Origin of the sequence: Gardnerella sp. DNF01199S (genome assembly GCF_049244155.1) — a bacterium.
Lineage (GTDB): Bacteria > Actinomycetota > Actinomycetes > Actinomycetales > Bifidobacteriaceae > Bifidobacterium > Bifidobacterium piotii.
This window is the reverse complement of record NZ_CP058380.1, coordinates 1,095,758-1,211,100: the sequence shown is the minus strand read 5'-3', so window position 1 is coordinate 1,211,100 and position 115,343 is coordinate 1,095,758. Positions and strand designations below refer to the sequence as shown.

88 protein-coding genes, 1 tRNA gene, 1 other RNA gene, 3 pseudogenes and 1 CRISPR repeat array (2 of these 94 running past the window's edge) are annotated in these 115,343 nt (G+C 39.9%); of the genes and pseudogenes, 65 read left to right on the top strand and 28 right to left on the bottom strand.

The annotated features are described in order from the left end of the window. The 3 genes from HXT45_RS04830 to HXT45_RS04820 all read left to right on the top strand — a co-directional run. Window positions 1-201, top strand: the end of a protein-coding gene (locus HXT45_RS04830; RefSeq protein ID WP_421781460.1) for an NAD kinase. 879 nt of this gene lie to the left of the window's left edge; only the last 201 of its 1,080 coding nucleotides appear in the window; its start codon lies beyond the left edge, outside the window; the stop codon is at window positions 199-201. 9 nt (window positions 202-210) lie between these two features. Beyond that, on the top strand, window positions 211-2,007 hold the full coding sequence (gene recN / locus HXT45_RS04825; RefSeq protein ID WP_421781458.1) for a DNA repair protein RecN: 1,797 nt from the start codon (window positions 211-213) through the stop codon (window positions 2,005-2,007). Window positions 2,008-2,104: 97 nt separating this feature from the next. Beyond that, entirely contained in the window at window positions 2,105-2,737 is a 633-nt protein-coding gene (locus tag HXT45_RS04820) for an HAD family hydrolase (RefSeq protein WP_415680621.1), read from the top strand. An 89-nt stretch (window positions 2,738-2,826) separates the two neighbouring features. Here the strand turns inward: HXT45_RS04820 and rnpB are convergent. Then, window positions 2,827-3,198, bottom strand: an RNA gene (gene rnpB / locus HXT45_RS04815) — RNase P RNA component class A. A 157-nt stretch (window positions 3,199-3,355) separates the two neighbouring features. On the opposite strand from rnpB, the gene hpf reads away from it, so the two are divergent. Together hpf and secA are read left to right on the top strand one after the other, a co-directional pair. Beyond that, complete coding sequence (gene hpf / locus HXT45_RS04810; protein WP_016635580.1) at window positions 3,356-4,030, top strand: ribosome hibernation-promoting factor, HPF/YfiA family; 675 nt, start codon at window positions 3,356-3,358, stop codon at window positions 4,028-4,030. 216 nt (window positions 4,031-4,246) lie between these two features. Then, window positions 4,247-7,018 (top strand): preprotein translocase subunit SecA, encoded by a 2,772-nt coding sequence (secA, locus tag HXT45_RS04805; protein WP_101889376.1) that lies wholly within the window; start codon window positions 4,247-4,249, stop codon window positions 7,016-7,018. A 266-nt stretch (window positions 7,019-7,284) separates the two neighbouring features. On the opposite strand, the gene HXT45_RS04800 is transcribed toward secA, so the two are convergent. Then, window positions 7,285-7,824 carry a hypothetical protein gene (locus HXT45_RS04800; RefSeq protein ID WP_115761616.1) on the bottom strand — a complete coding sequence of 180 codons (540 nt, stop codon included), beginning with the start codon at window positions 7,822-7,824 and terminating at the stop codon, window positions 7,285-7,287. 72 nt (window positions 7,825-7,896) lie between these two features. Here HXT45_RS04800 and HXT45_RS04795 point away from each other — a divergent pair, with 72 nt between their 5' ends. After that, window positions 7,897-8,601 carry a lysophospholipid acyltransferase family protein gene (locus HXT45_RS04795; RefSeq protein WP_004574600.1) on the top strand — a complete coding sequence of 235 codons (705 nt, stop codon included), beginning with the start codon at window positions 7,897-7,899 and terminating at the stop codon, window positions 8,599-8,601. A gap of 9 nt (window positions 8,602-8,610) precedes the next feature. Here HXT45_RS04795 and HXT45_RS04790 read toward each other — a convergent pair whose 3' ends face one another. Next, window positions 8,611-10,908, bottom strand: coding sequence for a protein kinase domain-containing protein (locus HXT45_RS04790; protein ID WP_004574599.1), 2,298 nt, complete (start codon window positions 10,906-10,908; stop codon window positions 8,611-8,613). Window positions 10,909-10,991: 83 nt separating this feature from the next. Beyond that, entirely contained in the window at window positions 10,992-12,095 is a 1,104-nt protein-coding gene (locus HXT45_RS04785; RefSeq protein WP_421781455.1) for a polyprenyl synthetase family protein, read from the bottom strand. A gap of 254 nt (window positions 12,096-12,349) precedes the next feature. Between HXT45_RS04785 and HXT45_RS04780 the strand changes: the two genes are divergently transcribed. The 16 genes and pseudogenes from HXT45_RS04780 (at window position 12,350) to HXT45_RS04705 (ending at window position 28,804) form a co-directional block, all read left to right on the top strand. Continuing rightward, window positions 12,350-13,300: a hypothetical protein gene (locus HXT45_RS04780; RefSeq protein WP_421781453.1), complete on the top strand. Its 951-nt coding sequence runs from the start codon at window positions 12,350-12,352 to the stop codon at window positions 13,298-13,300. Window positions 13,301-13,435: 135 nt separating this feature from the next. Further along, window positions 13,436-14,740 carry an RNA polymerase sigma factor gene (locus HXT45_RS04775; RefSeq protein WP_016635588.1) on the top strand — a complete coding sequence of 435 codons (1,305 nt, stop codon included), beginning with the start codon at window positions 13,436-13,438 and terminating at the stop codon, window positions 14,738-14,740. Window positions 14,741-14,833: 93 nt separating this feature from the next. Then, the gene (locus HXT45_RS04770) at window positions 14,834-17,227 is read left to right on the top strand and encodes a DNA gyrase/topoisomerase IV subunit B (RefSeq protein WP_421781451.1); all 2,394 of its coding nucleotides are present in this window, start codon (window positions 14,834-14,836) and stop codon (window positions 17,225-17,227) included. Window positions 17,228-17,447: 220 nt separating this feature from the next. Beyond that, complete coding sequence (locus tag HXT45_RS04765) at window positions 17,448-19,643, top strand: InlB B-repeat-containing protein (RefSeq protein ID WP_421781449.1); 2,196 nt, start codon at window positions 17,448-17,450, stop codon at window positions 19,641-19,643. A 196-nt stretch (window positions 19,644-19,839) separates the two neighbouring features. Continuing rightward, window positions 19,840-20,082 carry a DUF3791 domain-containing protein gene (locus HXT45_RS04760; protein WP_115761622.1) on the top strand — a complete coding sequence of 81 codons (243 nt, stop codon included), beginning with the start codon at window positions 19,840-19,842 and terminating at the stop codon, window positions 20,080-20,082. Further along, entirely contained in the window at window positions 20,079-20,573 is a 495-nt protein-coding gene (locus HXT45_RS04755) for a DUF3990 domain-containing protein (RefSeq protein WP_115761623.1), read from the top strand. The genes HXT45_RS04760 and HXT45_RS04755 overlap by 4 nt, the downstream gene beginning before the upstream one ends. Before the next feature lie 9 nt (window positions 20,574-20,582). Next, on the top strand, window positions 20,583-20,807 hold the full coding sequence (locus HXT45_RS04750; RefSeq protein WP_004132107.1) for a DUF3791 domain-containing protein: 225 nt from the start codon (window positions 20,583-20,585) through the stop codon (window positions 20,805-20,807). Between the two features lie 83 nt (window positions 20,808-20,890). Beyond that, window positions 20,891-22,075 (top strand): MFS transporter, encoded by a 1,185-nt coding sequence (locus HXT45_RS04745; protein WP_115761624.1) that lies wholly within the window; start codon window positions 20,891-20,893, stop codon window positions 22,073-22,075. Between the two features lie 264 nt (window positions 22,076-22,339). Then, window positions 22,340-22,585 carry a DUF3791 domain-containing protein gene (locus tag HXT45_RS04740; RefSeq protein WP_421782313.1) on the top strand — a complete coding sequence of 82 codons (246 nt, stop codon included), beginning with the start codon at window positions 22,340-22,342 and terminating at the stop codon, window positions 22,583-22,585. A gap of 14 nt (window positions 22,586-22,599) precedes the next feature. Then, window positions 22,600-22,827: pseudogene (locus HXT45_RS04735) on the top strand (DUF3791 domain-containing protein). 129 nt (window positions 22,828-22,956) lie between these two features. Next, window positions 22,957-23,208 (top strand): annotated as a pseudogene (locus HXT45_RS04730) (LPXTG cell wall anchor domain-containing protein); the annotation flags it as partial. A 243-nt stretch (window positions 23,209-23,451) separates the two neighbouring features. Beyond that, complete coding sequence (locus tag HXT45_RS04725) at window positions 23,452-23,631, top strand: primosome assembly protein PriA (protein WP_421781446.1); 180 nt, start codon at window positions 23,452-23,454, stop codon at window positions 23,629-23,631. Between the two features lie 40 nt (window positions 23,632-23,671). Further along, the gene (locus tag HXT45_RS04720; RefSeq protein ID WP_421782311.1) at window positions 23,672-25,996 is read left to right on the top strand and encodes an InlB B-repeat-containing protein; all 2,325 of its coding nucleotides are present in this window, start codon (window positions 23,672-23,674) and stop codon (window positions 25,994-25,996) included. Between the two features lie 145 nt (window positions 25,997-26,141). After that, window positions 26,142-26,399 carry a hypothetical protein gene (locus HXT45_RS04715; protein WP_018622968.1) on the top strand — a complete coding sequence of 86 codons (258 nt, stop codon included), beginning with the start codon at window positions 26,142-26,144 and terminating at the stop codon, window positions 26,397-26,399. Between the two features lie 26 nt (window positions 26,400-26,425). Beyond that, the gene (locus HXT45_RS04710; RefSeq protein WP_421781444.1) at window positions 26,426-26,722 is read left to right on the top strand and encodes a type II toxin-antitoxin system YafQ family toxin; all 297 of its coding nucleotides are present in this window, start codon (window positions 26,426-26,428) and stop codon (window positions 26,720-26,722) included. A 153-nt stretch (window positions 26,723-26,875) separates the two neighbouring features. Next, on the top strand, window positions 26,876-28,804 hold the full coding sequence (locus HXT45_RS04705; protein WP_004132122.1) for an InlB B-repeat-containing protein: 1,929 nt from the start codon (window positions 26,876-26,878) through the stop codon (window positions 28,802-28,804). Between the two features lie 66 nt (window positions 28,805-28,870). Here the strand turns inward: HXT45_RS04705 and HXT45_RS04700 are convergent, their stop codons facing one another. Then, window positions 28,871-31,537, bottom strand: a complete 2,667-nt coding sequence (locus tag HXT45_RS04700; RefSeq protein ID WP_004132123.1) for a DNA gyrase/topoisomerase IV subunit A — start codon at window positions 31,535-31,537, stop codon at window positions 28,871-28,873. Between the two features lie 217 nt (window positions 31,538-31,754). Here HXT45_RS04700 and HXT45_RS04695 point away from each other — a divergent pair, with 217 nt between their 5' ends. Then, window positions 31,755-32,972, top strand: coding sequence for an alkaline phosphatase family protein (locus tag HXT45_RS04695; protein WP_018642368.1), 1,218 nt, complete (start codon window positions 31,755-31,757; stop codon window positions 32,970-32,972). 11 nt (window positions 32,973-32,983) lie between these two features. Here HXT45_RS04695 and sepH read toward each other — a convergent pair whose 3' ends face one another. Further along, complete coding sequence (sepH, locus tag HXT45_RS04690) at window positions 32,984-34,330, bottom strand: septation protein SepH (protein ID WP_004132125.1); 1,347 nt, start codon at window positions 34,328-34,330, stop codon at window positions 32,984-32,986. 233 nt (window positions 34,331-34,563) lie between these two features. Between sepH and HXT45_RS04685 the strand changes: the two genes are divergently transcribed. Genes HXT45_RS04685 through HXT45_RS04675 form a run of 3 tightly spaced genes read left to right on the top strand, consistent with a single transcriptional unit; the run spans window position 34,564 to window position 37,696 of the window. Beyond that, complete coding sequence (locus HXT45_RS04685; RefSeq protein ID WP_004132126.1) at window positions 34,564-34,857, top strand: DUF4193 domain-containing protein; 294 nt, start codon at window positions 34,564-34,566, stop codon at window positions 34,855-34,857. Beyond that, the gene (gene dut / locus HXT45_RS04680; RefSeq protein ID WP_004132127.1) at window positions 34,857-35,345 is read left to right on the top strand and encodes a dUTP diphosphatase; all 489 of its coding nucleotides are present in this window, start codon (window positions 34,857-34,859) and stop codon (window positions 35,343-35,345) included. The genes HXT45_RS04685 and dut overlap by 1 nt, the downstream gene beginning before the upstream one ends. 11 nt (window positions 35,346-35,356) lie before the next feature. After that, window positions 35,357-37,696 (top strand): RelA/SpoT family protein, encoded by a 2,340-nt coding sequence (locus HXT45_RS04675; RefSeq protein WP_421781440.1) that lies wholly within the window; start codon window positions 35,357-35,359, stop codon window positions 37,694-37,696. Between the two features lie 123 nt (window positions 37,697-37,819). On the opposite strand, the gene HXT45_RS04670 is transcribed toward HXT45_RS04675, so the two are convergent. From HXT45_RS04670 to HXT45_RS04655, 4 genes are all read right to left on the bottom strand, one after another. After that, a complete protein-coding gene (locus HXT45_RS04670; RefSeq protein ID WP_016635598.1) occupies window positions 37,820-38,359 on the bottom strand; it encodes a peptidylprolyl isomerase in 540 nt (179 codons plus the stop codon). Window positions 38,360-38,411: 52 nt separating this feature from the next. After that, window positions 38,412-39,092 (bottom strand): methionine ABC transporter permease, encoded by a 681-nt coding sequence (locus tag HXT45_RS04665; protein ID WP_020757914.1) that lies wholly within the window; start codon window positions 39,090-39,092, stop codon window positions 38,412-38,414. 1 nt (window position 39,093) lies between these two features. Continuing rightward, entirely contained in the window at window positions 39,094-39,903 is an 810-nt protein-coding gene (locus HXT45_RS04660; RefSeq protein ID WP_020757915.1) for a methionine ABC transporter ATP-binding protein, read from the bottom strand. Window positions 39,904-40,027: 124 nt separating this feature from the next. Further along, window positions 40,028-40,876, bottom strand: a complete 849-nt coding sequence (locus HXT45_RS04655; protein WP_346284396.1) for a MetQ/NlpA family ABC transporter substrate-binding protein — start codon at window positions 40,874-40,876, stop codon at window positions 40,028-40,030. A 313-nt stretch (window positions 40,877-41,189) separates the two neighbouring features. Here HXT45_RS04655 and HXT45_RS04650 point away from each other — a divergent pair, with 313 nt between their 5' ends. The 11 genes from HXT45_RS04650 (at window position 41,190) to HXT45_RS04600 (ending at window position 55,643) form a co-directional block, all read left to right on the top strand. Further along, window positions 41,190-42,902 (top strand): NAD+ synthase, encoded by a 1,713-nt coding sequence (locus HXT45_RS04650; RefSeq protein WP_421782309.1) that lies wholly within the window; start codon window positions 41,190-41,192, stop codon window positions 42,900-42,902. Between the two features lie 249 nt (window positions 42,903-43,151). After that, window positions 43,152-45,527: a formate acetyltransferase gene (locus HXT45_RS04645; protein ID WP_421781436.1), complete on the top strand. Its 2,376-nt coding sequence runs from the start codon at window positions 43,152-43,154 to the stop codon at window positions 45,525-45,527. Window positions 45,528-45,637: 110 nt separating this feature from the next. Next, window positions 45,638-46,519, top strand: coding sequence for a pyruvate formate-lyase-activating protein (gene pflA / locus HXT45_RS04640; RefSeq protein WP_020973667.1), 882 nt, complete (start codon window positions 45,638-45,640; stop codon window positions 46,517-46,519). Between the two features lie 134 nt (window positions 46,520-46,653). Next, window positions 46,654-47,025, top strand: coding sequence for a hypothetical protein (locus HXT45_RS04635; protein ID WP_172540191.1), 372 nt, complete (start codon window positions 46,654-46,656; stop codon window positions 47,023-47,025). 180 nt (window positions 47,026-47,205) lie between these two features. After that, a complete protein-coding gene (locus tag HXT45_RS04630) occupies window positions 47,206-48,579 on the top strand; it encodes an HRDC domain-containing protein (RefSeq protein ID WP_421781434.1) in 1,374 nt (457 codons plus the stop codon). 51 nt (window positions 48,580-48,630) lie between these two features. Then, window positions 48,631-49,989 (top strand): trigger factor, encoded by a 1,359-nt coding sequence (tig, locus tag HXT45_RS04625; RefSeq protein ID WP_421781432.1) that lies wholly within the window; start codon window positions 48,631-48,633, stop codon window positions 49,987-49,989. A 195-nt stretch (window positions 49,990-50,184) separates the two neighbouring features. Next, on the top strand, window positions 50,185-51,663 hold the full coding sequence (locus HXT45_RS04620) for a chloride channel protein (protein WP_421781430.1): 1,479 nt from the start codon (window positions 50,185-50,187) through the stop codon (window positions 51,661-51,663). A 35-nt stretch (window positions 51,664-51,698) separates the two neighbouring features. Next, window positions 51,699-52,310 (top strand): ATP-dependent Clp protease proteolytic subunit, encoded by a 612-nt coding sequence (locus tag HXT45_RS04615; protein WP_032813113.1) that lies wholly within the window; start codon window positions 51,699-51,701, stop codon window positions 52,308-52,310. A gap of 5 nt (window positions 52,311-52,315) precedes the next feature. Then, on the top strand, window positions 52,316-52,984 hold the full coding sequence (locus HXT45_RS04610; protein WP_016831437.1) for an ATP-dependent Clp protease proteolytic subunit: 669 nt from the start codon (window positions 52,316-52,318) through the stop codon (window positions 52,982-52,984). Window positions 52,985-53,130: 146 nt separating this feature from the next. Continuing rightward, a tRNA-Arg gene (locus HXT45_RS04605) sits at window positions 53,131-53,204 on the top strand. A 108-nt stretch (window positions 53,205-53,312) separates the two neighbouring features. Next, complete coding sequence (locus HXT45_RS04600) at window positions 53,313-55,643, top strand: SHIRT domain-containing protein (RefSeq protein ID WP_421781428.1); 2,331 nt, start codon at window positions 53,313-53,315, stop codon at window positions 55,641-55,643. A gap of 117 nt (window positions 55,644-55,760) precedes the next feature. Here the strand turns inward: HXT45_RS04600 and HXT45_RS04595 are convergent. Continuing rightward, a pseudogene (locus tag HXT45_RS04595) lies at window positions 55,761-56,090 on the bottom strand (transposase-like zinc-binding domain-containing protein); the annotation flags it as partial. Window positions 56,091-56,553: 463 nt separating this feature from the next. Here HXT45_RS04595 and cas3 point away from each other — a divergent pair. The 10 genes from cas3 to HXT45_RS04545 all read left to right on the top strand — a co-directional run bounded on the left by cas3 (window position 56,554) and on the right by HXT45_RS04545 (window position 68,652). Continuing rightward, on the top strand, window positions 56,554-59,409 hold the full coding sequence (gene cas3 / locus HXT45_RS04590) for a CRISPR-associated helicase Cas3' (protein WP_115761638.1): 2,856 nt from the start codon (window positions 56,554-56,556) through the stop codon (window positions 59,407-59,409). After that, window positions 59,396-61,066, top strand: a complete 1,671-nt coding sequence (casA, locus tag HXT45_RS04585) for a type I-E CRISPR-associated protein Cse1/CasA (protein ID WP_421781426.1) — start codon at window positions 59,396-59,398, stop codon at window positions 61,064-61,066. The genes cas3 and casA overlap by 14 nt, the downstream gene beginning before the upstream one ends. Before the next feature lie 21 nt (window positions 61,067-61,087). Then, window positions 61,088-61,702 (top strand): type I-E CRISPR-associated protein Cse2/CasB, encoded by a 615-nt coding sequence (casB, locus tag HXT45_RS04580; protein ID WP_004132148.1) that lies wholly within the window; start codon window positions 61,088-61,090, stop codon window positions 61,700-61,702. 94 nt (window positions 61,703-61,796) lie between these two features. Then, entirely contained in the window at window positions 61,797-62,885 is a 1,089-nt protein-coding gene (cas7e, locus tag HXT45_RS04575) for a type I-E CRISPR-associated protein Cas7/Cse4/CasC (protein ID WP_115761639.1), read from the top strand. Window positions 62,886-62,943: 58 nt separating this feature from the next. Beyond that, window positions 62,944-63,819 (top strand): type I-E CRISPR-associated protein Cas5/CasD, encoded by an 876-nt coding sequence (gene cas5e / locus HXT45_RS04570; protein ID WP_018637825.1) that lies wholly within the window; start codon window positions 62,944-62,946, stop codon window positions 63,817-63,819. After that, window positions 63,820-64,467, top strand: a complete 648-nt coding sequence (gene cas6e, locus HXT45_RS04565) for a type I-E CRISPR-associated protein Cas6/Cse3/CasE (RefSeq protein WP_004574564.1) — start codon at window positions 63,820-63,822, stop codon at window positions 64,465-64,467. Window positions 64,468-64,502: 35 nt separating this feature from the next. Then, window positions 64,503-65,444, top strand: a complete 942-nt coding sequence (gene cas1e / locus HXT45_RS04560) for a type I-E CRISPR-associated endonuclease Cas1e (protein WP_415697639.1) — start codon at window positions 64,503-64,505, stop codon at window positions 65,442-65,444. Between the two features lies 1 nt (window position 65,445). After that, the gene (cas2e, locus tag HXT45_RS04555; RefSeq protein WP_004132157.1) at window positions 65,446-66,525 is read left to right on the top strand and encodes a type I-E CRISPR-associated endoribonuclease Cas2e; all 1,080 of its coding nucleotides are present in this window, start codon (window positions 65,446-65,448) and stop codon (window positions 66,523-66,525) included. Between the two features lie 107 nt (window positions 66,526-66,632). Next, a CRISPR array of direct repeats spans window positions 66,633-67,757; the repeat unit is 28 nt; unit sequence GTCTTTCCCGCATACGCGGGGGTGATCC. 189 nt (window positions 67,758-67,946) lie between these two features. Further along, a complete protein-coding gene (locus HXT45_RS04550) occupies window positions 67,947-68,234 on the top strand; it encodes a hypothetical protein (RefSeq protein ID WP_421781422.1) in 288 nt (95 codons plus the stop codon). A 193-nt stretch (window positions 68,235-68,427) separates the two neighbouring features. Then, window positions 68,428-68,652: a hypothetical protein gene (locus tag HXT45_RS04545; protein WP_421781420.1), complete on the top strand. Its 225-nt coding sequence runs from the start codon at window positions 68,428-68,430 to the stop codon at window positions 68,650-68,652. 473 nt (window positions 68,653-69,125) lie between these two features. Here HXT45_RS04545 and HXT45_RS04540 read toward each other — a convergent pair whose 3' ends face one another. The 4 genes from HXT45_RS04540 to HXT45_RS04525 form a co-directional block, all read right to left on the bottom strand. Beyond that, window positions 69,126-69,296, bottom strand: a complete 171-nt coding sequence (locus HXT45_RS04540) for a hypothetical protein (RefSeq protein WP_172540188.1) — start codon at window positions 69,294-69,296, stop codon at window positions 69,126-69,128. Window positions 69,297-69,420: 124 nt separating this feature from the next. Beyond that, a complete protein-coding gene (locus tag HXT45_RS04535; protein WP_248901264.1) occupies window positions 69,421-70,353 on the bottom strand; it encodes a LysR family transcriptional regulator in 933 nt (310 codons plus the stop codon). Between the two features lie 178 nt (window positions 70,354-70,531). Continuing rightward, window positions 70,532-71,206 (bottom strand): HAD family hydrolase, encoded by a 675-nt coding sequence (locus tag HXT45_RS04530; RefSeq protein ID WP_421781417.1) that lies wholly within the window; start codon window positions 71,204-71,206, stop codon window positions 70,532-70,534. Between the two features lie 13 nt (window positions 71,207-71,219). After that, window positions 71,220-72,218: an ADP-dependent NAD(P)H-hydrate dehydratase gene (locus HXT45_RS04525; RefSeq protein WP_421781415.1), complete on the bottom strand. Its 999-nt coding sequence runs from the start codon at window positions 72,216-72,218 to the stop codon at window positions 71,220-71,222. 386 nt (window positions 72,219-72,604) lie between these two features. Between HXT45_RS04525 and HXT45_RS04520 the strand changes: the two genes are divergently transcribed. The 5 genes from HXT45_RS04520 to thrS all read left to right on the top strand — a co-directional run bounded on the left by HXT45_RS04520 (window position 72,605) and on the right by thrS (window position 78,684). Next, the gene (locus HXT45_RS04520) at window positions 72,605-73,789 is read left to right on the top strand and encodes a metal ABC transporter solute-binding protein, Zn/Mn family (RefSeq protein ID WP_018617515.1); all 1,185 of its coding nucleotides are present in this window, start codon (window positions 72,605-72,607) and stop codon (window positions 73,787-73,789) included. Window positions 73,790-73,883: 94 nt separating this feature from the next. Next, window positions 73,884-74,687, top strand: a complete 804-nt coding sequence (locus HXT45_RS04515; protein WP_421782307.1) for a metal ABC transporter ATP-binding protein — start codon at window positions 73,884-73,886, stop codon at window positions 74,685-74,687. Continuing rightward, window positions 74,677-75,609: a metal ABC transporter permease gene (locus tag HXT45_RS04510; protein ID WP_421781412.1), complete on the top strand. Its 933-nt coding sequence runs from the start codon at window positions 74,677-74,679 to the stop codon at window positions 75,607-75,609. The genes HXT45_RS04515 and HXT45_RS04510 overlap by 11 nt, the downstream gene beginning before the upstream one ends. Window positions 75,610-75,611: 2 nt before the next feature. Further along, window positions 75,612-76,511, top strand: a complete 900-nt coding sequence (locus HXT45_RS04505) for a metal ABC transporter permease (protein WP_101889359.1) — start codon at window positions 75,612-75,614, stop codon at window positions 76,509-76,511. Window positions 76,512-76,653: 142 nt separating this feature from the next. Next, entirely contained in the window at window positions 76,654-78,684 is a 2,031-nt protein-coding gene (thrS, locus tag HXT45_RS04500) for a threonine--tRNA ligase (protein ID WP_128832096.1), read from the top strand. Between the two features lie 118 nt (window positions 78,685-78,802). On the opposite strand, the gene HXT45_RS04495 is transcribed toward thrS, so the two are convergent. The 5 genes from HXT45_RS04495 to HXT45_RS04475 all read right to left on the bottom strand — a co-directional run bounded on the left by HXT45_RS04495 (window position 78,803) and on the right by HXT45_RS04475 (window position 84,361). After that, entirely contained in the window at window positions 78,803-79,717 is a 915-nt protein-coding gene (locus HXT45_RS04495) for a dihydrodipicolinate synthase family protein (protein WP_020758180.1), read from the bottom strand. Window positions 79,718-79,854: 137 nt separating this feature from the next. Beyond that, entirely contained in the window at window positions 79,855-80,628 is a 774-nt protein-coding gene (locus tag HXT45_RS04490) for an amidohydrolase family protein (protein WP_016800650.1), read from the bottom strand. Window positions 80,629-80,694: 66 nt separating this feature from the next. Then, the gene (locus tag HXT45_RS04485) at window positions 80,695-81,981 is read right to left on the bottom strand and encodes an MFS transporter (protein ID WP_020758179.1); all 1,287 of its coding nucleotides are present in this window, start codon (window positions 81,979-81,981) and stop codon (window positions 80,695-80,697) included. Between the two features lie 143 nt (window positions 81,982-82,124). Next, window positions 82,125-82,916 carry an SDR family oxidoreductase gene (locus HXT45_RS04480; RefSeq protein WP_016635378.1) on the bottom strand — a complete coding sequence of 264 codons (792 nt, stop codon included), beginning with the start codon at window positions 82,914-82,916 and terminating at the stop codon, window positions 82,125-82,127. 161 nt (window positions 82,917-83,077) lie between these two features. Next, a complete protein-coding gene (locus HXT45_RS04475; RefSeq protein ID WP_421781408.1) occupies window positions 83,078-84,361 on the bottom strand; it encodes an enolase C-terminal domain-like protein in 1,284 nt (427 codons plus the stop codon). Between the two features lie 500 nt (window positions 84,362-84,861). On the opposite strand from HXT45_RS04475, the gene HXT45_RS04470 reads away from it, so the two are divergent. Next, window positions 84,862-85,905 (top strand): LacI family DNA-binding transcriptional regulator, encoded by a 1,044-nt coding sequence (locus tag HXT45_RS04470; protein ID WP_346284424.1) that lies wholly within the window; start codon window positions 84,862-84,864, stop codon window positions 85,903-85,905. Between the two features lie 161 nt (window positions 85,906-86,066). Here the strand turns inward: HXT45_RS04470 and fucO are convergent, their stop codons facing one another. Continuing rightward, window positions 86,067-87,218, bottom strand: a complete 1,152-nt coding sequence (fucO, locus tag HXT45_RS04465; RefSeq protein WP_020757132.1) for a lactaldehyde reductase — start codon at window positions 87,216-87,218, stop codon at window positions 86,067-86,069. A 556-nt stretch (window positions 87,219-87,774) separates the two neighbouring features. Between fucO and HXT45_RS04460 the strand changes: the two genes are divergently transcribed. Together HXT45_RS04460 and HXT45_RS04455 are read left to right on the top strand one after the other, a co-directional pair. Continuing rightward, a complete protein-coding gene (locus HXT45_RS04460) occupies window positions 87,775-88,602 on the top strand; it encodes an ABC transporter ATP-binding protein (RefSeq protein ID WP_421781405.1) in 828 nt (275 codons plus the stop codon). Between the two features lie 17 nt (window positions 88,603-88,619). Next, the gene (locus HXT45_RS04455) at window positions 88,620-91,313 is read left to right on the top strand and encodes an ABC transporter permease (RefSeq protein WP_421781403.1); all 2,694 of its coding nucleotides are present in this window, start codon (window positions 88,620-88,622) and stop codon (window positions 91,311-91,313) included. Window positions 91,314-91,455: 142 nt separating this feature from the next. On the opposite strand, the gene HXT45_RS04450 is transcribed toward HXT45_RS04455, so the two are convergent. After that, the gene (locus HXT45_RS04450; RefSeq protein WP_060785931.1) at window positions 91,456-92,175 is read right to left on the bottom strand and encodes a response regulator; all 720 of its coding nucleotides are present in this window, start codon (window positions 92,173-92,175) and stop codon (window positions 91,456-91,458) included. A gap of 18 nt (window positions 92,176-92,193) precedes the next feature. After that, on the bottom strand, window positions 92,194-94,740 hold the full coding sequence (locus tag HXT45_RS04445; protein WP_421781401.1) for a histidine kinase: 2,547 nt from the start codon (window positions 94,738-94,740) through the stop codon (window positions 92,194-92,196). A 129-nt stretch (window positions 94,741-94,869) separates the two neighbouring features. On the opposite strand from HXT45_RS04445, the gene HXT45_RS04440 reads away from it, so the two are divergent. The 4 genes from HXT45_RS04440 (at window position 94,870) to HXT45_RS04425 (ending at window position 99,300) form a co-directional block, all read left to right on the top strand. Then, window positions 94,870-96,249 carry an alpha/beta fold hydrolase gene (locus HXT45_RS04440; protein ID WP_421781399.1) on the top strand — a complete coding sequence of 460 codons (1,380 nt, stop codon included), beginning with the start codon at window positions 94,870-94,872 and terminating at the stop codon, window positions 96,247-96,249. A gap of 169 nt (window positions 96,250-96,418) precedes the next feature. Beyond that, window positions 96,419-97,222, top strand: a complete 804-nt coding sequence (gene proC / locus HXT45_RS04435; RefSeq protein ID WP_421781397.1) for a pyrroline-5-carboxylate reductase — start codon at window positions 96,419-96,421, stop codon at window positions 97,220-97,222. A 56-nt stretch (window positions 97,223-97,278) separates the two neighbouring features. Beyond that, window positions 97,279-98,367 (top strand): redox-regulated ATPase YchF, encoded by a 1,089-nt coding sequence (gene ychF, locus HXT45_RS04430; RefSeq protein WP_004132823.1) that lies wholly within the window; start codon window positions 97,279-97,281, stop codon window positions 98,365-98,367. Window positions 98,368-98,481: 114 nt separating this feature from the next. Continuing rightward, a complete protein-coding gene (locus HXT45_RS04425; protein WP_421781395.1) occupies window positions 98,482-99,300 on the top strand; it encodes a L,D-transpeptidase in 819 nt (272 codons plus the stop codon). A 141-nt stretch (window positions 99,301-99,441) separates the two neighbouring features. Here HXT45_RS04425 and HXT45_RS04420 read toward each other — a convergent pair whose 3' ends face one another. Next, entirely contained in the window at window positions 99,442-100,503 is a 1,062-nt protein-coding gene (locus HXT45_RS04420; protein ID WP_421781393.1) for a YeiH family protein, read from the bottom strand. Between the two features lie 239 nt (window positions 100,504-100,742). Between HXT45_RS04420 and HXT45_RS04415 the strand changes: the two genes are divergently transcribed. The 3 genes from HXT45_RS04415 (at window position 100,743) to HXT45_RS04405 (ending at window position 106,453) form a co-directional block, all read left to right on the top strand. Then, complete coding sequence (locus HXT45_RS04415; RefSeq protein WP_421781391.1) at window positions 100,743-101,111, top strand: DUF488 domain-containing protein; 369 nt, start codon at window positions 100,743-100,745, stop codon at window positions 101,109-101,111. A gap of 343 nt (window positions 101,112-101,454) precedes the next feature. Continuing rightward, the gene (locus HXT45_RS04410) at window positions 101,455-102,744 is read left to right on the top strand and encodes a uracil-xanthine permease family protein (RefSeq protein ID WP_116285783.1); all 1,290 of its coding nucleotides are present in this window, start codon (window positions 101,455-101,457) and stop codon (window positions 102,742-102,744) included. Between the two features lie 139 nt (window positions 102,745-102,883). After that, the gene (locus HXT45_RS04405) at window positions 102,884-106,453 is read left to right on the top strand and encodes a UPF0182 family protein (protein ID WP_421781389.1); all 3,570 of its coding nucleotides are present in this window, start codon (window positions 102,884-102,886) and stop codon (window positions 106,451-106,453) included. A gap of 110 nt (window positions 106,454-106,563) precedes the next feature. Here the strand turns inward: HXT45_RS04405 and HXT45_RS04400 are convergent, their stop codons facing one another. After that, window positions 106,564-107,355, bottom strand: a complete 792-nt coding sequence (locus HXT45_RS04400; RefSeq protein ID WP_421781387.1) for an ABC transporter permease — start codon at window positions 107,353-107,355, stop codon at window positions 106,564-106,566. A gap of 384 nt (window positions 107,356-107,739) precedes the next feature. Between HXT45_RS04400 and HXT45_RS04395 the strand changes: the two genes are divergently transcribed. The 3 genes from HXT45_RS04395 (at window position 107,740) to mfd (ending at window position 113,132) form a co-directional block, all read left to right on the top strand. Further along, window positions 107,740-108,780: an ABC transporter substrate-binding protein gene (locus HXT45_RS04395; RefSeq protein ID WP_421782305.1), complete on the top strand. Its 1,041-nt coding sequence runs from the start codon at window positions 107,740-107,742 to the stop codon at window positions 108,778-108,780. Between the two features lie 127 nt (window positions 108,781-108,907). Next, window positions 108,908-109,507: an aminoacyl-tRNA hydrolase gene (pth, locus tag HXT45_RS04390; RefSeq protein WP_016784905.1), complete on the top strand. Its 600-nt coding sequence runs from the start codon at window positions 108,908-108,910 to the stop codon at window positions 109,505-109,507. Then, a complete protein-coding gene (gene mfd / locus HXT45_RS04385; protein WP_421781384.1) occupies window positions 109,497-113,132 on the top strand; it encodes a transcription-repair coupling factor in 3,636 nt (1,211 codons plus the stop codon). Before pth ends, mfd begins: the two co-directional genes overlap by 11 nt. A 79-nt stretch (window positions 113,133-113,211) precedes the next feature. Here the strand turns inward: mfd and HXT45_RS04380 are convergent, their stop codons facing one another. The 3 genes in view from HXT45_RS04380 to HXT45_RS04370 are tightly spaced (at most 48 nt apart) and all read right to left on the bottom strand, a layout consistent with a single transcriptional unit that may run on beyond the window. Beyond that, complete coding sequence (locus HXT45_RS04380) at window positions 113,212-114,027, bottom strand: ABC transporter ATP-binding protein (protein WP_421781382.1); 816 nt, start codon at window positions 114,025-114,027, stop codon at window positions 113,212-113,214. A gap of 48 nt (window positions 114,028-114,075) precedes the next feature. Next, window positions 114,076-115,107, bottom strand: a complete 1,032-nt coding sequence (locus HXT45_RS04375; RefSeq protein ID WP_421781380.1) for an ABC transporter substrate-binding protein — start codon at window positions 115,105-115,107, stop codon at window positions 114,076-114,078. Window positions 115,108-115,137: 30 nt separating this feature from the next. After that, window positions 115,138-115,343: the 3' portion of an ABC transporter permease gene (locus HXT45_RS04370; RefSeq protein WP_421782303.1), read on the bottom strand. The gene runs 583 nt beyond the window's last position; the window shows 206 of its 789 coding nt (coding positions 584-789); the start codon falls outside the window, past its right edge; the stop codon is at window positions 115,138-115,140.

The following is a 115,343-nucleotide window of genomic DNA, read 5'->3' as shown; positions in this document are numbered from 1 at the left end:
GTTGGATGGCGTGAAAATCGCCGAAAAGTGGACGCTAAGCCTAAGATTTATGAAGCAAATCTTCATAATGAAACCGATAGAAACTATGAAGATAGCGCATGCGTAGATGGTGCAAGTGTAGATAGCGCTGATGGTAGCGCTGATGGTAATGCTGATGGTAATGCTGAATATTCGATCGTCCCTAATAATCTAAACCTATAGGGGGTATTTGTGCTTGAAGAACTTGAGATTCGTAATTTAGGCCCAATTTCTAACGCTGTTATTACGCCTTCTAAAGGAATGACTGCAATAACTGGCGAAACTGGTGCTGGAAAGTCTATGCTTTTAAGTGCTATAAAGCTTATATCTGGAGGAAAAGCAGATTCTGCAAAAGTATCATCTTTTGCAAATGAGTCGTGGGCGCAAGGCGTGTTTTCTGTGTCAAAATCCAGCGATGTTGCGCAAATATTGCAAGAATCTGGGATTAATGCCGAAGAATGTGAAGATGACGATTCTAAAGAAGAAGTTTACGTATCTAGATCTGTTCCAAAAACTGGTAGATCAAGAGCTGTAATCTCTGGTTATTCTGTTCCAAAATCTTTGCTAGAAAGTGTTTGCTCGCACACAATAACAATTCATGGTCAAAGCGATCAGCTTCGCATAGCAACCGCCGCAAAACAGCGCGAATTCTTGGATTCAATCTCTTGCAATTCTAAAGAACTACAAGACTATGAATGCGCGTTTAATAAGTGGCAAAATGCTGTTGAAGCATATAATCGCCTTATAAATCAGCAATCGTCTTCTAGGCAGCGCGCAGACTATTTGCGCGAATCGTTAGAAAAAATTCGCCAAATCGATCCAAAGCCAAATGAGGATGAAAATCTTAAAGCTAAAAGAGATCGCATAGAAAACGCTGCTCAAATCGTTGGAGCTATTAGCGAAGCAGTCTCTTCGTTAGACGCAAGTCAAATTGATTATGGCGCAATAGATTCAGTTGACGCATTACATTTGGTTGACAATGCGTCTAAGGCGATTCGCTCAATTCGAGTTGACGGAGATTATAACGCGATTGCAAATCAACTTGACGATATTTCTTCCCAAATTTCCGACATTGTTATGCAACTTGCGCAGCAGTTAGATGTTGATGAAAGTCAGGAAGATTTAGACGCTATTAACAATCGTATTCACGATTTAAGCGATTTAACACGCAGATGGGGCCCGCAAATTGACGATGTTTTAGAGTGGGCCAAAAAAGCGCAATTTGAGCTTGAAGATTTGGATGATTCGCCAGAAGCTGTTGCGCGCGCTAAAGATTTGTGCGAGAAGACTTATAAAGACGCTGAAAAACTTGCCGAAGCTCTTTATAGCACGCGCAAAGTTGTTGCAAAAAAGTTTAGCGACGAAGTTAGCAAAGAGCTTGAATCCTTATCTATGCCAGATGCGCAACTTTTGATTAATGTTTCTAAGAGTGCTAAAAACAAGGATGGAAAATTTGATTTGAACGTGCACGGCTTAGATAGTGTTGAGTTTCTTTTTAAGCCTTTCCCTGCGTCTAACTATTTGCCAATGGGCAGTAGTGCTTCGGGCGGCGAACTCAGTAGGCTTATGCTTGCAATGGAGCTTGTTGCTGCAAAGTTTAACCACAGCAATAATCAATCAATGACGTTTATTTTCGACGAAGTTGATGCAGGTGTTGGAGGCGTTGCAGCCGTAGAGTTAGGCAAGCGCTTGGCTTTGCTTGCTAAAAGTGCGCAAGTGATTGTTGTAACGCATTTGGCTCAAGTAGCAGCTTTTGCAAACGTTCAATTTGTTGTTAGAAAAAAGATTGAAAGCGTGGCGGATTCTGGAGCGGATTCTAGAGCTGATTCTAGTGCGGATTCTGGCGAGAATTCTAGTTTTGCAGATACAACTGTTACCAAATTAGATGAGATTAGTCGCCAAAGCGAAATCGCAAGAATGCTTTCGGGAAGTCAATCGCAAGCATCTTTGGATCATGCAAAAGAATTGCTTGAAAATAGTAAAGTCTAATGAAAAATCTTAAGCTAATTCAAAGTAATTTTTCTAAAACAGATTTTTCTAAAACAGAATAATAGGGTTAATATCAAAGATAATCGGGATTAATAATATGAGCGAAAATGCATTAGTTGATAATTCAAATTACGCATCAATTTTTGATTTTGACGGCACTTTGCTTGATTCTTTGGACGTTTGGGACAAGATAGACGAAGAGAGTTTTGCTAAGCGCGGTATTAAAGTGCCTGCTGATTTTGCTGATTCCACGGCAACAATGACACCTCGCCAAGTTGCGGATTATGTTATTAAGCGTTTTGGTTTTACGGATTCTCCCGAAGATTTAATGAAAGAGTGGCAAGACATGGCTTTTGACGCATACGCAAAGCATTTGCCGCTTAGAAAAGGTGCTAAAAATTACGTTGATTATTTGCATAAAACGGGTGCGAAAACTGTTCTTATAACTACTCTTTCTAAGTCTTTATGCGTTGCTGCGTTAAAGCGTACGGATTTGTATGATTACTTTGATTTGATGATTTTTGGAGAAGATTTAGAAAGTAATGCAAAAAATAGCTATAAAACTTATGTTGACTTAGCAAAGCGAATTGGCGTAAAACCAAGCGATTGCACTGTTTTTGAGGATTCTGATGCAGCACTAAAATCAGCTCGTTTAGCTGGAATGAAAACTTGTGGGGTAGTGGATTTAATAAATGGTGACTTTGACTTTGCGCCAAAGAGTCTTAAATAAGAGTCTTAAATAAGAGTCTTAAATAAAAGTCTTAAATAAAAGTCTTAAATAAAAGCCAAAGTAAAAGTCTTAAATAAAATCCAAAAGTTGAGGTGAGGTTTCACATACCCCGGGTTTTGTCGCGTGCAAAATGCACACGGATGACCATCCATCTCGATTTGACGTTACCGCCAAACTCTAGCAGTCTACCCGAAGACTTAGGCGAGCAGCCCTTAAACACCTTCTGCTTGACCTTGCTCCCAATGAGGCTTGCCATGCGGCTAACTGTTACCAGAAGCCCGGTGGTCTCTTACACCGCCGTTTCACCCTTACCTAAACAAAAGTTTAGGCGGTCTATTCTCTGTTGCGCTATCTCTCAGGTTGCCCTGGGCGGACGTTATCCGCCATTGTGCTCTACGGAGCCCGGAAGTTCCTCAGCTACTCCGAATGAACATTGCAGCCGCGGTCATCGTGAAACCTCAACCTTCCCAATTATAGCAGACGTCTTAATTTTGCGCATATTTTGCGACTCGCTAGAAAATGGCGGCTTTTAGCGGATATAATAGATGTATCAGCGGCGCTGGTGCCGTTGACGTGTACACAAACCGATTTTGTATCGGATTACTTAAGGAGGTTCGCATGGAGATCGTCATCACTGGACGTCATACGCAAATTAAGCAAAGATTCCGTGACGTTGTAGAAAGCAAGATGAATCGTGTGACCGCCATTGCTCCAGATGCTCAGCGCATTCAGATTGTGCTTAACACTGAGGGCAATCCAAGGCAGGCAGATACTGCAAAAAGAGTTGAAATTACTGTAGTTGCAGGAAGTACGGTTATTCGCGCAGAGGCGTCTAGCACAGATCAATACAGTGCATTAGATATGGCGTTAGATAAGTTGACGCTTCGCTTGCGCAGAACTCGAGATCGCCGCAAGGATCATCGTCGTGGCTACGAGCAGATGGTTCCAGTTGACTTGGGTGTTGTAGAGCCAGAAGTCGAAACAACTGTTGAAGAAGTTGTTCAAGAAGATGGAACAAATAGTGCAGATGCTGCGGTTGCTTCCGACTTAGGTCCTGGCGAATCAGTGGAAGTGAGTGTTGGAGATACTCCTATTGTGATTCGTCGTAAGCTCCACATTGCCGAGCCAATGAGCATTGATGAAGCATTGTACGAGATGGAACTTATTGGTCACGATTTCTTCCTGTTTGTAAATAAAGAAACCATGCGTCCATCGGTTGTATATCGTAGGCATGGATGGAGTTATGGTGTGTTTGAGATTGATACTCCAGAAAATGTTGCTAAAAAGAAGTAACAAAACAGTAAAGAAATAATAAAAGAATAAAAGCAAATAAAGGTAAATAGAATAACTCATATGAGTGCAATGCCCGTCTAGTAATAAGCTAGGCGGGCATTTTATGCGTTGTTTTGGACTCGCGAGCTGCAAAAATCGTAGCCGTCGCGTAATATAGGCACAGTTTACGTCTATATTGGCTAGCCGAATAATAGACACGACCTAAGGGAGCTAAACGTGGTAGATATCGTTGATAAAGCCTTGCGCATGGGTGAAGGCCGTCAATTGAAGCGCCTTGAGAACGTTGCGAAGGCTGTGAATGCGCTTGAAGATCAGATTTCTGCGCTTTCGGACGAGGAACTTAAAGGACAAACGGCAAAATTCAAGCAAAAGTTAGACAATGGTGCGAAGCTTGATGACTTAATGCCAGAAGCCTTTGCTACAGTGCGAGAAGTTTCAAAGCGTACTCTTGGTCAGCGTCACTTTGACGTTCAGCTTATGGGCGGTGCAGCATTGCATTGGGGCAATATTGCAGAAATGAAGACTGGCGAAGGTAAAACACTCGTTGCAACACTGCCTAGCTATTTGAACGCTTTGGAAGGCAAGGGCGTTCATGTTGTTACTGTTAACGACTATCTTGCTAGCTACCAGAGTGAGCTTATGGGTCGTATTTACAGGTTCCTTGGCATGAGCGTTGGATGCATTATTACAGATCAGCAGCCTCCAGAGCGCAGGAAGCAATACAACGCAGATATTACGTATGGTACAAACAACGAGTTTGGCTTCGACTATTTGCGAGACAACATGGCTTGGGAAAAGGGCGATCTTGTTCAGCGTGGTCATCATTATGCAATCGTTGATGAGGTTGATTCCATTCTTATTGATGAAGCTCGTACGCCACTTATTATCTCGGGACCTGCCGAAGGAGATGTTACGCGTTGGTATCGCGAGTTTGCAAAGCTTGTTCTAAAGCTTGATCGCGATGTTGATTACAAGATTGACGAAAAGCGCAAGACTGCTGGTATTTTGGATCCAGGCATTGCAAAGATTGAAGATTATTTAGGTATTGATAATCTTTACGAGCCAAGCAATACTGCTTTGATTGGCTATTTGAACAATGCTTTGAAAGCTAAGGAATTATTCCTTCTTGATCGCGATTACGTTGTTACTAATGGCGAAGTTTTGATTGTTGACGAGCACACTGGCCGTGTTCTTCCAGGTCGTCGTTATAGCGAAGGCTTGCATCAGGCGATTGAAGCTAAAGAGAATGTTGAAGTAAAAGCAGAAAATCAGACTTTTGCAACTATTACTTTGCAAAACTACTTCCGCATGTACGATAAGCTCGCTGGCATGACTGGTACTGCAGAAACGGAAGCTGCCGAGTTTATGGGAACATACAAGCTTGGTGTTCTTCCAATTCCTTCTAACCGTCCAGTTATTCGTATGGATAAGGACGATTTGATCTTCCGCACTAAGAAGGAAAAGCTTGCTGCGATTGTTCGAGACGTAGCTCAGCGTCATGCAAAGGGTCAGCCTGTTTTGCTTGGTACAGCATCTGTTGAATCTTCCGAAATCGTTTCCTCGCTTTTGGACGTTGCTCGTATTCCTCACCAAGTGTTGAATGCTAAGCAAAATGCTAAGGAAGCAGCTGTTGTTGCTGTTGCAGGTCGTAAGGGTGCTGTGACTGTTGCTACAAACATGGCAGGTCGTGGTACAGATATTATGCTTGGCGGAAACGTTGAGTTCTTGGCAGATGCAAAGCTTAAAGCAGAAGGCTATTCTCCAGACGATACTCCAGAAGAGTATGAGAAGCGTTGGCCAGGCGTTTTGGCAGAAGTTAAGGAACAAGTTAAAGACGAGCACGAAGAAGTTAAAAAGCTTGGTGGCTTGTATGTTCTAGGCACTGAGCGTCACGAATCTCGTCGTATTGATAATCAGCTTAGAGGCCGTTCTGGTCGTCAGGGTGATCCTGGCGAATCGCGCTTCTACTTAAGCTTGGAAGACGACTTAATGCGCTTGTTCAACACTCAGCTTGTTGCTCGCGTTATGGCTAAGGGTTTGCCAGAAGGCGAACCAATCGAATCTAAGTATGTTTCTAACGGCGTTCGTACAGCTCAAAAGACTGTTGAAGCTCGTAACTTTGAAATGCGTAAGAATGTTTTGAAGTATGACGACGTTATGAACAAGCAGCGTACGGTTATCTATTCGGAACGTCAAGCTGTTCTTAAGGGCGAAGATATTCACGAAGATATCTTAAAGTTCATTAAAGATACTGCAGATAGCTACGTTCGCGGAGCAATGAACGGTTCCGACAAGCCTAAGGATTGGGATTGGGAAGGCCTTAAAGATGCTGTGAACGCAGTTATGCCAATTATTGTTGATTGGGATCAGCTTCGCTTACAAATTGAGCCTCTTAAGGGTCAAAAAGCTGTTGATACTTTAAGAGACACGATTGTAGATAGTGTAACAACTATTTATGCAGTGTTTGAAGAGCGAATGGGCTCCGATAGTTTGCGTCAGTTTGAGCGCAGAGTTGTTTTGGCTGTTCTTGATAGAAAGTGGCGTGAACATCTTTACGAGATGGACTACTTAAAGGATGGCATTGGCTTGCGCGGTATGGGTCAGAGAGATCCTTTGGTTGAGTACCAACGCGAAGGCTTCCAAATGTACAACTCAATGATTGAAGCAATTAAGGAAGAGTCTATTCAGCTTCTGTTCCGCATGAATCTTGAGCAGATTGTTGCAGAAACAGAAAATCAAGATGATTCTTATATTGACGAAAGCATTGAGCAAGAAGAGCAAGAAGAAGACGAGCATTCTGGAATCGTCGGTCCTGCTCCTATGAGCCATGCAGAAGGCGAAGTTCCATTAAGCAAGCGTCCAAAGGCGGAGGAGTGGAAGACTCCTTGGGCCGATGGTCGTACGTTCCCTGGAACAAATAAGAACGACGAATGCCCATGCGGATCTGGCAGAAAGTACAAGCTTTGCCACGGTCAAAATGAGGATTAAAGTCAAAGTCTTATAAAGTAACGTTTTATAAGAATGAGGCTGGTGTTAATGCATCAGCCTCATTCTTTTGCGCGAATGCACTTTAATTCACTGATATTGTAGTGCGATTGTATTTGATTTTGGTGTTTTTTGATACAAACGCACTACACATAAATACAAATATGTAGTGCGATTGTACTGAATTTCCGTGTTTTTTGATACAAACGCACTACAAGGTTCGCATATTCATCAATTGCTATATAGAGTCTAAATTCTTAGTCGTAGCTCTAAACTCGCGCGCCTTTTCCAAACTCGTTATAGTCTTCGCTAGAAGTATTGTCCTTTTTTCTGCTCATAAGTAGGCCTGCGCCACCAATCAAAAATAGGAAAGCGCTAACAGAGCCAGTGTAAATCGCAAAATATGGCACTAGAACGCTCAAAATCATGCCTAGAACGCCCAAAACAAACACGCTCCATAAAACTATAAGGGTAATGGAAACGTTCTTAAAATGGGGGTTTGGAGCAACAAAGTCATCTCCGTATTCGTCCATTGTTTTATCAACATCGAGCCAGCTTGATGTTGTGTTATCTCTTGGACCAGGTTTAGTGTTAAATGCTATGTTTCTTAATGGTTCTGCAGCTTGATTAATGCGTTTTCTAAAGATTTTTGCGCTTTTGGACTTTTCTAAATCATTAAAATCTTTTTTGTGCTCGCTAACGAATTGAGACCAGTCGTCGTTAAAGTTTTGACTAAACGAATCGTCACCATTGCTGTTTTCGTTATTATACAAACGGTTATGGGAGTTGGTATTCTTAGAAGAAGTCATGAATTATACTGTAGCAAGTCTGCTTGATAGTTTGAATGCTATTTTGTGAATCTTGCTAGAATGGGGATTAGCATGTTGTATTGGTTCTTTGTAAAGGGGTTTGGATTCATTGCTCGCTTAAGGATTCACCCTACTGCTCAAGGAGTCAATAATATTCCTAAAACAGGTGGAGCGATTATTGCAGCAAATCATCTTGCTGTTATTGACGACGCGCTTTTACCTCTTACATGCCCTCGAATGATTCATTTTATGGGAAAAGCTGAGTATTTTGAAGGCAAAGGATTAAAGGGGCGATTCAAAAAGTGGTGGTTTACGTCTGTTGGCGTGTTTCCAGTGGATCGTTCTGGCGGATCAAAATCGCTTGGCGCGTTGAATCACGCTAAAGAAATCCTAGAAAAAGGTCAGCTTTTTGGTATTCACATTGAAGGAACAAGAAGCCCAGATGGAAAGCTATATAAGGGTCATTCAGGCGCTGCAAGATTAGCTCTAGAAACAGGATGTCCGATTGTTCCAGTTGCGATTGTTGGCACTCGCGAACTTCAAAAACATGGCCAGATTATGCCTGCAAAGGGCAATACTAAGGCGATTTACGGAAAGCCAATCGAAGTTAGCAAGATGAGTCCAGAAGAAATTACGCACGATATTCTTCGAGATCTTACTAATAAAGTAACAAAAGCAATCCAACAAATGAGCGGTCAAGAGTACGTTGACGAATATGCGCAAACTGTTAAAAAGCGCATGCTAGAAGAGTCGCAAGCAAAAACAGATAATCGTTAAGTTAAATAGTTAAATAATCGTTAACGTTACTGTTGTTGGATTTCCGCTTTCGTCTAGAACTCTAACTTGAGACCCTGGAGCCGCGGATTGGAATCTAACAGTGTGCATAAGATCGCCCAAAGGCGCAGAAATATTAACTTTTAATCCAAGCGATTCAAGTATTCTTCTAGCTTCATTAGCGTTCTTATTGCGCACATCTGGCATTGTTATAGTCTTCGGTCCCTTAGAAACAACAACATCGAGTTTATCTCCCCAATGCATTTGCGTTCCCTTTTGCACAGACGCGCTAATAATCTTGCCTTTTCCTACTTTGTCATTAAACTCTTCGCTGTAGTTTGGAACTAATTTTGCTTCGTTAAATGCCTTATCTGCTTCTTCTTTTGTAAGATTAACAACGTCTGGCATAGAAACAGGCATTGGCCCTTTAGAAAGAATCACAGTAATATTTTTATTGTGATTCATTTGCATTCCAGGAGTTGGCGAAATCTCAACAACGCATCCTTTAGGAATTTCCAAAGAATAAATATCTTCGCTTGATTTATGCGTAATAGAAGTAAATCCTGCCTTTTTTAATGCTTTTATAGGATCTTTTCCAGCATTGGAAGTTGGATCTATAATGTCTTCTGGAATAGTTGACTTGCGTACGCCTTTTGAAACAACAATTTTAACGCGGCCATTATTTCGCTTAGAGATTTTGCTGCCACTAAAATCTGGATTAGTGAAAATAATGTTTCCTTCGGGTATGTTGTCGCTAAAGTCTTTAGAAACCGAATAAGGAATATTAGATATTTTAAGAGTGCGCTCGTAGTCTGCCCACGGAACGTTTGTTATTTTACATGCACTTTGTGATGCGCATTCTTGCGTGTTTGGTTTTGGTAAAGACCAATAGCTTCCAGGGCCTAAATAGTACCAGTACGCGCCAAATGCTACTGCGGCTGCTGCGATTGCTGCGCAACTTGCAGATATAATAATAATGTTTTTGCGCGTTTTTTTGCCATTGTCGTTTGCATTATTAGACTTATTTCTTTTAGCTTTTAATCGTTCACTAATAAATTGCGGTGCGCGCATTGTAACAGTGAGCATATTATTATCGTTAAAGTCTTCTAGAGGATTGCTACTTGTTGAAGACGAATAGTTTGAAGAACCTTCATTAAAATCGGAGTTTTTTGTAGATAATGCTTGAGTTGCGTCAATATCAGCTGTTTTATCTATGTCTGTAGTTTTATCCATATCTACAGTTTTATTTAGCTCTTTTGTGTTAGATATAGTATCATTCGACGAATCAGAATTACCCAAAGTATTGCTATTAAAAGTATTGCTATTAATGCTAGGCGGAAGCGGTATTTGGGATTTTAGATTAGAGTTTTTATCTTCAAGTTTGTTTGTTATTATCGAGCCTTCAAAAGATTGATTTTCTGCGTCTAAATCTACTTCAAACTTATATTGCCACTCTTCTTCGCTTAAGCCAGAGCACACTCTTCTTAAAATATTAAGCGCTTTAGAAGCATCACTTGGTCTTTTTTCCATTTCTCGAGCAGTAATCGAACTAAGAAAATCAGCAACCGAAGAATTGATATCTTTGCAAACAGTTTTTATAGAAGGGGTGTCTTCGTGAACATGCTTAAAAACAAGAGTTACTGAATTATCCGCGTTAAAAGGAACTCTGCCAGCTAACATCTCCCAAGCCATCATTCCTGCGGAATATAAATCTCCTTGAGGAGTTGCAAGATTCTTCTCAATCATTTCTGGAGCAAGGTATGCAGCCGTTCCAAGAAGAAGACCCGTAGAAGAAAGAGTTGCTTGAGAAATTGCACGCGCAAGTCCAAAATCGGTGATTTGCACGTTTCCGCGGTCGTTAATCAAAATATTTTCTGGCTTAATATCTCTGTGTACAACGCCAGCAAGGTGTGCGGATGCAAGACCATCTAAAGTCTGAGCCAGCACGCGCAAAGTATCTTTTACACTAAAAGTGCCGTATTTGTTCATCTCGTATCTAAGATTTACGCCATGAACATATTCCATAACTAAGTAGTCAAGTCCTTCAAATTCGCCAGTATCGTAAACTTGAACAATATGCGGATTTGCGATTGATGCTGCAGAAGTTGCTTCTCGGCGGAACCTTGCAATAAATTGTTCTCGGTGAAGACCTTGAGCAAGCTGAGTATGCATGATTTTAAGCGCAACAGGGCGATTAAGACGCTCATCTTGCGCTTTATAAACAGTAGCCATGCCACCTTCCGCTATCTTTTTAACTATGCGATAGCGATTTTCAATACACATTCCCAGTTGCGCTTGAACTTCACTCATATAGTAAATCCCTTATACGCGTATTAAAACACACTATTTAAAAGTGTACAGGTAATACAGTAAAGAATAGTCGCAATTTGCGCTTATTGCCATTCTTTAGGAATAAACATGCTAGAAATATTGTGCAAAATGACTTTACTATGATTGCTTAGCGAACTAGCGTCTATTTTTTCTTGCGATTCAACCCAAAGATTGTGAATGCGCTTTTTAGACTTACCTATAGCGCCACTTTTACTATAAATATCAATGATTCTTTTAACATCATCTTCGTTTCGGCTTTTAGAAGTGTATGCGTTTATTAAGAAGAGATTATCTTCGGGAGTGCAAAGTTCTAATGCGTCTGCTAGAAGAACAGCGCGTTTTCCTTCTCGAATATCTCCTCCGATTGGCTTACCTGTGTGAGCAGAATCCGAAACAATATCTAAAAGATCGTCTGCAAGTTGGAATGCGATTCCTAAAGGATCTCCAATTTGATTCGCTAAATTGATTGCGTAGTCTTTTTGCATTCCAGCAGCCAAAAATCCTAGAGCAAGAGGTGCAATAGTTGTGTAACTTGCAGTTTTCCACCTAAAAACGTTTATAGAAGATTCGGCAAGTTTTTGTGGATTATCCAGGCTCATCATTTCGATTGAAAGGTCTAGAATTTGGCCAATTCCAACGTTTTTTTGCATGTTTGTAAATTCGCATAAAACCTCATTAGGATTTTGCAAGTTTTCGCACGCTTTTCTGGTTATGTCGAAGCTTTGAGACGCTAAAATATCTCCGAGCATTAATCCAAGCCCAGTTCCAATATGACTATTGTTTGTGGCTTTAGATAGCGCACAATATGCGCTTGGTTTTCCTCGTCTTAAAGCGGATTCGTCGATTATGTCGTCGTGAACAAGAGCTGCTGTTTGAAATACTTCTAGAGCACAAGCAACGTCTAGCATTGCGTTTTTTGAGTTTTTGTAAGAATCGTCACTTTGCGTAGCTGAGTAGCTCTCTTTTGCTGCATCAAAAGCATATAATGCGAATAAAGCTCTAAGTCGTTTCCCGCCTTCGCTAGACAAAATGGCCTGGGAAACAACGTTTTTAAGTGTTTTATTGCAATTAGAAATAAGATTTTTGCAAGCTAAAGAATCAAATTGACTATAAATTAATTCGCCTATACGCGTATCGATGCATGACTTTTGCGAATCTAAACTCATATCTACGAGTTATCCACATGCCTTAGACATTGCAGAAGTGAGTATTTTCTAAGACTTTTCTAGGATTTTTCTAGGATTTATAGCCTTTAACCACATTGCTTAGTTTTTATTGCGCTATCGCTTTTGCAATGCAAAACTCTTATTTACAAAGTTAAAAGAAACAGCGAAATCAATACAGCAAGTATCGAGTAACGAATAACGAATAACGAATAACAAATAACAAATAACAAGCACAAACAAACAGGGGAGGAATTATGAAAACAATAAAAAACGAGTCTAAAGGCTGCGAAATCAGCGAGACACAATTTTTTGAAGACAAAGATCATGAATATTCAACTTTTAAAGAGATGACGAATATTTATGCTGCAAGTATGATTTGTAACAAATCCGAAGACTATTTTGCTGTGAGCTATGCTTCTGGAAAAACAATAGAAAAAGTGGATCTTAATCATCTTCCAAAAGAGTGTATAGCAGTTTTAGACATTCCTAAAGATTATGTTAACAATCATCATGATTACAACGATAATTGGATTGAAAATCTTAGATCTTTAGCTCCAGAATTTTTTGAAAAGTATATTGATTACATAAACAGAGGTTTAGATGTTAAATGTAAGCAAGAAGTATTCTCGGCTTTTGATATTTTTGTAAATCAATCAATACGCAACTGGAATAATATGATTTGCAAAAAAGAAGGAAACATTGTAGGTTACGACCTTATAATGCTGCCGATTGCAATGTTTGACAATATTAACGTTCGAGACACTTTGCTTGTGGCTTTACTGGACTCTAAAGAAGAGTACTACAATATCGACTCGTTGCTTACTCTAGCTTTAGAGCCTAGAACAAAAGAAATATCTAAAGATTTAAGACGTTTTCTAGAAGAAAAATTTAACGAAGATCACGAGCTTCCAGATATTTGTAAAGCGTTAGACGTTGTAAATCTACTAAAAGCTATGGCTTGTGTTGTAGATGGAATACCAGAATTAAAAGTGCAAGTTTACGCTCTAATGTGCTATATAAGTTGGTGGTTTAGGCTAGGTGATGTTGAAAAATATGTTGAAATGGCGTTAGATATAGACCCTGATTGTTCAATGGTTAGAATAGTAGATAACGCATATAGGAATCATGTAGAGCCAGCGTGGTGTAGAAAATTCGCCACGCCGCAAGAAGAAAGTAATAAGGAATCGTCCTTAGAAGATGATTAACTTCTTAATGAAAAGTTGCCCTTGCCATAACTATGCCTTTATGGTATAGTAGAGTGCCTTTAGGGTATAGCAAAATTAAATACCCTATTTTGGCGGATTACTTTGTGTTAGCGGGGAATCTACAGGAGGAAAAGTTTGGCGAGCGAAAATAAAGCAAGTGTCGATTCCAAGACGAGCAAAGAAGAACAACAAGACTTTAAGATTGATGAAGACGTTGATGCTCAAGACGTTGATGCTAATGTTGATGCGCCAATGGATCCAGACGAAGATCACATGGATTTAGAAGATTTTGATGACATTCACGATGATCTTGATGTAGACGACGTAGACAACTTGGACGATGTTGACGACATTAATAATCTAGACGATATCTCTGAAGACGAAGACGGCGAAGAAACGGACGAAAACAAGCCAGAAGCTCCGCAAGTTCCTCAAGCAAAAGGCGCTTTTATTGTTCGAGATGACGACGATGACGATAATCTTACGCCTTCTGGCAACCCAAAGCGTCGAGTAATCGCTACTGGAGCTACGGCAGATCCTGTTAAAGACTACTTAAAGCAGATTGGTCGCGTTAGCCTTCTTAACGCGGAGCAGGAAGTTGATTTGTCGGAGAGAATCGAAGCTGGTTTGTATGCTCAGCATTTGCTTGACACGCAAATCGACCAAATGGAGTTTAAGCGCAAGCGCGAGCTTAAGTGGGCTGCAGCAGATGGTAAGAAAGCTAAAGATCATCTTCTAGAAGCAAACTTGAGACTTGTTGTTTCGCTTGCTAAAAGGTACACAGGCAGGGGCATGCTTTTCCTTGATTTAATTCAGGAAGGTAATCTTGGTTTAATTCGTGCAGTAGAAAAGTTTGATTGGAAGAAGGGCTTTAAGTTCTCAACGTATGCAACTTGGTGGATTCGCCAGGCGATTACGCGTGCTATGGCAGATCAGGCTCGTACAATTCGAGTTCCAGTGCACATGGTGGAAGTTATTAATAAGCTTTCTAGAGTCCAGCGCCAAATGCTTCAAGACTTGGGTCGCGAGCCTACGCCAGACGAGCTTGCACGCGAGCTTGATATGCCTGTAGAAAAGGTGCAAGAAGTGCAAAAGTATGGTCGTGAGCCTATTTCTTTGCACACTCCTTTGGGTGAAGATGGCGATTCTGAGTTTGGTGATTTGATTGAAGATACCGATGCAATCGCACCTTCGGATGCAGTAGCATTCTCGCTTCTTCAAGAGCAGTTTAGGCAAGTTTTGGAAACTCTGGCTCCTAGAGAAGCTGGTGTTATTAAAATGCGCTACGGCTTGGAAGATGGCCAGCCTAAGACTTTGGACGATATTGGTCGCGTGTATGGCGTTACTCGCGAACGCATTCGTCAAATCGAGTCTAAAACAATGTCTAAGTTGCGTCATCCTTCTAGGTCGCAAACCTTGCGTGACTTCTTAGATCAGTGATTTTGTAACGTTATATTGCAAAAGTGTCGTGTTTCTACTTTAGTTAAGATGCGACACTTATTGCTTAATAGTTAGCTTATATAAGGGGTAGAAGTGGTCTCTAAAGAGCAAGAGCAATATGATGCCGATAGTTTGACCGTGCTAGAAGGCTTGGACGCTGTTCGCAAGCGCCCAGGCATGTATATTGGCACTACAGACAGTCAAGGCTTAATGCATTGCCTTTGGGAGATTATTGATAATGCGGTTGATGAGGCTTTAGCTGGTGCTTGCAATCATATTATTGTTACTCTTCACAACGATGGTTCTATTGAAGTTGCGGATAACGGCCGTGGTATTCCAGTAGACGTGGAGCCAAAAACAAAGCTTACAGGCGTTGAAGTTGTTTTAACTAAGCTTCACGCTGGAGCAAAGTTTGGTAACGCTTCATACAACGCTGCAGGCGGTTTGCATGGCGTTGGCTCTTCTGTTGTAAATGCGTTGAGCTTGCGATTAGACGTAGAAGTAGATAGAGACGGAAAAACGCATCATATGGCTTTCCATCAGGGGCATCCTGGTGTGTATAGCGATGCAGATCCAGCAAATCCGTCTCCTGCTTCTCCTTTTAAGCGCACGCGTAAGAACAAGCCTACTGAGCTTGAGATTATTGGCACGGTTTCGCCAAAAACTACTGGTACTCGAGTTCGATATTGGGCAGATCCCGAGATTTTTAATTCAACAGCTCGCTTTAGTTACGAGCAGTTGATTGACAGAGTTCGTCAAACCAGTTTTTTGGTTCCAGGATTGCGCATTACTGTTATTGATGAGCATGTTCCAGAAGGCGAATTTAGCGATATTCAAGAAGTTGATAGTAGTGCTGGCGATGACGCTAATGTGGCTGCTGGTGATTTAACAGATGATTTGACGTTTAAGGATGAATCGCAAGCAACCGAAGATAGTGAATATAATGAGATAAATCAAACTGAATCGGAGTCAGAAGAAGCTGAATCAGATGACGAATCGGAAGCTGAATCAGATAGCGAAATCGATGGCGAAATCGAAGAATCCACCGAGCAATCTGTTGCAAATAGTGAGTCTGCTAGAGAATTGCAAAATAATCATCATCCTAGAGTTGTTGAATTTTTGCACAATGGTGGAGTAAAAGATTTTGTTGACTTTCTTTCAAAAGGTCAAGCAATCTCCGATATTTGGCGAATTACAGGCCAAGACACTTACTTGGAAGAAACGCAAGCTGTTGATTCTGCTGGAGATTTGCATGCTCAACAAGTAACGCGTAAATGCGCTGTAGACATTGCAATGCGATGGGTAAACGGCTACGATTCAACGATTGTTAGCTTTGTGAACGTTGTTGAAACTCCTGGTGGAGGTATGCATGTTGACGGATTCTTGCAAGGATTAACTAAGCAAATCCGCAAGGCTGTTGAAGACAATGCTAGAAAGCTTAAAGTAAATCTTAAAGATTCAAACACTAAGATTGAGCGAGACGATATTCTAGCTGGAATGGTGGCTGTTGTAACAGTTCGCATAGCAGAACCTCAATTCCAGGGTCAAACTAAAGATGTTCTTGGAACTGCTCAAGTTAAGCCAATCGTTACAAAAATGACGGATGCTCAATTTGGCGAGATGATTAGCGGGTCTAAGCGAGGATTCAAAGAGCAGTCTGCTAGAGTTTTAGAGAAAATTGTTTCCGAGATGCATGCGCGTATTCAAGCGCGTAAAACTAAGGAAGTTACTCGCAGAAAGAATGCGCTTGAGTCTGCTTCTATGCCGCCGAAGCTTTCTGATTGCCAGCCTGGAAACGACGATGTTGCAGAACTTTTCATCGTTGAGGGCGATTCTGCGCTTGGTACTGCAAAAGCTGCTCGAAACTCTGCTTTCCAAGCACTTTTGCCAATTCGCGGTAAGATTTTGAACGTTCAAAAAGCAAGTCTTGCGCAAATGCTCTCTAACAAAGAGTGCGCTGCAATCATTCAAGTTGTTGGAGCAGGATCGGGTGCAAGTTTTGATATTTCGCAAGCGCGTTATAACAAGATTGTTATGATGACCGATGCTGATGTTGACGGCGCGCATATTCGTATTTTGCTGCTAACGCTGTTCTATCGTTATATGCGTCCGCTTATTGAGCACGGGCACGTTTATGCTGCTGTGCCTCCGCTTCACAGGATTGCGCTCGCTGGAAAGCACAAAGGCGAGTATATTTACACGTATTCCGACGATGAATTGGCTGGAAAGCTTGATGATTTGCAAGCTAAGGGCATTGATTTTAACAGCGATATTCAGCGCTACAAGGGCTTGGGTGAGATGGATGCAGATCAGCTTGCAGACACAACTATGGACCCTAGAACTCGCATGTTAAGAAGGATTCGTATGGAAGATGCTCAACAAGCAAGCGAAGTATTTGATTTGCTAATGGGCGATGACGTTCCTCCACGCAAGCAGTTTATTGTTGATAACGCGGACGACTTCGATCGCTCCAAAATCGATACCTGATTTTGTTTTACTTGCGCGTTAAGTTACTTAATATTTGTAATTTTCTTCGCATTGCATGATGTGTATGACAAATTTTGAATTGTAATTACATTATGACATTTAGTTAAGTTATAATGATTTTATGATATAATTGCGAATGCAGGTTTGCTTCAATAGTGGAAGTGAGTCTGGGATTTTGCATTTATTGATTTTCTTAGAATTTGTTTTATAAGAGGGAAAAATGAACAAGAAAACTGTGATTTTATTATCGACTACGATGATGAGTATTGCTACCGCTGCTTGCGCTTTTTGCGTTGCGCAGACTGCGAATGCTGCTGATACTTACGTGGATTCTGGCACTTCCACTGCAAAAGTTACTACCCCCCCCCCAATTGAAAATAGCTCTTCTCAAAAAACTGATACTTTTGATAAGAGTGTTATAAAGTCTTCTGATTCTTCTGAAAAAGGTAATGCAAAATCTGAAGAGAATGTGAAATCAAAGTCTGGTACAAATATTGATACGAAGTCTGATATAAAGACTGAATCCAAGCTTGAGATCAAGAGTAATGTAAAGTCTAGTATCAAGCTTTCTGCAAATACTAATGCAGATTCTGTTGCAAATACTGATACAGAGACTGAATCAAACATTGATTCAAAGTCTAAAGGTGAGGAAGCTCAAATTTCACCAACAATTTTTAATCAAGCGCTTTTTGCTAGTGGTAAGCCAGGTCCTAATCAAACTCCTAAACCTCAAACACAAACAACCGAGCTTAGAGTAAGTCTTTGCTGGGAAACCATGAGCAAAGATAATAACAATGCATTGATTAATGGTAATAGCGATTTTGGTCAACTGAATTTTGAGAGTTGGGATTTTGGTTCTACGCTAGGCTCAAGTAGACAAGATGTAAAGAAGGCGTTTGCTAATATTCAGTTTCAAATAAAAGATTTAACTGATACCAGTAAGGCGGTAGTGACGACTGCTGGCACCTATGATCCTGATACTGCTACTAGTGCAACGAAAAGTTTGGGTAGCTATGATTCAAGCCATACTTACGAGGTGTCAGTGGTAAATAGCACAATTCCAAGCCCGTATTACGTTACGTACAATAACGTTGAGGCTAATGAGTCCGCTGTATTTGAAGATGATGTATCGTATTTTACGTGGGAACCATCCAAAGCAAAGGATAAGCAATCCCACAATAAATATTTCCGTCTAAATGCCTTGGAAATTGTGTATGCTAAGGATGAGTCGGTAGCAGATAAGTGTTTCTCGTATGAGCAGCCAAAAAAGGATGACGGAAACTATCGATCTGATGGTAACTGGAAGTTTACTTACACCACGGACAATATATTTGAACGTCTTCGTGTAAAAGATAATGTTATTCAGTTCCCGACAACTAATCCTACAAAAGCAGGTTACAAGTTTGTTGGTTGGCAGTTCTATGTTGCTAAAAAGAAAAACGGCAAACCGTATACGTCGTATGACCGTATGTTTGATGACGATAAAAAGATAATAGATAACACAACTGTTGACTATGTACCATTTAACGAACAAACTACTACCTACCCATATTTATTTGCTGTGATTAGAGATAGCAAGGGTGTAAATACGTTTGGAAGTAAACTAGGTACACAATATTGCACTACAAACCACACATTCGTTGTGTTCCCAAAGTGGATAAAAGAAGCTGATCATACAGTTACTTTTATGAATGAGGGCAGTGAGTATGCGAAAGTAAAAGTGCAAGAAGGTAAATCTATTAATAGCGATGAGTGGACTGATCAGTCTATGCCTGCTGATCCTTCTAAAACGGGTTATACATTTAGAGGTTGGAGCACGGACGAAACCGGTAAAGATAAAACCAAGGAATTTAGTGCTGCCACACCAGTAACAGGCGATATGACAGTTTATGCTATTTATGATTTGAATGCGACTGTTATGAATGTTGCTCCAACGCTTACTTTGCAAGATAAAACGATTACTGAAGGCGATTCGATTGATTTGAATAGTCTTATAGTGTCTGCTAAAGATCCGGAAGATGGTGATATAACCAGTAAGGTAAAGCTAACCGATAACGGTGGTTTTGATAATACTAAAGTTGGCTCCTATAAGATTACGTTTAGTGTAACAGATAATGGTGGCGCTACTGCAACAGCATCTGCCACAGTAACTGTTACTAAGAAGCCAACGCCACCGACCCCACCAGAGCCAGAGTCAACACCGGTTCCTGTTCCTGAGCCTGAGCAGGAACTTGAGCCAGCGCCAGCTCCTGATCAGCCTGAGCAGCCGGAACAGCAAAAGCAGCCTGAAGCTAAGCATGCTGCTAAGCATTTGCCTGATACTGGTGTTGGTGTTGCACCATTGTTTGAGTCTTTGTTTGAGTCTTTGTTTGCTGGTTTTGGTTTGTCTATGTTCAAGTCTCGCCGCAAGCATTAAATGCGAAACTCGAATATAATCGCGTATAAGAATTAAGAATATTGGAATAAGGCTTCTGATTAATGTTTTATAGCATCAAGTTAGAAGCCTTATTCTATATGTAATTTTTGATGTAAACTGTATTAAAAGCTTGTTTTAAGAATTATTACTTTGTAGTCAGTGTTCTATTGTACTTTATCTTAAAAAGGAGGGTTTTATGGTTGATATTAAGCAGGAAGTCTTTGACAAGGATAAGCTTGATTTTGCAATATTTTGTATTGAAAATGTTGCTAAGAAGCTTAATCAAAACCCTCGCGATACGTATGATGCTTTGACTAAGAAGAGTAATATTCTTATGTCTTATATTGTTCCATCTTATGACGTTTTGCACACTCAAGGCAAAGAGTATATTACAAACGATATTATTTCCTTCATGCGCGAAAAAGGTGTAAAAGTATGATTGTTTATCACGGTTCTTTTATGCCTGTTGAATTTCCAGATGTATTGCATTCGCGTAAAGATGTTGATTTTGGCGCAGGATTCTACGTTACATCAATACGTAGCCAGGCTGATAATTGGGCGAAGAAATTTATTCGCAAAGGCAATGATGCGTTTGTTTCTTCTTATAATTTTGACGATGATGTGCTTAGTGAATTATCTGTTCTTAAGTTTGATTCATATTCTGAAGAATGGCTTAATTTTATACTTAGTGCTCGTGCTGGAAATGATACAAGTAGTTTTGAAGTGGTAATTGGCGGTGTGGCAAACGATAAGGTTTATAACACACTTGAATTGTTTTTTGATGATTTAATTACTAAGTCTGAAGCTTTAGGCAGACTAAAATATGAAAAGCCTAATAATCAAATATGTTTTAGAAGTCAGAAAGCTATTGATTTGTGTCTTACATACATAAAAAGCGAGTGTGTAAATAGTAAGTTTTTAGGGGAGTGATGGATTTTGATGGCGAATCCTATTTTGTTGCAAAAGAAGTATGCTAGGGTTGTAAGTCTTCTGGCTGAGCGTGCTGGGTTGAGTTATGAGCAGGCGCTTGACGTGTTTTACCATTCTGTTACTTACGATTTGATGCGTAATGGTATTTCGGATATGCATTGTATGAGCGACGGATATTTGGTTCAAGATTTGCTTGATGAGATGCACGAATCTAGTGAGAAAAACAATTTGTAAATGTTATAGTGCTGGCGTTTTTTAATCCTACCTAAATCCTAATGCAAAAACTTATAACTCGTTTGATGAATTGATATGTGAATATGATTAACCTTCTTCTTGCAATTATCTATTTAGCATTTATTAGCTTGGGTTTGCCAGATGCTCTTTTAGGATCTGCTTGGCCGACTATGAGCCACGATATTGGCGCGCAAATTTCTTGGGCTGGCGGAATATCAATGGTTATTTCTGCAGGAACTATTGTGTCTGCTCTATTGAGTGACAGAATAACTAAGCGATTTGGCGTAGGAAAAGTTACTTCTGTATCTGTTGCTTTAACTGCGTTGTCATTATTGGGTTTTTCTTTTGCGCCGAATTACCTTGTGCTTATTTTTCTGGCAATTCCGTACGGACTTGGTGCTGGAGGAGTAGACGCTGCTCTTAACAACTATGTTGCTTTGCACTACGAAAGCCGTCATATGAGCTGGCTTCACTGCATGTGGGGTATTGGAGCTTCAGCTGGGCCTTACGTTATGGGTTTTGCGCTTTCTTGCGGATTTGGATGGTCTGCAGGGTATCAATATATTGCTATTGTTCAAGTTATATTAACTGTAATATTGTTTGCAAGTTTGCCATTGTGGAATAATCGTAAATCGCATAAATTACTAAAACCTATTCAGATATCTAAAGAATATTCTAAAACGCTATCTTTTGCAGAAGTTTTGCGCATTCCTGGAGCTAAAAATATTTTTATAATGTTTTTCTGTTACTGCGCTATTGAACAAACTGCAGGATTATGGGCTAGTAGTTACATGGTTTTGTATGGGTCCGTTAACCACGTTGTTGCAGCGGGTTGGGCAAGTTTATTTTATGTTGGTATTACAGCAGGACGATTTATAAGCGGATTTTTGACAATGCGTTTTAATGATGAAACCATGATTCGTCTTGGGCAACTAGTGATGATTTTAGGCATTATTGTATTGTTATTGCCATTGCCAAATCATATAGCATTGGTTGCAGGATTTGTGATTATTGGTTTAGGTTGTGCGCCTATTTATCCATGCATTATTCATTCCACACCGCATTATTTTGGAGCTGATAAATCGCAAGCGATTGTTGGCGTGCAAATGGCTAGCGCATATATTGGATCAATGCTAATGCCTGCAATCTTTGGGTTTATTGGTCAAAACGTGTCTATGTCTTTGCTGCCAGCATATTTGATTATTTTGCTATCTGCAATGGCGTTTATGCATATGAAATTGATTCGGACTTGCAAAAGTTTAGTATGAAAATATTTTTGTGTGATTGTTTGCTGGTTTTGGTTTGTCTATGTTCAAGTCTAGCAGTTAAGCATTAAACGCAAAACTCGAATATAATCGCGTATAAGAATTAAGAATATTGGAATAAGGCTTCTGATTAATGTTTTATAGCATCAAGTTAGAAGCCTTATTCCATGTGTAATTTTTGATGTAAACTGTATTAAAAGCTTGTTTTAAGAATTATTACTTTGTAGTCAGTGTTCTATTGTACTTTATCTTAAAAAGGAGGGTTTTATAGTTGATAATAAGCAAGAAGTCTTTGACAAAGATAAGCTTGATTTTGCAATATTTTGTATTGAAAATGTTGCTAAGAAACTTAATCAAGACCCTCGCGATACGTATGATGCTTTGACTAAGAAGAGTAATATTCTTATGTCTTATATTGTTCCATCTTATGACGTTTTGCACACTCAAGGCAAAGAGTATATTACAAACGATATTATTTCATTCATGCGCGAAAAAGGTGTTGCAAACATTTAGGGGAGTGATGGATTTTGAGGGCGAATCCTATTTTGTTGCAAAAGAAGTATGCTAGGGTTGTAAATCTTCTGGCTGAGCGTGCTGGGTTGAGTTATGAGCAGGCGCTTGACGTGTTTTACCATTCTGTTACTTAAGATTTGATGCGTAATGGTATTTCGGATATGCATTGTATGAGCGACGGATATTTGGTTCAAGATCTGCTTGATGAGATGCATAATTCTAAAATGTGTGTTAATGCATGACCTTTGTAATAAATTAAACGATTGTGTGATATTGCTATGCTTGCATTCGTATTTCGACTATAAAGCGTACAATGTGTATACGTTTTTACATTATCTCGTTATCTATTTTTTAAGAGGATAAATGAATAAGAGAACTGGTCTTATTCTGTTGTTGAGCATCCTGTGTTGAATCCTGTTCATTCTTCGGATAAGCCGGTGGAGTATTCTGTTGAGCAGCGTTTTAAGACTGCTGATGCTGGTGAGGCTTATAATGTTAAGGCTCCTGCTAAGCATTTGCCTGATACCGGTGTTTCAGCAACTTCAACATTTGTGACTTCAATCATATCCCTTTTCGCTGGTTTTTCTAGTTTGCTTGCTGGAATAACTAAACGCAAAAATTAGTATTGCATTTATGAATGTTTTGAGCGAATGCTGATAATTTCCCTCTGATGTTTTATATATCAGGGGGAAATTCGTTGCTATCGTATTATCTGCTTTCAAGCAAATATTGTGTGCGTCTACTTATATTTAATGTTTATTTATTGTATAATCAAAAGTGTTTATAAGTTTTGTGGATTTAAGCTTTGCTTAATGGTTGTTTGTACAATTTATGTAATTTTATGAGTTTTTAGTAAAGAGGCGAAAATGAATAAAAAAACTGCAATTGTGTTGTCAACGACGATGATGAGTATTGCTACAGCTGCTTGCGCTTTTTGCATTGCTCAGGCTGCGAATGCTGCTGAAAATAATTCTGCAGCAGATGTGAAGCAGAATGTCACTAGTGTTGATTTTTCTAATGGGGGGGGAAGGTACTTTCCCTGTTGATTTAGCAAAGTCACAAAAATCTGTAAAATCACAAGAAAATGTGCAGAATGATATATCTGCAAAGTCGCGCGATTTGGCGCAGTCACATGCTTCTAAACAGTCACAAGAAATTATTAGAAAACAGAAGTCTGATTCTGAAGGTCATGAATCTAACTTTGATAATGCTGATTCTTCTAGCGGTGAAACTAGGTTGACATCTTCCTCTGACTATAGTGGTTCTACTGTCGATAACAAAGCTGATAAAAGAAATGATCCTACTGATGCGGGTAAACCAAAAAACGATGAAGTAAGTACACAAAAATCAGTTAAAGCAACAAAAGATGATAGGGCGTCAGCGGATTCTACAAATAATGGCGAGAAGGATAGCGAAGTTAAGCCTGATAAAGATGGCATATACGATTTTAGTAACGACAAGAATGTAACCAATCCGTTCCCGAATGTTATTACGCAAGCTGAAGTCAATGAGTTTCAGAAGAAAACAAAATCTGTTAGCCCTTTACCTTTTATTCAAAAGAATTTTTATACGTCTTATGGAAAGAACTTTTCTGTAAAGAATGGTCAAGCATTTGGTGATACTAAAAGTATTGATGAAATCATCAACACGTATAGCGGCAGGCTTGGAAGAATTGATATTTTTATATTTGTCCCACGTGTTGATAAAGAAGGTGTATATACAGGTGATGGTCAATTTTATCCATACAATTCATCTCGCGAATTAAAAAACTCAGATGGATCAGTAAATTTTGATCGTGATAAAGCTCCTGACGAAAAACTTTCATACAAGCTTGAGGTAAATGGGAGGCTTATTGGATCCAATATAGCTGATAAAACCAATATCAAATTTCAAATGAGAAAGAATCAAACGTTTATTCATGTTGTTATGGAGGGGAGTGCTGATAATGAAGCTATTTTTGGTTATGAAGGGCTTAATCATGAACAATCCTCTGGAGCTCCTGGATATTTCGCGTTTGTTCCAGAATGTGGTGCGCAATTCCATTTTGTAGACGATTTAAAGTACAGAAAAACAATGAATCTTTCAGCTTCTGATAATATTCCTCAGCGTAGTGCTAGTGAAACTGATAAGTTCTCTACTAAACCGTTTATCAAGTTGGATTTATCTGATTTGTCTGACGCGAAAAATATTTCCGAAGTTAGGTTTGGTAATAATCAGGTTGTAAGAAATATGTATACGCCTCTTCTAAGCTACGAAGGCGATCCCAAGAAAGATTCTATTAAGCGCCCAACTATGGAAGAGCTTAAAAACGCTAACATCTCTGGTTATCTTTATTACAGTAACGATATTGATACTCCTAATGGAGGCAAATTTACCAAGGATAATACTGAAAATTTTGGCAACTACGATTACGGTATCGCGCGCGATAAGGATGATAACCAGTTAACAGTCAAGCATTATTATGTGACTTTTAGACCGATTCCTACTCAGCTTGTTGTGCGATACAAAAATTTGCAAAACAAGATTGAGAATGGTAAGCAATTTGCACTTTACGTTGGCAATAAGCAAATTGTGGGTGATTTCAAGTCAGCTGAGTCTAGCGCAGCTCCAGAGTTAAACGCATTACAATCAATGATAACAAATAAAAATACGGCTTTGCTTAGTGAAGCTGCTGGTTATCTTTCCAATGGTTTTGCTTATTTGTCTCCTGGAAACTACATCGTAAAGTCTGCTGCTGAAGCGCCTACAAACTATGAGTGGGTTGTTGAGACAGAAAATTCAGCAGATATTAATAGCGCTCCAATTGATGCGAAATTTAATATTGCGGTTCATAAGGATAACTCAAGTTCTACTCAAAAAGTTGTTACTTTTGTGTTGAGAAGAAAGATTGCTACTGTAACATTTTTCGACGGCGATGACAGTAAGCCGTATGCGACTGTGGCAGTTCAAAAGGGTAGCTCAATTAATGGTGACGAACTGAAAAATCAGTCGATGCCTAAAGATCCTACAAAGCCTGGTTTTACTTTTAACGGTTGGTTTACTGAGAAAGATGGTAAAGGTACTAAGTTCACTGGAAATACTACTGTGCGTGGCAATATTTCTGTGCATAGTTCGTATATATCTAATCCGCCAGCTCCGGAGCCTGAACAAGAACCGGAGCCAAATCCAGTTCCAGTTCCTGAATTGCCAATCCCTGTTTCTCCAGATCCGATTCTGCCGCCTGCTGAAGCAGAGCCGGAACCTGCGCCAGCGCCAGCTCCTTCGCAGCCAACGCCAGAACCTAAGCACGCTGCTAAGCATTTGCCTGAAACTGGCTCAACCGCAACCACGATTCTCGCTTCCGCAATTGCCTCGCTGTTCTCTGGGCTTGTGGTATTGGCAGCAGACTTAAGGCATCTTCACGAAAATTAAAAACAGTTAATTATTTATGTTGATGCAATTTAAGTTATTGAGTAGTATTACTATGTAAAATTACTTAGTAATACTACTTAGTAATTATATCGTTTGTAAATCGATGGTTTTATTGTTTGAGTTATTAATTGGGGAGGAATATTAAATGCCTAATCAAGATACTGTTACATGCTCATTTGTTATGGATCGCAATATTTACAACCAGTATAAGCATGTAGTTAAATTACGCGGAGATAGTGTAAAAAACAATTTAGTTAAATATATGCAATCGGTTATTAAATATGATATTCCTAATGCAGATACTATTGAAGCTATTCAGGAAGTAAAACAGCTTAAGGCTAATACTAATAAAAAAACTTACGGTTCATTTGCTGAACTTTTGCAAGATATTGACAATGATTGACTGTAGTGATAATCACGAGAATGTCTATGAGCGTTTATAATAAGAAATATCGTATTGCGCAGTCGCGCATGTTTAAAAAAGATTTGAAGCTGGCTATTAAACGTGGATATAACATTAGTTTGCTTGAAGAAGTTGTTGATATTCTTGCGTCGGGTGTGAGTCTTCCTGGAAAATATAAGGATCATAAACTAACTGGTAATTATGATGGTTGCCGAGAATGTCATATAACTCCTGATTGGCTGCTTGTTTACGAAATAGCAGATGATGAACTTATATTATATTTGACTCGCACTGGCACTCATTCTGATCTGTTTGGTAAGTAATAATTATTACGATTATTGTTAGTTTAGTTACATTTTGTTGCTATTGAAAGTGTAAGTTGTAGAATATGTGAAGATTCAAACTAATACTGTTAAGCACATGTATTATATTAATCGCTAATAATTTTAGAAGAGTTGGTTTTGCAAGAGGAAAAAATGAGTAAGAGAACTAATATAATTTTGACTAGCGCTATGATGGGTATTGCTACTGCTGCGTGTGCTTTTTGCGTAGCGCAAAGTGCTAATGCTGTTGAAACTTCAACTGCTTCTGGTGTTAATACGTCTGTAAATTCTTCTGCCGTAGATTCTAAAACATCCAATGGGGTGAGGGGAGCTTTAGATAGCACTTCCGTAAAACCTTCTGAAAGTATTAACTCTTCAAATTCTAACGAAACTGAAAAAACTAACGAAACTACAAAATCTGCTAAATCTGCTAAAACTTCTGAATCTGTAACTGATACTGAAAATTTTGAAACTAATAAGATTACGCAAACTCTTATAGATGTAAGCAATACTAATCTTCCAACAAATAATCATGAAGATAGAAGCGTAACTGCATCTGAAGAATCCAGAGCAGCATCAACTGATTCAACTGCTGCAAATGATGAATCTTTAACTTGGACGAAGGACGACTTTAATATTTCTGCCGATGGTAAAACTGTTGGTGGCAGGAAAGATGTTTATCATCCTGAAACGAATCAAACAGTAAATGAATATGTGGATGGACTTAGCGCCAAAGGCAAGGAAAAGCTTAAGAAAAATCATCACATAGTTATTCCTGAAGGTATTGAAGTTATTCATGAATGTGCTTTTACTGGAAGTGCAAAGCAGGTTGGGAATAAGCATGAGCACATTGATGGCGAAACTTATATTGAGGGTGTAACTCTTCCGCAGTCTCTTAAAATCATAGAATACGGTGCGTTCGGTTGGAATAAGATTAAAGGAACCGTTGTTATTCCAAAAAATGTCGTTTCAGTAAGCAATGCAGCTTTTATAGCTAATGAAATTGAAAAAGTTGTGTTTGAAGGTGTGCTTGATGACAAAGGCAAAGAGCACGCTACAGATACTACTCCGTATTATCTTGCTGGAGTTGGTAGTGTTGCTTTCCAGGGTAATAAAATTTCTGAAATTGTCGTAAAAGGTAATTTGGGACAATATAAGTTTCGCTCAGGGGAAAATGATTCACCGTTTGACAATCAAAATCCTGGACCTTTTACTATTGAAGTTGGACAGGAATACAAAACTCCCATCAAAATTACGCAAGAAAGCGCTGGTCATACAATCAGTGTTATGGAGGGTTTTGAGGAGAATGGAAATCCTGTAACGATTGACCGCTCGCCATATTTTAAGAAAAACTCTGATGGCAAATATGTAGCAGTGAAGACTGGCACCCTTGAAGGTCAGTGTATATTTTATGATTTTGTTAATAATACGCCTAGGATGATTGGTAGATCGCGTTTTACATACAACATTGTTCCTAAAGCTACGATTTACACAGTTACTTTTGTAAATGGCACTAATTCTAACTATGCTTCTGTGCAAGTTAAGGAAGGCAAAAGCATAAGTGAAAACAGTGTTGCAGGTCAGTTGATGCCATCGGCACCATCTAAAGAAGGTTATGCTTTTGTAGAGTGGAATGCCGACTCTACAGGTAATGATAAAAGCAAAATATTTACTGATCAAACTCCAGTAAAAAGTGACATGACGGTTTATGCTATTTATACACCTAAGCCAGCTCCTGCTCCGATTCCAACGCCTGTGCCAACGCCAACGCCAGATATGACGCCAGAGACAGATGAAGAGCAAACTCCAGCTCCAGATTCTACGCCTATTATAGATTCTGTTCCTTCGCATGGGCAAGAATATACAAAGAATCAAGATTATTCGTTTGATGTAAAGAAACAAGATGAAGCGCCATCGAAAATGCAGATTCACGCTAATTCTGCTAAGCATTTGCCTGAAACTGGCTCTTCAGTGGCTATGGCCATGAATTCTTTGTTTGCATCTGTGTTTGCAGGAATTTTCGTACTTGTAGGAGCTAGAAAATCACTTCGTAGCTATTCCAAGCATGCTCGCAAAAACTAGTTACGAAAATTGCAACTTTAGCATACATCGAAACAATTGCATAAATGGTGTAATTACACAACGTAACTAACCAATATGCGCAATAGGGGAGACTAGCTCGGTTCCCGAAGCATCCCTTCGCATATCTGGCTTAGGTAGCTCTACATTTGCTCCACGTTGTGTAGTCGCGTAAAGCGGATAGTTTCCAACGTATGCATGCAAAAGTGTATTTTGCCCCTTAAGGAATCGCTGCGATCGCACGCCTCCCGTGCCGCGACCCTTTGTAGGGTACATTTCTAGCGGTGTAATCTTTGCTGCTCCGTTTTCTGTTCCAGCAAGCGCGTCGCTGTCTCCAGCAAGAGTGAACACTACGCTTCCAGAAGCAGAAAATAGTCCGTTTTGCCCTTCTTCGTAGTTCCACTCAACGTCATTTTTAGAAACTACAGCAAAAGCAGAAACAACGCATCCTTCGTTAAGCCTAATTCCTGCCATTCCAGCAGAGCTTCGCCCTTGTGCGCGCACTTGCTTTGCGTCGAATGTAAGTAGGGAAGAGTCGCTGCTTATAAACACAATCCTGTCTTCGTCTTTTGCAAGAGCTGCTCCGATTACTGAATCATTATCTTTTAAGTCAATAATGCTCCAGGAATCCATTGTTGTTGGCGATTCAAAATTCCATCGTTTTACAACGCCATTCTTTGTTCCGATTGCAAGAGGAGTTTTAGAATCATCGCTTAGTGCAATAGCAGCTACGACTTTTTCTCCTCTAATCGGGTCTGTGCTTTGAGTAGAAGTTAGCAATTCGTTTGCGTTAACGCCATTAGAAATCGATTCTAAAACGTCTTCGTTACCTTGATTTAAGTGTGGTAAATCTGCAACATGCGCTATTACTAATCGCCCTGCGGATGTTATTAAAGCGTAGTTTGCGCGCGTTGTTGTTTCAAACACGCTTAAGCATGGAGTATCAAAAACATTTGAAGAATGTGATTTCCATCTATTAAATGTTTCAACGCTTGTTCTTGCTATAAGCCCAGATGTGCTCAAAGCTACAGCGCATGGATCGTCGCTTAATTGCAAAGCTATTGCAGACGCATCGCTGCTTCCAGACTTTTTGGCAGCCAGTGCAGCTGCTGCTACATCTGCTTGAGTGCTTGTAATCTTATTCGCTGCAATAACTGCGTCCATTGCTAAATCATTGTTTGCAACTTTAGTGTTTTTAGTGCAAACAGGCGTAAAACTGCCGTCTTCTTGCTCGTCTAAAAGAATCGTTCTGCGAGGAGTATCCCACTGTTTTACAGCGTAATCCATCTCTGCAATCACAACTTTGTCTAACTGATTTGCAGAGCTCAGAATCTCGTTAAGCTCATCTATTTTTTGCAATAAGTCGTTTTTTTCGCCTTCTAGCTCGATTCGACTCATTTTTGTAAGTCTTCTAAGCCTTAAGTCAAGAATGTATTGCGCTTGAATCTCGTCTAAATCAAATACGCTAATAAGCTTTGATTTAGCGGTTTCTGCATCTTCGGAAGACCTAATTACTTGAATTACTTCGTCAATGTCTAGCATTGCAAGAAGCAAGCCTTCTACAAGATGCAATCTTTCTTTGGCTTTGTTTAGTCTAAATTCGCTGCGCCTTCTAATAACGGTTCTTCTGTGCGAAATCCACACGTCTAGAAGCTCTCGAAGTCCCATTGTGTGAGGTCTTCCATCAACTAGTGCAACGTTGTTAATTGTAAAGCTTTCTTGCAGCGGAGTGTGCTTAAAAAGTTGCGCAAGAACAGCGTTTGGGTCGAATCCTGTTTTTATTTCGATTACGATTCGCGTTCCATTGTGCCTATCTGTTAAGTCGATTGCTCCAGATATTCCGTCTAGTTTGCGCGCTTTTATACCTTGAGATATGCGTTCGAGCACGCGCTCTGGGCCAACCATAAATGGCAATTCTGTAACAATAATCGCTTTTTTGCGTGCTGTAACGTTTTCAATATGCGTTTTTGATCTAGTTGTAAAAGCGCCTCTTCCAGTTTCGTATGCTTCGCGGATTCCGCTGCGCCCAATAATTATGCCGCCGCCCGGCCAGTCTGGTCCTGGAACTATTTGCATTAAATCGTCTAGAGTTGCATTTGGGTGCTTCATAACGTATTTCGCTGCAGCTACAACTTCTCCAAGATTGTGAGTAGCCATGTTTGTAGCCATTCCAACTGCGATTCCAGAAGCTCCGTTTACAAGCAAGTTTGGTATAGCAGCAGGCAAAACCGTTGGCTCTTTTAGCTTATTGTCGTAGTTTGGCGCAAAGTCAACAGTATCTTCGTTTATGTCTGCATTCATTCCAAGCGCTGCTGGAGCTAGTCGTGCTTCTGTGTACCTGGATGCTGCAGGGCCGTCGTCTAAGGAACCAAAGTTTCCATGACCGTCAACCAATGGGAGTCTAAGAGAAAACGGCTGAGCCAAGCGCACCATTGCTTCGTAAATCGCGGAATCTCCATGCGGATGCAGCTTTCCCATAACTTCGCCCACAACGCGAGCAGACTTCATATAAGCGTGCTCTGGCGTAAGATTCATGTTTCCCATTTGGTACACGATTCTGCGCTGTACGGGCTTCATTCCGTCTCTTGCGTCTGGCAATGCGCGTGCGTAAATCACAGAGTATGCGTATTCCAGAAAAGATTTGCTCATCTCTTCGTTAAGCGGCGTTTCAACAATATTCTCTTTAACCTTTCTAGGGTCGAAGGCTGCTTTTGTCGACTTGCTGCGTGAAGGCATAATTTTGAACTCCTTGAAGTGACTTACAAGCCTTTATAATACCAATTTATATGCACAAATGTTTATTAAATGCTTATTTTCTTGCCATTTTAGTGGTGATTTTTCTGGTGATTTTAGTTGCGTTTTTCCTTGCGATTTTTCTTGCGATTTGAATCTAACTTTAGCGCTAACTCGAATTTAACTTTATATGTAGTCTTTTTTAACTACAATGTAGCTTATGACTATTGAGATTCCACAATTGGATGACTTGTTGAAGTTTGTTGAAAATAGCAAAATCCGTGACGCATACAATAATCCTAAATCTGCTCTTCATCTATCTTCGATTCTTCCAGCTCTTAGTGCTTCTATAGGATCGCCAATTTGCACACAAATCCATAAAAATCCTGATTCTTTGCGAGATTTGTTTGGGTTTCCTAAAGTAAAAAGTGCTGTTGTTGTGCTTGTGGATGGTCTTGGATATTGGAATCTTGCTATTAGAAAAGGTCATGCTCCATATTTGCGTGCTCTTCTTAACAACAGCGCAAATCAGCGCCCTATAACAACTTGCGTTCCTAGCACTACGGTTGCAGCAATGGCCACTTTTGGCACTGGGACTTGCCCTGGTCTTACTGCAATGACAGGATACACTCAAAAAAATCCTAAAACTGGCGCATTATCTCAATTAATCCAATTTAGGGATGCTCCAAATCCATTAGATTTGCAACGTCAGCCTACAATATTCGAGTCGCTTTCTAGATTGGGTGTTAGAGCAAACCACGTAAGTCTTTCAAAATTTGAGGATTCTCCTTTAACTCAAGCAGCTTTTAGAGGAGCTAAATTTATAAGCGGAACAACTGCTAGAGCGCGAATTATGAATGCTGCAAACAGCACTAAAACGCCTGGTTTAACGTATTTGTATCTTAGAGATATAGACAAAATCGGTCACAATTATGGTTGGAAATCCGAGAATTGGGTTTCTATTTTTGAGCAGATAGACGCACAATTAAATCTTTTAAGAAAAAATTGTCAAAAAGGCACTCTAATCGTTATTACGGCAGACCATGGAATGATTGAGTCAAATCCAGATTTGAAAATAGATATTGCAAAAGATAGTCGTCTTACTAAAGGAGTTAAGCTTGTTGGGGGAGAGCCTAGGTCTGTTATGCTATACGCGGAAGATGGCGCAAATCCAGAAGACATTGCGTTAAGGTGGACTAATGTTTTGCAAGATAAAGCGCGTGTTAGAACTAAAGAGCAAGCTGTTAAAGATGGCGTTTTTGGAGAAATCAGCTCGCTTGCGCTAAGCGTTATTGGAGATGTTCTTGTTCAAGCAAAGTCATCTGTAACAATCGTTGATTCTAGAATCGAAACAGAAAAAGCCATGAACTTGCCGAGTGTTCATGGCTCTATGAGCGCAATGGAAATGGATATTCCGTGCTTAGTTGATATAGCTTAATTTACGCTAAATCATCCTTCGCCAAAAAGAATCTCATCCCAGCTAGGAACAGCTGCACGGCTGCTCTTTTTGGCTTTAGAATGTTCGTTTGCGCGCGCTTTAGTAGACTTTGGCGTTTGCGCAGACTTTGGCGCTTCTATCGAAACAGTTTTGTCTGCTTGAACGTGATTATCTTTTTTATTTTCTTGATTTGCTTGTTTTTCTTCTTCGTTGCGCGATTCACTATTAGAGCTATAGCTAGAGTTATTGCTAAAAAGCGCATTTGCATTGTTGCTAGCTTTGTTCAAATCGGAATTGGACGAGTTTGCTATATTCGATGCGATTTGTACGGCATTTATACTGTTAGATACAGCATTTGCATCCACTTGGTTCTCGCTATTTGCAACTAAAGTACTTAGATTATTGTTTTGCTCGTAGCTTTGCAAAGAATCTAAAGGATTTGCGTTATTTTGGTCTAGTGATTTATTCGCATTGTATTGTTCTTGTGCGTTTTGTGCGTTTGCGTTTTGCGCATTTTGGTCTTGCTCATTTTTTGCATTTTGCGCTTGCATTGCAACGTTTGCAACATTTGCAAGGTTCTCACTATTCCTTGATTCCCATTGAGAAACAGCGCGCTCTATTCTTGCAGAACGAATTGAGTTTCCTGGAAGATCTTCGTTTGCAAATGGGAAGCTAATGCTTACAGTATCTCTATAAGTTCCGCCAAATTGTGACTTCTTGGAAGAATCATTATTCATAACTTCTTCGCCAAGTAACAATCTTGCAGAAGGATTAGCGCAAGCAACGGAGTTATCATGCATGTTCCAAGTCCACTCGGCTTTTATTGTGCGAGTAGCAGTGTTGAATTCTGCTGTTATAAGCCATGGTTCAAGTCCGCGTCTTGTGGCACGCCACTTTACTGTTTCCATTCCAATATGCGCTTTTGCAAGAGTGCGCTCAATTAAATCCGAAAGAGTTCGCATATTGCTTTGTTTAGGCGCTGGAACAGTCAAGAATTGTTCAATAGCATATTGCTTTTCGGTTTCTACTCCGCTTGAGAATCGTCTAACTTGAGATTCGCTTACGTTGTAGCGCTTTGCAACATGTTCTGGTTCTAATCCAGCGCGTATTAAAGCTTGAATTTGAGATATAGGCAGAGTTGCTGTAGTTGCATTTGGCGAATCGTCCGATTTGCCAGTCGAGTTAACTGTATTTTGATTACGTCCATCAACATTTGTTAGTTTTTTCGACTCGGCGATTGCGCGCTCCAGCGTGTCGTCAACATGAATTTTTAACGGCGTGTTTTCAAAAATAAAAATTAAATCGCCATTATTATCCACATGATCGAAACTCGCCTCTTTTGGCGGATTTTCAAGCATTGCGCACCACTTTCCTCGCTTTTAACGATACTTATAACATACTTTAGTCCATAGTATGCCTTCTTTGCCATTTTCTATTAATAAAAAAGCGAGTATTCTATGCGGGGTAGCTTTCATGTATGCTATGCGCGTAGGTAGATTTAGACTAATTGCTATAAATAGTGCTAATCGCTATAAATAAAGTAGAAAAGTAGTTTTAAGCAATAAGTAATCTTAAAAACGAAAGGACCATAATGGCACAGGATTATGATTCTCCTCGTAGTAAAGACGAAGACGAGGAGTCGTTGGAAGCATTGAGCAAAGGCTCTCAAAATTCTGCAAACGATATAGACGATGACGAAAACGCTATTGCAGAAGATTACGAGTTGCCAGGCGCAGATCTTAGCAACGAAGATGCATCTGTTACAGTAATACCAATGCAAGGTGATGAGTTCATTTGCTCCGAATGCTTCCTTGTAAAGCACAGAAGTCAGCTCGCTCAAATGTCTCAAGACGGTCAACCGATTTGTAAGGAGTGCGCAGCTTAATGGCTTACGATGATACCTATACGGGCCCAGAGCAGGTGGAAGTTCTTATTAAATATTTGAACGATGGAACAGATAGCCAGGCTGCAATGGAGCATCTTTCTTACGCCCATGCTGGAGATGCTGGAGCGGATTTGCGAACTACGCAAGACGTTACATTGCGTCCATTTGAGCGTGCTCTAGTGCCGACTGGCGTTGCAATCGCCTTGCCTGCTGGATACGTGGCTTTGGTTCATCCGCGTTCTGGTTTAGCTGTAAAACAGGGTGTTACTGTTCTTAATGCTCCAGGAACGATTGATGCTGGGTATCGTGGAGAGATTAAGGTTCCATTAATCAATATGGATCCAAATAATACTGTGCAATTTAATCGTGGAGATCGCATAGCTCAGCTTGTTATTCAACGCTATGTTGAAGCTAGGTTTGTTGAAGCAAGTCAGCTTCCAGGCTCCGATAGATCCACTAAAGGATTTGGCTCTACTGGCGTGCAATGAGGTGACATTCAATGGGAGAATCTCAAGAAGATATTAAAGGCGCTAATATGCTCGGGTGTGAAATTAGCGAAGATATGCGAGACCCATTGCGTCCTATATTGCAAATGTGCAAGTGGCATCATCCCGATGAAAACATGGATATTTTGCATAAGGCGTATAAAAGAGCCGTAAAACAGCATACGGGTCAAAGGCGTAAATCGGGAGAGCCGTACATTATTCACCCTCTTGCTGTAGCTCAAATTTTAGCTGATCTTGGAATGGGACCGATTGTTGTTGCAGCAGGATTATTGCACGATACTGTAGAAGACACAGATTACACGCTAGAAGAGTGCAGAGCAGACTTTGGAGACACGGTTGCTGGCCTTGTAGATGGCGTTACAAAAATATCCAATATGGAGTACGGCGAAAGCGCTCAAGCAGAAACAATTCGCAAAATGGTTGTTGCAATGAGCCGAGATGTGCGAGTGTTAGTAGTAAAACTTGCAGATCGATTACATAATGCGCGTACGTGGAGGTACGTTAAGGCGTCTAGCTCGCATAAAAAAGCTCGAGAAACTTTAGATGTTTACGCTCCTCTTGCAAATCGACTCGGCATGAATGCCATTAAAACAGAGCTTGAAGAGCTAAGCTTTAAGGTTTTGTACCCTAAGATTTACAACGAAATCGTAGTGTTAGTTGCTAGAAGAGCTGGCCAGCGAGAAGTCTACTTGCGTCAAATCCTAGAAGAAATCAACGAAGATTTAAGTCAGCAGCGAGTAAAAGCTTCTGTTAAGGGGCGTCCAAAAGATTACTTTTCAATTTACCAAAAGATGATTGTTCGCGGCCACGATTTTGAAAATATCTACGACCTTGTAGGCGTTAGAATAATCGTTGATTCTATTCGAGACTGTTATGCGGCTCTTGGCGCAGTTCACGCGCGTTGGAGCCCTGTTCCAGGCCGATTTAAGGACTACATTGCTACTCCTAAGCTAAATATGTATCAAAGCTTGCACACTACTGTTGTAGGCCCTGGCGGAAAGCCTGTTGAGATTCAAATTCGCACATGGGATATGCATAGGCGTGCTGAGTTTGGTATTGCTGCACACTGGAAGTACAAAGCAAACGGCCAAGCTGGACGCGCTTTAAGCAAGCCAGATAAGGGTGATGTTAAGCGCGAGCAAGAAGAAAACAAAGAGCTTAGCGAATTAGATAACTTAAAGTGGATTCAGCAGCTTGCAGATTGGACCAGCGAAACGCCAGATTCCGACGAATTCTTGGGATCCTTAAAGCAAGATCTTGGAGCTTCAGAAGTCTACGTGTTTACTCCAAAGGGAAGTATTGTTGCTCTTCCGCAAGACGCAACACCAGTTGACTTTGCTTATTCTGTGCATACGGAAGTTGGACACAGAATGATGGGCGCTCGCGTAAATGGAAAGCTTGTTCCACTAGATACAAAGCTTAACAACGGAGACACTGTAGAAGTTCTTACATCAAAGTCCGATACTGCTGGTCCTTCTAGAGATTGGCTTAGTTTTGTAAAAAGCCCTAGAGCTAGAAATAAGATTAGGCAATGGTTTAGCAAGGAACGCCGTTCAGAGGCCATTGAAGAGGGCAAAGACGAGCTTACGCGCGCTATGCGTAAACGTAACTTGCCTTTGTCTACTTTGCTCACTCCGCAAGCGTTAATAGGCGTTGCAGAAGAGCTTAATATTACTGCTAACGTAGAAGCTGTTTATGCTGCGATTGGCGAAGGTCAAGTTTCTACGCAAAATGTTATTTCTCGTCTTGTTAAAGATGCAGGAAGCGAAGAAGTAGCAGAAGAAGCGCAAGAAGAGGCGCTTCCGCTTAGAAGAGCAGAGCGTAGTCGCAAGTCTAACGGCGTTCTTGGCGTTTCTGTAAAGGGTGTTGGAGACGTTTGGGTTAAGCTTGCGCGCTGTTGCATGCCTGTTCCAGGAGACAATATTGTTGGCTTTATAACAAGGAATCAGGGCGTTTCTGTTCATAGAACAGATTGCCAAAATATGATTGATTTGCAAAAGTCGCAATCGGAGCGTGTTATTCCTGTGCAATGGACTAGCGACAAAGGCTTGTTCCTTGTTAAAGTTCAAGTAGAAGCTTTGGATCGTCAGCATTTGCTTTCGGATGTTACACGAGTTCTTTCGGATCATGGTGTAAATATTCTTTCGGGAACGATTGCTACTGGGGACGATCGCGTTGCTACAAGTCAATTTACGTTTGAAATGGCAGATCCTCAGCATTTGAATACTCTTCTTGCTGCGATTCGTAAGATTGATGGCGTTTTTGACGTTTATAGAATTACGGGTGCAAAAGATAGTGCGGAACCGCGACTTAGAAGAATGGAACGCGATTAAACAGTAACTAAATCGTAGCTAAAGCGCAACTAAACAATAAAACTTCCAGTCAAATAATGCTTTGGCTGGAAGTTTTATTATTGCAATTTTTATATTATTTTTGCTTTATTTTAGCTAATGTTTTTACTTAATAACATCAATAGATATGATTCCAACTGGCTCTAGTGGAGCATCAGACCTATCTGTTGGAACAGATTCGAGCTTATCTACAACAGCTTTGGACTCATCATCTACGACTTCTCCAAAAATCGTATGATGGCCATCAAGCCAAGGAGTTGGAACAGTTGTTATAAAGAATTGAGATCCATTCGTGCCATGCAAGCGGCCATCGCGTCCGCGTTGCTTTCCAGCATTTGCCATTGCGAGCAAATATGGCTTATCGAACTTTAGAGATGGGTCAATCTCGTCGTCAAATTCGTAGCCAGGGCCGCCCATTCCGTTTCCAAGAGGGCATCCGCCTTGAATCATAAAATCTTTAATAATTCTGTGGAAAGTTAAGCCATTGTAGAAAGGCTCATTAGACTTTTCGCCGCTAAAAGGATCAGTCCACTCTTTTTCGCCAGTTGCCAAGTCAACGAAATTTTTTACTGTAATAGGCGCTTTATCGTCAAAAAGATTAATCTTTATATCGCCTTCAGACGTATGCATATTAATAAGTGTCATATTGCGATTCTCCCATACATTAAAGACTGTTTATTGTTTATTTTGATTAATATCAGCGCTCGTGATGGTTGATTTTGTTGGATATTAAATCTCCAATGCTTTGCACTAATTGCACAAGAATAATGCACAAAATTACTGCTGCGCTCATAACGTCGTATTGGTAGCGTTGGTACCCGTAGCGAATCGCAATATCTCCAAGTCCGCCTGCGCCAACTGTTCCAGCCATTGCAGAGAATCCAAAAAGTGTGATAAAAGTCAATGCTGCTCCGCGAATTAGCGAAGGCAAGCTTTCAAAAAGCAATACTTTGAATACGATTTGTGTGTTGCTTGCTCCAAAACTTTGAGCAGCTTCTATAAGACTTCCGTCAACTTCTGCCAAAGATTGCTCGACAATTCGCGCTACGAATGGCGCAGCTGTTATAACAAGCGGAACAATTGCTCCTGGAACACCTAAAGATGTTCCAACAATAAGCCTTGTAAGTGGGATTATAGCAACAAGCAAAATTATAAACGGAATAGATCGCACAACGTTTACAATGCTTCCTAAAACAGTGTTAAGCAGCGCGTTTTTGCAAATTCCTTGCTTTGCGCTTGTTATAAGAAGAACTCCTATTGGAAGTCCTATTACGTATGCAAATAATGTAGATATTGAAGTCATAACAATTGTGTCTTTTGTGCCTTCAATAATTAGTTCTCCATATTCGTCTATAAATTGTGAAATATTTTCTAGCATCTTATTTCACCTCGCTGTTTTCGCTGTTTTCGTTGCTGTTGCTGATGTTTTTGCTGTTATCTCTATGATTTTCAACATTTTCGTTTGCAATAAGTGTTTTTAGAATATTGCTTTGCGGATTCTTAAAAAGCGTTGAAGTATCGCCGATTTCTACGATTTTTCCACTATCAATCATTGCGACTCTATCGCAAATATTGCGTGCAACTGCAAGAGAGTGAGTAATAATAACCAATGTAACGTTAAGATCTCGGTTAATTCTTCTAAGCAAATCAAGTATTTGCGCAGTAGTTGTTGAATCCAATGCGCTTGTAGCTTCGTCACAAAGCATTATCGAAGGATTGTTAGCAAGCGCTCGCGCAATAGCAACACGTTGCTGCTGGCCGCCAGAAAGCTGAATAGGGTAGCGGTTTGCTAAATCTTTTAAGCCAACTAAGTCAAGCAAATATTTTGCTCGCTCTTCTCGTTCGTTTTTATTCGTGTGGTTTAGTTCCAAAGGAAAAGTCACATTTTGCAATACAGTTCGCTGCTGGAAAAGACTAAAGTTTTGGAAAATCATGCCAATATTTGACCTGATATTAGATAAATCGCGATTTTTAGCGTCTGTAATATCTTTTCCGTCTATTACAACTTTTCCGCTCGTAGGTCTTTCTAGAAGGTTTATGCATCGAACTAGCGAAGACTTTCCAGCTCCCGAAGAACCTAAAATTCCAAAGACTTCTCCCGATTCAATAGTCAAATTAATGTCTTTAAGCGCTTCGTGCTTAGTTTTGCCGCTTGAATAAGTCTTGTAAAGATGTTCAATCTGAATCATTTTTCCACCGATTGTAGAACGAATTGTAAAACGAATTGTAAAACAAATATGAGGCACGTGCCTCTAGTTTTTTAGAGGCACATGTCTCTTTTTTTTTTATTTGCGATTAAACGCTGTAGTCACGTTAAAACACTGGAAGAACAGCGCCGTTGTAGTTTTTCTTTATAAAATCACGAACTTCATCTGTTTTTAACGCTTTTACAAGAGCCTTGATTTTAGCAAGTTTTTCGGAGCCCTTCTTAACAGCAATAATGTTTTCGTATGTCTTAGCGGCTACGCCTCCAACTTTTTCGCTTGTGAGAGGATCTTTAGTTGGGTTAAATCCAGCTTGAATAGCGTAGTTTCCGTTTAGAGCAGCTAAATCAACGTCTTTAACGACTGTTGGAACCAAAGAGGCGTCTATTTCCTTAAACTTTAGATTCTTTGGATTAGAAACAATATCCTTCTTGGTTGAGTTAACATCCTTTGGATTCTTTAGCTTAAGAAGACCTGCGTCTTGCAAAAGAAGAAGTGCGCGAGCTTCGTTGGTTGGATCGCTAGGAACAGCAACTGTTGCGTCATCTTTTAAGTCCTTAATTGTTTTAGTCTTTCCTGGGTAAAGTCCAAATGGCTCAAAGTGGATTCCAGCAATAGAAATAATATGCGTTCCTCTTTCTTTATTAAAGTTATCTAAGTATGGCAAATGCTGATGGTAGTTTGCGTCTGCTTCGCCTTCTTCTACAGCAGTATTTGGCTGAACGTAATCAGTAAATTCCTTAACAACCAACTTATAGCCTTGCTTTTGCAAAATCGGCTTAACTACTTTATTCAAAATATCGCTGTGAGGAGTTGGGGAAGCTGCAACCTTAATCACCTTATCGTCTTTAGTTGCTCCATTTGCAGAAGATCCGCATGCGCTTAGCGAAAGACCCAAAATCGCAGTTAGTGCTGTAAAAGCTGCAATAATCTTTGTGTTCTTCTTTGTGATTTTCATGTTTTTCCCCTTGTCTTTTAATGTTTTTGTTCGTTGATTATTTTGTTTCTTAGCAACGGAATATCAATATATGCGATTTTGCAGCCTCTTCGCTACCTATTTTCTATTTGTATAATTTATGACGAGTTAGTAATACTAATAAAATCAATAAGATAATCAACAATTATTTTTTGCATTTAGGACTTGATTTTTTGTTTTTTGCTTGTTTTTTACGATTGGCGTTTTGCGATTGTTCTATTTGCAAAGCTAAAACGTTTTTATTGCAATATGACTTATGCAATGCGGCTTATGCAACATGGCTTATAATAAAAACATGACTTCTTTGCGTTTAGCTTTAGCTCAAATTGACACTTGCGTTGGAAATATAAGCAAAAATACGGATGAAATATTGCGATTTTGCAAAGACGCAAGTAGTGGTAACGCCGATATTGTTGTGTTTCCAGAAATGACACTAACTGGGTATCCAATCGAAGACCTTGCTTTGCGTGCAACATTTAGAAAAGCAGCTAGTGACGCTGCTTATAGTCTTGCAAAAAGCTTAAAAGATAGCGGATTAGGTGATTTACACGTTGTTGTTGGAACGGTTGGTGTAGACGATGAGTTAGGTAAGCCAAGAAATCGCTTGCTTGTTATTAACAACGGAAAAGTGGCACTTGTTTACGACAAACATTTTTTGCCAAATTATGGCGTTTTTGACGAATTTAGAATTTTCTCTTCTGGAAACGATTGCGGAATTCTAAACGTTAAAGGCGCAAAATTAGGATTTGCGATTTGCGAAGATATTTGGCAAGATGGCGGCCCAGTTGCGCGTCTTTCTAAAGAGGGTATTGATGTTCTAGTAACAATCAACGGTTCTCCATACGAAGAAGGCAAAACGGATATTCGATTAAAACTGGCTCAAAAGCGTGCAAAAGAGGTTGATGCTCCGCTTGTTTATGTAAATCAAGTTGGTGCTCAAGACGATCTTGTTTTTGATGGCGGCAGCTTTGTAGTAAATGCAGACGGGTCTTTGATTGAGCGTTCTAAGATGTTTGATCAAGACTTAAGTTTTGTTGATTTTAATACAGATTTAGATGTGCAAAAGTGCTCGACGATTGCTCAAAAATTAGACCCAGACGAAGAAGTTTATTGCGCATGCGTTTTAGGACTTAGAGATTACATGCGTAAAAATGGCTTTAAGGGAGTTTGCTTAGGACTTTCTGGCGGAATCGACTCTGCGCTAGTTGCAACTATGGCGGCGGATGCTTGCGGAGGGCAAAACGTTTGGGGAATTTCAATGCCAAGCATGTATTCTTCGCTTGGTTCTAAAGACGATGCTTGCGATTTAGCTAAGCGCCTTGGAGCACATTACGATATTCAGCCTATTGAGCCGCTTTTTAAGTCATTCCAAAATCAGCTTGATTTGCAAGGTGTTGCTGCAGAAAATTTGCAAGCGCGAGTTAGAGGCGTGATTGTTATGGCGTACTCTAATTCAAAAGGTTTGCTGGCTTTAGCTACTGGCAATAAGTCGGAGCTTGCATGTGGTTATTCTACGATTTATGGAGATGCGGTAGGTGGGTATGCTCCTATTAAAGATTTGTTTAAGACTCGCGTTTGGGCGCTTTCTAGATGGCGTAATCGCGCTGCTAAAAATGGCGTAGGTCTTGGAATGTTGCCTATTGCTGGCAGTGAAGATTTTTCTAAAGAAAATAATCCTAAAGAAAATGCTCCAAAAGATGGCATTCTTATACCTGTAAACTCTATTGTTAAGCCTCCAAGTGCCGAGCTTAGGCCAGGGCAAAAGGACTCGGATTCTTTGCCAGAATACGATTTGCTAGACAAAGTGTTAGAGGCTCATATCGAGCTTGCTCACGGCAGGGCGGATTTGCTTGCAGACGGTTTTGATGAGCGCACAGTTGATACAGTTATTCGGCTTGTAGACCGCGCAGAATGGAAGCGTAGGCAGTATCCGTTAGGGCCAAAAGTTAGTGCGATTGCGTTTGGCAGAGATAGGCGAATTCCAGTAACAACGGCGTTTAGGGAATAGGCGGAGGCTGGGAACGGATTGGTGAAGCTTGGGAAAAGTCGCAAGCAACCGCCCGTTCGCTACGCGTTGTATATGTGCTAGTTTGAGGATTCAAACTAGCATTTTTATTAAAAATAAGCTAAAAAACAGTAAAATGTGAGGTAACTCACGTTAAAAATGTCAAAAATCGACGTGTACTGTTTAAACATTGCTCTAACATAGTAGAGAAGGCGACGTGAAGAAGCGTCGTGGATACGAAAGGAGTCAAATATGGCATCAGTGGATGCATCCGTTCTCAGCGAAGAGGATCTTCGTGCAAAAGCGTGGGATGGTTTTACAAGCGGCAATTGGGAAAAAGATATTGACGTTCGTGACTTTATCCTAAAGAATTACACCCCATACGAGGGTGATGAGACGTTCTTGGCAGACGCTACCGAAAAAACGAAGCATATGTGGAAGTACCTCGACGACAACTACTTGGCTGTCGAGCGTGAGCGCCGCGTATACGACGTTGAAACACATATTCCAGCAGGAATTGACGCAATGCCAGCAGGCTACATTGAAAGCCCAGAAGTAGATAACGTAATCGTAGGTCTTCAAACCGACGAACCTTGCAAGCGCGCTATGATGCCAAACGGCGGTTGGCGAATGGTTGAGCAGGCCATTAAGGAAGCTGGCAAGGAAGTAGATCCAGAAATCAAGAAGATTTTCACCGTTTATCGCAAGACTCATAACGATGGCGTGTTTGGTGTTTACACCAAGAATATTAAGATTGCTCGCCACAACAAGATTTTGACTGGTTTGCCAGACGCTTATGGCCGTGGCCGTATTATTGGTGATTATCGTCGCGTGGCTCTTTACGGCGTAAACATGCTTATTGAGTTCAAGAAGCGAGATAAGGATTCTATTCCATACCGCAACGACTTTACTGAGACCGAGATTGAGCATTGGATTCGCTTCCGCGAAGAGCACGATGAGCAAATCAAGGCTTTGAAGCAGCTTATTAACTTGGGTAATGAGTATGGCTTGGATTTGAGCCGCCCAGCTCAAACCGCTAAGGAAGCTGTTCAGTGGACTTACATGGGCTATCTTGCTTCTGTTAAGAGCCAGGATGACGCTGCAATGAGCTTCGGCCGTGTTTCCGCATTCTTCGATTGCTACTTTGAGCGCGATTTGAAGGCTGGATTAATCAACGAAACCGATGCTCAGGAAATCATTGATGCATTGGTTATGAAGCTTCGTATTGTACGCTTCTTGCGCACTAAGGATTACGACGCAATCTTCTCTGGAGATCCATACTGGGCAACTTGGTCCGATGCAGGCTTCAGCGATGATGGTCGCACCTTTGTTACTAAGACTTCGTTCCGTTTGCTCAACACTTTGACTCTTGAGCATCTTGGGCCAGGTCCAGAGCCAAACATCACTATTTTCTGGGATCCAAAGCTTCCAGAAGCCTACAAGCGTTTCTGCGCACGAATCTCTATCGACACTTCTGCAATTCAGTACGAGTCCGATAAAGATATTCGTGAGCACTGGGGCGATGACGCTGCTATTGCTTGCTGCGTTTCCCCAATGCGCGTTGGTAAGCAAATGCAGTTCTTCGCTGCACGCGTTAACTCCGCAAAGGCTTTGCTCTACGCGATTAACGGTGGCCGCGATGAGATGACTGGCATGCAGGTTATTGATAAGGGCGTTATTGACCCAATCAAGCCAGAAGCTGATGGAACTCTTGACTACGAGAAGGTTAAGGCCAACTACGAGAAGGCTTTGGAATGGCTTTCCGAAACCTACATTGAGGCTTTGAACATAATCCACTACATGCACGATAAGTACGCATACGAGTCCATTGAGATGGCTTTGCACGATAGGGAAGTCTATCGTACACTCGGTTGCGGTATGTCTGGCTTGTCTATTGCTGCAGATTCCTTGGCTGCTCTAAAGTATGCAAAGGTTTACCCAATCTACAACAAGGATGCTAAGACTACTGAAGGCCACGAGTACGAGTACATCGAAGGCGCAGACGACGACTTAATCGTTGGTTACAAGACGGTTGGCGAGTTCCCAATCTACGGTAACGATGATGATCGTGCTGATGACTTGGCAAAGTGGGTTGTAAGCACTGTTATGGGTCAGGTAAAGCGTTTGCCTGTATACCGTAATGCTGTTCCAACTCAGTCCATCTTGACTATTACTTCTAATGTTGAGTACGGCAAGAACACTGGTTCCTTCCCATCTGGCCACAAGAAGGGCACTCCTTACGCTCCAGGTGCAAACCCAGAAAATGGTATGGATTCGCACGGTATGCTTCCATCCATGTTCTCTGTTGGCAAGATTGACTATGACGATGCTCTCGATGGTATCTCTTTGACTAACACCATTACTCCAGATGGTTTGGGTAGAGATGAAGGCGAGCGCATTAGCAACCTTGTTGGTATTTTGGACGCTGGCAACGGCCACGGCTTGTACCACGCAAACATCAACGTTTTGCGTAAGGAACAGCTTGAAGACGCTGTTGAGCATCCAGAAAAGTACCCACACCTTACGGTTCGTGTTTCTGGCTACGCAGTGAACTTTGTAAAGCTCACTAAGGAGCAGCAGCTCGACGTTATTTCTCGTACATTCCACCAGGGTTCAGTTACTGACTGATTCTGATTGATTGCGAATGCCGCCGGGAGTGAGCAGGTTTTGCTCCTGGCGGCTTTTCAAATAAAATAGACTTAATAGATATACCAAAGACGGTTATAGGGGGCATATAGATGGCTGAAAACACAGCATTTCGCACTACGACTCAGCACATGTTAAAGGAGTCAAAAGAGTATGCCCGACAAACTTTAATGGGTGGTCTTTCTGGTTTTGAATCTCCAATTGGATTAGACAGAAAAGACCGCTTAGTTGCTCTTAAAACTGGCGATATTGGATTTGTGCATTCGTGGGATATTAACACTTCTGTTGATGGCCCTGGCACTCGTATGACGGTGTTTATGAGTGGCTGCCCACTTCGTTGCCAATATTGCCAAAATCCTGATACTTGGAAAATGCGTGACGGCAAGCCAGTCTACTTAGATGCAATGATTAAAAAAGTAGACCGTTATCAAAGTCTTTTTAAGGCAACAGGCGGCGGAATCACGTTTTCTGGCGGAGAGTCTATGATGCAACCAGCTTTTGTATCTAGAGTCTTTCGTGCAGCAAAAGAGATGGGCGTGCATACTTGCTTAGATACTTCTGGCTTTTTGAATCGCAATTATACAGACGAAATGATTGACGACATTGATCTTTGCTTGCTAGATGTTAAATCTGGTATTGAAGAAACGTATAAAAAAGTAACTGGCGGCTTGCTTCAGCCAACTATTGACTTTGGTCAGCGATTGGCGAAAGCTGGTAAGAAGATTTGGGTGCGTTTTGTGCTTGTTCCAGGTCTTACAGACAGTGAAGAAAATGTTGAAAAAGTTGCTGAGATTTGCGATTCGTTTGGGGATGCTGTTGAGCATATTGACGTGCTTGGATTCCATCAACTAGGTCGCCCAAAGTGGCATGAGCTTAGGATTCCGTACCCTCTTGAGAATCAAAAAGGACCTTCTAAGGCGCTTAAAGAGCGAGTTGTAAACCAGTTCAAAGACCACGGTTTTGTTGTGTACTAGACTGCATTTAGGCTGCATTTAGACTGCGTCAAAAATGTAACTGTAATTTAGGCAATCTTTGCGTATAGTATTGTTTTTTTTTTAAAGGATTTTGTATAATTATACAAATACCCTTTTTAGAGAAAGGATACGCAATGAAGCGCAGAATAGGTTGTTGGATTGCATTAGCTTTTGCATTAGCGTTAGCTATTTTTGCACGGTGTAACGATCAGTTTGGCTTTGGCACAGCGATTATTATTTTAATTGTTTTGCCAATAATTTTGTTGCCGATAAATATCGTTGCGGCTTTCGATAAGAAACCTCTTATTGAAGTGCCGATAATATCTATTGCTATAACTATCGCTACAGAACTTGCCACTTTCCCAATAAGCGATTTAGGCATACATGCTCTCTATGTTATCCCAACAGTTTTAGTTTCGGCAGTCGCATTTACTCTTACTAGATTCCTTAAAACTAGGCTTGTTAAGCGCATAAATCGCGAAATAGCAAACAATAAAGCAGATTGATTATTTATTTGATTATTTATTTTTGATTAGTCGTAGTTGTGTGCGAAAGTTGAAGCCGTGTTAAAAGATGCATAATCTATAACACGGCTTAAATATTTTTTACGGATATTTTGCAAAAAGTACATAATATTTTGCAAAAAGCGTAAGAATTTGGCTAAAGCGTACAATCGGGAGGCGTTCTTGAATAAGGAACCAAAGCTCTTAAAAGAGCCTAGAGAAGGAGTTCCAGAAGTCATTGATACGCTTGAATCATATAAAGAATATTGTAATTTGTTAGCAGCAGGGTCGGGTCCTTTGGCTGCAGACGCAGAGCGCGCATCTGGTTTTAGATATGGTCACGAAGATTGGCTGATTCAGTTCAAACGCAAAGGTGCAGGAATTGGATTGCTGGACCCAATAGCGCTAGGAAAACTTGGCGTTGATTGGCATGAATTTAACCAGGCAGTAGGGGACGCGCCTTGGATTATTCACGATTCTATGCAAGATTTGCCAGGATTTTTCGATATTGGTTTGCGTCCGCGTGCTTTATTTGATACAGAAATCGCAGCTAAATTGCTTGGTAGAAAGCGATTTGGATTAAGCTCTGTAACTGAATATTATTTGGGGCTTACTCTTGCAAAAGAACATTCTGCAGCGGATTGGTCATATAGACCTCTTCCTAGAGATTGGCGAAATTACGCGGCTTTAGACGTTGAATTGCTAATCGAATTAGAAGAAGTAATGAGCGGCGAGTTAAAAAAGCAAGGCAAGCTTTTATGGGCAAATCAAGAGTTTGCACACTTATTAAGTAAAGGTGCTCAAAAGAAGGCTCCTCACCCAAATCCTTGGCTTAGAATATCTCATATAAGCGTTCTTATGCACGATAAAATCGGCTTAATGATTGCAAAAGAGCTTTGGCAAAAGCGAGATGAGCTTGCTTGTCAATACGATATTGCGCCAACTCTATTGCTTTCGGATGCTGCGATTATTGAAGCAGGCAAGCGAAAGCCAAGTAATTCTAGGGAGTTTCGCTCAATTCGCATTCTTAACGAACGCGTTAGGATTCACACGGGCAGCGAGCAAGACAAGATGTTTGAACGTTATGCTCCTATTCAGCGCAAAATCAAGCCAAATGTGTGGAAAATCGTTATAGAAGACGCGATTAGTCGTGCTAAAAGTGGGGAAGTTGCTATTGTTTCTAAACTTGATGATTCAAGTAGTAAATATGGCAATTACTGCGATTCTAGCGATTCTGAAGATTCCGCGGATTCTGGCGATTCTGCGGATTCTAGCGACGCACAAGAATCGCAAGCAGCTCCACGATCTATGAAGTATTGGCGTGATCATCATCCCAAAAGATATGAGCGCTTACAAAATGTAAAGCAGTCTTTAATCAAGATTGCAGAAGATACGCACACGCCTACGGAAATCATTATTAAACCGCAAATTATTCGCAATCTTTGTTGGCAAGATAATATTGAGCATATTGATGTTAAGGAGTTTCTTGTAGAGCAGGGTGCAAGAACGTGGCAAAGCGATTTAATTGCTGAGTCCGTAACTCGCGCTATTATGTAACGGTTGTGCCATATGGCAGAAGCTAGAAAACGTAATTTCAGGAGCGCAAGCGTGAAAATCAGCGTCAGGAATCTTGAGCCAACTAAGGTTAAGCTCACCATTACCGCAGATCTCGAAGATTTTGAGCCATTTATGGATCAGGCTCGTAAAGAGATCGCAAAGCAAATCAACGTGCCAGGTTTCCGTAAGGGACACGTACCAGGCAAGATTGTAGATCAGCGAGTTGGCTTCGGAGCTGTTGCCGGTGAAGCTGTAAATTCTGCTGTTCCAGAGCTTTATTCTAAGGCTTTGGAAGAAAAGAAGATTCGCCCAATGGATCAGCCAGAATTTGATGTTCAGGAAGTCCCAGAATCTGCTAAAGACGAACTTAAGCTTAAGTTTGTTGCAACTGTTGAGCGTCGCCCAGAGTTCAAGCTTAACAAGTTTAAGGGTGTAGAAATCGAAGTAGAGAAGCCAGAAGTTAAAGACAGCGATGTTGAGGCTCGTCTTGAGGCTTTGCGCGCACGTTTTGGCACTCTTGTTGGTGTTGATCGCCCAGCTAAGAAGGGTGATTTTGCTAACATTGATTTGGAAGCTAAGATTAACGACGAAGTTGCCGATTCTCAAAATGGCGTAAGCTACGAGCTTGGTTCCAACACCATGCTTGATGGTTTGGATGAGGCTTTGGAAGGTCTTTCCGCTGGAGAAGAAACCACTTTTGAAGGCACTCTTGAGGCTGGAAAGAACCAAGGAAAGAAGGCTCAGGTTAAGGTAAAGGTTAACTCCGTTAAGGCTCAAGAATTGCCAAAGCTTGACGATGAGTTTGCTAAGGAAGCATCTGAGTTCGACACTTTGAAGGAACTTAAGGAAGACGTTCGTAAGTCTTTGGAGCAAGCAAATGAAGGTCGCCAGGCAACTCTTGCTCGCGATGCCTTTATTGCTAAGATTCAGGAAGAAGTTGAAATTCCTGTGCCAAAGGGTGTTAAAGATAAGGCTGTTGCCGAGCATCTTAAGGGTATGACTCCAGACCCAGAAAAGGCCACTAAGAAGCAAAAGGAAGAGGCTGAAAAGGCTGCAGAAAAGGAGCTTCGTGACCAAATGGTTCTCGACGCTTTGGCAGAAAGCCTCGATGTTTCTGTTTCTCAAGCAGACGTTACCAACTTCTTGGTTTCTGTTGCTCAACAGTACGGAATGGATCCAAGCCAGTTTATTAACGCTATTGTTCGCAATGGTCAGCTTGGTTCTGCTGTTCAAGAAGTTGCTCGCTCTAAGGGCTTGCTTGCTGGTATGCGTGCTGTAAAGTTTGTTGCTGGCGGAGAAGCTCTTGATTTGAGTGCTTTCTTGTCGGAAGATGAAGAGCCAGAAGATGAAAGCGTTAAGGCTGCTTCTGCTGCTGCAGCTGTTGCCGATGAGCTTTCTGCTGAAAAGTAGTTAGAGTCTTCTAAATTAGAATCTTCTAATAATCTTGTTATTTAAGACCTAGTAGAGCATAACTCTGCTGGGTCTTACTTATATTTAATTAAGCTGGGTCTTACCTATATCTAATTAAATAATTACGATAATTACAGGGTTATAGAATTACAGGACTACAAGGTTACAGAGAAATCTTAAGAATTGCGAGACATTATGGATAGTAGTGCTAAAACTAAGCATGAATCTTGTTGCAGATTTGGCAAATTAGGCAAATCTTGCAAGTTATTTAGTTTTGCAATTCTAGTAGCGCGTTTTATTGTAGTCTCTGTTGCTCTTGGCGTTCTTGTTGGCTTAGGAGCAACAGTTCTTACGCTTATTTTTTACGCTGTACAATACCTTGCTTTTGGCTCAATTGAATCTGCTAAAAATACTGTATTTTTAGGGCTTCCTTGGTATCGATACGTGCTACCTGGCACAATTGCTATGACTATTGCTGCACTGGCTTGGTATTTTTTGCGAAAGAAGGAGAATCCTCCTCGAATCGTTACTATTCCGCAAGCCGTTAGTGGCAGTAGAATGCCAATTTTTTCTACTATTGCACATGTTTTATTGCAAATCGGCATTGTTGGTTCTGGAATTTCAATCGGCAGGGAAGTAGCTCCGCGAGAATTGGCCGCAATGATTGCTCAGCGTTGCAGCAGTATTTTTAATGTGTCTGTTAAAACTCAGCGTATACTAGTTGCGTCTGCTGCAGGTGCTGGCTTGGCTGCAGTGTACCACGCGCCTTTGGCTGGCACCGTGCTTTCTTTAGGTTTGCTTAGTAAAACTCAAGGTTTTGGTTTTTATGCGTGGCTAAATCGCGAAAATGGCTCTGTAATAGTTAATGCACTTAAAAATATTGCGCGCTCGGAGCGTTTGCGTTGCTTGCCTTTTGCTCTTGTTATGAATTATGTTGCTGCGTTTGTTGTTGAGTTTTTATTGCATCATTCTAGATATTACAATATTTCGCAATTTTCTTGCGTGATTTCTTGGCAAATTTGCGTTTTAACTGTTGTTGTTGGTGTAGTGTGCGGCTTAGTTGGTTACGTTTTTCGCTTGGGTATTATTTGGTGTAGAACTCATGCTTTGCGCGGCATGCAAATGCTGTGTTTTATGCCTGTAGCTGGCTTAGTTATTGGTGTTGCGGCTTGTTGGTTTCCGCATATTATGGGGAATGGTAGGTCGCTTTCTCAACTTGCGTTTTCTGTATCTAGCTTCCCGTATATGGCAGCAAGCTCGCATATTGTTACTATTTTGTTGCTTCTTGCGCTAATGAAAATGCTTATGACTGTGCTTGTTTTGCGCTACGGTGCTTCTGGAGGAGTGTTGCAACCGAGTATTTCAACGGGTGCTTGTTTTGGTGTGATTTTATACGCTATTTTTTCAACATCTAATTTTTTGCAAGTTTTTGATATTTCGCAAGTTTCTGCGATTTCTGTAGCTATTATTGGTGCTGCTTCTTTACTTGCGTCTTCTAGAAAAGCTCCGATTATGGCGTGGCTTTTAGTTGCGGAATTAGTAAACGCACCCTTTGCATTACTTTGTCTTATGCTATTTGCGGTGATTGTGTCTAGTTGTGTATCTAATTGCGTGTCTAATTGCGTTGAGCACTTTACTTCGCATTCTTGTTTTGCGGTCACGCGCACACGATAGTCTAGATATATTCAAAATGTTTGTAAGGAGATAAGGTGACTGATCTGTTTACGGCTTCTCCCGTTATGCAAGAAGGGGAGCCACAAAATCCAACGGATTCGATTTTTAATCAACTCTTAAAAGATCGTATTATTTGGCTTGGCTCTGAAGTCAAGGATGAAAATGCCAATATTATTTGCGCTCAGATGCTTATGCTAGCTGCGCAAGATCCTAAGAAAGATATTTGGCTTTATATTAATTCGCCAGGTGGTTCTATTACCGCTGGAATGGCTATTTACGACACTATGCAGCTTATTGAGCCAGATGTTGCTACGATTGCTGTTGGCATGGCCGCTTCTATGGGTCAGTTCTTGCTGAGCTCTGGTACGCCTGGTAAGCGTTTTATTACGTCTCACGCTCGCGTGCTAATGCATCAGCCTTCTGGCGGTGTTGGTGGCACTGCTACAGACGTGCGTATTAATGCTGAACTTATTATGGATATGAAGAAAACTCTCGCTGAGCTAACTGCGCAGCAGACTGGTCATACTGTTGAAGAGATCTACCGAGACAACGAGTATGATCATTGGTTTACAGCTCAGCAGGCTTTGGAGTATGGCTTTGTAGATAAGATTGTTACCACTCCAGCTTCTATGCGTGGGGAGGAGTGATTTTAATGGCAAGTGAAGAAGCAAAGTTTGTTGCTCGCGCTAAGCGTTTGGGCGGCTTTGGTCAGACCAGCGGTGTGTTTACGAATCGTTACGTTTTGCCGCAATTTGGTGAGCAAACGCCATACGGCATGAAAACGCAAGATCCATACACTAAGCTTTTTGAAGACCGCATTATTTTTATGGGTGTTCAGGTTGACGACACTTCTGCAGACGACATTATGGCTCAGCTTTTGGTTCTAGAAAGCATGGATCCAAGTAGAGATGTAATGATGTACATTAACTCTCCAGGCGGTTCTATGACGGCTATGACGGCCATTTACGACACCATGCAATACATTAAGCCAGATGTGCAAACGGTGTGCTTGGGTCAAGCTGCTTCGGCTGCTGCGATTTTACTTGCTGCTGGTGCTGCTGGTAAGCGCATGATTTTGCCAAATGCTCGCGTGCTTATTCATCAACCTGCAATGGGTCAAGATTTTGGCAAGGCTACAGAGATAGAGCTTCAAGCTAAGGAAATGTTGCGTTTGCGCGAATGGTTAGAGGCCACTCTTGCAAAGCACACTGGCCAAAGTGTTGAGCGCATTCGTAAAGATATTGAGGTAGACACTATTCTTACCGCTCCTCAAGCTAAAGAATATGGTATGGTAGACGAGGTTCTGGAGCATAGAGCTTAAGGATTTTATGTTTTAGATTCTTATGTTTTAGATTCAAACCCTGGCGTGGCGACACGCCAGGGTTTGTATTTTTGCAAAGATGGTTGTATATTAGTCAAGTTGCCAAAAACAACGGAAAGTTAAAGTTCCAAGTTTTTGGAGAACATGCGCCAGTAGCCCAACGGATTAGAGCATCTGACTACGGATCAGAAGGTTGCAGGTTCGAATCCTGTCTGGCGCACAGGTGGCGCGGTGATTTTCACCGCGTTTTTTTTTATACGCGTTTTTTTTTATAATGGTTGTTATCAAAAGTGATTGATTAATTAATTGAAGAAAAGAGGCATAGCTTATGCAATCTGAGAAAGTTAATCGTTATAGTTTGCGTAAGTTTGGACAACATTTCGTTTCTGCTGTGGTGGCAGTTGTAGTGGTTGGAATTTTGTCCTCTGGAATGGCTCTATCTCAAGCGACACTTGTTCACGCTGATACGGTGGGTACAGATAATGATTTAAGGAATGGCTCAGAAAGTAGCCGTACCGCAGGTTCTGCAAACAAAACTAATCCTTTAACTAAAGATGATGATGGATATTATGATTTAATGACTGAAAAAACATCAGAAAATCTCTATCCAGAAGTTTTTTCAAATGAAGAATTGCAAAAAGCTGAAGCAGAAAAAGACGATAAAGTAAAAATTTATTTCACTCCAAAAGGAAAAGACTTTAACCCAAAAGGAAAAGATACCAAACAATTAACATTAATAGGATGGAGATTTGTAGATTGGTATCCACAAGATGGAACAGTTGATTACTTTATATTTTTACCAAAAAGAAATGTAGGCCTTGCAAGAGCGCAAGTTGGAGCAGTTTATCATGCTTTTAACACCTTAGAAGAAGGCAATAAAATTTCTTTTAATGAAGGTAAATATGCCGAAACGCCATTTTCTCTTTCGGTAAATAAAAAAGTCCTTGGAGAAAATTTAAAAGAGGAAACTAAATTTAAAGTAAATCCAAAGCAAACTCGTGCCTTTATCAGAGTTAGTTATCAAGTAACTAAACAAGACGATGCACTATCGCAAGTTTTTTATGTAGATAGATATGGAGAAGGAAATACTATATTTAAATTTTTTGTAACTTCTGTAGATGCAGATTTTCACTTTATAGATGACAGTAGTTATAGAAAATTAACAAACCAAAAATTATCTTCACCTCTAAAAGAAAGAAGTGAAAGAGATAAAAATTCTTTTTCTAATGAAGCTTTTAAAAAATTAGATTTAAAAGATATGCTTAACATTGTTACAACAGATAAAGCTTTCTTTGGAAATAATCCAGTCTACAAAGCTAGATTGTCCACTCCTTTATTGTCATATGATGGTGATGAAAAAAGTTCAATAAAAAGACCTACTTTAGATCAGTTAAAAGCAAAAACAATTCCAGGATATATTTACTGTGATAATGATATAGATAAGCCAAAAACAAAAGAATTTAAAAAAGATGACGCCACAACGAAAGAAAAGGGCAATCATTATTTAACTTATGGTTACGATAAAGATAGAAATATGTTGACTACAAAACATTATTATGTCACTTATCGTGCCATACCAACAGAAATTGTTGTTCGTCAATTTAAAGAAGATAAAAAAACATCTTTAGATAATAGTTTTGATCTTTACCGTGTGGAAGATAATAAAGAGGTTTTAGTTAAATCTGCTATTAAACCTAATCATGCTCGTGTGAATGAAAAAGAAGATACTATTAATTCTATAGAAGAAATGATGACTGAAAACACAATAAATGATGCTGGATATTACGAAACAAATAATCTTCTTTATTTAGAACCAGGTAAATATGTTTTGAAAGCAAAAAAATTAACAGAGCCATACTATAACGAAAAAGAAAATCAGGAATTTACAGTTGGTCTTTTAGATAGTAGTGACAAAAAAACAAGAATAGTCGTAGACTTTAATGCTGGTTTAAAACATAAAGTAAACTATAATTTCAACTCAAAAGATGACAAAAAATTACCAGATGAAGTTACAAACTTACTGCCAAAAGATGAAAATAAATATAAAAAAGGCGAAAAAATAACTCCAGCTGATCCAACGCAAAAAGAAATATCGGTAGACGGAGGGAAATGGACATTCATAGGATATGATACTGAAGAGCAAACAGTAGAAGATAAAGATTTAACATTCACAGGAACATGGAAATTCACTAGCATAAAACCTCTATCTACCCTAAATGAAGCACCAAATCTACAAGTAAAAGACGCCGAAATAACTGTAGGAGAAACTTTAAACCTTAAAGACTTAATAATAAGTGCAACAGATAAAGAAGACGGTGACTTAAAAGAAAAAGTAGAAATAGTAGATAAAGGTGGTTTTGACAATAACAAAATCGGTACATATAAAATTACATATAAAGTAGCAGATAGCAAAGGAGCAACTGCAACAAAACAAGCGACAGTAACAGTAAAAGAAAAAACAAAATCAAATCCGCGGCCGCAGCTGAAACAAGAGTCACAGCCGAAGCAAGAGACAGTGCCGCAGTCGAATCCGCAGCCACAGTCGAAGCTCAAAACCACTTTACCACGGACAGGAACGACCGTTAGTAGCTTAGTGTTGATGGTAAGTGTATTAGTTGCGATGGGTGTTCTGCTTCAAGTAAGTAAACGAAAAGATTAATGTTTAATAGTTGAATGCCTCTATCTGTTGATAGAGGGTTTATAGGCCAAAAGGTGTGTAAAGCTAAGCTGATGAATATTCTGGAAATAGAATTAGTCAGCTTGGCTTTTTGATAATTACTTGTATTACAGCGTTACGTCCTAAATGAATACCATCAACATGAATGTAATCATAAACTTCATCCACGAATGGTACTTGTGGCCATAAGTCCCATAAAAGCTTATTCTTACGTCTTAAGGTACGGGCTGAGAAATCGTATGAATACTTATCCTGAGTCTTATTAGATAAAAGCCAATTTAAGCCAACTGTTAAATCGTTTGATTGTTTATCATACGCCCTACTTTTAGAAGCCCCACAGTTAGTACAACGGTATCTAGTAGTGCCAGCATTGGTGTGACCATTCTTGCTCATTTTATGATGACAGTTATTGCATAGTGGGTTATTCATACAAATGAAGAATAACCCACATTCGATATACCACGAGCCCTACTGCCATAAGGCTTATGAGCTGATTTTTTACACACTTTTTGTCCGAGTGGCGAATGTGCGTAAAACAGATTCGATTACCGCAAAACGCTTGTATTGCAAGGTCTAAGGCATGATTTTTTACACACTTTTTGGCCTATAACCCCTAATCCGAATAACCAGTACAAGAACCACAATAACAATGTTGTTGATGTATAATCGCTTTTGATAGTCTTTCCCGCATGCGCGGGTGTGATCCTTCTGTGTTTCGTGTTCTATCGTCTTTCTCGCATTGGCGAGGCATTATCTGAGCTTCAAATGCATGTAATATGTTTGAAGCTCAGATAATTATAAATAAATATTCAATACAATCTTCCTTAAAACTTTTATTAAGAGTATATTTACCATTATTTAGTAATCATTGTAGATTAAGGGGATAGTAGGTATGAGATGTAATCATATTGTTAATCCTGCATTATGGGGTAAAAAGAGAGAAGTTAATGGAGTAATGCAATGGCTTCCTCTTGCTCAACATCTTGAAGATACTGGAAATATTATTGGCCAATTATGGAATCATTGGCTTAGTGATGGTCAGCGAAGATTGATTGAATCCTCATTAAGTAAACATGTTGATGCAAAAAAATTATCTCAATTTTTAGGTTGCATACATGATATTGGTAAAGCTACTCCTGTTTTTCAGTTTCGCAAATCGTATTCAAATTCAAAAGATTTAGATATTGCGTTAAAAAATAAGTTAGCTGCTGTTGGTTTCACAAATATTGATGATTTTATTCTTAAGACAACAGATTGGTCAAGTAGTCATCACACTATAACAGGTCAAGCTATTCTTTCTAATGCTGGAGTTCCTGAAGGGATTTGTGGAATCGTTGGCGCTCATCATGGTAAGCCTTTAGATAATAATTACGTTTATGAACATAATGAGTCTTCATATGCTGACCATTACTATCAAAGTGAAACTGAAAGTGAGAATAGTAAATTATGGAAAAAAATGCAGAATGATATTTTGGATTGGGCTTTAGAAAGGAATGATTTTTCTAATGTAGATAATCTTCCTGAAATAAGTGAGCCAGCACAAGTTTTATTGTGTGGATTAGTTATTATGGCTGATTGGATTGCTAGTAATGAAAACTATTTTCCGCTTATTTCAATAGAAAAAGATTTAATAGAAAATCATGAAGAAAGATATAGAAGAGGCTGGGACAAGTGGTTACAACATGGTTCTAAAGATGTATGGGAATCATTAAATTGTTATAGCGATATTTCGCAAATATATAAACATCGTTTTGGTTTCTTGCCGAATGATGTTCAGATAGCGTTGCACGACGTTATTTCTAATTGCGAAGAACCTGGAATTTTTATTCTTGAATCAGCGATGGGTTCAGGTAAAACAGAAGCTTCTTTGATTGCTGCTGAGCAATTGGCAAATCTAACTGGAAGAAGCGGAGTATTTTTCGGTCTTCCTACTCAAGCCACTTCTAACGGAATGTTTAGGCGAGTTGAGAATTGGCTTAAAAGTGTGAATTGTGATTTTCAGGGTGAAATTGGTTTACGTTTAGTTCATGGTAAATCTGAACTGAATGCAGATTATGCGCATTTGCCGCGTGGAATGCAAAATATGAATGATGGTTGTGAGAGTAGTTCTAGTAATAATGATGCGAATAATAATGGAGTAATACTTAATGATTGGTTTACTGGGCGAAAAACAGCAATGTTGGATGATTTTGTAGTTGGTACAGTAGATCAATTTTTGTTAGCTTCGCTAAAACAAAAACATCTTATGCTTCGTCATTTGGGTTTAAGTAAAAAAGTTGTAATTATTGACGAAGTGCACGCGTATGACGCTTATATGAATAAGTATCTTGAAGAATCTCTTATTTGGATGGCAGCATATGGTGTTCCTGTAGTATTGCTTTCTGCCACCTTGCCTGCAAAGCGTAGAAAAGAACTTATAAAATCTTATCTGTTGCGCGGGTTGGGATTTAAATGGAGTGAATGTGATAAGTCTAATGTTGATTTTGAAACAAATGGTTATCCTTTAATCACATACAGTGATAAAAACTGTGTAAAACAAAAATTTATTGAAAATGATGCTAGTGACAATAAATCTGTTTCTGTAAGAAAAATAACAGACGATAACTTACATGAATCACTTGTTAGTGAGCTTAAATCTTTATTAAATAATGGAGGTATTGCTGGGATTATAGTAAACACCGTTAAGAGAGCTCAAGAAATTTATAATGCTTGCGTTGATGAGTTTAGTGATGAAGAAGTGATAGTTATTCATTCGCAATTTATTGCTACGGATAGAGTTAGAAAAGAACAACAGATTTGCAATATGATTGGCAAGAATGCCCATAGACCTGCTCGTGCAATAATTATTGGTACGCAAGTATTAGAACAGTCACTTGATATTGATTTTGATGTTTTGTTTACTGATCTTGCTCCTATAGATTTATTACTTCAACGTGCTGGCAGATTACAAAGGCATACTATAGAGCGCCCAGATTCTCTTAAAGAACCAATTTTATATGTGTTGGGAACCAGTGAGCGGTATGAATTTGATAAAGGCTCTGAGTCTATTTACAGTAAATATTTACTTATGAGGACTCAATACTATTTGCCAGATGTTATAAACATGCCTCAAGATATTTCTCGATTAGTACAAATAGTTTATGGTGATAATCCTTTAGAGTTACAAGAAGATTTGACAGATGCTTATGTTGCTGCAAAAAGAGAATATGATTCAGACAGAAATAACAATGAAAGTAATGCTGAAACATATAGAATTGAAAATCCAAAAACAGAAATCGGTAAAAAATCTATTGTTGGCTTGTTGGAGAATCCAATTGTAAAAGAGTCTGATGAATTTGCACATGCTCAAGTTCGTAATAGCGGTGAATCTATAGAAGTTATTGCTGTTAAAAGAGTTGGATCCGGCTATGGAACTTTCCATGATTGTAAAGATATTTCACAAAATATTGATGATGTGGAAGTTGCAATGAAACTTGCTCAAGAGACAGTAGGATTGCCGTGGATGTTTACGATAAACAGCAATCGTGTTGAAGAAACAATTGCAGAATTGGAAAGAATGCGAAAACAAAAGCAATTCCAAAATTGGGATGATCAGCCTTGGCTGCGAGGCTCTTTGGTGCTTCTATTCGATGAAAATAATATTTGCGAATTATCGAAATACAGAGTTGCGTATTCTGAAAAAAGTGGTATTGTATGTATTAAGAGTTCAGAAGAAGACAGAAAGGAATTAAAAGGTGAGCAGATTTAATTTATTGGATGAGCCTTGGATTTCCGTCATTGTAGACGAAAAAGGCCACAATAAACTCGTATCAATAACAGATGTGTTTAAGAATGCATCTGAATATAAAGCTCTTGCTGGCGATATGAAAACTCAAGATTTTGCATTACTTCGTATTCTTCTAGCTGTACTTCATACTGTTTTTTCTCGATATGACATTCAAGGAAATTCTCGTGAATTTTATTCAGATGAAGAGGATAAAGAGGATTTTAATGAAGAAACAATGAATATTTGGCGCGAAGTTTGGAATTCAAAAAAATTTCCAGATGTAGTCTTCAAATATTTAGAACAATGGCATGATCGTTTCTATCTTTTTGATGACAAATATCCTTTTTTACAAGTACTTAAACAAGATATCGATAGTAAAAAGCTTGGTGGTAAATCTCCTAGCGAGATATCTGGTAAAAATATAAATCGATTGATTTCTGAAAGCAATAATAAAATTGCAGTATTTTCTCCAAAAGATAATGTTGATAATAATAAATCGTCACTTACTGAAGCACAATTAGCAAGATGGATTATTACCTTACAGTCATATGCTGGATTGGCAGATAAGACCATTTTTGGTACGGAAAAATATAAAGCTTCTAAAGGTTGGCTTTTTGATCTCGGCGGTATTGAGATAGTAGGGGCCAATTTATTTGAAACTCTTATGCTCAACTGCGTGCTTGTTGGTGAAATACAATCTCCTGAGAAAAGACAAAAGCCATGCTGGGAATATTCAGGAACAGAAAATGTTGAAAATTCATTTTACGAAACATTTATCGACAATATTTCTCAGCTTTACACTCGATGGAGTAGGGCAATATATATAAATCCTGATACCAGTATTGACAAGCCTATATCGGTCTCTATAGTGAAACTTCCTGATATTAATCATAAAAATGCTTTTATTGAGCCAATGACAGTATGGCAGTATAACAAGGAAGGTGAAAGTAAGGACAAATACACTCCCAGGAAGCATAGAGCAGAAGAATCTATGTGGAGATCGTTCGGGTTACTTACGTTGCAAGAATCAGATGATGGGATCCTAAAAAATCACAAACCGGGAATTATGGAATGGCTTAACAAAATTAAACATGATATTGCTGGTTCTTCTATTTCACTGCAAGCCATAAGTATGAAAGATGACGGCAATGCTACATCTTGGGTCCCTACAGATGAAATATGCGATACTTTGCATATTGATGAAGTTGTAGTAACTGATAATGCTGACAATGGATGGGTATACAGAATTAACAATGAAGTCGAGTATACAAGATCTGCCATAGGATTTATTTACAGGCAATTTCTTCTCGACATATGTGAAATACGCAATAGAAATAAAGATGATGCAACTAAATATTCTGCTAAGTACATTAGTCAGGCTTATTTCTTAGTTGATCAACCGTTTAGAGAATGGTTAGCAAATATTAAACCAAAAGATTTAATGAATGAACGATGTACTCAATGGAGAAATACTTTGCATAGCATACTTATAAATGAAGCAAAAGGCATGTTGGAAAAAGCTACATTGCGTGATTTTACAGGTAGGCCTGCTATGCAAAGTGAGAAAGAAACTACAAAAAATATAGTTACGGCTTACAGCATTTTTACTAGTCGATTAAAAAAATTATCAAAAAAATAAAGACATAGAAAGGAGGCTATTATGGCTGAAAATCAAAGCAAATCTGTTGAAGTATCTAATGCTGTTAGAAAAATTATCAATCAATTTTTGAATGGCTCAGATATTGCATCAAGGCGAGCTATGCTTGCTCAACTACGCAACACAATTGGTAAGCCATTAAGTCAGTCTGTAGAAATATGGCCATGGATACTAAGCAATGTTCCAGAAAGCTTTATCAATAAATATGGTGAAGTTAGCTATCAAATGCGATCTGTTATAAACACTTTGCAAATATACGCATTGTATGAACAAGGTAGTGTAGAAAAATCAAGTTATAAGTATTTGAACAAATCTGAAGATTCAGAAAATGAAAAATCTTATAACAATATGGGAACAGCTTTAAGAGCACTAAGATGTGACGAAGGTGTGCGTGGAGCGATGGATAGACGCTTTAGTGTTATGATTACTGCAAGCGATTACGAAAGTTTTTACTATTACCTTCGTCAACTAGTTCGACTACTAAAAAGCAGAACAAAAGAAAATCAACAAGCGATTGATTATTCTAAACTAGCACGCGATTTATATTTACTTCAGTTTGAAGATTCAGAAAAAGTAAGACTTTCCTGGGCGCAAGAATATTATCGCTTAAGCAAGTAGCAATAACTTTTTAGCAATATCACATATTTTAAAAATTACATATTTCAAAAACAACGTTATTAAACAATTAACTAAAATTTAGAAAGGCAAAACAATGGACGCTCATTTATTCTTAGATATTCAAGCAATCCAAGCTGTTCCACCATGCAATATTAATCGCGATGATGCAGGTAGTCCAAAAACTGCTCAATATGGCGGTGTAACTAGAGCTAGAGTAAGCTCTCAATGCTGGAAGCACTCAATGCGCGAATATTTCAAAGAACACAGCGGAGATTCTAATGTTGGAATACGAAGCAAAAACATTGTTAAGTACGTTGCAGATAAAATTGTTGCATTAAAACCAGAATTATCTGAGCAAGAAGCATTAGATTTAGCAAATAAAACGTTAAATAATGCTGGCGTTAAAACTAAAAAAGATAATGATGAAATAGTTCCTACAGCAAAAGCTTTATTCTTCTTAGGAGAGACTCAAGCAAATTCTCTAGCGCAAGCAGCAATCAATAATGTTACTGACAAGAAGCAACTGCAAGAAATCTTGAAAGATAATCCACCTATTGATATTGCTTTATTTGGTCGCATGCTTGCAGACGATCCATCGCTTAATGAGGATGCTTCTTCTCAAGTTGCTCACGCAATTTCCACTCACGCTGTTCGTGCTGAATTTGATTACTATACTGCTGTTGATGATTTATCTACTGAGGATAATGCTGGAGCTGGAATGCTTGGAACAATAGAATTTAATTCTTCAACGCTTTATCGTTATGCAAATGTGGCAGTACATGAGTTTAGCCATCAGTTGAGCGATAACAAAGAATCTACAATTAATGCTCTTAGACTTTTTATTGAAGCTTTCGCTAACGCTATGCCTACTGGAAAAGCAAATACTTTTGCGAATCAAACTTTGCCGCAAATGCTGGTGGTAACTTTAAGAGATGACAGACCAGTGAATTTAGTGAGCGCATTTGAAGATCCAGTAAAAGCAAAAGACGGATATGTTTCAAAATCTATTGAGAAACTATCTCAAGAATACGAAAAAGTTCAAAAATTCGTCAATAAGCCACTTGCATCATTCTATGTAACAATGGATTCTTCAAATGAGAATCTTAAATTAGGAGTGGAAGAGCAAAGTATGCAGCAATTATTGGATGATTTTTCTTCTAAAGTCTCCGAATTTCTTCAGTAAATTCCTTAATAAATAACACTTATTAGTTGATATTTAGTGTTTAATAGTTAGGAAGCTTATGAAAAGTTTATTACTGAAGTTTTCTGGACCGTTGCAATCATGGGGTACGGATTCGCATTTTGAGACTCGTCACACAGACTACTATCCATCTAAAAGTGCGGTAGTAGGTATGATTGCTGCAGCTTTTGGATATAGAAGAAGCACAGATTGTGATGAAGAGATTGCAAAGCTTAATGATTTAGATTTTGCAGTACGAATAGATCAGCAAGGAAATTTGCTTAGAGATTATCATATTGCTGCAAAATATAAGCCTAACGGTGACTTTGAAAAAAATTACGTTACAAATCGTTACTATCTAGAAGATGCCATATTCCTAGTTGCAATAGGATCCGATAATGAGCAACTTATTTACAGTATTAACGATGCGTTGCGCTCGCCGTATTTTCAATCTAGTTTAGGCAGAAGATCATTGCCTCCTACAGCTGATTTTATTCTAGGCGTAGAAGATTGCGGAGTAATTCAAGCATTATTAACGTATGAGTGGCTTGCAAACAAGTGGTCTAAAAAAAGATTTAATACTTCTAGACTATCTGAAGCATCAGAGTCTTCTATTGAATCGTGCAATGAAGTATTTATATCCTTATACGCTGATTCTGATTTAGTAGATAAAGCTGCAGCAGAATTAGTCAAAGACGATACTAGTACTTATAAAATTCAGGAATCAGTTCGTAGATTACGCAAGGATTTCGTTAATTCTTTCTCTAACAAGGAAAGAAAATTCGGATTTCGTTACGAGTCAAAAATGGGAATACCTATTAAGAGAATTCTCCACAATAATTCGGATTCGGAAGGTATTTCATCAGATAGTAAGCATGTGAAATCTACTGGAGATTTTATTGCTGAGCATGATGCTTTTTCTGGATTGGAGTCTTAAATGTCTTATTTAAGCAGAGTTGAAATTGATTATAAAAAGCCCTCATCATTGAGAGATCTTAAATCTGTTGGTGCCTTTCATAACTGGGTTGAGCAAAGTTTTCCCTACGAATGGGAGAATCATGAAAGAATCAGAAAGCTATGGAGAGTTGATGTTTTGCATGGAAAACATTACTTGCTTATCGTAAGTGATTCTAAACCAGATTTGCAACGTCTAGAGATGTATGGTGTTGCAGGAACAGCGTCAAGTAAAACTTATGATAAGTTTTTAGACTCACTAATGAATGGCATGAGAATGCAATTTCGTGTGACGCTTAACCCTGTTGTTTCTATTTCTGATAATGCTGAAACTCGCACTACTAGAGGTAGAGTAGTACCACATGTTACTTATGATCAGCAGATGAATTTTTTGTTTAATCGCGCACAAAAATTAGGTTTTTCGTTGAACGAAAATGAATTCGCTATTGTTGAACGTGGATATAGCTTATTTACAAAGTCAGAAAAACCTATTCGATTAAGTAAAGCTGTTTATCAAGGTATTTTAACAATTAACGATGCAGACACTATGCGTAAAACACTGCTAGAAGGAATTGGCAAAAAGAAAGCGTATGGCTTTGGAATGATGACAGTAATTCCTTTAGGTAATTAAATAAATGACGCTATTTTATTAAAGGCTGTAACAGTATGAAAAAGAAATTCGGTGCTCAAAAAGCTGAAATATCAGAGCTTCCACGTATAAGCGACAGAGTGAGTTTTATATACGTAGAGCATGCGAAAATTAATCGTCTTGATAGTGCTGTTACAGTCTTTGATGCAAATGGAACTATAAGAGTTCCTGCTGCAATGATTGGCGTTTTACTTTTAGGTCCTGGCACGGAGATTACTCATAGGGCAATGGAATTACTTGGAGATGTTGGCGCAAGCATAGTTTGGGTTGGTGAGCATGGGGTTCGCAATTATGCTCATGGTAGAGCATTGTCAAGAAGCTCAAGATTGTTGGAAAAACAGGCAAAACTTGTTACGAATAATAGGTCTAGATTGAGTGTTGCGAGAAAAATGTATCAAATGCGTTTCCCTAATGAAAATATATCGTCATATACTATGCAACAATTAAGAGGTCGAGAAGGAGCTCGTGTAAGAAGCATATATAGGGAGATGTCTAATAAATACAATGTTCAATGGAATGGCCGCGATTATAAAGTCGATGATTTTGAAAGTGGTACTGTTGTTAATCAAGCATTGTCTGTAGGTAACGTATGCCTATACGGTTTAGTGCATAGCATAATATCTGCTTTAGGTTTAGCGCCTGGATTAGGTTTCGTGCATACTGGCCATGATCTTTCTCTAGTATACGATATTGCAGACTTATATAAAGCTGAATTAACTATTCCTGCATCTTTTGAAATTGCTTCTCAGTGTGAATTCGACGATGATATTGAACGGTTAATGCGTTTGAAAATGCGTGATTGCTTCGCAAATTGCAACATAATGTCTCGTATTGTTAATGACATACAAAATCTTCTTGAAATACCGATTGACGATCAAATTACTGTTGATGTAATACATCTTTGGGACGATAAGGAAATTCTAGTAGCTTCTGGCGTAAATTACAGTGAGGTGAATTGATATGCCGTTAACTGTGATTACGATGACTAACTGCCCACTATCTTTAAGAGGTGATTTAACCAAGTGGATGCAAGAAATAGCTACAGGCGTTTATGTCGGCAATTTTAACAGTAGAATCCGTGAAGAATTATGGAAGCGTATAGAAAACAGTGTTGGAAATGGTGTTGCAACAATGAGTTTTTCTTCCAGAAATGAAATTGGCTACGATTTTAAGACTATCCATTCGCATCGTGAAGTGGTTTATTCGGATGGATTACCTCTGGTACGTATTCCAACAGTTGATACATTAGAAAACGCTATTAAACATGGATTTAGCGATGCAGCACATTTTCATAACGCAAGGAAATTTTCAAATGCTAGGCGTAAAAGTATTAATACTACTTCTAATAAAATTGAAGATAATCTTACAAATGAGAATATTAGTAATCTAAGTTACGATAATATTTCTCGAACTGCAAACTTTACTACGAATAATGAAGAAATAACTTGTACAGATTACTGGAAAGATTTTATTGGTAAAATAAGTAAGAATTTTGTTGTAATAGATTGCGAAACTACGGGTTTAAATAGCAAAGTTGATAAAATCATTGAAATTGGAGCCGTTAAGTTCATTGATGGGAAAATTGAAGAATTCCAAAAACTAATAAAGATTAATTGCGATAGCGTTAGTAATTTTAATAAAAATAATTTTATTCCTAATAAAATTATTGAGCTAACTGGTATTACAACTAATATGCTTGAGTCTTATGGTGTAGGATTAGATTTAGCATTAAGAGAATTCATTGATTTTATCGGAAAATTACCGATACTTGGATACAATATACAGTTTGATATGTCATTTTTGAATTCTGCTTTATCTTCATTAGGTGAAAGATTTGACGATTCTCTTTTAATTAATAAAATTTTTGATATCTCTCGTTTTGTAAAGAAAGAAAAGAAATTTTTAAAAAATTACCAGCTAAAGACGGTGCTGCACGAATACAACATTTCTGAATCCGTTCCGCATAGAGCTCTTCTGGACGCTAGACTAACAGCGCATCTTGTTTTTAATTTGAAAGGATTGTTAAAATTTATTTCATAAAAATAAAATACTGTTGTACCATGTTCTGTGATAGGTTGAATTTGAAAAGTAAATGAAATTTGACTGTTTCTGTTATGGAAATGGCCATTTTTATTGGGATTTTAAGTGTCTTTCCCGCATACGCGGGGGTGATCCCATATTAGTACAGAAACACAAACAAGCCCAACCGTCTTTCCCGCATACGCGGGGGTGATCCTCTAAACAATATAAAAGCTTTTTCATTCTTAAAGTCTTTCCCGCATACGCGGGGGTGATCCTCTAATATTTCGCAGGTTATGGATTCGCTTTTCGTCTTTCCCGCATACGCGGGGGTGATCCTTACTTTTCAACTCCTGAAGAACTACAAAAAATGTCTTTCCCGCATACGCGGGGGTGATCCTGTATGCGTTCAGCTTGTGGCAGGGATTGCCTAGTCTTTCCCGCATACGCGGGGGTGATCCCTGGCAGGCGGAAGCGCAATATTTTGTTAATACGTCTTTCCCGCATACGCGGGGGTGATCCCTCACGATTAAGTTTTTGAACCACTTTGAACCAGTCTTTCCCGCATACGCGGGGGTGATCCCTCAGCATTATGCACGCCTTGAGCAGGCATAGTGTCTTTCCCGCATACGCGGGGGTGATCCCAAGGAGCAAAAATGATCGTAGCGCCTAACGCAGTCTTTCCCGCATACGCGGGGGTGATCCTGAAGAAGGCGACGAGGAAGAGCTGGCGGCGGAGTCTTTCCCGCATACGCGGGGGTGATCCTCAATGACACCGTAGAAACGAATCAACAGCACGGTCTTTCCCGCATACGCGGGGGTGATCCTATGAATGGTGGTTTTGGATTATGACCGACAATGTCTTTCCCGCATACGCGGGGGTGATCCCGTATCATACTTTCCGTGTTTTGTCCTTATTGGGTCTTTCCGCATACGCGGGGGTGATCCCAAATCGCGCGCCATACGCGAGCGCAGCACACAGTCTTTCCCGCATACGCGGGGGTGATCCCGATAACCAGCCAGAATAAAAAGACAATAAGGAGTCTTTCTCGCATACGCGGGGGGGATCCCACGTCAATTTTCATATTTTCCAAGCCATTTGTGTCTTTCCCGCATACGCGGGGGTGATCCCCAGTAGACTTGCAATCGCAACAAGTATTTCCAGTCTTTCCCGCATACGCGGGGGTGATCCTAATACATCGCGCGTAGAAGTGACGCGAATCGAGTCTTTCCCGCATACGCGGGGGTGATACTATATAAATATTGTGATACAGTATAACCAGCGTGGGGACCTCGGCAACCAGCTTTCAAGACTGGAACATCAGTCTGAGGAGCACCCCACGTTTTTCAGTTTTTGCAACGATTGAGCGAGAAAAGAAAAAAGGGTGGCGCGTTAATACCTTGTTCTCAGTTGTGGAAAATAAGAGAGGAGTGAAAAGCTAATGGATATGATGAAAATTTGTTATGACATGGTTGAGAAACTCCGTCCATATGCAGAACCTAACATGGATAATCTCTCTAAAGAAGCAGCCAATAGTGCTATTCGAGCGGGCGAACCGTCTATTGCAATTGATTATTATTTAGTAGAAGCATGGATGCACAAGAGCGCACCTAAAGAGTTGCTAATAGAAGCCTATAACCTGCTAGATCCTTATGAATGCGGCGATGATTATGACGATATAGCAGACGATTTAGGTGTACCGCGTAAAGTTCATTCACCAGATGAATAAAGAATAAATTTTATATTAAATTAACAACTATCAGATTTTAGCCACCTTGCAAAAGGTGGTAAGCAATTAAAAGTATGCGCGTTAATACCTTGTTCTCAGTTGTGGAAGATAAGAGAGGGGTGAAAAGCTAATGGATATGATGAAACTTTGTTATGACATGGCTGAAAAACTTCGTCCCTATGCTGAGCCATATATGAGTGAATTTTCCAAAGAATTTGCTAATGATGCTATTGACGCAGGAGAACCGTCAGTTGCAATTGATATTTATTTAGTAGACGCGTGGCTGCACAAGAGTGCGCCTAAAGAGTTGCTAATCGAAGCTTATAATTTGCTAGACCCTTATGAATGTGGTGATGACTACGACGATATAGCAGACGATTTAGGAGTCCCGCGTAAAGTTCATTCACCAGATGAATAAATAAATTTTGGTCTATAATCCTAGAACCTATAACCCTAGAAAATATGCTTAGAATGAAAATTGCGAGGGATCCCCTCGACTAACAATCTGACGTAAACGGCAGCTGCGAGGCCCTCGCGTTACATTCATTATAGCGTTATTTTTTAGAATATCCAATGTAACAGGGGATCCAATAAATACTATTGTTCAAAAACGTTTATCTAGAGAAGATACGAAGCTAAATTGCGTTTGCATAATAGAAAACGAGAAAATTGACTATTGCAAAAGAGCTGGTCATTCCCCCAAACCAACTCGTTACGAGATTAAGGGTAAGGGGAGCCCCAGCTCTCAATTTAATTCTATCATATGTGTCTTTCCCGCATGCGCGGGGGTGATCTCTATCGTCATTATTATGATTTAGCTAGATTTATGATAAAATAGTAAGCGCAAGTAAAAAAAACGGGGGTTCCAACCAAATGTGCTGGCTAGAACCCCTAGCCCCAATCTTTCCACACGATTATGAGTAAAACAAGAGTATTAGGCATTATTTCAGCCATCTGCGCTATTACCGCGGTAACAAACGTTATACTGCAAGTGCCATTCGCTGGTATCGGATTCACTCTAGCTGCTGGCATTGCTGGCTTATCTGCTGGCTTAACGGGCAATAGTAAAGAAAAATAGGGTTATAATCCAAAATAAGAGCTAATTGCAAAATCTGTAGTTATACTAACAAACTTATACTCGCAGCTCTCTCGCGTAGTCTTATCTCGCGGTGCTACGCGTAGCCGTCTACTTAGCTCTATTTATTACTTGATACCCGTGTTTAATTAGCACAGATTCGAGTTGAGAAAGATACGCGAGCGCTGCAGGAGAAAGATTCGTGCGCTCATTCTTAATCCACCCAACAAGCATTGTTTCTTCGCAGTCCAGCGGAATGGTCACGATTTTCTCGTTATTCAAGTCGCCATTGTCGATTCCAGTGCAAATCGTAAAACCATTAAGACCAATAATAAAGTTCAAAATGGTTGCGCGGTCTGTAACATTAATCTTTTTAGGCGGGTGCTGAGGCCAAACTGCCTCCTCTGTAAAGAAGAAGCTACCATCCTCACCCTGCTCGTACTGAATAAATGGATATGGTCGTAAATCATCCAAAGTAAGCTTCTTGCGATTTGCGAGCGGATTGTTCCTAGAAATAAAAACGTGCAAATTAGCGCGGAAAAGAGGATGGAACTCAAGATGCTTTTCTCGAAGCATTTTTCCAATAACGTCTTTGTTGTAGTCGGAAAGATAAAGCAAACCAAGGTCTGCGCGCATTGAAGTCACTTGATTAATAATGTTCTTTGTGCGAGTCTCCCTTAGTGAAAACTCGTACTCGTTAGAATCTATGCTGCGAATCATGTCTACAAAAGCCTCAACAGCAAACATGTAATGCTGAGTTGCAACACTGCAAAGCTGCTTCCTTGGCTTAGTGCTGTTGTAGCGCTCTTCTAGCAAATCTGCCTGGTCTAAAACTTGGCGCGCGTATGTTAAAAACTCAGCTCCGTCAACCGTTAATGCAATTCCTTGAGAAGACCTTGTAAAAATCTCGATTCCAAGCTCTCGCTCCAGCTCTTTTACGGAAGAGCTTAACGCTGGTTGTGAAACATAAAGTTCGTGCGAAGCTTCGTTCATAGATCCACACTCTACGATTTTCACAATGTACTTTAATTGCAGCAGCGTCATTATTAAGAGCCTTCCGATTTTTGGGATTTATACTTGACTATTTCCAACTATTACAACTATAACAACTATAAACTAACGCCTATAATCTTGCGATTAACGCTTATAGTCTAATAATCTAATGCCTACAAACTTGCGACTTTGGCTTAAAGACTGCAATCTAATGCTTGCAATCTAAAGCCTATAATCTAACGCCCAGCGATGCCAAATCTTTGCGAGCTTGTTCGGTAGTAGTAAAAACAAACCCATGCATTCCAACGTTATGCGCGCCATCGATATTTACTGGCTTATCGTCGAAGAAAACAGTTGTTTGCGGTTTTAACCCAAATCTGCTCATAGCAAGATCAAAAATTTCGGGCTGTGGCTTATGTAATTTTTCAACGCCAGAAATAACCGTACCCTGTAAAAGTGTGTTCAATTCTGGGAATTTACGCAATGCTAGTGGGAAAGTTTCTTTAGACCAGTTAGTCAATCCCCAAACGCCGTAGCCAGCTTTGCGCAAATCGTGCAATAAATCAACCATTCCAGGCATCATGCGTGTAAGAACTTGATCGTAGTGTGCGCAATACCATTGAAAAGCGTTGCTAAGATCCTTGCCAAATCGCCTATCGTATTCTGGCAAAAGGTCTTTTAGTAGTTCGCCGCCGTCCATTCGGTCTTCAAACTCATAAAATCCAGCCAAATCGTCTTTTCCAAAAGTGCCATTAGGGCAAATCGTGTCTACCAAATCTGGGAACTGTTTTTGCAAGCAATTTCTGCAATTCCACTCGAGCAAAACTTTGCAATAATCGAACATTACGTCGTGAATTTCAACAGATTCTGCATTTTTATTTGTGTTGATATTTTCGCTTGTCATTTTTCTTCTTTCACTAATCAAGATTCATTAAAAATCCAAGAGCATAAGGCAATGCATCAATAATATCGCTTGCGACTATTGGATGCTCAATATTTTCGTAATTTTTGTAATTTGCGCAATTATTGTAAACGCTTTTTTCATACGACTTTGCATACGATCTTGCAGCCAAATTTGCAGCCAATCCATGGATTACAGCCGCGCTAGCAGCGATTAATGCGTAGTTTGCATTTTGATTTAGTTCACAATTGTTCTGTGCAAGAAGCGCGCCTAAAAGTCCAGCAAGAACATCTCCAGACCCTGCGGTTGCAAGCCAAGATGGGCCATATTTGCAAGTAAATATTGGCAAGTTCAAGTTCTTTGCAGACGCAACAACAGTTGTAGAGCCTTTAAGAAGAACAGTTGCTCCAGTAAGATTTGCCGCTTTTTGAGCGAATTCTACAGGATTTTTTGCAATATTTTCCGCGCTAAAATCAAGGTTATAACGTTTTAATAGCTTGCTTAATTCTAAAGCATGAGGAGTTAAAACAACTTTTTCACAAACTTTTTTAGGCAGTAAATCAAGCGCTCCAGCGTCTACGCATACAGGCGGTAGGTTTGTGTTTTCTTGATTTTGTGCGCTACATGCGCTATGTGCGCTATATGGTTTAAGCAAGTCTAAAATATAGTCTCGTTGCGATTTTGTTGAATCATCATTGCAATGCTCATAATCTGGGATTCCAGATCCAACAGTTATAGCATTGACTTTTCCTTGCAAGCAGTCTGAAACAACGGCTTCTGGAACTGCTTGTAAAACAAGATTTTGCGCTCTAAATGGCCCCGCGTAGCGAACCATGCCAATGTTGCTGCGTGATGCAGATTTTGTGCTTAAAACAGCCGCTCCTGGGTATGCGTTTGATCCTGTTATTAATCCAAGAACGCCTCTAGAGTACTTATTGCTCGATTCGTTTGGTTTTTTTAAGCATTTGCTAGCATCTTTTACATCTATACTGGCTGTGTTTAGAAGTGGAGTCATATTTACGATTCTAGTGAATATATGCGATTGTTGATTGTGTGCGATTGTTGATTATGCGTGATTATTGCTTGATAGTAGTGACAATTTTGCGTTCCTATACATCATTTATTGGCAAATCGCAAGAAAGGTCGCAAGAAAAATCGCAATTATATCAAACAAAAAAATTGCGACACGCTGTTTTGTAAAAAATTCCGATAATTTTTTGTGATTTTATTGACCAAGCTTTTTATTTTTTCTATGCTTAAAGCGTTATTGCTAACGATAATCTTTCCTAATTACAAGATTAAAAAAGATAGCACAAGTTAAAGTGCTTAAGGAAAAAACAAAAAAATCGCAATAATGTGAATTTCAATAATGTAAATTCATATATTCCGGAAAGGAAAATAGTGAAAACTGCACGAATTTTTGCCACCGCAGCCACCGCCGCTTTGCTAACTGTTGGCTTGTGCGCATGTGGATCAACAGCTAAGACAGCAGATCAAAAGACTAACGGCAATCAAGTAAACGTAGTTGCAACAACCACGCAAATCTGCGATTACGTAACTCAAATCGCATCCACTGCAGATGCAAAATCTGGATTAAGCCTTAATAAAACCGATTCTCAAGGCAAAAAGTCTGTGATTGGCGCGCCAGCAAACAAAGCAAAGTCAACAATCAACCTTACATGCTTGCTTGCTCCAAACGCATCTGCTCACGAGCACGAGATGACTCCAGCCCAATCCAAAGCGCTTTCTAAAGCAGATTTAATGCTTGTTTCTGGAGTAGATCTTGAGCACTTCTTAGATCAGGCTGTAAAAGCTACTGGATTTAAGGGCACAATGGGTGTAACTTCGGGCATTCTTACCGCAGACGAAATCAAGGATTCCAAAGCGCAAGCTGCTAAAGAAAAGAATCTTCCTTACAAGATTGACCGCGGTGTTGAAAAGGTTCATGCCGAAAAGTGGCCATTCCCACCAGAAGAAGGCGAGAAGGAGCCAGAATTCCAGTATGATCCACATATTTGGACCAGCACTAAGAACACTATGATTCAAGTCAAGAATATTGGTAACTTCCTTGGCAAGGCTCTTCCAGAAAGCAAGTCAATCTTCGACGAGCATGTTGAAAAGTTTGTTAAGTCGCTTACTGATTTGGATTCTTGGGCTACGGAAGCTTTGAACAGTGTGCCGCAGGAACATCGCGTACTCTTTACTTCGCACGACGCATTCGGATACTTCTCGCGCGACTACAACGTTAAGTTTATTGGCGCAGCGCTTTCTGACTTTAACAGCCAGCAAGACGCAACCGCAGACCATATTAAGGAAGCTGCAGAAGCTGTTAAAAAGTCTGGTGCTGTAGCAATCTTTGCCGAAAACTCCAACAATTCCAAGTCAATTAAGGCCGTTGCTGCTGCTGCAGGAGTAAAGGCGATTATTGGAGACGATGCGCTTTACGGCGATTCGCTTGGTCCAGTTGGCTCGGCTGGCGAGACATATATTGGTTCTATTGTTCACAACGTTCAGACTCTTGTTAAGGCTTGGGATGGCAAAATTCCAGACCTTCCAGAATCTGTAAAAGATGCGCTAAAAAAGTAGTTAATATGTAGCTACAGAAGTGGCGGAAAATCATAAATCACTACAAAAGTAGTTACAAGAAGGTTAATTTATAGTGAATAAGGGCGTTCTCGCAATGAAAGATTGCGACTTAGCGTACGGTTATAAAACTGTTGTTACTGGTCTTAACGGAAGTGTAGAAGCTGGAGAGGCTTTAGCTTTGATTGGGCCTAACGGTTCTGGAAAAACAACGTTTTTGCAGGCGATTATTGGTATTGTGCGAGTGAGTAATGGAAGCTTAACAATGCCAAAAACGGTTTCAATAGGCTATGTTCCTCAACAAGTTGATTTGGATTTGACTTTTCCAATCACCGCTCGTCAAGTTGTAGCAATGGGCTTAAGTAGGCAAACTGGATTTTTTGGTTTGCTTAAAAAAAGTCAGAAAGAAGCTGTTGAGAGCGCTCTTAATCATGTTGGTTTGCTAGATAGAGCAGATGTTAGATTTGGCGATCTTTCTGGAGGCCAGCGTCAGCGAATATTGCTTGCACGCGCTATTGTTGCGCGACCTACGTTGATTCTTTTAGACGAGCCTTTTAACGGATTAGACGAGCCGAATCGAAAAGAATTGCTAAACATTATGAAGTCCGCTAAAGAAGAGGGGATTTCGTTTATTGTGTCTACTCACGACTTGGTAATCGCGGACGCGATTTGCGAAAAAGCTCTGCTTTTGGCTGGTCGTCAAGTGGCTTTTGGGCCTCTTAGAAAAGTCATGACTAAAGAAAACATATCTTTGGCTTATGGCGGAAGTATGCCAGCTGCAAGTGCGGGTCTTACTTTGAATCAATTAGCAAACAAAGATGATTCGTTAAATGCTTCGTTAAATGCTTCGCTAGATGATTCGTTAGATTCTGCTTTAGGAGACGAATCCAATGCTAGCTGAATTGGTTGAGTCTTTGCGCAAAATCCTCGAGCCTATACCAGGATTTGACTTTATTGCGTCCGCTCCCTACATTTTTAGGCCTTTCTGTCTTCTTATTGTTCTTGCGGTTGCTAGCGGAATAGTTGGTGTGTTTGTTAACTTAAGATGCGCCGAGTTTAATGCGGAGGCTTTGGTTCACGGGATTTTTCCTGGAATCGTAGTCGGAGCGTTATATGGAGGAATTGGGCAAATCATTCCAGGAGCTTCGATTTGCGCAATTTTTCTGGTCGCAGCTCTTGTGTGGGCATCTAGGTCTCAAAAAATCAACGAGTCAATAATTGCAACAGTTTTAACAACATTTTTTGCGCTTGGAATCGTAATATCTCTTAAAAAGGGAGATATGTCTGGCCAGCTAGAAGCGCTTATGTTTGGACGTTTACTAGATGTTACAGACGATAGAATGACTCAAGCAATGTTTATTTGTTTATTTGCAATCGCATTGCTTGCGCTAACTTGGAAGAAGCAAATTGTTGTTGCGTTTGACCGCGCTAGTGCTCCTTTAATGGGTGTTAATACTTTACTTGTAGATATTGTTCTAAACGTTGCAATTGCAGCTGTTGTAGTTTCTGCATCTTCGGCTGTTGGCGTACTTCTTGTTATTGGATATCTTGTGATTCCTGGAGCTAGCGCAAGATTGGTTGCGCGCACTGTTGGGCGTATGGTGGCTGTTGGCGTTGCTGTTGGTATTTTTGGCGTTTTATTAGGCATGTACGCTATGAACTTGGAGCTTGATCACCCAGTTTCTCCTCAAGCTGCAGTTGCGCTAAGTATTTGCGCAATGTTCGTAGTCGTTTTGATTTTAAGATTCTTATACAGAGTTACATACGCGTTAGTGTTTTCTAAAAAGAAAAAGTCTAGCGCAATAGAGGCTGGTGGAAAGTAATAATGGTAAGTATTTGGCAAATTATTGCTCTTCCGATTGTAGAAGCAATCGCCGTTGGAGCATTATGCGGTTTTGTTGGATCTTTGGCTTTGCTTAATCAGCGTATTTTCTTCACCGAATCTATAACTCACGCTGCTTTTCCAGGAGCTGTAATCGGAGTTGTAGTTACATCTGTTTATACGATTGACCAAAACGTTTTATCTATTGGTCTTTTTATCGGCGCTGCTTTGGCTTGTATTGTTTTGTCTTTTATGATGCATGTGCTTTCTAAACTAAAGGGCATATCTTCTCAAGCTTCTGCTGGAATAACTCTTACTGTTGGTTTTGCTAGCGGCTACTTTTTGAACAAGTGGTTTGCTCCTCTTCCATTGCGCATTGAAGGATTTTTAACAGGGTCATTGCTTAATTGCACTCCTGCAGACGTGATTTTTGCGATTATTGCATTCGCTCTTGCACTAGGATTGTGGAGTTTTAATAGTGCTAATTTGATTCATTGCTCTTTTGATCCAACAAATTACAAAGCTTTAGGAGGCAGAAGCGGATTAATGCAAGGAATTGTTCTTGCGCTAATAATAATTACGGTTTCGGTAATTATTCCAGCTGTTGGAACTGTTGTTTCGGTATCTTTAATCGCAGCTCCTGCAGCAGCACTTAAAAGCAGAATGCGTTCCATTAACAAATTTGTGTTTGCGTGCGTATTGTCTTCTATTTTTATAGCGCTTTTAGGACTTGCCTTAGCTGTGATTTTAAGACTTTCTGCTGGCGGAACTATCGCGATTTGCGCTGGATGCTTCTTTTTAGTTGTAAAGCTTAGTGAAAGCATCTTTTTGAAGATTCATGAGATTTATTCTAGTTTTTGCAAAAAATCGTTGTTAAAAAGTCGCTCTGTTGTTCTAGAGTAACAGAGAATTGCGCGTGAAAAATGCGTGCGATTGACGTCGTTTTTGCGCGTTTTATTTATGTTTAATCGCGTAAGTTTATCGACGCCACACAAGTCCAGGTCTGCACATTAGTAACGCAAGACCCCGATAGAAAAGGACAATTATGGCTGAAAATACCATCTCCATCACCGTAAATGAGGAACGCAAGGAGGTGGATGCAAGCTTCACTGGCGTTGAACTTTTCGCGGAAGATAAGAATATTATTGCCGTGCGTTTAAATGGCGAGTTGCGTGATTTGTACACGCCTCTTCATAACGGCGATACCGTGGAATCAGTAGCCCTTGATAGTGAAGATGGCATCGCAATCATGCGTCATTCCGCTACTCACGTGATGGCTCAAGCTGTTCAAGAAATTCGACCAGACGCAAAGTTGGGCGTAGGTCCTGTAATTAAAGACGGCTTCTACTATGATTTCGATGTTGATACTCCATTTACGCCAGACGATTTGAAGCAAATCGAAAAGCATATGCAGCGCATTATTAAAGAGTCTCAAAGCTTCCGTCGCCGCGTTGTAACAGAAGATGAAGCGCGCGAAGAAGAAGCAAATCAACCTTATAAGTTGGAGTTGATTGGAGATAAGGAAGCGGCTCTTGATCCTGCGGCTGCTGGCGAAATCAGCAAGCATGAGCTTAGCATGTACGACAATTTGGATCGCGAAGGAAACAAGGTCTGGAGCGATTTGTGCCGTGGACCTCATTTGCCAAATACGCGTTATATTAAGGCTTTTAAGCTTGAGCGTGTAGCTGCAGCTTACTGGCGTGGTTCGGAGCATAATCCTATGCTTCAGCGCATTTACGGAACTGCATGGCCTAGCAAGGAAGAGCTTAAGGCTTACACAACTCGCATGGAAGAGGCTGCTAAGCGCGATCATCGTAAGCTTGGTCAAGAGATGGATTTGTTCTCATTCCCAGACGAGATTGGCCCAGGCTTGGCAGTGTTCCATCCAAAGGGTGCTGCGATTATTAACGCAATGGAAGATTATTCCCGTGAGCAGCACAGAAAGCATCATTACAGCTTTGTGCAAACTCCGCACATTACTAAGGGCGGCTTGTACGAGACTTCTGGCCACTTGCAGTGGTACAAGGATGGCATGTATCCTCCAATGAAGCTTGACGAAGAGCGCGACGAAAACGGTAACGTAACTCGCCAGGGTGCTGACTACTACTTGAAGCCAATGAACTGCCCAATGCATAACTTGATCTTCAAGTCTCGCCAGCGTTCGTACCGCGAGCTTCCTTTGCGTTTGTTTGAGTTTGGTACAGTGTATCGTTACGAAAAGTCTGGCGTTGTGCATGGTTTAACTCGCGTGCGCGGATTGACTCAAGATGATTCGCATATTTACTGCACTCGCGAGCAAATGCGCGATGAGTTGAAGAGCTTGCTTAACTTTGTGCTTGGTCTTCTTAAAGACTTCGGTTTGAACGACTTCTACTTGGAGCTTTCCACTAAGGATGAGCACAAGTTTGTTGGTTCCGACGAGATTTGGGAAGAAGCAACAAACACTTTGGCAGAAGTCGCTAAAGAGTCTGGTTTGGAACTTGTGGACGATCCAGGTGGAGCTGCATTCTACGGACCTAAGATTTCTGTGCAAGCTCGCGATGCAATCGGCCGCACTTGGCAGGTTTCTACTATTCAGCTCGACTTCAACTTGCCTGAGCGTTTTAAGTTGGAGTACATTGCAGCTGACGGTAGTCACCAGCGCCCTGTAATGATTCACCGCGCACTCTTTGGCTCTATTGAGCGCTTCTTTGCTATTTTGCTTGAGCATTATGCAGGCGCGTTCCCAGCATGGTTGGCTCCAGTTCAAGTGACTGGCGTTCCTGTTGCAGACGAGTTCGCTCCGCACTTGCAAAAGTTTATTAGCGATTTGGAAGAGAATATGGTTCGTTGCGAAATGGACAGCTCCGACGATCGCTTTGGCAAGAAGATTCGTAACGCTTCCAAGTCTAAAGTGCCTTTCACTTTGATTGCTGGCGAAGAGGATGTAAACAACAATGCTGTGAGCTTCCGCTTCCGTGATGGTAGCCAATTGAACGGTGTTCCAGTTGCACAAGCTAAAGAGTGGATTTTGTCCATTATTAAGCAGCGCGTTCAAGTGAATACTGCAGAAGATTTTGAGCACTATACAAAGTAGCATTCGCGATGCAACTTACGTAGCATAAATCAAAGTAAGTCAACACAAAACAAACCCGCACTTCTTAACGTTGTGCGGGTTTATTCTTTTTATTCTTGATTTATTACGAGTGACTTAGTTACTTAAGCAGAGCGCGAATTGCTTCGATTTGCTCGCTATTAACTTGACTTGCAGGCTCGCGAACAAGCGTGCTAATTGGCAATCCATTAAGATTTACAGCAGCTTTAATCGCAGAAATAAACAAGTCGGTAGTATTGTAAACTGCCATCAAATGGCTGATTCTTTTAGCACATTCAATAAGATGCGCAAAGTCGCCAGCCTCATACGCTTTATGCAAAGATGCAAAAGTTTCTGGCTCTACATTAGTAAGACCACAAATCACGCCATTCCCTCCAGCAATCCTGTTAGGAGTGTAGTACTCATCAAAGCCAGAGAAAACAACAAAATCTGGGTTTACGCGTCTAGTTGCATCAATCATTGCGCGAGTATGGCTTATAGTATCTACAGTATCTTTAATACCAACAATATTCGGGTATTTTTCAGCAAGATTTGCAACTAAGCTTGGTGTTAAATCGCTGCCAGTTCGAGCAGGGAAGTTGTATAGAATAACAGGCAAGCTAGTTGCGCTCGCAATTGCTTCAAAGTAGCGTTCTGCGGTTGGTGCAGTTGGTCCAAAGTAATATGGAGATACAGCTACAACAGCGTCTGCTCCGCAACTTTGCGCAAACTTAGTAAAGTCAAGTACTTCGTTAAGATTAGTGTTTCCAACGCCTATAAGAACTGGAACTCTGTGATTAACGTGCTCAATAGCAAACTTAGCAGCTTCCTTTTTTACGCTAAGCGGGTATGCGTAGAACTCGCCAATGCTGCCAAAAATCAATATGCCATTAATCCCAGCATCAATCAGATGGTCTAAGTGCTTTGCCCATAAGTCGTAGTCAATGCTTCCGTCATCTTTGCTTACAGTTATTGATGGGCAAAAAACGCCCTTAAAAGCATGCAAGTCGAGCTTTGCGCTATTAGAAGTAGTCATAAAATTCGTCCTTTTATTTAATTATTTTGTGTATTTAATTATGGGGCATAAGACTTTAACTGGCAAAATCTTACACCCCATAAGCAATGATTACTAAAATCGACTATTAAAATCGACTATTCAAATAACTTAATTAATTACAGTTTAATACCATACGCCTTCTTTGCATTATTCATAAAGAAATCTTCGTCGTCGCCGAAAAGCTCCACCATTAAGTCAAGATGCTGCTTAAGCGAAGAATTCAACTTAACAACTGGCCAATTAGAGCTAAAGAGTAGGCGATCAGGGCTAAATGTGTCTTTTACAAACTTAACAATATCTGGATTTACTGGATTATCTCCAGAAATCTTAATATAGCTGTGTGGAAGCTTTGCAAACGCACGCAAAGCAGCGCATGAATCCTCGTCTAATCCTGGAACATTGCCCAAATGGTTTAGAACAACAGTAACTTCTGGAACTTGCTCAAAAGCTTTAGCCATATCGCCAAGCTCTTCGCCACGATTGCAAAGCTCGAAAGGCATGCCCTTCTTTGCCATTGCCTTAAGACCACCAATAAACGAAGGCTCTAGGCAGCGTCCGCGTGGCTCGCTTGGAATGTGAAGAGGCTCGCGAATGCCAGTTGCGTTAATTGGTACACGCATAAATGGATCCAACGTAACTCTAAGCATTTTAGCAAGAATCTTAGGATTAGGATTTTCTCCAATAAGCCTATCTTCTAGCTCATGGTCTGCAGCATCAACCTCAACGTATACGCCGCCGAGGAAGTCAACTCCCAAATCCGCATACTCTTTTTCTAGCTGCTCTAACGTAAAGGTGTGGTTTAGCTTGTCTAAGCCATCTAGCCAAGGCAAGACTTGCTTTGTTGGATCCCAAATATGAAAATGGGAATCTAAAATACGAAGTTGAGACATAATAAACTTTCCTTTCTAAAGTCTTTCTAAAGACTTTCAAATAAAGACTTTGTAGTTCTTTGCAAATCACTTAGCTTCTACAAGACCAATCTTGGAACCCCACAATGCGTACCAAGCTACATACAAGAATCCTGGAACGGTGAGCAACACTGCAACCTCAATGCCAGCAAAATCTTGTACAAATCCAAGGAATAGTGGGATTATAGCTGCGCCAACAACACTCATAATCAAAGCGGAAGAGCCAGTCTTTGCAGCAGAGCCATGAATTCCCTTTAAGGTAAGTGAGAACACGGTTGGGAATCCAATAGACACAAACAGGTAGGAGATAATGTAGGCCACTACAGAAATCTTGCCGAGTCCAAGGAATGCTACAAACATAAGCGCTGCGCTCAAAACCATGTAGATTCCAAGAATCTTATCGCTATCAAACTTTGTCATAAGAGGCGTTGTAATAAAGCGACCAAGGGTGAACATTAAGGAAACGATTGCAAGCATAGACGCCGCAATACCAGTTGTTACTCCAGCACCCCAATGCTTAAGAGCAAACGATGAGAACATTGCCATTCCAACAACCTGAAGGCCTACAAATACAAATTCTGCAATAACGCCAAGTGTAAAGTATGGCTTCTTAACAAGATGCAAGAATGAAGAATCGCCCTTATTTCCTTGATCTGCCTCAACATCTCCTGGAGGTGTAGGAAGCTTAAAGCAGAAGAAGATTGCAATAACCGCAATAAGAACAATGCCAATAACAATGTAAATCATGCGAGTATCGCTAAGGAACTTCGACTTAGCAAATTCAAATCCTGGTTCGCCTTGCTTAACGGTTTTACCAATAATGTTGCCAAGAATAAGCGGGCCAACAATGCTGCCAACGCCGTTAAAGCTTTGTGCCATGTTGATTCTAAAGGATTCGCCCTTTTCGTCGCCAAGCTTTGTAATGTATGGGTTGCAGTTTGTTTCCAAAGTTGCAGCACCAAGAGCAATAATAAACATTGCTATAAGGAACATAACATAGCTTGCTGTAGCGGTTGCAGGAATTACAGCAAATGCGCCGATTGCAAAGAGTGCAAGACCGCTAATTACGCCGCCCTTGTACCCAAAGCGCTTTGCGATTAAACCTGCAGGAATAGCCATTACAAAGTATGCGCCAAAGTATGCAACCTGAAGCAGCGCTGCTTCTGTGTTGTTTAGATTTAAGTAATGTCCAAATGGGGAATTAAGAGCATTGACCAAATTCATGGTCAAACCCCATACGAAGAACAAAGATGTTACCAATACAATGGCAATTATAGTTTTTGAGCTACTTTTGTTATTGTTAACAACCACGTTGTCGTTTTCTTTTGTAGTCATCGTCACTCCCGTGTGAGAATAATTCAAAGAGTTTAAGATTTTAAGTTCTTAAATGATTTTGTGCAATGGTGCGCAAGCACACATTTTGCATTGCGCACCATCGACTAGTTAAATTGCATTAATCTTAAATTTGCATTTGTGATTTAAGACAAAGCGCGATCAAGATGCACGTAGCCGCCATCAACGAATACCCACTGACCAGTGGTGTGCGAAGAGCGATCAGAAAGCAGGAATGCAGCTTCGTTTCCAATCTCTTCCGTGGTAGTCATGCGGTTTTCCAGAGGAATCTTGTCGGTAATAACCTTCAAACGAGCCTGCTGAGCGGCTTCATCGCCAAAGGTCTTAATCCAATCGGCATACAGTGGGGTCCAGCATTCGGAGACAACAATCGCATTTACGCGCACGCGGTCATGAATAAGTGCTGCAGCCCATTCGCGAGTCAAGCCCAAGATTCCACCCTTTGCAGCAGCGTAGGCACTGGTCTTGCCCTGGCCAGTTAGAGCAGTCTTAGAAGAAATGTTCACAACAGCGCCGTGGCTTTCCTTTAAGTACTTTACAGCAGCGTGAACAGTCTCGTAGTAGTGAGTAAGGTTTCCGTGAATCGACTTCTCGAAGTCGCGCCAAGAAGTGGATTCCAAATCCTTGTTGTCGTTAACGCCAGCGTTGTTTACAATGCCGTCAATATGACCATACTTCTTGTATGTTTCTTCAATAATTGGAGCGATTTCGTCCGTGTCGTTTAAGTCGAGAAGATAAACATCGTAGTTCTTTGTGTACTGCTCAATATCTTTGCGGAATGTCTCTTCTGCAGGGTCTGCGCGGTTAATAACTACTGGAATTGCGCCCTCTTGTGCAAGCTGAAGCGTAATGCCCTTACCAATTCCCTTGAATCCACCTGTTACGATGAAAACTTTGCCTTCCAAATGCAAATCCATAATGAACTCCTTTGTTAAATGATGTGGTTTGCTTTTTGATTATTAAATTATGAATCTTGATTGTTTAATTAATAATTGCTTAATCAAATAATTGCTTGATTAAAGTGGCTAGCAATTTAAAATAAACAGATTAATGTAAACTGCTAGCCACAATTGCATAACTATCCGCGATAAAGATACTTTTCAGCCGTTTCCAGCGTCATTTCAGTGCCATTACCTGGGGCAGTTGGTGCAACATAATTACCATTCTTGATTTGTGTTGGATGCACAAAGTGCTCGTGCTGATTGTCTACGTATTCAATCATGCGGCCTTCCTTTGTGCCAGAAACTGCAACGTAATCAAACATTGCAAAGTGGCATACGGCTTCGCACAATCCAACGCCACCTGCGTGTGGGCAAACTGGCTTGTTAAACTTACGAGCAAGCAAGTATTCGAGAACAACTTCTTGTGGACCTGCAACTCGAGTTGCGTCGATTTGCATGATTCCAAATGCGTTTGCTTGCAAGTATTGCTTGAACATGATTCTGCTTTGCATTTGCTCGCCAGTTGCCACAGGTATTGGGTTGATTGCGCGAGCAATTGTTGCGTGGCCAATAACGTCGTCTGGGCTTGTTGGCTCTTCTACCCAAGCTAAGTCGAAGTCGTGGAAGCGATTAATCCAAGTGATTGCTGTTGGAACATCCCATACTTGGTTTGCGTCTACTGCAAGGCGAACATTTGAGCCGATTGCTTCGCGAGCGAGTGCGAGTCTTCTCAAATCGTCATCTACATTTTGACCAACCTTAAGCTTAATTTGCTTAAAGCCTTTAACTTGCGATTCTTCCTTAGCGATTGCAACCATTTTCTCATCGCTGTAACCGAGCCAGCCTGCGGCAGTGGAGTAGCCTGGGTAGCCGTTTACAAGCAGGTCTGCAATTCGCTCTTCCTTGCCTTTTTGGCCATCTTGCAAGAATTCGATTGCTTCTTCTGGCCTTAAAGCATCGGTCATGTAGCGGAAGTCGAGCGTAGAGACTAATTCCTTTGGATCCATCTCGGCAAGCAAGCGCCACAAAGGCTTTCCAGCTCGCTTTGCTTTAATATCCCACAATGCGCTCAAAATAGCGCCAATTGCCATGTGTTCTACGCCTTTTTCTGGGCCTAGCCAGCGAAGTTGTGAGTCGTGAACAAAAAGATCCCATGCAAGACGCATGTTGTCTAGTAATTCTTCTACATTCCTGCCAATAAGCACTTGAGACATGGAGTCGATTGCTGCGCAAACAACATCGTTTCCGCGGCCAATCGTAAATACAAATCCAACGCCTTTGATGCCATCGTCTAGGCTTGTTTTGATTTCTACGTATGCGGATGAATAATCTGGATCTTTGTTCATTGCGTCGGATCCAGAAAGTGTTTGCGACGTAGGGAATCTAAAATCATAGGTTTTTACTGATGTAATTGTACTCATAACGATTTGTGCTCCTTTGCTTTAAGATCGTTGTGACCTACATTTGTAATTTTATATCAAAAGAATAGAAAAATGTTGTAGTTTGGGTAGAAATTTTCGTAAAGCTATTTTTGCGAATATTTCGACAATGGCACAATGTGATAAATGTCATATTTTTGATTCTTTGAATATTGAAAAATTGAGCTTTGTAGTAAGGAAAATCGCGCATTTAGTCCGCGCTTTGTTTGCGACTAATGGCAAATAATTTTATTATTCGGCGTGTCGTAAGAAATTTTCGCGATTTTTGCGCGTTAAATGCGAAATAGTGTATTATGGAACCTGTAATAACCTTGATAAATCAAGCAATAATTCTATTTTTCAGTTTTTCTGGCAGCTTGTATTATTGCAGATAATCTTAAGTATGTATGCGAATTTTTCTTTAAGATTAGTGATTTAGATAGAAAATGATTTAGATGGAAAATGCGTTAAGCAAAAACGCGTAGAAGCTAGAAAGGGAGAAAATGACCATAAATAGCAAACAAAGTGGTTTAGAAGAATCTGAATCGTCGAAGCCTAGAATTGTAGAGCTTGCTAAAGAAGCTGGTGTTTCTCCGTCTACAATATCGAAGGTTATAAATGGAAGGTCGGGAGTATCGGAAGAAACTAGAAGGCGCGTAGAAAAAGTTCTAGCTAAAAGTGGGCGCGATTATTCTCTTGTTAGCACTAAAATTTCTCCAACAGTTGAGCTACTTGTAGATTACGTTGCAAATAATGGCACGATTGAGATGATTACTTACGCGTCTCGCTGGGCGCAAAAAGAAGGATTAGCGCTTACGGTTGCTCAGACTAATAATGGCAAAAAGCGCGAGGAATGCTTGCGCGGAATCGTAGATAGAAACCCTTTGGGCGTTATATCGCAAATGTCTGATTTAGAAGAAAAAGATAAAGAATTTTTGCGTATGCGCAATATTCCGCTTGTGATTATTGACCCAGTTTCTGTTGGCAACGGCAATGATCACACGATTTCTATTGATAATTGGACAGGTTCCTACGAGCTTACTCGGCATTTGATTGGCTTGGGTCATAAGCGAATTGGCGTTATTACAGGTCCGTTAAACGTTCAATCTGGTGTTGCTCGTTTTGCTGGATACAGTGCTGCTATGGAACAAGCTGGTTTGAGTGTTGATAAAGACTTAGTAAAAGAGGGCGATTATCTTCCAGAGCTTGGATACAAAATGGCTTGTAGTCTTTTGGATTTGCCTAAAGGTAAGCGTCCAACTGCGATTTTTGCTTGCAACGATATTACTGCTGTAAATGTGTATCGTGCAGCTCGCGAGCGCGGAATTAAGTTAGGAACAGAGCTTTCGGTTGCAGGCTTTGATGACGTTTATCCTGCGCAATATTTGATGCCTTCTTTAACAACCGTTAATCAGCCTTTTGATATTATGGCAAAAAATGCTGTTAGTATGATTCTTGCAATTCGAGAAGGCAAGGAGATTGAAAGTCAACTAGTTCTTCCTGCTCATGTTGTTATTCGAGACAGCACTCAGCCTGTTATTGATTAATAGAAAACTTGTAGATATAGGCTTTATGACTTATTGCATACAAAATGTGGACGCAACTTAAATCAAGATAAATCAAGATAAATTGCGTCCACAAATTGTTTGTTCTAAATATTGCGTATTTATTTATTGTTTGCTTATTTTTAGAAGACTACGCAAAGAGACTACATCAAGCTTGTGTAAATCTTGCGAATATCTTCCAAAGTGGCCTTGCGTGGGTTTCCTGGAGTGCAAACATCTGCCAAAGCGTCGTGGCTTAAGCCTTCAATATCTGCCTCACTAGCTCCAACCTCGCTAATCTTAGTAGGATTTCCAAGCTTAACCGTTAAGTCGTGAACCGCTTTTACAGCAGCATTACGCACGGTTTCGAGGTCGTCGGTGTATGCGTTTGGAACGTCGAATGCTGCAGCAATATCGCGATACTTTTCGCCAGTGTAATCCTTGTTATATTCCATAACAGGAGCGAGCAAAATTCCGTTTGCAACGCCATGAGCAACGCCAAGGCGACCACCGAGTGGGTGAGCCATGCCGTGAACCAAGCCCAAACCAACGTTGGAGTATGCCATGCCAGTTATATAGCTTGCGTAAGCCATTTGTTCGCCTGCTGGAACATCTCCGTCTGCGCTCTTTGCAAGGTTCTGTGCAATCATGCGAATTGTTTGCAAAGACAGGCAATCCGAAAGGCTCCATGCACCTGGAGTAATGAAACCTTCGATTGCGTGGGTGAGCGCATCCAGGCCAGTTGCAACTTTAAGCGAGCGTGGCATGGAATCGGTGAGATCTGGGTCTACGAATGCAACGATTGGAATATCGTGAGGGTCTACTGCAACGAACTTACGAAGCTTTGCAGTATCTGTAACAACATAGTTGATTGTTGTTTCGGATGCAGTTCCAGCTGTTGTTGGCACGCCAAAGATTGGTACAGAAGGATTCTTTGTATCTGCAACGCCTTCTAGAGAAAGAACATCGCCAAACTCTGGGTTAGCTACAATAATTCCAATGCCTTTGCAAGTATCTTGTGGAGAGCCGCCGCCGAGACCAATAAGGAAGTCTGCGCCAGATGCCTTGAACTTTTCTACACCGTCTTGAATGCATTCAACAGGTGGATTTGGCTTTACATTGTCGAATACTTCGTATGGAAGACCAGCGGATTCTAGAACGTCGGTAACTCTTTTAACGGTTCCCGTCTTTACAAGAACGGGATCTGTTACTACAAATGCTTTTTTGAAGCCGTGCGCTTTAGCAACGTTTGGAATCTCTTTGATTGCTCCGCGACCGAAGTAAGCAGTCTGATTAAAAATCATTCTATAGACCATGCGAAAATCTCCTTTGAGTTTCTTGTTGGCTTATGCCAAATTTTTGGTAGTCGATTAATATTTTACAATATTGCATGACATTTGGCGAGTGCGTAAATAAGCGTTTTGTTACTAAAATTAACAAATAAACAATTAAAATGAACATAAAATAACTAATTTTATGCATTTTTATTTATTTTAGATATAAATAAGCACATTTATAAAAATTCGAGCACATGATTTGTAATGCTTATTTTGAAGGAAAAATATTAATCATGTTAAGAAAAATTCTTTAATTGATGTTGTTGTAGTTGCCAAATTGACTTATTTTGCATTAAATAATCTGTCTGAAATGAAAATTTATGCCTGTAATATTACGCATTTGAATTTAAGCCTATAATACTGGCTCTCATACTAAAGTATGACGATTTTACATAAGAGCATTTTTATATCAAAATTTAATATCAAAATCCCTATTATTCCAATGAAAATATCAGCCTTACGCACTATAGAGAATGCGTTTTTAATCACGTAAATTGTAATTGTAAGGTAATCACAGAAGTATGTGAGGTGCAAAATGAGTGTTGAAAATAGTCAAGATACGCGTTTTACGCAAATGAATTATTCCGCTCAAGAAGGTTTGATTGGCGAGACTGCGGTTGCAGCTTTGCATGTTGTTAAAGATTTTGGCAAGGGCGCAGGCATTGTTCACGCTTTGCGAGATGTTAGCGTTAGCTTCGAGCGCGGCAAGTTTACTGCGATTATGGGCCCTTCTGGTTCTGGAAAGTCAACGTTAATGCATTCTTTAGCTGGTCTTGACAGCGTTAATTCTGGAAAAGTTTTGGTAGATGGCCTAGATATTACAGGTATGAGCGATAATCAGCTTACGCTTATGCGCCGCGAGATGGTTGGATTTATTTTCCAAAGTTTTAATCTTCTTCCAATGTTTAGCGCTGAGCAAAATATTCTTATGCCTCTTACTTTGGCAGGCAAAAAGCCAGATAAGCAATGGTTTAATACTTTGGTTAATACTCTTGGCTTGCAAGATCGCTTAAAGCATAGGCCAGCTGAGCTTTCTGGTGGTCAGCGACAACGCGTTGCAATTGCTCGCGCTTTAATCTCTAGGCCTTCCGTAGTTTTTGCAGACGAGCCTACTGGCAATCTCGATTCTGCTTCCAGCTTGGAAGTTTTGCATTTCTTGAAGAAGTCTGTAACGGAGCTTGGTCAAACTGTGATTATGGTTACTCACGACGCTGTTGCAGCGTCTTATGCAGATAGAGCAATCGTGTTTGCAGATGGTCAAATCGTTGAAGACGTTCAAAATCCTACTGCAGAAGGAATGAGCAAGATGCTTATGGAACGCAGCGAGGCTGGCGTTAATAATCAGCCTGCTCAATTGCAATAAAAGGTGGTGAAGTTAGAATGTGGAAAATCGCACTAAAACTTATGCGTAAAAGCGTGCGCATGCTAATCGCCTCTGGAATTGCAATTCTTATAGGCAGCATGTTTATGAGCGCTACTTTGCTTTTTGCAAACAGCGTTGATGACTTGATGGTTCGTAACGCAACAAATGAATTCGGTAGCGCAAATTATGCAATCTCATTTAGGAATCCTAACAGTTCTCCGAGTAGTAAAATTCATTATAAAGACCTTCATTTAGACGAAATATCGAAGATGCCTGGTGTTAATGGCATTCGTAGTGATGATGCGACTGCTCTTGTAAGAGTGGAAAAAGGTGATAAATCAGTTACGAGTATTGCTTGGTCTAATGGTTTGTATGGAAATCTTCCTGTGTATAAATCAACAGAAGGTAGAGAACCGCAAAAAATAGGTGAAATCACTCTTATTAAAAGTATTGCTAAATCAATACATGCAAACATTGGCGATACTATAACTTTGGTTAAAGTAGATGACACTGGCGGAGATAAAGAAAAATCGTACGATGTTCGTGTGGTTGGTCTTGTAGACGATGGAGAGCATTCTCAAATACCATTTTCAAATCGCGGCACATATCTTGGTGGCATAACGAATGATTTTTGTGCAAAACTCAACAATCTTAAGAATTTTGACAATGAAGTTGTGCAAAGCAAAGTATACATGAGTATTGATGAATCTAAAATAAACGATTTATCTCCTAAGATTAACTCTTTGCTTCCTTCGAGATTCTCTCTTATGTCTAGGCACGAAGTTGGTGTAAGATCTGTTCGAAATGTGTCCAACGGCACTAATTTTGTAACCATGTTTTTGCTATCTTTTGGTATTCTAGCGTTGCTTATTTCTTCGCTTGTTATAGCAAACACATTCCAAGTTTTGGTTGCTCAACGCAGACGCACTCTTGCACTTTTGCGCGTAATCGGCGCACAATCGCACCAGCTTTATGCAGCAGTTTTGCTTGAAGCTGCAATACTTGGAGTTATTTCTGCGGCTGTTGGCGTGCTTTGTGCAATCGGATTTATGGGCGCAATTAGTAACGTGAATATTAATTCTGGACCATTATCTAAGATTCCTTTGATTGTCTCGCTTCCAGCGGTTGTGTGGCCAATAGCAATTGGCACGATTGTAACAGTTCTTGCATCTATGAGTGCTGCTCGATCTGCTACAAAAGTAACGCCTATGGAAGCGCTACGACCAATGGATTTGATTAAAGATAAGCGTGCAAGCATTATTCGCGCTGTTTTTGGCGTTGTGTTTATTGTTGTAGGTATTTTATTTACGGCTTTAAGTGCTACTTCTTTAGCAAGCATGATTGCGGGGAAGTCTCCCACTGCTGGTTCTGACTCTTGGATGACTTTGCTTGGAGCAATGTTTGGCTGTGCGCTTGTTTTTATTGGCATTATTATTACAGCAACATTCTGGATGCCGTTTGCTATGAAGGCAACTGGAGCAATTATGGCACTTTGTGGGCCCGCGTCTAAAGTTGCTAATGCAAACGTGCAAAGAAATCCTAGAAGAGTTGCGGCAACTGGAACAGCTTTGCTTATTGGCGTAACGCTTGTTTCTACAGTAGTAACGGGCGCAATGTGCGGTAAAGCAACTCTTAAAGGTGTTGTTGATGATCATTACAGTGTTGACATTATTATTCAAGGCAAGAATGTTGATGAATCTCTAGCTGCCGACATTTCAAAGATTAGTGGAATAAAGAATACTGAGTTGCTTCCTGCAGTTCCTATGACTTTTAAGAACGCTAAGGGCAAAACTGAGTATGCTATGGCAGCTGGAGTTGATAATACAGATCAACTTAAAAATGTAATGCATACAAATCTTGATGGCGTTAATATAAACAGGGATTCTGTGCTTTTGCCTAAGTTTAATAATGAAGGTGGAGAGCCTTTTGATCTTGAAAAAGGAAATCTTAATCTACAAGCTTATGTAGAAAAGTACAGTTCTAGTGAAGATAGTGTAGATAGTATTACGCCATTTACTGGAATGAATACATACTCGAGTAATAACGATAAGAGCATTACTGTAAAGCAAGTTCAGTTTAAGAAGTATAGAAATGTTAGTATACATTCAAGGAATACTGCTTTTGTTAGCAAATCTTACTTCAATAACTACCTTAAGCCTACAACGCATATTCTGCTTATTTCGGTAGACTCTAGCAAAGCTAATCTTGTAGATATTGTTAAAAATATTAGAAATATTACATCTAGCTATGCGGAGGTTATGGCTGGTGGAAGCGTGTTCCAACGAGCGCAGTGGGAGAGTGCTATCGACATAATGATGATGTTGCTTGTTGGCTTAATAGCAGTAGCTGTTGTGATTGCTTTAATAGGCGTTGCAAACACATTAAGCTTGTCTGTTATTGAGCGAACCAAAGAATCTGCAACTTTGCGCGCAATCGGCATGACAAGAGGACAGGTTAGAAGATCTCTTGCGTTGGAAGCAACGTTGATCTCCCTAACAAGCACTGTTTCTGGCTTGATTGTTGGAACAGCGTTTGGGTGGATTGGATCCTACATGGTATTTAGCTCAATTGGCAAAGTTCCGTTTGTAGTTGATTGGGCTATTTACGCGGTTCTCGCTCTAATCGCTTTGCTTGCAGCGCTTCTTTCCAGCGTTCTTCCAGCTCGTAGAGCAGTGAAGCCTTCGCCAGTAGTTGCGCTTGCGGAGGACTAATCGCTAGAAACGCAAAACAAAATGCGGTTGCAATTTTAATCATTCAATTAAGAATTGATTAATTTGCAGCCGCATTATTTTTATAGAAAAGATTTATTGTCTATAAGAACATTCGCATTGTTTTTTATTTTTATAAAAATAGTTAAACAAGACTGTTTTCGTAAGCAAACACAACAGCTTGGACTCTGTCTCTTGCATTGATTTTTCCCAAAATATGCGCAACATGCGTTTTAACTGTTGGCAAGCTAATAAACAGTTTATTAGCAATCTCTTGGTTAGATAGTCCGTGAGCAATCTCTACAAGAACTTCGCGCTCGCGATCTGTTAAATCATTTAAGCAAGAATCGTACGTGTTTGCGCTTTGCTCGTTTTTAGTCGCAATCTCTTCTTTTGATTTTTCTTCATCGTTAGGCTTAGAGATCATTGACTCAATTAAGCGCTTTGTAGCAGTTGGAGCAATAATTGCGTTTCCTTGATACACAGTTCGTATTGAATTAAGCAATGTTTCTGGCTCTGTATCTTTAAGCAAAAATCCCGATGCGCCCGTATGAATCGCAGCCATAACGTATTCGTCTAAATCAAAAGTTGTTAAAATAATAATGTGCGTATTGCTATTAGCATCTTCTTGCAAGATTTTGCGCGTAGCTTCCAAACCGTCCATGTTAGGCATGCGCACGTCCATCAAAATAACGTCTGGATTTTCCTTTGACGCAACTTCTACAATTTCATTTCCATTCGCTGCTTGCGCAACAACTTGCATATCTTTTTGCGAGTTGATTACCATAGCAAATCCTGCGCGCACAAGCTCTTGATCGTCTGCTATTGCGACTCGAATTACTCCATTGTTTTCCATATTTTCCATGTTTTCCATACTATCAATTTATTCGTGCTTGTTGGCAAGTTTGTGTTGAATTTGTTCATCAAGCGAAGGAGCGGGGCGAACCGCAATCTCAGTTATATTTGCACTATTATTTGATGAATTAACACTTGAACCTGTTTCTCGCAAAATTCCAAGTAGTTTTCGCATGTACCTAAGTGCTGAGCGACCTTCGTCTCCAATGTTTTTAAAAGCTTTACTAATTGCTTCAATTTGTTCCTGCTCTAGTTCTTGCTTTGTCTCTTGCTCTAGTTTTGTTGACTTTAGCTTTTCTGCATTGCTATTTGATTTTTCGTATTCATTTAGCATATCTATTCCACTATTTGCAGCATCAATTACTTTATGCAATGTAACTGCAACTTTTTGCTGAATGTTTGCACTAATACGCTGCCTTTCGGCATTTGCTGCAAGTACTTCTAGCTGTTTTTGCTCTTGCTCTAATTCTGTTCTGCGCGCTTTTAGAATCAGCAAATTATTGTCATCGTTTCTGCGGTAATAAGCAAATGCAATGGCAATAAAACAAATTAACGCAACTATAAAACCAAAAATTAATCCTACGGACGCCATTTGCATAATGTCATAAAAATTAGTTGTGTACGCATTAGAAGTAAAAAATCGTATTGGAGTTTCATTTTGCGGAATATTTCTTGATGCAACACCAATTTTTACAGCAAAAATAGCAGATTCGGCGAGTACTACAGCACTAACCCACTGCCATGCGTGCTTTTTACCATAGAGCACAGCAGCATAAACAATGGCTGGTATAAAGAAATTAGCGAATAAAATATTAGGTAAGCATATAAGCTGTATTGCAGAAAATACTGCTGCAATAATTGCGCACATAGTTGGAGCTTTTCTGCGAAACATGAATGGCACCATGGTTGTAAGAGTAAATACTATATAAAGTATTTGTACTAAAAGTGAGCTGGAATATTGTGAATGCATTCCATTTCCAACAATAAAATCGTAAGTTGGTATAAAAAGCATTAGAACAGTCCAAGGCGATGCATAAATAACATCTCCAATAAGCCAATGTTGTTCAAACCATTGCGATACTTTTTCAATCCTATTTTGTGAATCATTTGCTTCTTGCAAAACTTTTGATGAGGTTTTATCGCTTGTATTTTCTGGCTTTTCGTGCACTGATAATGGATTATTAGCTTTTGCGTTTTTATAAGTAGCGTTAGGAATACTGTTTAATACAGAAGCAGTAGTGTTTGATTGATCCGTGTTGTAAGAGTATGGAATAAAAGCAGCAATACTAAATGTTCCATCGTTTTGTATTCCATAATCAAGTGTTCCATGAAGATTTTCAATGCGTTCTTTCATGCCAATCAGACCATAACCATTTTTATGTTGCGCATTGCTATTTTGCGTTTGGTTAGCTTCAAGCTTGTGTACTTCGTTTGTGATTTTTAGTGTTAATCCTTGTTCGTTCCATTCTTCGTGAATGTTTATTTTGATGCCATTTCCTGCGTGCTTCCGAATATTAGTAAGAGACTCCTGAACAACGCGGTATGCAACGGTTTGTGCATCTTTGTTGAGTTTATTAGAAGAATTTATGCCATCAACAGTGTGCCAAAAAATATTTTTAGGAGATGCAATTTTTGCTTGCTCAATAAGCGAAGGTATGTGATTGAAATCCAATTGAGCGGATGGAGCGTCTGTTAAAGCTTCTAGCAGTCGACGCATGTCGTGAACGGCGCGCTCTGATTCGTTTTTAATAATATGCATTGTTTTTTTAGCAAGAGAAATATCTTGTGTTGCTGCATAGCGACCACCGTCTGCTTGAACAATAATAATAGAAAGCGTGTGAGCAACAATATCGTGCATATCCCTAGCGATTCTAGCGCGCTCTGCAGTAATGGCAATATGCTGAGCTTTTTTTCGGTACGCTCGAATAGCGTTATTGTTCTCTTGTAAAAGTTGAATAGTGTGCACGTGAGTGCGCTGCCAGTAGCCAATAATAACCGTAATTGTAGTAATAATAATTGCAAAAATTATAGTAGGAATTGCAAAATCAAGTATAATTGAAACGCAGTTTTTTATGTTACTACTATTTATATTTTTTACGCTGCAAGAATAACTAGCTTTTAAATGATTGATGCCATATATTGGCCCCATTACAATATTCCACGATATTGCTGCGCAAGATAATACTGTTGTTACGTAAGCTGCAATAACAAAAGCTTTTGAATGTTCTGGATTTCCGCGAGCAATAGCATTAACAAGCAGCACAAAACCAAAGAAATCAGCAAAAAGTTGAGTAGGGCCAAATATTACTTGCACAATGCAAATAACAATAAAAATAGTAGCCGCCTGTTCAGGCCATATCTTTCTTACTGAAAGTAATGATGCAACAACAATATTTATAAGATAGGTTGTAATTAGTGAACTTTGCGTCAAGAATCCGTCAACATTGTTTATAGGATACCGATTGCTTGAAAGTGTAAAAAGAATAAGTGGAATAATGCCCCACAATATATCGTTTAGCGTAAGCTCAGTGCGTAAGCGTTGTATGGCTTTGTTAAACGTGTGAGATATTTTCATAACTACTAGGCTAGTACACGGCACTTTATAGAACAATCGAACTTTAGTATGATTTATATAAGAGTGTGTATTTTTGTATGTGATTTGTTATTGCAACGTTGCATGCGAGTGCAGAAAGGAATGTTTACAATGGCACTGCTAGCAAAGTATTACGTACCAGGATTGTATGTAGAAGAGCGCGCAATCGATGTTCCTTTAGATTGGGAGCAAAACACTCCAGGCGATTCTATTAAAGGGGAGACGATTCGCCTATTTTGCAGAGTTATTTGCGCTCCAGAACATGCGCATGATGATTTGCCTTTGCTAGTGTTTTTGCAAGGAGGCCCAGGCGGTCAGTGCCCTCGTCCGCTTTCGCCGTCTAGCGATGGTTGGATTCAAGAGGCAATTAAGCATTTTCGTGTTGTTCTTCCAGACCAGCGTGGTGTTGGGCGCTCTTCTAGGGTAGATGCTTCTACGATTAAGCGCATGGCAGACGACGGCGTGAGTGTAGAGAGGCAAGCATGGTACTTAAAGCGATTCTTAGCAGATTCCATTATTCGCGATTTTGAGCATTTGCGCTTAACTGAATTCAATGCAAAGCCGTGGGTTTCTTTGGGCCAAAGCTATGGTGGATTCTTAACGCTTACGTATTTGTCACTTTTCCCGCAAGGATTGATTGCAAGCTTTACAACGGGCGGCATTCCTCATGTTCCTGCAAATGCGCGTGAAGTCTATGAGCATACTTTTCCTCGTATGGCTCGTAAAACTGAGCAATTCTATGAGCGCTATCCGCAGGATGTTGCGCGCGCTGCTGCTATTGCAGATAGGATTTCTCAAGGAGATGTTTTCTTACCTGATGGCGAAAAGCTAACGGTTGAGCGATTCCAGACTCTTGGTTCGTCTTTTGGCATGAAGCCAAGTTTTGAAAGAGTTCATTGGCTTATTGACTCCGCTTTTTCGGATGGAGATGGATCTCTTAAAGCATTTAAGCATGGCGGTGGAACAGCAGACGGCTATTTAAGCGACGAGTTCCTTTATGGCGTTATGGATGCAACATCTTCTAGTCCGCTATATTGGCCGCTACAAGAATTTATTTATGCTGATGGTGAATTAGAGCACCCGATTTTGTGGGCAGCTCAGCAGGTTAGGGAAACAATGCCAGAGTTTTCTGGTAGCGCGCGCCCGCTTTTGTTTACTGGAGAAGCTGTGTTTCCGTGGATGTTTGATCAGCAAAAAGCTTTGCAGCCGTTCTTGCCAGCAGTTGATTGCATGATGAACGATATGCAATTTGGCAAGATTTACGATTTAGATCAGCTTGCAAATAACGAAGTTCCTTTGCAAGCAGCGGTTTACTTCGACGACATGTACGTTGATTCTGGTCTTCAGTTAGATACTTTGTCTCATATTTCTAACTCTCATTATTGGACAACTAACGAGTTTGAGCACGATGGTGTTCATGGTGACTTTGTGTTCCGTCATTTGCTGGAAGAAGCAAGGAATCGTGGAGATTTAGAGTCTATATATAAGTAATCTAAGTTATATAAGCAATAAGTAATATAAGCAATAAGTAACTTTTGATTAAAGTATCTAACAAATGATTAGATATACAAGTTATATATACAAATGATTAGATGCTTAATAAAAAGTTAGTGTTTATTTAGTGTTTAATTTAGTGTCTACTTATTAGGGAGATTGGTTAATGAGTTCTAACTCAATTGGAACCGTTGGATTTATTGGTTTTGGAAACATGGCTCAAGCGATTGCGCAAGGCTTGATTCGCGCTAATGTTTTGCAAGGCAAAGATATGGTTGCATGCGCGGCGCACTTTGAAAAACTTGTTAATAATGCAAGCAAATTTGGCGTAAAAGCGTTAAAAAGTGCGTGTGAAGTTTGCGATTCTAGCAATGTTTTAATTTTGGCTGTAAAACCAAATCAGATTGAAGAAGTTTTGCAACCTATTGCAAAAACTATTGTAGAAAGAAAAATCGCAATTATTTCCGTTGCAGCAGGCTGGACTCTTAAGCGTTACCAGAATTTACTTGGCAAAGATGCTAACGTGCAATGCATTATTCCAAATACGCCAATCGCAGTTTGCCAAGGAGTCACTCTAGCAGAAAGCGAAAATACTCTAACAGATAGTCAACTAGAAGCGTTTAACGCTATTTTTAATCCTATTTCTTTAGTCGAGCGAGTAGATAGCGAGCACATGAATATTGCAATGTGTGTTTCTAGTTGCGCTCCAGCTTTTACTGCTATGTACATGGAAGCTTTAGCAGATGCTGGCGTAAAGTATGGTCTAAAGAGAGATTGCGCATATCGTTTGGCTGCAAAGATGATTGAGGGAGTAGGCGCGTTGTATATGGATACGCGTGTTCACCCAGGCGCTATGAAAGACGCAGTATGTTCTCCTGGTGGCACTACGATTCGAGGTGTTGCAAAGCTAGAATCGTGTGGTTTTAGGGGAGATGTTATTAGCGCGGTTGACGCAATTCAACAAAAATAAAACAGTACGAGTATAGTAGTGTAGTCACTTCCGCTAGCTGGTCTAAAGTAGGTAATATGTCTTTAACTATTGGAATCGTAGGTTTGCCTAACGTTGGTAAATCAACTATGTTTAATGCGCTAACACGAAACAACGTTTTAGCGGAAAATTATCCGTTTGCAACAATCGAGCCAAATACTGGTATTGTGCCTTTGCCAGACAAACGTTTGCCTGTTTTAGCAAAGCTTGTTAAAACCGAGAAAATCGTTCCAGCAACCGTTACATTTGTTGATATTGCAGGAATCGTTAAGGGTGCAAGCGAGGGAGAAGGCTTGGGAAACAAGTTCCTTGCTAATATTCGCGAGGCGGATGCCATTTGCGAAGTCGTTCGCGCATTTAACGATGATGACATTGTGCATGTTAATGGCAAGGTAGATCCTGCAGACGATATTGACACAATCAACACGGAGCTTATTCTTGCGGATTTGCAAACAATCGAGAATGCTTTGCCAAAGTTAGAGAAAGATTTGCGTGGCAAAAAAGTTACTCAAGAATACGTTGGCGCAGTGAATAAGGCTAAAGAAATTCTTGAATCTGGAAAGACGATTGATCAGGCTCATAACGAGAAGTTGATTAATAAAGACGACGTTTACGATTTGCACTTGCTTACTGCTAAGCCTTTTATTTACGTGTTTAACGTTGACGATTCAGAGCTTTCGGATGACTCTTTGAAGTCTAAGCTAGCGGCATCTGTAGCTCCTGCAAAGGCGATTTTCCTTAACGCGCAATTTGAGTCGGAGCTTACTGAGCTTGATGAAGAAGATGCTCGAGAAATGCTTGCAGATGCAGGATTACAAGAATCTGGATTGGATCAGCTTGCGCGCGTTGGCTTTGATATTTTAGGGCTTCAAACCTATTTGACTGCTGGCGTTAAAGAAGTTCACGCATGGCAGATTCATAAGGGTTGGACTGCTCCGCAAGCTGCAGGCGTTATTCACACAGATTTTGAGCGTGGATTTATTAAAGCAGAAGTTGTTTCTTACAATGATTTTGTTGAGGCTCAAGGCTCTATGGCAAAAATCAAGGAAGAAGGAAAGCTTCGTCTTGAAGGCCGCGATTATGTTATGCAAGACGGAGATATTGTTGAATTTAAGTTTAATGTGTGATTAGTTAGACAATAATCATATAAATAATCAAATAACGTGTAATTTGGCGCTGCTTAGGCACTATAGTGTAGTATCGAAGTGGCGCCTTTTATTTTGTTTACTTATGGAGATTGTATGAATATATTTTATGCTTTTAAAAGCATGTTAAAGTCGCTTATTTCGCGATTTGTGAAATATGTTATTAGCTTAAAATCTCCAAAAAATCGCAAAATTTTCTACAAGCGTGCGCTCGCTTTTCTAATTGTTTTGGTCTTCTTTAGTTTTGTTGGATTCCAAGTATCGCATGTTGTTCAAGAAGCGAATAAGCGTATTTTTGTAAATCTTAAAGCACAATATTTTAAGTCAAACAAGCTTGATTCCGCTTTAAGTAATGTAAAAAGTAAAAAAGGCGATAATTTTGGCGCAAAGTCGAAAGCAAAAAAGACGCCATTAGAGCATAATGATAAGTCTAAAGATAGTTTTAATGCACAAAATCAAAATGCGAATGCAATTGATTTTTCTAATTTATGGAAAATATCTACAGGCGGTCAATATCCAAATCTTTCTGGAATAGATGCAAATCATTTGCAAATAAATGTAGACCTTAAAAAACAACGTGTTTATATTTATGCGAATAATAATCTTGTTTATACAATGATTGTTAGCTCTGGAATGAATAACTCCACACCTAAAGGCGATTTTAGAATAGGGCATAGGGGATATCATTTTTACAATAGAACAGAAGGAATGGGTGGAGACTATTGGGTTGGTTTTATAGGAGCAAAGTATTTGTTCCACTCTGTTCCAACTCGTGCTAATTTTGGCGATTATATTGTAGAAGAAGCGCAAAAACTTGGGGTCCCTGCATCGCACGGATGTGTGCGATTAAGTGTTCCAGATGCTAATTGGTTCTATACGAATATTCTAGACGGAACAGCAGTACATATTGAATAATCTGTTTTAGAGTTATGTGAAGCATTTACGTAAGTAAGAAATATAAAAAATCAGGAGATTTCAAAATTCAATCCCCTGATTTTTTGTTTGCGCTTTAATTGCGTTTGTTTTAATTGCGTTTGTTTTATCTATGTTTGTTTATTAGAAGAACAAAACGCTAGCTGTGCAGGCCAATGCTGTTAAAACAATAGATGCCAGGAAGCTTGCTAAGAATGCTGCTTTTCCTTGCTTAAATATAACTCTAAAGTTTACGTTGATTCCAAGAGCAGCCATAGCCATTCCAAGGAAGACGTATCCTGCGTCTACAAGTAGGGATGCGTAGGACGAAACAAAAGGCACGTACGTACCAATAACAGATGCTGCAATAAATCCAAGCATAAACCATGGGAAGTTGATTTTGCGCTTTCCGTTATCTTCTACTTGGCTATGACGAGCGTTCCACCAAATTGCAATAAAGATTGATGTAGGAACAAGCATAAGAACTCGAGTAAGCTTCATGATTGTTGCAACGTCAATGCTTCCAAAAGCTCCGCCCGCTGCAACAGCGTGTGCGATTTCGTGGAGCGATGCGCCAGATGCAATTCCAAGCTGCTGCTTAGTCATTCCAAAGTGAGGAAGAATAAAGATTTCTGCCAAAGCGTAGATTGTGCCCATTATTGCAACTGTTGCAACAGCCATAACCTCGTTTTGTTCTTTTTCGTCCTCATCTTGTGGAAGCACTGGCATAGATCCCGAAAGACCCATAACAGCTGCAGCTCCGCAAATGCTTGTGCCTCCTGCGGTTAGCATTGCAAGTTGTGGGCTAACCTTAAGGAATTTTGCAATGTTGTATGTAATGCATACCATAACAGCAACTAGAACGGCTGCAATTGGTAGGCACTTTAATCCTTGAGTAAATAGAACGTGCAAATTTAGCTTAAAGCCAAGCAAAATAATGCCTAGTCGAAGTAGCTTATTTGCGATTAGGCCAGCAGATGCTTTAACGCCTGCTCGTCTAGAATCATTGTTCAACTTGTATACGTGCAAAGGCAGCTGCAGAGCCATACCAATAAGCAACGCAATAATAAGAGCTCCCAAAAGGCTTAGGCCTGGGAACTGCTTGAGCCAGCTGCCGATTAAGGAAGCTAGAAGTGTAAGCACAGCTATAAGAGCCATGTTTGTTGTGCAGATTTTCTTTTTCCATGTATCAAAGAAATTAACCATTTAGCCAATTATTCTCTCATAATCGGACAAAAACGAACAAAAAATCAAAAATATTTACACATTTTCTAGCGTTTTGTTGTAATGGCAAGCGACACGCCTATATAAAAATCACATAATAAAACATATTCGATAAAAATCTATCGTAGTTTTGTATTAGTTCCATTTACATTGTGATTAATTAAATCTTGTTGAAAAAAATCATAATTGTGTAATCATTATATGTAGTTAAAGAGGTAATTATGTGCAATATTAATATTCAAATTAAACGCATTTATGAATCATCTGATGAAGATGATGGCTTGCGAGTATTAGTAGATAGATTGTGGCCTAGAGGAATAAGTAAAGAAAAGGCAAATCTTGATTTGTGGTGTAAAGATATTGCTCCATCAAGTGATTTGCGAAAATGGTTTAGCCATAAGCCTGAGCGCTTTAAAGAATTTTCTAATCGTTATATTGAAGAGTTAGATGAGAATCAAGATTGTGTAAACCAAATCGTAGATATATGTAGAAAAAGTAAAAAAGTAACGTTTTTATATGGAGCGAAAGATCCGCGTATAAATCATGCAATTGTATTAAAAGATTACATTCAAAATGTTTTGCAAAATTAAGATTGTAATAAACGAATCTAATACATAAGCAAAAGTTTATGTTTATAAACTTTTATGAGTAATAATTAGTGGTGTTTGATGCGTTTTCGACACACCGATTTTCCTTGATATTTCAACAAAACAAATTTATAAATTTATTATTTTTCAAATTGTCTCGACACTTTGTGATTAGTACATTAGAATGACCACTTGGCTAGGGGGCGGCGGTTGGTATAGCCTCTGCAAAATCTGCCAAACCTGCGCTTGAGTAGTGCTTGTTTTTTTTTTAAGCTGGCGCTTGTTTTGGTGGTTGTTTTTCAATCACAAACTTACATACGAACTTGTTTTACACAAGGAGAAAACGATGAAATCGTTGTTTACATGGCAGCTTCATGGTGACGGAAAAACTTTGAAGCCAGGAGAAGTAGTAGAGCCAGATGAGCGTTTAACTTGGACTCGTACTGCTGGTATTGGTGCTCAGCATGTTATTGCTATGTTTGGCGCAACATTCTTAGTGCCAATTCTTACAGGCTTTGATCCGTCTACTACTTTAATGTTCACGGCTCTTTCTACAGCACTGTTCTTGTTGATTAACGCAAATAAGCTTCCTAGTTATTTAGGAAGCTCTTTTGGTCTTATAGCACCTGTTATGGCTGTAACTGCTGCGCATAAGGGTATTGCTGTAGCAAGCTTTGGCATTATGTGCACAGGTATTCTTCTTGCGCTAATCGGTGTGCTTGTGCATTTTGCAGGAGCAAAGTGGATTGACGTTATTATGCCTCCTGTTGTTAACGGTGCAATCGTTGCAATTATTGGCTTTAACTTAGGTCCAGCTGTTTGGGGTAACTTCCAAAAGGCTCCAGACACTGCCTTGGTAACTTTGGTTGCAGTTATGCTTATTGCAGTGATCTTCCGTGGTCTTCTTGGGCGATTGAACATCTTGCTTGGTGTTCTTGTTGGCTACGCGTATGCATGCTTCCAGGGTCAAGTTGACTTTAGTAAGATTGAGCAAGCTTCTTGGATTGGCTTCCCTAAGTTCCACACTCCGCAAGTTGATTTCTCTGTTTTGCTTATGTTCTTGCCAGTTGTGCTGGTTCTTATTGCAGAAAACGTTGGTCATGTTAAGTCTGTAGCTCAAATGACTGGCCGTGACTACGATTCCAAGATTGGTACAGCTTTGTTTGCAGACGGCTTAGGCACTGCAATTGCTGGTTGCTTTGGTGGTTGCGGTACTACAACCTATGGCGAAAACATTGGCGTTATGGCTGCAACAAAAGTGTATTCTACTGCCGCTTATTGGTGCGCTGCATTCTTTGCATTCGTATTAAGCCTTTGCCCAAAGTTTGGTGCAATTGTAAACTCCATTCCAGCAGGCGTTTTGGGCGGTGTAACCACTTTACTTTACGGCATGATTGGCATGATTGGCGTTCGTATTTGGGTAGAGAACAAAGTGAACTTCGATAAGCCAGTTAACATTATGATTGCTGCAATCGTTATGATTATTGGCATTGCCAACTTCCAATTTGCTATTTCTGGAATTCAGTTTAACGGTATTGCAATCGGCACTGTTGTTGTGTTGGTTGTGTACCACATTATGAAAGCTATTGGTAAGCTTACTGGAACAATCGCTAAAGACGATCCAGACGTTGCTTAGCTTAAATGCTTATATGATTTAATTTAATCAAATTAGGCGCGTTCGCTACTTTTGCGAGCGCGCTTTTTGTAATTATTTTTGATTACACAACAAACACAACACGTAGATTGGGAATAGTTAGTATAGTATTATTAACCTTATGTTGAAAGTCATTATAGAAATACTCATTGGCGTTGCATGGGCTGCTTTTGGCGCTTATATGGCTAAAAAACCTAAAAACACTAAAGTGCATAAGCGTTCCGATTATTCAAGCGATGGAAAGAAAAAGAGCAATCAAAATAATGATTTTGCCGATACTTCTGCAGATGATTCTATTGACCAAGATGTAGTTGTAGAAAGCATTGATGAAGATAATAGCAGTGTCAATGTTGTTGATAAAGATGCTTCTAAAGATGAGTCTAATAGTGAAAACAAAGATAAGACTTCTTCAAAGTTTGCAAAAAAAATAAAAGATTTGGCAGACTATTATAGTGATGATGATGACCTTGGTGACCTCTTTAGCGATATATTAGAAGCTAAGAAAAAACTAGAAAACGAAGGCGACTCGCCCAAAAATAGCGATACTAGCGATACTAGCGATGCTAGCGAAGATAGTAAAGATAGTAAAAGCAATAAAAGCGATAATAAAAGCTCAAATAGTAAGGAGAATAATCGCTATATGAGAATAGATTTTGATGTAAATAAGTTTGTTGGAAAATCAAGAAAATGGCGTTGGGTTATTGTTGCAATAGTAGTAGCAATAGCTTTTATATGCTCAATTATTTTTGGTTTTTCTACTTTTATTACAGATTGCATGTGGTATGCGCAACTTGGATTTGAGAGCGTAATCTGGATTCAACTAGCCGCTAAAATCGGCGTTTGGGCTTTATACGCTCTGCTTATGGCTGCGTTTGGGTATTTGTCTGCATATATTGCGATTAAAAAACGCCCTGGAAGCGACGATGGCGTATATGTTAAAGAAAAAGGCAATATTTTAGACACTAAAAAGGGAATAAGTTCTAAGCTTGCAATGCATGTTGCAGGAGTTGTGTCTTTGATTGTAGGCGCTGTGTTTGGAATGCAATTCTACAATCATTGGGTGCAAATTTTGCTTATGTTTAACTACCAATCATTTGGTATTAAAGATCCGCAATTTGGATTTGATAACGGTTTTTACGTGTTTGCTTTGCCAGGCTTGCGACTTTTTACAAGAGCGTTTATTGTTCTTCTTGCTGTTTCTTTGCTATTTAGCGTTATAACAAACGCTTTGATGGGAGCTGTAAGAATTACGCTTCCTGTAGATGGAAAGGGCATTTTTAGCATAACCAAAAGCGCAAGGCGTCAAATTTCTGCGTGGTTTATGCTCGTTATTATTTTCTGGTCCGTTTTGCAAATATTAGATGTGTTTGCGATTGTAAATTTGGATGGTTCTAAGATTACTGGCGGATCTTACACAGATATGAATGCTGGTGTTCCTTCCAGCATTGCAATGGCTGTAATAACACTAATTGTTGGAATTGTTATAACAGCGTGGTTGCTAAAGTCTCACGCTCTTAATGGAAACGTAAAAATTGGCACGCGTTTTGTTGTAGCTGTTAAGGCTTGGCGCACGCCTGCTATAGCTGTTGCGTCGCTAGTTGTATGCGCTATGGTGTTATCTTTTGCTTGGCCTGCTCTTTTGCAACGTTTTAAGGTAGCGCCGAATGCTCAAGAATTAGAAGCCACTTATATTCAGCGAAATATTGATGCAACTAAGTTTGCGTATGGCTTAAATAATGTTAAAAAAGAATCGTATAACGCTACTTCGGAAGGAAAGTCGGGAGCGCTAGCAAAAGAAGCGGAGTCTACTGCACAAATCAGGCTTTTAGACCCTCAAGTCACTTCTCCAACATTCCGTCAATTGCAGCAATCTAAGCAATACTATACTTTTGCAGATACTCTTTCTGTAGATAAGTACGACATTGATGGCGTGAGTCAAGACACGGTTATTGCTGCGCGCGAGCTTGATCTAGCTGGAAACGATAATCGAAATTGGGTTAATGACCACACTGTTTATACGCACGGGTATGGCGTTGTTGCAGCTTATGGAAATAAAGTTACTGCAGATGGTCAGCCGCAATTTATGGAGTATGGAATTCCAACTCAAGGAAAGCTTACAAAGTTAAAGAAGTATGAGCCGCGTATCTACTTCTCGCCAAATGCTCCAAAGTATTCGATTGTTGGTTCTCCAAAAGGCTCTGCTCCTTGGGAATTTGATTATCCAACTGGATCAAATGGTGCTTTAACAACGTTTAAGGGAAATGGTGGACCAAGTGTAGGCAACTTCTTCTCTAAGCTGCTACACGCTATTCGTTTTGAATCAGATCAAATCTTATTCTCGGATAGAGTTACTGCAAATTCTCAGATTTTGTATGATCGCGACCCTAAGACTCGCGTTTCTAAAGTCGCTCCATACTTGACATTAGATGGGCGCGTTTACCCAGCAGTTGTTGACGGACGAGTTAAGTGGATTGTTGACGGATATACAACGTCCGACTCTTACCCATATTCGCAAATGACTGATTTTGGGCAAGTGACTCAAGATTCTACAACAACAACATCTCGTTCAATTAAAGGCTTGACTAATCAGCGAGCAAACTATATTCGCAATTCAGTTAAAGCTACTGTTGATGCGTACGACGGTTCTGTTGACTTGTATGTGTGGGATAAAAAAGACCCTGTGATTAAAGCTTGGAGATCAATATTCCCAGGGCATTATCACGATATTTCTAAGATTTCTGGCGATTTGATGAGTCATATTAGATACCCAGAAAGCTTGTTCAAAGTACAAAGGCATTTGCTTGCAAAGTATCATGTTGACAGCGCAAGCCAGTTCTTCTCGGGAGAAGACTTCTGGCAGACTCCAGTAGATCCTACAGAATCTCAAAGTCTTCAGCGAGAAGATATTTTGCAACCTCCATACTATTTGACTTTGCAAACTAGAGGAGCAAACAAGCCAGTATTTTCGCTTGTTTCTACATACATTCCTGCTGGAAGATCTACTCGAGAGATCCTAACTGGATTCTTGTCTGTAAATTCCGATGCTGGAAATGTTGCTGGAAAAGTAAGCGAAAATTATGGCCAACTAAGACTTCAAGAGTTACCTAAAGTTTCCAATGTTCCAGGACCTGGTCAAGCTCAAAACAACTTTAATGCTAATGCAAATGTTTCTAAAGAGTTGAATTTGCTTGAATCTGGATCAACTAAAGTTAAGCGTGGAAATTTGCTTACATTGCCACTTGGCGGTGGATTGGTTTACGTAGAGCCTGTTTATGTACAATCTAGCGGATCTACTAGCTACCCATTGCTTAAGAAAGTATTGGTTGCTTTTGGAGATCAAGTTGGATTTGCAGACACTTTGGATGAAGCATTAAACCAAGTATTTGGAGGAAACTCTGGCGCAAACGCTGGCGATGCTTCCAATAATTCTGGCGTAAACAATATTGCTTCTAATCCTAAGCAAAAAGATTCGACTAAGAATAGCGAAAATGGCAATAAAAATGCCAATGCTAATGCTAAGGCAGACGCTGATTTTAGTGCAAAAGCGAAAATGGCTCTTAAGCGAGCAGCTCAAGCTCTAAAGGATTCGGATGCTGCAATGAAATCTGGAGATTGGCAAGCGTATGGCAAAGCTCAAAAAGAGTTAAGCGATGCGATTAACGCTGCTATTAAAGAAGACTCTGGAAAGTAAAAGCAAAAGTCAAAGAAGCGCCTAAAAGCAGCTTTAGATTAATAAAAAATAATGCCGAGCATAGTTTAGATTATGTTCGGCATTATTTTATGTGTTGGATTTATGCGTTTTTACATTTGATTATCTGGGTCTTCGTCGTCTTCTACAGGACCTAGCAATAATCGTTCGCTTATATTAACTACGCCCATCAATATTGCTGTAAACGCAATAATTACGAATGTTGCAGAAAAAATAAGCGGAGTGCGGAAAGAATTATATGCAGCTTGCAGCCAAATACCTAATCCTTGACGAGCGCCAAGATATTCTGCAGTAGTAGCTGCGCCAAAAACGTAGGCTGTGCTAATGCGAATTCCGCCAAAAATTTGTCGAGCTGCAATCCTTAATTTTACGTGCCAAAGCGTCCAAACTCGTCCCGCTCCGCATGTGAGAGCTACATCGCTATAAAAACTTGGAACTGCATCAAGACCTCTAATTGTTTGAACAGCAATAGGGAACATGCTAAAAATAGCTACGATAACAATTTTTCCAGACATTTCGAAACCGAACCATATAAGAAATATCGGGGCAATCGAAATAAGTGGTAACGTTTGTGCAGCACAAAGAAGTGGGAACAAAGCTGCGTGAACCAGCTTGCATACGTGAAAAAGTACGCCCAGTAAAATGCCGCACACAATGGCAAGACTAAAACCAACAATTGTCTCTTCAATAGTTGCAAGGGTTGCAGGCCATAATTGTGGCCACACTTCACAAGTTGCTTTAGCAATATCTGTAGGAGTTGGAATAGAATTTTCTGGAATTTTATAGAATTCGCAAGAAAGTTGCCAAAAAATTAGTAATGTAATAGTAGAAATTATTGTTGGCAGATAATTGTGCAGTAGTGTTTTCCAGCGCGCGCGCGTCATGGAATATCGTTCCTTTCAGTATACAAGCCATAATGCTTGTTGTAGCTGCTTGACTGCTGCCCCAATCAAACAACGTAAAATTTTACAAACTTTCTTGTATGAAAATATCATATAGCTAGTATGTAGTTAGCAAGCGTGTATTTTATGCGTATTTGTCTTTCGATTAGTGCATAATTTAGTCGTTTCGTGAGTCAATGCGTGGCAAACCAAAAGTTCTAATTTTGGGGGCATTGAACGGCGCGGGCTAGGCCCTTGATACCGTTTTCTGCCAAGTTCGTGTCACGTTCCCAGAAAGCGGTTATTTATAAGAAAGCTAGGGAATTCATGATATGCGAATTATGGCGTAATGTGCGAGCTTTTTGTTTGAAATCTAATAAAAATATTATGCGTGCAATAGCAGTTTTTATAAGCTCATGCTGTATTCTGTCTTTGTGTGCGTGCGGATCAAACAATAGTAAGCAGAATAGTAAATCTGGTCTTCAAAACGTTTCGTTTATGCTTTCGTGGATACCTGATACTAATCATATTGGCATATACGTGGCAAAGAATATGGGATGGTTTAAGCAAGCTGGTTTACACGTGAATATTTTGGCTGTGTCTCAAACTGGTGCCGAGCATGCTGTTGACTCGGGTGCTGCGGATTTTGCTTTAAGTAATATTACTAGTCTTGCAGATTTCAGTACAAAAGGCACTAAATTGAAGGAAGTTTTGCAAGTTCAGCAAAAGCCTAGCGCAATTTGGTGCTCTCTTTATAAAAATACTAAAATTCATTCTCCTAAAGACTTTGATGGTAAAACTTTTGCAACCTTTGGATCTGCAGAAGGTGATGCTGTGATTCGTAGAATGATTCAGCACGATGGTGGCAAAGGTAAGTTCGATAAGGTTACTGTTGGTACTTCTACGTTCCGTACGCTTGAATCTGGAAAAGCTGATTTTGGTGGTTTTTATGGTACTTGGGAAGGTGTGCAGGCGGAAATGTATGGTCCAAAGTTGCGTTGCTTTAAGACAGCAGATTATGGAGTTCCTGGTCAGCCAGATACGATTGGTGTTATTACTAACGCAAACACAGTTAAGCGCAATCCGAAGCTTGTTCGCGCTTTTGTTAAAGCCGTTAAGCGCGGTTATGAATACGCTTACAATCATCCAGACGAAGCTGCGAACATTTTAGTAAAAGAAGCTCCTGAAGCTAATCTTGATGTGAAATTCGTTAAGCGAAGCATGAAGATGATTGTTGACGGGCAATATTGGGGTAATCGTGCAGACATAAAAAGCGGCAAGTTTGTGTTCGGCACAAATGATGTTAAGGGTGCTCAAGAATACTTCGACTTCCTAAGTAAGGAAGGTGCGTATACGGATTCTAAAGGCAAAGTAACATATAAAACTCCTCAAGCAAAAGAATTAACTACGGACGAATTTTTGAAGTAGTTTACGCAATGACTTGAGTCTTGCTAAAATAAAGTACAGTATATGAGGGCGTATCGGGTAGTTGTATAATCCAGCTTCAATCGATACGCCCGTTTTGTTGTTGAGTTTATAAGATTGGGCGTGAATTATGGCTTCGGATTTTTGGCTTATTGCTGGCCTTGGCAATCCTGGATCTAAATACGAAGGTACTCGTCATAATATGGGATTTATGGTTGCGGATTTGCTTGCTGAGCGGTGGTCAATATCTTTTTCTGACCATAAAGGCTTGTCTAAACTTGGCAAGGGAGTTATGAATTTAGACGGTAAGTCCGCAAAGTTCTTCCTTGCTAAGCCGCTTACTTTTATGAACGATTCTGGAGCTGCAATATCTTCTATAAGCTCTTATTATCAAATTGAGACTGACCATATTGTGATTGTTCACGACGATATGGATTTGGATTTTGGGCGCATTAAAGTAAAAGCTGGAGGCTCTGCTGGAGGCCATAACGGTATTCGTTCTATTGATCGCAGTCTTGGAACTCCGCAATATGCGCGCGTAAGAATGGGTGTTGGGCATGCTCAGCGTGGTGCTCATGCTCACGATAATACTGTTAATTGGGTTTTGGGCGGATTTGCTGGTGCGCAAAAATCTGAACTTCCTAATTTTTTGGCAGATGGCGCAGATGCTGTAGAAAGTGTGATTTTCCGCGGGCTTGCAGCCACTCAGGAGCATTTTAATGGCAGATAAGTATGATTCTTTTGCTAACAAAATGCTAGATTCTAAAGATTTTAATATTTCTGATGCTTCTTTTGAAAGCATACTTAAAGATATTTGTAAGAAAAATGATTCGTTTAAGTCTTTAGCTTTGCTTGAAGAAGATTTTTCTAATCCTCTTAATGTGTATTGTCCAAGTGGAGCTAGATCTGCTGTAGCTGCTGCAATGGCTACTAAAAAGCCTGTTGTTTTAGTAGTTCCATCTGGTAGAGATGCTTTAGAATCACTTGAATCAATACGCGATTTTTATAATGGGAACCCTAAAGATATTGCTAATCTTGAAGCTTGGGAAACTCTTCCGCACGAGCGTCTTTCTCCTAGAGCAGATACTGTAGCAAGCAGAATGGCGGTTTTTAGGCGATTAAAGCATCCGCAAAGTGGGGAAGATAGCAAAAGTGGCAAAAGCAGCAAAAGTGGCAAAAGTGCCATGTTTAGCCCAATTCGCGTTCTTGTTATGCCAGTTCGTTCCCTTATTCAGCCAGTTGTTAAGGGTCTTTGCAACGTAGAGCCGCTTGTTTTTGAATGTGGCAATGAGATTTCTATTGAGCTTGCTACAAAGCGACTTGTTGAAAACTCGTATAATCGCGTGGAACTTGTTATGAATCGCGCTGAATTTGCCGTTCGAGGCGGAATTATAGACGTTTTTCCTCCAACAATGGATCATCCTGTGCGTATTGAGTTTTTTGGAGATGAGATTGACGCAATCAAACAATTCCACGCATCTGATCAGCGCACTTATGGGAAGAATATTAATAGTGTTTGGGCTACACCTTGCCGAGAATTGCAACTTACAAAAGATGTTCAAAAACGAGCAAGGTCTTTGATTGGTAAAATTCCAAATGCTCAAGATATGCTTGAATCAATCGCAAATGCAATACCTGTAGAGGGTATGGAATCTTTGATTCCAGCATTAGTTGACAACATGGAACCAGTGGAAAATTTGCTTGATAAAAACGCAATAATTTTGCTTTCCGACTTAGAAAAATGCAAGCGTGCAGCTAACGATTTAGTTAAAACAGCAAACGAGTTTTTGGCTGCAAGTTGGCATGTTGCTGCGTCTGGCAAGGGTGCTGGAGCTCCAATAACATTCGATAAAGCTAGTTTTCTTGATTTTGGCAGCGTTTTAGAAAATCTTGAAAACAACAATCATCAAGTAATTAACTTAAACAGTTTTGCAATAGATAAGTCGCTAGAAACCGTTGATTCTAAAGAAGAAAACGAAAATAAAGTCGTAAAAAATAACTATTTAGACTTGTGCATTAAATCTCCTCAAGAATTTAGAGGAGATAGTGAGAAGATTTCTAGCGGAATATCGGGTCTTATTTCTAACGGATACAAGGTTTATATTAGCGCTGCTTCAAGTGGAATTTTAGCAAGGCTTGCTCGAGCTGTGCGCGCAAGTGGCGTATTTGATTTTTCGGAAGTTCAATCGAAAATAGTTGACGGTTTTATAGATACGCAAAGTAAAATCGCAATTCTTAGCGAAAGAGATTTAACAGGAAAGTCTTCTTCTGCAAGTGGTTTTAAGTCGCCAAAGCGTAGAAAAAAAGAAATCGACCTTCTAGACCTTAAGCCAGGAGATTTTGTTGTTCACGAACAGCACGGAATTGGCAAATTTATAGGCATGAGGCAGAGGAATGTAAAAACTTCAAACGGAGAAGCTACGCGCGAATATTTGGAAATTGAGTACGCGCCAAGTAAACGCAATGCTCCTGCGGATAAGCTTTTTATTCCAACAGATCAGCTTGATTTAGTTAGCAAATATATTGGTGCCGAAATTCCAAAGCTAAATAAGCTTGGAGGCGCGGACTGGGCTGCTACAAAAGAAAAAGCGCGAAAAGCTGTTCAAGAAGTTGCGCAAGACTTGATTAAACTTTATTCTGCACGAGCATCTAGCAGCGGATTTGCTTTTAGCGCAGACACTCCTTGGCAAAAAGAGCTTGAGGATGATTTTCCATACCAAGAAACTCCAGATCAGCTTACGACTATTGACGAAGTTAAGCAAGATATGCAAAAGCCAATTCCAATGGATAGGCTGATTTGCGGAGACGTTGGTTTTGGTAAAACCGAGATTGCTGTGCGCGCTGCTTTTAAGGCAGTTCAAGACGGAAAGCAAGTGGTTGTTCTAGCGCCAACAACTCTTTTAGTTCAACAACATTACGAGACTTTTACTAATCGCTTTTCTGGATTCCCTATAACTGTTGCTGCAATGAGTAGATTCCAAAGCGAAAAAGAGGTTAACAATACTATTCAAGGCCTTGAATCAGGAGAAGTTGATGTTGTTATTGGCACGCATAAGCTTTTGAATCCAAACATAAAATTTAAGGATTTAGGTTTGGTGATTATAGACGAAGAGCAGCGTTTTGGTGTTGAGCACAAGGAGACTTTGAAAGCTTTGCGCACAAACGTAGACGTGCTTAGCCTTTCTGCAACGCCAATTCCTCGAACGCTTGAAATGGCTGTTACTGGTATTCGCGAAATGTCTACTCTTGCTACGCCTCCAGAGGACCGTTTGCCAGTCTTGACTTATGTTGGAGCTTACGAAGACGCGCAAGTGGCGGCTTGCGTTAAGCGAGAGTTGCTTAGAGGTGGCCAAGTATTTTACGTGCACAATCGAGTAGAAGATATTAGTAAGGTCGCGACTAATATTCAAAAACTTGTGCCAGATGCTAGGGTTGCTATTGCGCACGGAAAAATGGGTGAGAAGCAGCTCGACACTATTATTCGTGATTTTTGGCATAGAGATATTGACGTTCTTGTTTGCACTACGATTATTGAAACGGGATTAGATATTTCTAACGCTAATACGCTTATTGTGGATCATGCAGACAGATTCGGCTTAAGCCAGCTTCACCAATTGCGCGGGCGCGTTGGCAGAGGTCGTGAGCGAGCGTATGCATACTTTTTGTATGATCCGTCTAAGCCTATGACTCAACAAGCGCATGATCGCCTTGCAACAATTGCTCAATATACTGCTCTTGGATCTGGATTCGATGTTGCTATGAAGGATTTGGAGCTTAGAGGCACTGGAAACTTGCTTGGCAATGCGCAAAGTGGCCACATTGAAGGCGTTGGATTTGATTTATACGTGCGAATGGTTTGTGAAGCTGTTGAAAAATACAAAGAGCCAGAGCATAAAGAAACTGTTTCCACGTCTATTGATTTGCCTGTTGAAGCTTCGATTCCAGTTGATTATATTGATTCCGACAAGCTTCGTTTAGAAGCGTACCGTAAGCTTGCTTCCGCTAACAATAATAAGGATTTGCAAGAGTTGCGAGATGAGTTGCTTGATCGTTTTGGTGAGCCGCCTGAAGCGTTTAGCATATTGTGCGATGTTGCTCGCTTGCGTTTTAAGGCTCGTGATCTTGGTATTACGCAAATTAGCTCTCAAGGTAAATCGGTTCGTGTTATTGGTTTAGATCCAAAAGAATCGTTGTGGATGCGTTTGCAAAGGATTTACCGCGGAGTTAAGTATCGTCCGCTTACTCATACGCTTATTATTCCATCGCCTTTTGAATCTTCACTTGGAACTAGCGCAATGAGTGAGCGCGAAATACTTGATTGGGTGCGTCAACTTCTTGAAGATTTAGCTTGGTAAAGTAAATTATTGCGTTGTTTATAGATAAAGGCGGCCGCTATTTTTGCAGTCGCCTTTATTCACATTATTTTCGAGTTACTTATTGCAAAGCTTCTCTAAGTTCATCTTCTATTTCACTATGATTTACAGGGCGATTTTGAGCGTCAAGATGCTCGCGATCAATGTTCCATTGCTTATAAATCTTGCCATCTTTTATCATAAGAATGCGGTTAGAAAGTCTTACAGCTTCCGCAATATCATGCGTAACCATAAGTGTAGTCCAGCCATATTTAGCTTGAAGATTATTAAGCAAATCTTGCATATCGAAGCGCGTAAGAGCATCCAAAGCTCCAAAAGGCTCGTCAAGCAACAATAATTCAGGACTTCTAACTAAAGCTCTCGCTAAAGATACGCGCTGCTGCTGGCCTCCAGAAAGCTCAGAAGGCCACTTGTTATCGTAGCCAACAAGCTGCATTTGGCAAAGCGCTAAATGCGCAATATTCTTAAGATCTTGCTTGCTTCCTTCCATGCCGAAAACAACATTTTTGTTTACAGAAAGCCACGGTATTAGTCGTGCATCTTGAAAACCAATAGCCTGACGGCTTGTTGCATGAATGCTGCCTTCGCTAGGAGTTAGAAGTCCTGAAATTATTTTCAAAAGCGTAGTTTTTCCGCATCCCGATCTACCAATAAGCGAAACAAATTCGCCCTTTTTAATTCTCATCGTAATGTTTTTCAATACAAAAGAAGAATTATTTGCAAAATCGTTTTCTGTATTTTTATCTTTTGCACTTGCGAAAGAAATGCCCAGATTCTCTATACTAACGCAGTAATCGCTATCGTTAATATTTGATTTGCAAGTAGATTCTTTGGAAACGTCTACATTGCTACGCTTATGAAAAATGCTATTAAACATAGTCGTATTTTAATTACAATTAGTGTTTTAATTACAATTAGTAATCGTTTACTTGCTGCAGTCGATTACAGCTTTAGAGAAATCAGGAACTTCTTTAATGAATCCGTATTTAACATATTCCTTAGCTTGTTGTTTAAGCATTTTCATAGTTTCTGCATTCATTGGTCTGATTTGCGGAATGTCAAACTTAGCTAATTCTTTCATTGTTTCATCGGATGCGCCAAACTTCTTATACATGTCAAGAATAATCGAATGCTTCTTCTTAACTCTTTTACCTTCTTCTACTAAAGCACGATACATTTTCTTTAATAACTGTGGGTGCTTTTTAGCAAATTCAGCAGATGCAACTTGGATTCCGAAGTTAATATTTCCATAATCTTTTGCGGTGACTAGAAGTTTTGATCCTGGAGTTGCAAGAGCTGCAGCAAAGTTCTGATCGAAGGTTGCTAATGCATCAACTTGACCAGTTGTGAATGCTGCATGGAAGTTCTTTGGGCTCATCTCTACTTCTTGAACTTTAGATGGGTCAAGTCCTGCTTTTTCAAAGGCTTTGTGAATTATATAATCTCCACTTCCACCTTTAGCAATAATTCCAATCTTCTTGCCGTACAAGTCTTTAAGCGTTTTGATTCCGCTATTTGGTGCTGCTACGATTCCTTGAGCGTTTCCATTGTAATAGTTAATAGCATAAGCAACCCATGGCTGGCCTTTGGATATAAAATGAATAAAATGGCCAGATCCTGTGGTTGTTACGTCTGCGTTTCCAGAAGTTACTGCAGTGTTTGCTTCTGGAGGAACATATGGCCCGCTAAATGTAACCTTTGCCTTGCCAAAGATCTTATCTGCCATCTTTGTGTTATTTGAAAGAGTTGTTAAATAATTTGCAGAAGTCAAATATGCTACTCTTAAAGTTCCAGTATCTTCTTTTACTTGCTTAGTAGTATTTGTGGAAGATTTTGCGGATGATGCTTGTGTTTTATTGTTCGAGCTTCCGCATGATGCTAGGGTGATTGCTGTGCAAAGCGCGCAGAAAGCTGCTAATGCTCGCTTACTTGTTGTAGATAATGCGAATTTAGCCATTTTATTCTCCTAATTATTTTGCTAATATTCTTAGTTCTGTTTGATTTTAACCATGGATGAACGTCGCTCAGGCATGCAAATTTTTTCTAAAAGTGTTGCAATTCCTTCAGAAAGTAGGCCTGCAATCGCGTATAAAACTATGCATAGCAGCATTTGATCTGGTCTGTAAAATTCTTGTGATCTTGCAAGAACATATCCAATTCCTTTTGAAGCGTTGACTGTTTCACACGTTACCA

Excerpts from the sequence above, each read along its gene's own strand:
- HXT45_RS04490 (WP_016800650.1), bottom strand. The coding sequence starts at position 80,628 with ATGTCTCAACTTCGTATTTTAGATTCCCATTTTCATATTTGGGATCCA.
- HXT45_RS04395 (WP_421782305.1), top strand. The coding sequence starts at position 107,740 with ATGCGTGCAATAGCAGTTTTTATAAGCTCATGCTGTATTCTGTCTTTG.
- HXT45_RS04820 (WP_415680621.1), top strand. The coding sequence starts at position 2,105 with ATGAGCGAAAATGCATTAGTTGATAATTCAAATTACGCATCAATTTTT.
- HXT45_RS04530 (WP_421781417.1), bottom strand. The coding sequence starts at position 71,206 with ATGACAAGCGAAAATATCAACACAAATAAAAATGCAGAATCTGTTGAA.
- cas7e (WP_115761639.1), top strand. The coding sequence starts at position 61,797 with ATGGACGCTCATTTATTCTTAGATATTCAAGCAATCCAAGCTGTTCCA.
- HXT45_RS04375 (WP_421781380.1), bottom strand. The coding sequence starts at position 115,107 with ATGGCTAAATTCGCATTATCTACAACAAGTAAGCGAGCATTAGCAGCT.
- HXT45_RS04650 (WP_421782309.1), top strand. The coding sequence starts at position 41,190 with ATGACTTCTTTGCGTTTAGCTTTAGCTCAAATTGACACTTGCGTTGGA.
- HXT45_RS04425 (WP_421781395.1), top strand. The coding sequence starts at position 98,482 with ATGAATATATTTTATGCTTTTAAAAGCATGTTAAAGTCGCTTATTTCG.
- HXT45_RS04610 (WP_016831437.1), top strand. The coding sequence starts at position 52,316 with ATGGCAAGTGAAGAAGCAAAGTTTGTTGCTCGCGCTAAGCGTTTGGGC.
- HXT45_RS04725 (WP_421781446.1), top strand. The coding sequence starts at position 23,452 with ATGAATAAAAAAACTGCAATTGTGTTGTCAACGACGATGATGAGTATT.
- ychF (WP_004132823.1), top strand. The coding sequence starts at position 97,279 with ATGTCTTTAACTATTGGAATCGTAGGTTTGCCTAACGTTGGTAAATCA.
- cas5e (WP_018637825.1), top strand. The coding sequence starts at position 62,944 with ATGAAAAGTTTATTACTGAAGTTTTCTGGACCGTTGCAATCATGGGGT.
- HXT45_RS04635 (WP_172540191.1), top strand. The coding sequence starts at position 46,654 with ATGAAGCGCAGAATAGGTTGTTGGATTGCATTAGCTTTTGCATTAGCG.
- HXT45_RS04780 (WP_421781453.1), top strand. The coding sequence starts at position 12,350 with ATGAAAACAATAAAAAACGAGTCTAAAGGCTGCGAAATCAGCGAGACA.
- HXT45_RS04480 (WP_016635378.1), bottom strand. The coding sequence starts at position 82,916 with ATGGATTTGCATTTGGAAGGCAAAGTTTTCATCGTAACAGGTGGATTC.
- HXT45_RS04440 (WP_421781399.1), top strand. The coding sequence starts at position 94,870 with ATGGCACTGCTAGCAAAGTATTACGTACCAGGATTGTATGTAGAAGAG.
- proC (WP_421781397.1), top strand. The coding sequence starts at position 96,419 with ATGAGTTCTAACTCAATTGGAACCGTTGGATTTATTGGTTTTGGAAAC.
- mfd (WP_421781384.1), top strand. The coding sequence starts at position 109,497 with ATGGCAGATAAGTATGATTCTTTTGCTAACAAAATGCTAGATTCTAAA.
- casB (WP_004132148.1), top strand. The coding sequence starts at position 61,088 with ATGGCTGAAAATCAAAGCAAATCTGTTGAAGTATCTAATGCTGTTAGA.
- HXT45_RS04765 (WP_421781449.1), top strand. The coding sequence starts at position 17,448 with ATGAACAAGAAAACTGTGATTTTATTATCGACTACGATGATGAGTATT.
- fucO (WP_020757132.1), bottom strand. The coding sequence starts at position 87,218 with ATGGTCTATAGAATGATTTTTAATCAGACTGCTTACTTCGGTCGCGGA.
- HXT45_RS04645 (WP_421781436.1), top strand. The coding sequence starts at position 43,152 with ATGGCATCAGTGGATGCATCCGTTCTCAGCGAAGAGGATCTTCGTGCA.
- HXT45_RS04545 (WP_421781420.1), top strand. The coding sequence starts at position 68,428 with ATGAGTGAATTTTCCAAAGAATTTGCTAATGATGCTATTGACGCAGGA.
- HXT45_RS04410 (WP_116285783.1), top strand. The coding sequence starts at position 101,455 with ATGAAATCGTTGTTTACATGGCAGCTTCATGGTGACGGAAAAACTTTG.
- HXT45_RS04535 (WP_248901264.1), bottom strand. The coding sequence starts at position 70,353 with ATGACGCTGCTGCAATTAAAGTACATTGTGAAAATCGTAGAGTGTGGA.
- HXT45_RS04450 (WP_060785931.1), bottom strand. The coding sequence starts at position 92,175 with ATGGAAAATATGGAAAACAATGGAGTAATTCGAGTCGCAATAGCAGAC.
- HXT45_RS04460 (WP_421781405.1), top strand. The coding sequence starts at position 87,775 with ATGAGTGTTGAAAATAGTCAAGATACGCGTTTTACGCAAATGAATTAT.
- HXT45_RS04515 (WP_421782307.1), top strand. The coding sequence starts at position 73,884 with ATGAAAGATTGCGACTTAGCGTACGGTTATAAAACTGTTGTTACTGGT.
- HXT45_RS04475 (WP_421781408.1), bottom strand. The coding sequence starts at position 84,361 with ATGAGTACAATTACATCAGTAAAAACCTATGATTTTAGATTCCCTACG.
- HXT45_RS04620 (WP_421781430.1), top strand. The coding sequence starts at position 50,185 with ATGGATAGTAGTGCTAAAACTAAGCATGAATCTTGTTGCAGATTTGGC.
- HXT45_RS04455 (WP_421781403.1), top strand. The coding sequence starts at position 88,620 with ATGTGGAAAATCGCACTAAAACTTATGCGTAAAAGCGTGCGCATGCTA.
- HXT45_RS04405 (WP_421781389.1), top strand. The coding sequence starts at position 102,884 with ATGTTGAAAGTCATTATAGAAATACTCATTGGCGTTGCATGGGCTGCT.
- HXT45_RS04400 (WP_421781387.1), bottom strand. The coding sequence starts at position 107,355 with ATGACGCGCGCGCGCTGGAAAACACTACTGCACAATTATCTGCCAACA.
- HXT45_RS04785 (WP_421781455.1), bottom strand. The coding sequence starts at position 12,095 with ATGAGTTTAGATTCGCAAAAGTCATGCATCGATACGCGTATAGGCGAA.
- HXT45_RS04510 (WP_421781412.1), top strand. The coding sequence starts at position 74,677 with ATGCTAGCTGAATTGGTTGAGTCTTTGCGCAAAATCCTCGAGCCTATA.
- HXT45_RS04745 (WP_115761624.1), top strand. The coding sequence starts at position 20,891 with ATGATTAACCTTCTTCTTGCAATTATCTATTTAGCATTTATTAGCTTG.
- HXT45_RS04470 (WP_346284424.1), top strand. The coding sequence starts at position 84,862 with ATGACCATAAATAGCAAACAAAGTGGTTTAGAAGAATCTGAATCGTCG.
- cas1e (WP_415697639.1), top strand. The coding sequence starts at position 64,503 with ATGAAAAAGAAATTCGGTGCTCAAAAAGCTGAAATATCAGAGCTTCCA.
- HXT45_RS04550 (WP_421781422.1), top strand. The coding sequence starts at position 67,947 with ATGGATATGATGAAAATTTGTTATGACATGGTTGAGAAACTCCGTCCA.
- HXT45_RS04670 (WP_016635598.1), bottom strand. The coding sequence starts at position 38,359 with ATGACACTTATTAATATGCATACGTCTGAAGGCGATATAAAGATTAAT.
- sepH (WP_004132125.1), bottom strand. The coding sequence starts at position 34,330 with ATGCTTGAAAATCCGCCAAAAGAGGCGAGTTTCGATCATGTGGATAAT.
- HXT45_RS04675 (WP_421781440.1), top strand. The coding sequence starts at position 35,357 with ATGGGAGAATCTCAAGAAGATATTAAAGGCGCTAATATGCTCGGGTGT.
- HXT45_RS04445 (WP_421781401.1), bottom strand. The coding sequence starts at position 94,740 with ATGAAAATATCTCACACGTTTAACAAAGCCATACAACGCTTACGCACT.
- cas6e (WP_004574564.1), top strand. The coding sequence starts at position 63,820 with ATGTCTTATTTAAGCAGAGTTGAAATTGATTATAAAAAGCCCTCATCA.
- HXT45_RS04795 (WP_004574600.1), top strand. The coding sequence starts at position 7,897 with ATGTTGTATTGGTTCTTTGTAAAGGGGTTTGGATTCATTGCTCGCTTA.
- HXT45_RS04760 (WP_115761622.1), top strand. The coding sequence starts at position 19,840 with ATGGTTGATATTAAGCAGGAAGTCTTTGACAAGGATAAGCTTGATTTT.
- HXT45_RS04495 (WP_020758180.1), bottom strand. The coding sequence starts at position 79,717 with ATGACTACTTCTAATAGCGCAAAGCTCGACTTGCATGCTTTTAAGGGC.
- HXT45_RS04420 (WP_421781393.1), bottom strand. The coding sequence starts at position 100,503 with ATGGTTAATTTCTTTGATACATGGAAAAAGAAAATCTGCACAACAAAC.
- pth (WP_016784905.1), top strand. The coding sequence starts at position 108,908 with ATGGCTTCGGATTTTTGGCTTATTGCTGGCCTTGGCAATCCTGGATCT.
- HXT45_RS04750 (WP_004132107.1), top strand. The coding sequence starts at position 20,583 with ATGGCGAATCCTATTTTGTTGCAAAAGAAGTATGCTAGGGTTGTAAGT.
- HXT45_RS04655 (WP_346284396.1), bottom strand. The coding sequence starts at position 40,876 with ATGAAAATCACAAAGAAGAACACAAAGATTATTGCAGCTTTTACAGCA.
- HXT45_RS04800 (WP_115761616.1), bottom strand. The coding sequence starts at position 7,824 with ATGACTTCTTCTAAGAATACCAACTCCCATAACCGTTTGTATAATAAC.
- HXT45_RS04710 (WP_421781444.1), top strand. The coding sequence starts at position 26,426 with ATGAGCGTTTATAATAAGAAATATCGTATTGCGCAGTCGCGCATGTTT.
- HXT45_RS04660 (WP_020757915.1), bottom strand. The coding sequence starts at position 39,903 with ATGATTCAGATTGAACATCTTTACAAGACTTATTCAAGCGGCAAAACT.
- HXT45_RS04600 (WP_421781428.1), top strand. The coding sequence starts at position 53,313 with ATGCAATCTGAGAAAGTTAATCGTTATAGTTTGCGTAAGTTTGGACAA.
- HXT45_RS04525 (WP_421781415.1), bottom strand. The coding sequence starts at position 72,218 with ATGACTCCACTTCTAAACACAGCCAGTATAGATGTAAAAGATGCTAGC.
- HXT45_RS04715 (WP_018622968.1), top strand. The coding sequence starts at position 26,142 with ATGCCTAATCAAGATACTGTTACATGCTCATTTGTTATGGATCGCAAT.
- hpf (WP_016635580.1), top strand. The coding sequence starts at position 3,356 with ATGGAGATCGTCATCACTGGACGTCATACGCAAATTAAGCAAAGATTC.
- HXT45_RS04505 (WP_101889359.1), top strand. The coding sequence starts at position 75,612 with ATGGTAAGTATTTGGCAAATTATTGCTCTTCCGATTGTAGAAGCAATC.
- pflA (WP_020973667.1), top strand. The coding sequence starts at position 45,638 with ATGGCTGAAAACACAGCATTTCGCACTACGACTCAGCACATGTTAAAG.
- thrS (WP_128832096.1), top strand. The coding sequence starts at position 76,654 with ATGGCTGAAAATACCATCTCCATCACCGTAAATGAGGAACGCAAGGAG.
- cas2e (WP_004132157.1), top strand. The coding sequence starts at position 65,446 with ATGCCGTTAACTGTGATTACGATGACTAACTGCCCACTATCTTTAAGA.
- HXT45_RS04415 (WP_421781391.1), top strand. The coding sequence starts at position 100,743 with ATGTGCAATATTAATATTCAAATTAAACGCATTTATGAATCATCTGAT.
- HXT45_RS04705 (WP_004132122.1), top strand. The coding sequence starts at position 26,876 with ATGAGTAAGAGAACTAATATAATTTTGACTAGCGCTATGATGGGTATT.
- HXT45_RS04665 (WP_020757914.1), bottom strand. The coding sequence starts at position 39,092 with ATGCTAGAAAATATTTCACAATTTATAGACGAATATGGAGAACTAATT.
- HXT45_RS04755 (WP_115761623.1), top strand. The coding sequence starts at position 20,079 with ATGATTGTTTATCACGGTTCTTTTATGCCTGTTGAATTTCCAGATGTA.
- HXT45_RS04380 (WP_421781382.1), bottom strand. The coding sequence starts at position 114,027 with ATGTTTAATAGCATTTTTCATAAGCGTAGCAATGTAGACGTTTCCAAA.
- HXT45_RS04695 (WP_018642368.1), top strand. The coding sequence starts at position 31,755 with ATGACTATTGAGATTCCACAATTGGATGACTTGTTGAAGTTTGTTGAA.
- cas3 (WP_115761638.1), top strand. The coding sequence starts at position 56,554 with ATGAGATGTAATCATATTGTTAATCCTGCATTATGGGGTAAAAAGAGA.
- HXT45_RS04700 (WP_004132123.1), bottom strand. The coding sequence starts at position 31,537 with ATGCCTTCACGCAGCAAGTCGACAAAAGCAGCCTTCGACCCTAGAAAG.
- HXT45_RS04485 (WP_020758179.1), bottom strand. The coding sequence starts at position 81,981 with ATGACTACAAAAGAAAACGACAACGTGGTTGTTAACAATAACAAAAGT.
- dut (WP_004132127.1), top strand. The coding sequence starts at position 34,857 with ATGGCTTACGATGATACCTATACGGGCCCAGAGCAGGTGGAAGTTCTT.
- HXT45_RS04790 (WP_004574599.1), bottom strand. The coding sequence starts at position 10,908 with ATGAGTGAAGTTCAAGCGCAACTGGGAATGTGTATTGAAAATCGCTAT.
- HXT45_RS04685 (WP_004132126.1), top strand. The coding sequence starts at position 34,564 with ATGGCACAGGATTATGATTCTCCTCGTAGTAAAGACGAAGACGAGGAG.